Origin of the sequence: Flavobacterium zepuense (assembly GCF_007097145.1) — a bacterium.
GTDB lineage: Bacteria > Bacteroidota > Bacteroidia > Flavobacteriales > Flavobacteriaceae > Flavobacterium > Flavobacterium zepuense.
This window is the reverse complement of record NZ_VJVZ01000003.1, coordinates 1-115,343: the sequence shown is the minus strand read 5'-3', so window position 1 is coordinate 115,343 and position 115,343 is coordinate 1. Positions and strand designations below refer to the sequence as shown.

General features: G+C 40.1%; 112 protein-coding genes (1 of these 112 running past the window's edge). 65 read left to right on the top strand and 47 right to left on the bottom strand.

Annotated elements, in window-relative coordinates; genetic code table 11:
* A protein-coding gene (locus FMM05_RS05795; RefSeq protein WP_143372398.1) for a DinB family protein crosses the window boundary here: on the top strand, window positions 1–255 show its final stretch. It extends 264 nt beyond the left edge of the window; only the last 255 of its 519 coding nucleotides appear in the window; its start codon lies off the left edge, out of view; its stop codon occupies window positions 253–255.
* A gap of 339 nt (window positions 256–594) precedes the next feature.
* Here FMM05_RS05795 and nfi read toward each other — a convergent pair whose 3' ends face one another.
* On the bottom strand, window positions 595–1,314 hold the full coding sequence (nfi, locus tag FMM05_RS05790; RefSeq protein ID WP_185965516.1) for a deoxyribonuclease V: 720 nt from the start codon (window positions 1,312–1,314) through the stop codon (window positions 595–597).
* 162 nt (window positions 1,315–1,476) lie between these two features.
* Between nfi and FMM05_RS05785 the strand changes: the two genes are divergently transcribed.
* A complete protein-coding gene (locus tag FMM05_RS05785; protein ID WP_143372397.1) occupies window positions 1,477–3,030 on the top strand; it encodes a DEAD/DEAH box helicase in 1,554 nt (517 codons plus the stop codon).
* Here the strand turns inward: FMM05_RS05785 and FMM05_RS05780 are convergent.
* The 4 genes from FMM05_RS05780 to FMM05_RS05765 form a co-directional block, all read right to left on the bottom strand.
* Complete coding sequence (locus FMM05_RS05780; RefSeq protein WP_143372396.1) at window positions 3,016–4,233, bottom strand: DUF763 domain-containing protein; 1,218 nt, start codon at window positions 4,231–4,233, stop codon at window positions 3,016–3,018. The genes FMM05_RS05785 and FMM05_RS05780 overlap by 15 nt on opposite strands.
* Before the next feature lie 341 nt (window positions 4,234–4,574).
* A complete protein-coding gene (locus tag FMM05_RS05775; protein WP_143372395.1) occupies window positions 4,575–5,021 on the bottom strand; it encodes a sensor of ECF-type sigma factor in 447 nt (148 codons plus the stop codon).
* Window positions 5,022–5,025: 4 nt separating this feature from the next.
* Complete coding sequence (locus tag FMM05_RS05770; RefSeq protein ID WP_143372394.1) at window positions 5,026–5,436, bottom strand: hypothetical protein; 411 nt, start codon at window positions 5,434–5,436, stop codon at window positions 5,026–5,028.
* 30 nt (window positions 5,437–5,466) lie between these two features.
* Window positions 5,467–6,009 (bottom strand): RNA polymerase sigma factor, encoded by a 543-nt coding sequence (locus FMM05_RS05765; RefSeq protein WP_143372393.1) that lies wholly within the window; start codon window positions 6,007–6,009, stop codon window positions 5,467–5,469.
* A 172-nt stretch (window positions 6,010–6,181) separates the two neighbouring features.
* Between FMM05_RS05765 and FMM05_RS05760 the strand changes: the two genes are divergently transcribed.
* Both FMM05_RS05760 and FMM05_RS05755 read left to right on the top strand, forming a co-directional pair.
* On the top strand, window positions 6,182–6,838 hold the full coding sequence (locus FMM05_RS05760) for an HAD family hydrolase (RefSeq protein ID WP_143372392.1): 657 nt from the start codon (window positions 6,182–6,184) through the stop codon (window positions 6,836–6,838).
* A gap of 71 nt (window positions 6,839–6,909) precedes the next feature.
* Window positions 6,910–7,569: an HAD family hydrolase gene (locus FMM05_RS05755; RefSeq protein ID WP_143372391.1), complete on the top strand. Its 660-nt coding sequence runs from the start codon at window positions 6,910–6,912 to the stop codon at window positions 7,567–7,569.
* Window positions 7,570–7,666: 97 nt separating this feature from the next.
* Here the strand turns inward: FMM05_RS05755 and FMM05_RS05750 are convergent, their stop codons facing one another.
* Both FMM05_RS05750 and FMM05_RS05745 read right to left on the bottom strand, forming a co-directional pair.
* The gene (locus FMM05_RS05750) at window positions 7,667–8,950 is read right to left on the bottom strand and encodes a cryptochrome/photolyase family protein (protein WP_143372390.1); all 1,284 of its coding nucleotides are present in this window, start codon (window positions 8,948–8,950) and stop codon (window positions 7,667–7,669) included.
* Window positions 8,947–9,420 (bottom strand): SRPBCC family protein, encoded by a 474-nt coding sequence (locus FMM05_RS05745; RefSeq protein ID WP_143372389.1) that lies wholly within the window; start codon window positions 9,418–9,420, stop codon window positions 8,947–8,949. Before FMM05_RS05745 ends, FMM05_RS05750 begins: the two co-directional genes overlap by 4 nt.
* A gap of 141 nt (window positions 9,421–9,561) precedes the next feature.
* Between FMM05_RS05745 and FMM05_RS05740 the strand changes: the two genes are divergently transcribed.
* The gene (locus tag FMM05_RS05740; protein ID WP_143372388.1) at window positions 9,562–10,419 is read left to right on the top strand and encodes a DUF2911 domain-containing protein; all 858 of its coding nucleotides are present in this window, start codon (window positions 9,562–9,564) and stop codon (window positions 10,417–10,419) included.
* A 49-nt stretch (window positions 10,420–10,468) separates the two neighbouring features.
* Here the strand turns inward: FMM05_RS05740 and FMM05_RS05735 are convergent, their stop codons facing one another.
* Both FMM05_RS05735 and FMM05_RS05730 read right to left on the bottom strand, forming a co-directional pair.
* Window positions 10,469–12,388 (bottom strand): M1 family metallopeptidase, encoded by a 1,920-nt coding sequence (locus FMM05_RS05735; RefSeq protein WP_143372387.1) that lies wholly within the window; start codon window positions 12,386–12,388, stop codon window positions 10,469–10,471.
* An 8-nt stretch (window positions 12,389–12,396) separates the two neighbouring features.
* Window positions 12,397–12,993 carry a hypothetical protein gene (locus FMM05_RS05730; RefSeq protein ID WP_143372386.1) on the bottom strand — a complete coding sequence of 199 codons (597 nt, stop codon included), beginning with the start codon at window positions 12,991–12,993 and terminating at the stop codon, window positions 12,397–12,399.
* A 177-nt stretch (window positions 12,994–13,170) separates the two neighbouring features.
* Here FMM05_RS05730 and ccsA point away from each other — a divergent pair, with 177 nt between their 5' ends.
* From ccsA to ettA, 7 genes are all read left to right on the top strand, one after another.
* Window positions 13,171–16,407: a cytochrome c biogenesis protein CcsA gene (gene ccsA, locus FMM05_RS05725; RefSeq protein ID WP_185965515.1), complete on the top strand. Its 3,237-nt coding sequence runs from the start codon at window positions 13,171–13,173 to the stop codon at window positions 16,405–16,407.
* Between the two features lie 31 nt (window positions 16,408–16,438).
* Window positions 16,439–17,029 (top strand): glutathione peroxidase, encoded by a 591-nt coding sequence (locus tag FMM05_RS05720; protein WP_143372385.1) that lies wholly within the window; start codon window positions 16,439–16,441, stop codon window positions 17,027–17,029.
* Window positions 17,030–17,111: 82 nt separating this feature from the next.
* Entirely contained in the window at window positions 17,112–17,693 is a 582-nt protein-coding gene (locus tag FMM05_RS05715) for an LOG family protein (RefSeq protein ID WP_143372384.1), read from the top strand.
* 153 nt (window positions 17,694–17,846) lie between these two features.
* Window positions 17,847–19,505 (top strand): 2-succinyl-5-enolpyruvyl-6-hydroxy-3-cyclohexene-1-carboxylic-acid synthase, encoded by a 1,659-nt coding sequence (gene menD, locus FMM05_RS05710; RefSeq protein ID WP_143372383.1) that lies wholly within the window; start codon window positions 17,847–17,849, stop codon window positions 19,503–19,505.
* 74 nt (window positions 19,506–19,579) lie between these two features.
* Window positions 19,580–20,413: a CvfB family protein gene (locus FMM05_RS05705; RefSeq protein WP_143372382.1), complete on the top strand. Its 834-nt coding sequence runs from the start codon at window positions 19,580–19,582 to the stop codon at window positions 20,411–20,413.
* Between the two features lie 64 nt (window positions 20,414–20,477).
* Window positions 20,478–20,654: a CAL67264 family membrane protein gene (locus FMM05_RS05700; protein WP_235894372.1), complete on the top strand. Its 177-nt coding sequence runs from the start codon at window positions 20,478–20,480 to the stop codon at window positions 20,652–20,654.
* Between the two features lie 37 nt (window positions 20,655–20,691).
* On the top strand, window positions 20,692–22,386 hold the full coding sequence (gene ettA / locus FMM05_RS05695) for an energy-dependent translational throttle protein EttA (RefSeq protein ID WP_143372380.1): 1,695 nt from the start codon (window positions 20,692–20,694) through the stop codon (window positions 22,384–22,386).
* A 300-nt stretch (window positions 22,387–22,686) separates the two neighbouring features.
* Here the strand turns inward: ettA and FMM05_RS05690 are convergent, their stop codons facing one another.
* The 3 genes from FMM05_RS05690 to FMM05_RS05680 form a co-directional block, all read right to left on the bottom strand.
* Window positions 22,687–23,181, bottom strand: a complete 495-nt coding sequence (locus FMM05_RS05690; RefSeq protein ID WP_143372379.1) for a porin family protein — start codon at window positions 23,179–23,181, stop codon at window positions 22,687–22,689.
* Between the two features lie 104 nt (window positions 23,182–23,285).
* Window positions 23,286–24,080: a hypothetical protein gene (locus FMM05_RS05685; RefSeq protein WP_143372378.1), complete on the bottom strand. Its 795-nt coding sequence runs from the start codon at window positions 24,078–24,080 to the stop codon at window positions 23,286–23,288.
* A 55-nt stretch (window positions 24,081–24,135) separates the two neighbouring features.
* Window positions 24,136–24,993, bottom strand: a complete 858-nt coding sequence (locus FMM05_RS05680) for a UDP-2,3-diacylglucosamine diphosphatase (RefSeq protein ID WP_143372377.1) — start codon at window positions 24,991–24,993, stop codon at window positions 24,136–24,138.
* Between the two features lie 152 nt (window positions 24,994–25,145).
* Here FMM05_RS05680 and aroC point away from each other — a divergent pair, with 152 nt between their 5' ends.
* From aroC to FMM05_RS05660, 4 genes are all read left to right on the top strand, one after another.
* Window positions 25,146–26,195 carry a chorismate synthase gene (gene aroC / locus FMM05_RS05675; protein WP_143372376.1) on the top strand — a complete coding sequence of 350 codons (1,050 nt, stop codon included), beginning with the start codon at window positions 25,146–25,148 and terminating at the stop codon, window positions 26,193–26,195.
* A 209-nt stretch (window positions 26,196–26,404) separates the two neighbouring features.
* Window positions 26,405–27,343 (top strand): T9SS-dependent choice-of-anchor J family protein, encoded by a 939-nt coding sequence (locus tag FMM05_RS05670; RefSeq protein ID WP_143372375.1) that lies wholly within the window; start codon window positions 26,405–26,407, stop codon window positions 27,341–27,343.
* A 120-nt stretch (window positions 27,344–27,463) separates the two neighbouring features.
* Window positions 27,464–28,372 carry a T9SS-dependent choice-of-anchor J family protein gene (locus FMM05_RS05665; RefSeq protein WP_143372374.1) on the top strand — a complete coding sequence of 303 codons (909 nt, stop codon included), beginning with the start codon at window positions 27,464–27,466 and terminating at the stop codon, window positions 28,370–28,372.
* Window positions 28,373–28,494: 122 nt separating this feature from the next.
* Window positions 28,495–29,364 carry a T9SS type A sorting domain-containing protein gene (locus FMM05_RS05660; RefSeq protein WP_185965514.1) on the top strand — a complete coding sequence of 290 codons (870 nt, stop codon included), beginning with the start codon at window positions 28,495–28,497 and terminating at the stop codon, window positions 29,362–29,364.
* 243 nt (window positions 29,365–29,607) lie between these two features.
* Here FMM05_RS05660 and FMM05_RS05655 read toward each other — a convergent pair whose 3' ends face one another.
* From FMM05_RS05655 to FMM05_RS05645, 3 genes are all read right to left on the bottom strand, one after another.
* Window positions 29,608–30,573: a D-2-hydroxyacid dehydrogenase gene (locus tag FMM05_RS05655; RefSeq protein WP_143372372.1), complete on the bottom strand. Its 966-nt coding sequence runs from the start codon at window positions 30,571–30,573 to the stop codon at window positions 29,608–29,610.
* Window positions 30,574–30,652: 79 nt separating this feature from the next.
* Window positions 30,653–31,723: a 3-phosphoserine/phosphohydroxythreonine transaminase gene (gene serC / locus FMM05_RS05650; protein ID WP_143372371.1), complete on the bottom strand. Its 1,071-nt coding sequence runs from the start codon at window positions 31,721–31,723 to the stop codon at window positions 30,653–30,655.
* 86 nt (window positions 31,724–31,809) lie between these two features.
* Window positions 31,810–32,868 carry an acyl-CoA reductase gene (locus FMM05_RS05645; RefSeq protein ID WP_143372370.1) on the bottom strand — a complete coding sequence of 353 codons (1,059 nt, stop codon included), beginning with the start codon at window positions 32,866–32,868 and terminating at the stop codon, window positions 31,810–31,812.
* 69 nt (window positions 32,869–32,937) lie between these two features.
* On the opposite strand from FMM05_RS05645, the gene FMM05_RS05640 reads away from it, so the two are divergent.
* The gene (locus tag FMM05_RS05640; protein WP_143372369.1) at window positions 32,938–33,291 is read left to right on the top strand and encodes a 4Fe-4S dicluster domain-containing protein; all 354 of its coding nucleotides are present in this window, start codon (window positions 32,938–32,940) and stop codon (window positions 33,289–33,291) included.
* A 154-nt stretch (window positions 33,292–33,445) separates the two neighbouring features.
* On the opposite strand, the gene FMM05_RS05635 is transcribed toward FMM05_RS05640, so the two are convergent.
* Complete coding sequence (locus tag FMM05_RS05635) at window positions 33,446–33,982, bottom strand: hypothetical protein (protein WP_143372368.1); 537 nt, start codon at window positions 33,980–33,982, stop codon at window positions 33,446–33,448.
* Between the two features lie 216 nt (window positions 33,983–34,198).
* Between FMM05_RS05635 and ychF the strand changes: the two genes are divergently transcribed.
* Entirely contained in the window at window positions 34,199–35,293 is a 1,095-nt protein-coding gene (gene ychF / locus FMM05_RS05630; RefSeq protein WP_143372367.1) for a redox-regulated ATPase YchF, read from the top strand.
* Between the two features lie 67 nt (window positions 35,294–35,360).
* Here the strand turns inward: ychF and FMM05_RS05625 are convergent, their stop codons facing one another.
* The 3 genes from FMM05_RS05625 to FMM05_RS05615 are packed head-to-tail and all read right to left on the bottom strand — an operon-like array spanning window position 35,361 to window position 36,499.
* The gene (locus FMM05_RS05625) at window positions 35,361–35,696 is read right to left on the bottom strand and encodes a HepT-like ribonuclease domain-containing protein (RefSeq protein WP_143372366.1); all 336 of its coding nucleotides are present in this window, start codon (window positions 35,694–35,696) and stop codon (window positions 35,361–35,363) included.
* On the bottom strand, window positions 35,677–36,000 hold the full coding sequence (locus FMM05_RS05620) for a nucleotidyltransferase family protein (protein ID WP_143372365.1): 324 nt from the start codon (window positions 35,998–36,000) through the stop codon (window positions 35,677–35,679). The genes FMM05_RS05625 and FMM05_RS05620 overlap by 20 nt, the downstream gene beginning before the upstream one ends.
* A gap of 52 nt (window positions 36,001–36,052) precedes the next feature.
* On the bottom strand, window positions 36,053–36,499 hold the full coding sequence (locus FMM05_RS05615) for a GNAT family N-acetyltransferase (protein ID WP_143372364.1): 447 nt from the start codon (window positions 36,497–36,499) through the stop codon (window positions 36,053–36,055).
* A gap of 132 nt (window positions 36,500–36,631) precedes the next feature.
* On the opposite strand from FMM05_RS05615, the gene FMM05_RS05610 reads away from it, so the two are divergent.
* The 5 genes from FMM05_RS05610 (at window position 36,632) to FMM05_RS05590 (ending at window position 43,652) form a co-directional block, all read left to right on the top strand.
* Window positions 36,632–37,171 (top strand): NADPH-dependent FMN reductase, encoded by a 540-nt coding sequence (locus tag FMM05_RS05610; RefSeq protein WP_143372363.1) that lies wholly within the window; start codon window positions 36,632–36,634, stop codon window positions 37,169–37,171.
* Window positions 37,155–37,841 (top strand): TIGR02117 family protein, encoded by a 687-nt coding sequence (locus FMM05_RS05605; protein ID WP_143372362.1) that lies wholly within the window; start codon window positions 37,155–37,157, stop codon window positions 37,839–37,841. Before FMM05_RS05610 ends, FMM05_RS05605 begins: the two co-directional genes overlap by 17 nt.
* Before the next feature lie 119 nt (window positions 37,842–37,960).
* The gene (locus FMM05_RS05600) at window positions 37,961–38,932 is read left to right on the top strand and encodes a transglutaminase domain-containing protein (protein ID WP_143372361.1); all 972 of its coding nucleotides are present in this window, start codon (window positions 37,961–37,963) and stop codon (window positions 38,930–38,932) included.
* Between the two features lie 116 nt (window positions 38,933–39,048).
* A complete protein-coding gene (locus tag FMM05_RS05595) occupies window positions 39,049–40,902 on the top strand; it encodes a DNA topoisomerase IV subunit B (protein WP_143372360.1) in 1,854 nt (617 codons plus the stop codon).
* Window positions 40,903–41,009: 107 nt separating this feature from the next.
* Window positions 41,010–43,652, top strand: coding sequence for a DNA gyrase/topoisomerase IV subunit A (locus tag FMM05_RS05590; protein WP_143372359.1), 2,643 nt, complete (start codon window positions 41,010–41,012; stop codon window positions 43,650–43,652).
* A 257-nt stretch (window positions 43,653–43,909) separates the two neighbouring features.
* On the opposite strand, the gene FMM05_RS05585 is transcribed toward FMM05_RS05590, so the two are convergent.
* Window positions 43,910–44,512, bottom strand: coding sequence for a hypothetical protein (locus FMM05_RS05585; protein ID WP_143372358.1), 603 nt, complete (start codon window positions 44,510–44,512; stop codon window positions 43,910–43,912).
* Between the two features lie 392 nt (window positions 44,513–44,904).
* The gene (locus tag FMM05_RS05580) at window positions 44,905–45,432 is read right to left on the bottom strand and encodes a DUF7935 family protein (RefSeq protein ID WP_143372357.1); all 528 of its coding nucleotides are present in this window, start codon (window positions 45,430–45,432) and stop codon (window positions 44,905–44,907) included.
* A gap of 146 nt (window positions 45,433–45,578) precedes the next feature.
* Here FMM05_RS05580 and FMM05_RS05575 point away from each other — a divergent pair, with 146 nt between their 5' ends.
* Window positions 45,579–45,971 carry a ribosomal maturation YjgA family protein gene (locus FMM05_RS05575; RefSeq protein WP_143372356.1) on the top strand — a complete coding sequence of 131 codons (393 nt, stop codon included), beginning with the start codon at window positions 45,579–45,581 and terminating at the stop codon, window positions 45,969–45,971.
* Window positions 45,972–46,024: 53 nt separating this feature from the next.
* A complete protein-coding gene (locus FMM05_RS05570) occupies window positions 46,025–48,355 on the top strand; it encodes an ATP-dependent helicase (protein ID WP_143372656.1) in 2,331 nt (776 codons plus the stop codon).
* A 67-nt stretch (window positions 48,356–48,422) separates the two neighbouring features.
* On the opposite strand, the gene FMM05_RS05565 is transcribed toward FMM05_RS05570, so the two are convergent.
* The 7 genes from FMM05_RS05565 to aroB form a co-directional block, all read right to left on the bottom strand.
* Complete coding sequence (locus FMM05_RS05565; protein ID WP_143372355.1) at window positions 48,423–48,773, bottom strand: iron chaperone; 351 nt, start codon at window positions 48,771–48,773, stop codon at window positions 48,423–48,425.
* A 44-nt stretch (window positions 48,774–48,817) separates the two neighbouring features.
* Window positions 48,818–49,294, bottom strand: coding sequence for a hypothetical protein (locus FMM05_RS05560; RefSeq protein ID WP_143372354.1), 477 nt, complete (start codon window positions 49,292–49,294; stop codon window positions 48,818–48,820).
* Window positions 49,295–49,371: 77 nt separating this feature from the next.
* Entirely contained in the window at window positions 49,372–49,782 is a 411-nt protein-coding gene (locus tag FMM05_RS05550) for a DNA primase (protein ID WP_185965513.1), read from the bottom strand.
* Between the two features lie 7 nt (window positions 49,783–49,789).
* Entirely contained in the window at window positions 49,790–50,761 is a 972-nt protein-coding gene (locus FMM05_RS05545; protein ID WP_143372353.1) for a deoxyhypusine synthase family protein, read from the bottom strand.
* Between the two features lie 39 nt (window positions 50,762–50,800).
* On the bottom strand, window positions 50,801–52,219 hold the full coding sequence (locus tag FMM05_RS05540) for an arginine decarboxylase (RefSeq protein WP_143372352.1): 1,419 nt from the start codon (window positions 52,217–52,219) through the stop codon (window positions 50,801–50,803).
* A gap of 64 nt (window positions 52,220–52,283) precedes the next feature.
* Window positions 52,284–52,460, bottom strand: a complete 177-nt coding sequence (locus tag FMM05_RS20935) for a hypothetical protein (protein ID WP_185965512.1) — start codon at window positions 52,458–52,460, stop codon at window positions 52,284–52,286.
* Between the two features lie 57 nt (window positions 52,461–52,517).
* Entirely contained in the window at window positions 52,518–53,585 is a 1,068-nt protein-coding gene (gene aroB, locus FMM05_RS05535) for a 3-dehydroquinate synthase (protein ID WP_143372351.1), read from the bottom strand.
* A gap of 92 nt (window positions 53,586–53,677) precedes the next feature.
* Between aroB and FMM05_RS05530 the strand changes: the two genes are divergently transcribed.
* Window positions 53,678–54,850, top strand: coding sequence for a proline dehydrogenase family protein (locus tag FMM05_RS05530; RefSeq protein ID WP_143372350.1), 1,173 nt, complete (start codon window positions 53,678–53,680; stop codon window positions 54,848–54,850).
* A gap of 187 nt (window positions 54,851–55,037) precedes the next feature.
* Window positions 55,038–55,433, top strand: coding sequence for a hypothetical protein (locus FMM05_RS05525; RefSeq protein WP_143372349.1), 396 nt, complete (start codon window positions 55,038–55,040; stop codon window positions 55,431–55,433).
* Window positions 55,434–55,508: 75 nt separating this feature from the next.
* On the opposite strand, the gene FMM05_RS05520 is transcribed toward FMM05_RS05525, so the two are convergent.
* On the bottom strand, window positions 55,509–56,069 hold the full coding sequence (locus FMM05_RS05520) for a DUF6642 family protein (protein WP_143372348.1): 561 nt from the start codon (window positions 56,067–56,069) through the stop codon (window positions 55,509–55,511).
* Between the two features lie 119 nt (window positions 56,070–56,188).
* Between FMM05_RS05520 and FMM05_RS05515 the strand changes: the two genes are divergently transcribed.
* Entirely contained in the window at window positions 56,189–56,788 is a 600-nt protein-coding gene (locus FMM05_RS05515; RefSeq protein ID WP_143372347.1) for a GNAT family N-acetyltransferase, read from the top strand.
* Here the strand turns inward: FMM05_RS05515 and FMM05_RS05510 are convergent.
* Genes FMM05_RS05510 through FMM05_RS05475 form a run of 8 tightly spaced genes read right to left on the bottom strand, consistent with a single transcriptional unit; the run spans window position 56,781 to window position 65,633 of the window.
* The gene (locus FMM05_RS05510; RefSeq protein ID WP_143372346.1) at window positions 56,781–58,631 is read right to left on the bottom strand and encodes a type VI secretion system baseplate subunit TssF; all 1,851 of its coding nucleotides are present in this window, start codon (window positions 58,629–58,631) and stop codon (window positions 56,781–56,783) included. The two genes, FMM05_RS05515 and FMM05_RS05510, sit on opposite strands and share 8 nt — an antisense overlap.
* Window positions 58,632–58,637: 6 nt before the next feature.
* Window positions 58,638–59,069, bottom strand: a complete 432-nt coding sequence (locus FMM05_RS05505) for a GPW/gp25 family protein (protein ID WP_143372345.1) — start codon at window positions 59,067–59,069, stop codon at window positions 58,638–58,640.
* The gene (locus FMM05_RS05500; RefSeq protein ID WP_143372344.1) at window positions 59,050–61,506 is read right to left on the bottom strand and encodes an AAA family ATPase; all 2,457 of its coding nucleotides are present in this window, start codon (window positions 61,504–61,506) and stop codon (window positions 59,050–59,052) included. Before FMM05_RS05500 ends, FMM05_RS05505 begins: the two co-directional genes overlap by 20 nt.
* 14 nt (window positions 61,507–61,520) lie before the next feature.
* The gene (gene tssO, locus FMM05_RS05495) at window positions 61,521–62,033 is read right to left on the bottom strand and encodes a type VI secretion system TssO (protein ID WP_143372343.1); all 513 of its coding nucleotides are present in this window, start codon (window positions 62,031–62,033) and stop codon (window positions 61,521–61,523) included.
* Window positions 62,034–62,047: 14 nt separating this feature from the next.
* A complete protein-coding gene (locus FMM05_RS05490; RefSeq protein WP_143372342.1) occupies window positions 62,048–63,235 on the bottom strand; it encodes a hypothetical protein in 1,188 nt (395 codons plus the stop codon).
* Window positions 63,236–63,245: 10 nt separating this feature from the next.
* Window positions 63,246–64,109: a TssN family type VI secretion system protein gene (locus FMM05_RS05485; RefSeq protein WP_143372341.1), complete on the bottom strand. Its 864-nt coding sequence runs from the start codon at window positions 64,107–64,109 to the stop codon at window positions 63,246–63,248.
* A gap of 2 nt (window positions 64,110–64,111) precedes the next feature.
* The gene (locus FMM05_RS05480; protein ID WP_143372340.1) at window positions 64,112–65,038 is read right to left on the bottom strand and encodes a hypothetical protein; all 927 of its coding nucleotides are present in this window, start codon (window positions 65,036–65,038) and stop codon (window positions 64,112–64,114) included.
* 4 nt (window positions 65,039–65,042) lie between these two features.
* Window positions 65,043–65,633, bottom strand: coding sequence for a C40 family peptidase (locus FMM05_RS05475; RefSeq protein WP_143372339.1), 591 nt, complete (start codon window positions 65,631–65,633; stop codon window positions 65,043–65,045).
* Between the two features lie 422 nt (window positions 65,634–66,055).
* On the opposite strand from FMM05_RS05475, the gene FMM05_RS05470 reads away from it, so the two are divergent.
* The 28 genes from FMM05_RS05470 to moaCB all read left to right on the top strand — a co-directional run bounded on the left by FMM05_RS05470 (window position 66,056) and on the right by moaCB (window position 94,197).
* Window positions 66,056–66,994 carry a PKD domain-containing protein gene (locus FMM05_RS05470; protein ID WP_185965511.1) on the top strand — a complete coding sequence of 313 codons (939 nt, stop codon included), beginning with the start codon at window positions 66,056–66,058 and terminating at the stop codon, window positions 66,992–66,994.
* A gap of 34 nt (window positions 66,995–67,028) precedes the next feature.
* Window positions 67,029–67,493: a hypothetical protein gene (locus tag FMM05_RS05465; protein WP_143372337.1), complete on the top strand. Its 465-nt coding sequence runs from the start codon at window positions 67,029–67,031 to the stop codon at window positions 67,491–67,493.
* Window positions 67,494–67,501: 8 nt separating this feature from the next.
* On the top strand, window positions 67,502–68,869 hold the full coding sequence (locus FMM05_RS05460; protein WP_185965510.1) for a DUF5458 family protein: 1,368 nt from the start codon (window positions 67,502–67,504) through the stop codon (window positions 68,867–68,869).
* Between the two features lie 184 nt (window positions 68,870–69,053).
* Complete coding sequence (gene tssD, locus FMM05_RS05455) at window positions 69,054–69,440, top strand: type VI secretion system tube protein TssD (protein WP_143372336.1); 387 nt, start codon at window positions 69,054–69,056, stop codon at window positions 69,438–69,440.
* A gap of 102 nt (window positions 69,441–69,542) precedes the next feature.
* Window positions 69,543–69,938, top strand: coding sequence for a type VI secretion system tube protein TssD (tssD, locus tag FMM05_RS05450; protein WP_143372335.1), 396 nt, complete (start codon window positions 69,543–69,545; stop codon window positions 69,936–69,938).
* Window positions 69,939–69,943: 5 nt separating this feature from the next.
* Entirely contained in the window at window positions 69,944–70,879 is a 936-nt protein-coding gene (locus FMM05_RS05445) for a polymorphic toxin type 23 domain-containing protein (RefSeq protein WP_143372334.1), read from the top strand.
* The gene (locus FMM05_RS05440) at window positions 70,880–71,440 is read left to right on the top strand and encodes a hypothetical protein (RefSeq protein ID WP_143372333.1); all 561 of its coding nucleotides are present in this window, start codon (window positions 70,880–70,882) and stop codon (window positions 71,438–71,440) included.
* Between the two features lie 4 nt (window positions 71,441–71,444).
* Window positions 71,445–72,161 (top strand): tetratricopeptide repeat protein, encoded by a 717-nt coding sequence (locus tag FMM05_RS05435; protein ID WP_143372332.1) that lies wholly within the window; start codon window positions 71,445–71,447, stop codon window positions 72,159–72,161.
* Window positions 72,162–72,213: 52 nt separating this feature from the next.
* Window positions 72,214–74,067 (top strand): type VI secretion system Vgr family protein, encoded by a 1,854-nt coding sequence (locus FMM05_RS05430; RefSeq protein WP_143372331.1) that lies wholly within the window; start codon window positions 72,214–72,216, stop codon window positions 74,065–74,067.
* A 2-nt stretch (window positions 74,068–74,069) separates the two neighbouring features.
* Window positions 74,070–75,377 carry a DUF3289 family protein gene (locus FMM05_RS05425; RefSeq protein WP_143372330.1) on the top strand — a complete coding sequence of 436 codons (1,308 nt, stop codon included), beginning with the start codon at window positions 74,070–74,072 and terminating at the stop codon, window positions 75,375–75,377.
* An 8-nt stretch (window positions 75,378–75,385) separates the two neighbouring features.
* Window positions 75,386–75,898, top strand: coding sequence for a hypothetical protein (locus FMM05_RS05420; RefSeq protein WP_143372329.1), 513 nt, complete (start codon window positions 75,386–75,388; stop codon window positions 75,896–75,898).
* A gap of 15 nt (window positions 75,899–75,913) precedes the next feature.
* Window positions 75,914–76,720 carry a hypothetical protein gene (locus FMM05_RS05415; protein ID WP_143372328.1) on the top strand — a complete coding sequence of 269 codons (807 nt, stop codon included), beginning with the start codon at window positions 75,914–75,916 and terminating at the stop codon, window positions 76,718–76,720.
* Between the two features lie 12 nt (window positions 76,721–76,732).
* Window positions 76,733–77,209 carry a DUF4280 domain-containing protein gene (locus tag FMM05_RS05410; protein ID WP_143372327.1) on the top strand — a complete coding sequence of 159 codons (477 nt, stop codon included), beginning with the start codon at window positions 76,733–76,735 and terminating at the stop codon, window positions 77,207–77,209.
* Between the two features lie 4 nt (window positions 77,210–77,213).
* Window positions 77,214–79,304 (top strand): glycoside hydrolase family 19 protein, encoded by a 2,091-nt coding sequence (locus FMM05_RS05405; protein WP_143372326.1) that lies wholly within the window; start codon window positions 77,214–77,216, stop codon window positions 79,302–79,304.
* Complete coding sequence (locus FMM05_RS05400; protein ID WP_143372325.1) at window positions 79,301–80,455, top strand: tetratricopeptide repeat protein; 1,155 nt, start codon at window positions 79,301–79,303, stop codon at window positions 80,453–80,455. The genes FMM05_RS05405 and FMM05_RS05400 overlap by 4 nt, the downstream gene beginning before the upstream one ends.
* Window positions 80,456–80,741: 286 nt before the next feature.
* Window positions 80,742–83,333 carry a TonB-dependent receptor gene (locus FMM05_RS05395; protein WP_235894362.1) on the top strand — a complete coding sequence of 864 codons (2,592 nt, stop codon included), beginning with the start codon at window positions 80,742–80,744 and terminating at the stop codon, window positions 83,331–83,333.
* A gap of 199 nt (window positions 83,334–83,532) precedes the next feature.
* The gene (locus FMM05_RS05390; RefSeq protein ID WP_143372324.1) at window positions 83,533–84,003 is read left to right on the top strand and encodes a (2Fe-2S)-binding protein; all 471 of its coding nucleotides are present in this window, start codon (window positions 83,533–83,535) and stop codon (window positions 84,001–84,003) included.
* 50 nt (window positions 84,004–84,053) lie between these two features.
* Complete coding sequence (locus FMM05_RS05385) at window positions 84,054–84,704, top strand: cytochrome c (protein WP_143372323.1); 651 nt, start codon at window positions 84,054–84,056, stop codon at window positions 84,702–84,704.
* Window positions 84,705–84,760: 56 nt separating this feature from the next.
* Entirely contained in the window at window positions 84,761–86,878 is a 2,118-nt protein-coding gene (locus FMM05_RS05380; protein WP_221932248.1) for a xanthine dehydrogenase family protein molybdopterin-binding subunit, read from the top strand.
* A 9-nt stretch (window positions 86,879–86,887) separates the two neighbouring features.
* Complete coding sequence (locus FMM05_RS05375) at window positions 86,888–88,006, top strand: XdhC family protein (protein WP_143372321.1); 1,119 nt, start codon at window positions 86,888–86,890, stop codon at window positions 88,004–88,006.
* Between the two features lie 11 nt (window positions 88,007–88,017).
* Entirely contained in the window at window positions 88,018–88,998 is a 981-nt protein-coding gene (moaA, locus tag FMM05_RS05370; RefSeq protein ID WP_143372320.1) for a GTP 3',8-cyclase MoaA, read from the top strand.
* A 1-nt stretch (window position 88,999) separates the two neighbouring features.
* Window positions 89,000–89,590 (top strand): nucleotidyltransferase family protein, encoded by a 591-nt coding sequence (locus FMM05_RS05365; protein WP_143372319.1) that lies wholly within the window; start codon window positions 89,000–89,002, stop codon window positions 89,588–89,590.
* On the top strand, window positions 89,590–90,768 hold the full coding sequence (locus tag FMM05_RS05360; RefSeq protein ID WP_143372318.1) for a molybdopterin molybdotransferase MoeA: 1,179 nt from the start codon (window positions 89,590–89,592) through the stop codon (window positions 90,766–90,768). Before FMM05_RS05365 ends, FMM05_RS05360 begins: the two co-directional genes overlap by 1 nt.
* A gap of 3 nt (window positions 90,769–90,771) precedes the next feature.
* Window positions 90,772–91,506: a sulfite exporter TauE/SafE family protein gene (locus tag FMM05_RS05355; RefSeq protein ID WP_143372317.1), complete on the top strand. Its 735-nt coding sequence runs from the start codon at window positions 90,772–90,774 to the stop codon at window positions 91,504–91,506.
* Window positions 91,507–91,510: 4 nt separating this feature from the next.
* Window positions 91,511–91,738, top strand: a complete 228-nt coding sequence (locus FMM05_RS05350; RefSeq protein WP_185965509.1) for a MoaD/ThiS family protein — start codon at window positions 91,511–91,513, stop codon at window positions 91,736–91,738.
* A gap of 3 nt (window positions 91,739–91,741) precedes the next feature.
* A complete protein-coding gene (locus FMM05_RS05345) occupies window positions 91,742–92,854 on the top strand; it encodes a HesA/MoeB/ThiF family protein (protein WP_143372315.1) in 1,113 nt (370 codons plus the stop codon).
* A complete protein-coding gene (locus FMM05_RS05340) occupies window positions 92,847–93,287 on the top strand; it encodes a molybdenum cofactor biosynthesis protein MoaE (protein ID WP_143372314.1) in 441 nt (146 codons plus the stop codon). Before FMM05_RS05345 ends, FMM05_RS05340 begins: the two co-directional genes overlap by 8 nt.
* A 1-nt stretch (window position 93,288) precedes the next feature.
* Window positions 93,289–94,197, top strand: coding sequence for a bifunctional molybdenum cofactor biosynthesis protein MoaC/MoaB (gene moaCB, locus FMM05_RS05335; RefSeq protein ID WP_143372313.1), 909 nt, complete (start codon window positions 93,289–93,291; stop codon window positions 94,195–94,197).
* Window positions 94,198–94,200: 3 nt separating this feature from the next.
* On the opposite strand, the gene FMM05_RS05330 is transcribed toward moaCB, so the two are convergent.
* The 3 genes from FMM05_RS05330 to FMM05_RS05320 all read right to left on the bottom strand — a co-directional run bounded on the left by FMM05_RS05330 (window position 94,201) and on the right by FMM05_RS05320 (window position 100,293).
* The gene (locus FMM05_RS05330) at window positions 94,201–95,349 is read right to left on the bottom strand and encodes a cysteine desulfurase family protein (RefSeq protein WP_143372312.1); all 1,149 of its coding nucleotides are present in this window, start codon (window positions 95,347–95,349) and stop codon (window positions 94,201–94,203) included.
* A 194-nt stretch (window positions 95,350–95,543) separates the two neighbouring features.
* Window positions 95,544–97,019 carry a tetratricopeptide repeat protein gene (locus tag FMM05_RS05325; RefSeq protein WP_185965508.1) on the bottom strand — a complete coding sequence of 492 codons (1,476 nt, stop codon included), beginning with the start codon at window positions 97,017–97,019 and terminating at the stop codon, window positions 95,544–95,546.
* 112 nt (window positions 97,020–97,131) lie between these two features.
* Window positions 97,132–100,293, bottom strand: a complete 3,162-nt coding sequence (locus FMM05_RS05320; protein WP_143372310.1) for a T9SS type A sorting domain-containing protein — start codon at window positions 100,291–100,293, stop codon at window positions 97,132–97,134.
* A 218-nt stretch (window positions 100,294–100,511) separates the two neighbouring features.
* On the opposite strand from FMM05_RS05320, the gene FMM05_RS05315 reads away from it, so the two are divergent.
* The 7 genes from FMM05_RS05315 to FMM05_RS05285 all read left to right on the top strand — a co-directional run bounded on the left by FMM05_RS05315 (window position 100,512) and on the right by FMM05_RS05285 (window position 106,333).
* Window positions 100,512–101,252, top strand: coding sequence for an SDR family oxidoreductase (locus FMM05_RS05315; protein ID WP_143372309.1), 741 nt, complete (start codon window positions 100,512–100,514; stop codon window positions 101,250–101,252).
* Window positions 101,253–101,491: 239 nt separating this feature from the next.
* Window positions 101,492–101,968: a DUF6130 family protein gene (locus FMM05_RS05310; protein WP_143372308.1), complete on the top strand. Its 477-nt coding sequence runs from the start codon at window positions 101,492–101,494 to the stop codon at window positions 101,966–101,968.
* Window positions 101,969–101,992: 24 nt separating this feature from the next.
* Window positions 101,993–103,009 carry an alpha/beta fold hydrolase gene (locus tag FMM05_RS05305; RefSeq protein WP_143372307.1) on the top strand — a complete coding sequence of 339 codons (1,017 nt, stop codon included), beginning with the start codon at window positions 101,993–101,995 and terminating at the stop codon, window positions 103,007–103,009.
* A 22-nt stretch (window positions 103,010–103,031) separates the two neighbouring features.
* Window positions 103,032–103,490, top strand: coding sequence for an organic hydroperoxide resistance protein (locus FMM05_RS05300; RefSeq protein WP_143372306.1), 459 nt, complete (start codon window positions 103,032–103,034; stop codon window positions 103,488–103,490).
* Between the two features lie 158 nt (window positions 103,491–103,648).
* Window positions 103,649–104,665, top strand: a complete 1,017-nt coding sequence (locus FMM05_RS05295) for a sensor histidine kinase (protein ID WP_143372305.1) — start codon at window positions 103,649–103,651, stop codon at window positions 104,663–104,665.
* Complete coding sequence (locus FMM05_RS05290) at window positions 104,646–105,407, top strand: LytR/AlgR family response regulator transcription factor (protein ID WP_143372304.1); 762 nt, start codon at window positions 104,646–104,648, stop codon at window positions 105,405–105,407. The genes FMM05_RS05295 and FMM05_RS05290 overlap by 20 nt, the downstream gene beginning before the upstream one ends.
* A gap of 119 nt (window positions 105,408–105,526) precedes the next feature.
* The gene (locus FMM05_RS05285; RefSeq protein WP_235894361.1) at window positions 105,527–106,333 is read left to right on the top strand and encodes a DUF1223 domain-containing protein; all 807 of its coding nucleotides are present in this window, start codon (window positions 105,527–105,529) and stop codon (window positions 106,331–106,333) included.
* A gap of 377 nt (window positions 106,334–106,710) precedes the next feature.
* Here the strand turns inward: FMM05_RS05285 and FMM05_RS05280 are convergent, their stop codons facing one another.
* Complete coding sequence (locus FMM05_RS05280) at window positions 106,711–107,103, bottom strand: DoxX family protein (RefSeq protein WP_143372303.1); 393 nt, start codon at window positions 107,101–107,103, stop codon at window positions 106,711–106,713.
* Window positions 107,104–107,227: 124 nt separating this feature from the next.
* A complete protein-coding gene (gene abc-f, locus FMM05_RS05275) occupies window positions 107,228–108,814 on the bottom strand; it encodes a ribosomal protection-like ABC-F family protein (protein ID WP_143372302.1) in 1,587 nt (528 codons plus the stop codon).
* A gap of 207 nt (window positions 108,815–109,021) precedes the next feature.
* On the opposite strand from abc-f, the gene FMM05_RS05270 reads away from it, so the two are divergent.
* Window positions 109,022–109,363: a winged helix-turn-helix transcriptional regulator gene (locus FMM05_RS05270; protein ID WP_143372301.1), complete on the top strand. Its 342-nt coding sequence runs from the start codon at window positions 109,022–109,024 to the stop codon at window positions 109,361–109,363.
* Window positions 109,364–110,412: 1,049 nt separating this feature from the next.
* Here the strand turns inward: FMM05_RS05270 and FMM05_RS05265 are convergent.
* The 4 genes from FMM05_RS05265 to FMM05_RS05250 all read right to left on the bottom strand — a co-directional run bounded on the left by FMM05_RS05265 (window position 110,413) and on the right by FMM05_RS05250 (window position 114,028).
* Window positions 110,413–111,348: a helix-turn-helix domain-containing protein gene (locus FMM05_RS05265; protein ID WP_235894360.1), complete on the bottom strand. Its 936-nt coding sequence runs from the start codon at window positions 111,346–111,348 to the stop codon at window positions 110,413–110,415.
* Window positions 111,345–112,082 carry an SDR family oxidoreductase gene (locus tag FMM05_RS05260; protein WP_143372300.1) on the bottom strand — a complete coding sequence of 246 codons (738 nt, stop codon included), beginning with the start codon at window positions 112,080–112,082 and terminating at the stop codon, window positions 111,345–111,347. The genes FMM05_RS05265 and FMM05_RS05260 overlap by 4 nt, the downstream gene beginning before the upstream one ends.
* Before the next feature lie 12 nt (window positions 112,083–112,094).
* Window positions 112,095–113,072 carry an aldo/keto reductase gene (locus FMM05_RS05255; RefSeq protein WP_143372299.1) on the bottom strand — a complete coding sequence of 326 codons (978 nt, stop codon included), beginning with the start codon at window positions 113,070–113,072 and terminating at the stop codon, window positions 112,095–112,097.
* Between the two features lie 527 nt (window positions 113,073–113,599).
* Window positions 113,600–114,028, bottom strand: coding sequence for a winged helix-turn-helix transcriptional regulator (locus FMM05_RS05250; RefSeq protein ID WP_143372298.1), 429 nt, complete (start codon window positions 114,026–114,028; stop codon window positions 113,600–113,602).
* 136 nt (window positions 114,029–114,164) lie between these two features.
* Between FMM05_RS05250 and FMM05_RS05245 the strand changes: the two genes are divergently transcribed.
* Window positions 114,165–114,419: an SDR family oxidoreductase gene (locus tag FMM05_RS05245; RefSeq protein WP_143372297.1), complete on the top strand. Its 255-nt coding sequence runs from the start codon at window positions 114,165–114,167 to the stop codon at window positions 114,417–114,419.
* Window positions 114,420–114,805: 386 nt separating this feature from the next.
* Here FMM05_RS05245 and FMM05_RS05240 read toward each other — a convergent pair whose 3' ends face one another.
* Window positions 114,806–115,243 carry a phospholipase D-like domain-containing protein gene (locus FMM05_RS05240; RefSeq protein ID WP_143372296.1) on the bottom strand — a complete coding sequence of 146 codons (438 nt, stop codon included), beginning with the start codon at window positions 115,241–115,243 and terminating at the stop codon, window positions 114,806–114,808.
* Window positions 115,244–115,343: the final 100 nt, after the last annotated feature.

Below are 115,343 nucleotides of genomic sequence, written 5' to 3'. Positions count from 1 at the left end.
ACTCCTTTACCGGGATACGAAGAAAACGCTTATGGAGCTATTGCCAATGGGCATGAACGTAAATTGCAGGAGCTGCTAACAGAGCTTACTATAGTGCGACAAGGCACTATTATGCTGTTTAAATCGTTTGATGAAGATGCTTTGTTAAGAACAGGTACCGCATCAGGCTATACGGTATCGGTAAGGGCGTTGGGCTTTATCATTATAGGCCATCAAAACCATCACATTAAGATTTTTAAAGAGCGCTACTTGTAGCGCTATAAGATAATATTTAAACCCCGGTATTCGCCGGGGTTTTGTGATTGTGATTAGTACAACCTTGCGAAAAATTATATCCTAACAATACCCGCTATCGTCTTTGCGAGCGGAGTGCAACGCAGCGCGGCAATCTATGTAGTTAGAGTGAACGTAAACAGATTGCTTCGTTCTTCCTTCTCGCAAAGACAGTTCGTGAAGAGTTGAACGCATAATACCCGCTATCGTCTTTGCGAGCGGAGTGCAACGCAGCGCGGCAATCTATGTAGTTAGAGTGAACGTAAACAGATTGCTTCGTTCTTCCTTCTCGCAAAGACAGTTCGTGGAGGATAGAACTCACTAAAAATCAAACAGCCCCATTTGGGTATCGGCAATATGAAAGCCCGGTTTTAGTTTGCCGGTGCGCAGCAGGTTTACTTTTTCGTGTGCCATGCGGGTTGGCTCCGGTATGCGGTGGTTTTTAATGCAGTTTGTCATAATGGTAAGGCTATCGTTAACCGATACTTTATGGCCCGGTGATATGTACACGGGTTCAACGCCGTTTTTGGTGCGCAGGGCATAGCCTAAATGTTCGTTAGTATAGGCGTTGATTATTGTGCTGGTGCTGAATTTTTCATTGCCTAATTCAGGGAATTTACCAAACAGCATGCTCTTGGCACAGCCTATGGCGGCGTGGTTGGTTAGCACGCCAAAGTGGCTGGCAATGCCCATTTTTCGGGGATGTGTAATGCCCTGTCCGTCTAATACCATAACATCGGGTTTGGTGGGCAGCTGTTCCCACGCCTGTAGCAGGGCAGGCACTTCGCGAAAGCCTAAAAAGCCCGGTACATAAGGAAATTTTGTTGCAGTAACAACCAGCGAATACGATTGTACTACCATCTGCGGATAGCTAAGTATTACAATGCCTGCGTACACAGTTTCCTCATACTTGTTATGAGATATATCGGCCCCGGCAATGGTGGTAATGTTTTTAAAATCAGATTGCAGGCTCACGCTGTGGCGCATCTGGTTTTGCATTTCGGTAGCCTGCGCGATCGAAACATCATTGTAATTCAGCATAAATAATCCTCCTTCATACATCAAATTTAACAAATATGCTATAAGTTTAAACGCTTGTATTTACTAATGTTTCGATAAATTTGCGCCCCCCGTAATAATTATGATTTTATAAACAGTTTAATCTAACTAAATCTATATTTTTGGGGTTTATCAACTAATTATATGCAAGCCGAAGAAGAAGGGGAAAGAAAAGAGCTGTACAATTATCAGCAGGAAGACATCGACGCCATATTTGAAAAGTTTGAGGGTAAGCCCGATAACTACCATTTGCTGTACCAACTCCCCACCGGTGGCGGCAAAACGGTTATATTTTCTGAAATTGCCCGTCGGTATATTGAAAAATATGGGCGCAAAGTGCTTGTGCTTACCCATAGGATAGAACTTAGCAAGCAAACATCGCAAATGCTTAATGGCTTTGGCGTAAAAAATACCGTTATAGACAGCGCCGTAAAAGAGCTGCCGTATGACAATGACTTTGATTGCTATGTGGCAATGGTTGAGACGCTTAACAACCGCCTTAAGGATAAAAAATTCCACATGGATTATGTGGGCCTTGTAATTGTAGATGAGGCGCATTACAACAGTTTCCGCAAGCTATTCACTTACTTTAAAAACTCTTTATTTTTGGGGGTTACGGCTACACCGCTTAGCTCTAATATAGAGTTGCCCATGTATGAAACGTACGATGAGCTTATTGTAGGCGAGCCTATTAGTTCGCTCATTAACAAAGGCTTTTTAGCAAAGGCCGTAATGTTTGGTTATGATGTAGAGCTTACATCGCTTAAACTGGGCATTACGGGCGATTACACCGTAGCATCGTCAGATGAGCTGTATTCACGTTCTGCAATGCAGGATTTGCTGGTGCAGGCTTATTTATCGCGTTCCCGCGGTAAAAAGACCCTTATTTTTAATAACGGTATCAATACATCGCTATACGTGTATGAAACCTTCAGGGCTGCCGGGCTGCCCATAAAGCACCTTGATAACCGCACTCCTGAAGCCGAACGTAAAAAGATACTTACCTGGTTTAAGAAAACGCCCGATGCCATACTAACATCGGTATCCATCCTTACCACCGGTTTTGATGAGCCTACTGTTGAGACAATTATATTAAACAGGGCTACACGATCGCTCACGCTGTATTTCCAGATGATAGGCCGTGGCTCGCGCAAGCTGCCGTATAAAGATATTTTTACGGTGATAGACCTGGGTAACAATGCACAAAGGTTTGGCCTTTGGAGCGACCCTATAGACTGGCAGTATATTTTTAAGAACCCTGAGCTGTTCCTGGAAAATATTCGTAGTGATGCGGAAATTGAAAGCTATCACGTATACATAATGCCTGATGAGCTTAGGGAAAAATTTGCCAAGACCATGCACGTTACTTTTGATGTGGAGGAGGAGTTTCGCCTTGCGGCCGATAACAGGGAGAAGCCTAAGGCGGTGATAGACAAATCCATCCGCCAGCATGCTTTTATGTGTATTGAAAATAGTGAAACGATATCGGAGGCGCGTAAGCTTGCTAAGGAGCTTGACCCCGATGTAGAGTATCGCGTTAAGCAATATGCCAAACTGCTCTCTAAAACTACTAAAAACTACCGTGAATGGCTTATAGAAGACTATAAGAACCGCCTTGGTATATTTATAGGCCGTATATTTCAGCGTTATAAAGATGCTGATACTGAGGCAGAAATGCTTGAACTAAAAAAGCTCTAACTGATTGCTGTCGCCGCCCTTCTTTTTGGGCGGTTGCGCCTTGCCAAAAACAGTGCGGCCGCCGTATTTATACGACTCGTCGCGCTCTTTTTGTATAAGGGCATCAAAGTTGGTGTTGGGTGTAAAATCTTTTTCGGCATTTCGCGAAATTTCCGATAGCTTTTGTATGGCATGCATCTTATCGCTGTTGCCAATCTTGGCCCGCTGTATGGCGCTTTGCAGCGTATTTATAGTTTCATCAAACACATTTACAGGTACCGGAAACGGGTGCCCGTCTTTACCGCCATGCGCGAACGAGAAACGGGCAGGATCATCAAATCGGGTAGGGGTGCCGTAAATTACCTCACTTACCAGCGCTAACGATTGTACCGTGCGCGGACCCATGCCTTTTAGCATCAGCAGGCCTTCAAAATCTTCGGGCTTGTTTTCATGTGCCATCCATAGCATAGCGCCCAGCCTTTTCATGTTTACATCTTTCATCCTTACATCATGGTGATTAGGCAGTATAAGGTGGTTCATTTCCTTGATTATCTTATCAGGGTGCTCGTTAACAATAAGCAACGATTTTTCGCGCGTACCGGCAGCGCTGCCATCGGTAAGGTTAAGTATTTTGCCTTGGTTTTCGCCATAAATAAAGGTGTGTGGCTCGTTAATAAACGACTTTAGGTCCTGGCTGTGCCAATGGTACCTGCGGGCAATGCTGGTATAGTTGTTCATGCCCTGCTGTATAACGCACCAGTCGCCTTGGGTGTTAACGATAAAGTTATGTTGATAGAGTTGGAAACCGTCCTGTATGGCGGTGTTGTCTACCTTTGCGGTAAGGCGGCTCAATCCTGCCAGCTCAACACCGTTAAGCCCGGTGCGGTTGCCCACGGCAATAAGCTCCTCAGGCGTTTTCATGGAGTGCTTGCCCTTGCCGCCACAAATGTAAATGCCCAACTCTTTAGCATGCGGGTTAACCGACCGCTTTAGTGCCCCAAGTACCGATGTGGTAATGCCGGACGAATGCCAGTCCATACCCATTACCGCGCCAAAGCTCTGAAACCAGAACGGGTTGGCCAGTTTAGCGATCACCTCGGCGGTAGAGAATTCCATTGCAATGGTCTCCACAATGGCGAGGCCCAGCTTAGCCATCCTTTCAGAAAGCCATGCAGGCACATGCCCGCCGTGAAGCGGCAAATCAGCAGAACCGGATCGTTTCATTTTTTAGTGATTGTAAGGGAGGGAGGGTGGTTATACAAAGGTATTTAAAAAGCTTTAATAGTCATAAAATCGAAAGTCATAAAGTCAAAAGTAACCCCCATTTAAATTCTAAATTTCAAATTTTTATGTGATCAGTAAGAACTCGCAACTCAAAACCCCAAACTCGAAACACTTTTAGCTAACTCAGAATCCAAAAGTGAAATATTAAGCCTTTTGTAAGTTTAATCTTTATTAAATGAGCTAAAAAACGCATCATTTTTGGCAACTCAAAATCCAAAAGTGAAATATCAAGCCGTTTTTAGGCAAAAAAAGGAAGCATTGCAGCTTCCTTTTCATGGGTATTAATCTTTTTTGTTGTCTTTAAATTTATCCAGCAACTTGCGTTTAAAATCTTCTTCGGCCCATTTAAGCTTCAGTATTTTTTTCGCCCCAATGATGGGCCTTAGGTCGGCTATCAATTTCTCCCTGAGTACAAACAAGTCTTTATCAGCTGCTTGTAGTTTGTCAAGATGGGGCTGGGCTTCTTTGTCGGTCATTTTATCAAGGGCGCCGTCGCCTAACTTCTTAAAAATAGGTCGCATTTTATCGTGCCTTATAACATACACCTTGTCTTCATAAGCATTATATACCGGCCAGAATTTCTCTGATTCTGAGGTGGTTAGGCTAAGTTCAGTCGTTAAGAATGAGACCTTTAGCGCCTTAATTTGTTCCTTTTTCTCGTCATGATTTTGGCTAAAACCACTTAAAGTAAAAAGTAATAAGATTGGGAGTAAAACCTTTATTTTCATAGTGTTATTCATATAAGTAAACATCTTCATCAGATAAGTAATCTTTAATAGCATCGTCATTAAGTACAATAGACGCTTCCAGCTCTTTAATATCCTGTGAATCAAGGTGGTCTATCATATCATACGATGTTACGTTGGTTTGGTATACCAGGTAATTCTCTATAGCTGCGGTATCAGGCTGGGTTGTAGCCTGGGGGCTGTTATTCAGTAAAAAATAGCCTCCGGTAAGCATTACAACAAAGCCCGCTGCTGCCGAGAACCACACTGGTTTTCGCCTGTAAAGCGGTACAACTTTAATTTCCGGTGCAGGCAATTGCTGCATCAGTCTTTCGGTAAAGTTCTCAAAATAAACATCTTGAGGCGACGTAAGCCCTGACTTTATCTTGTGTTCTTCGTTTAATTTAAAATTGTTCATAGCGGTTAGACTTAATTTGTTGCAAAAGGTTTAATGGGTATTTATGTAATCTTCAATTTTTTTAACGGCATGGTGGTAAGAGGCCTTTAGCGCCCCAACAGATGTACCCACTATCTCAGATATATCTTCATATTTCAATTCTTCAAAATAATGCATTTTAAAAACCAACTGTTGCTTTTCAGGCAATGATGCAACTGCCTGTTGCAGTTTAAGTTGCAGGGCATCACCTTCAAAATATTCGTCGGCAACCAGGTTTTGCACGGCCTTCTCGTTTACTTCTTCGTTGGTGATACCGCCTTTTTTAGCCCGCTGGCTTATTAGCGTAAGCGACTCATTGGTTGCTATGCGGTATATCCACGAAAAGAGTTTACTCTCCCCCTTAAAGTTCTTCAGGTTGCTAAACACTTTAATAAGAGTGTTTTGCAGAACATCATCAGCGTCATCATGGTTAAGCACAATGTTACGTATATGGCTGTACAAAGGGCGGCTGTAGCGCGCTACAAGCTGCCTAAACGCTTCATTTTGCGTTTTAGGGTTAAGCAGGGCTGCAATAAATTGCTTTTCGTCGTCCAAAGTTAAAAACCATTTTTAAGTAAGACTAAAGTTAGGCTAAAAGGTTTAATTGTGTCCACATTTTATTTAGATCTTAGCATTTGCGGGGCTTTCAGCGTAATTTTAGAATATCTTATTCTATTTAGTTTTTAGTTTTGGCGCTAAGTTGTATTTTTGGGGTTTAAACACAACTATGGTTAATACAGTTATTTTTGATATGGACGGCGTTATTGTAGATACAGAACCCGTACACTACTTTGCCTACCACCAGCACTTTAAGCATCTTAATATAGATATCCCTGATGAAATGTACCATACATTTACGGGGTTTTCTACAAAAAACACCTACCAAAAAATTAAAGACCATTTTAATTTACAGGAAGAAATAGAAGCCCTTGTGCGCAGCAAGCGCGACTTTTTTAATGATGCTTTTGATATAAAAGAAGATTTGGAGCTGCTGCCCGGTGTATTGGATCTTATTAAAAACCTACATAGCAATGGTTTACAATTAGTGTTGGCATCTTCGGCTAGTAATGAAACCATAGGCAGGGTGTTTAAACGCTTTAATTTGCACCAGTATTTTGCGCATATTGTTAGTGGGGAAGACTTTCCGCAATCTAAACCGCACCCGGCCATCTTTTTAAAAGCTGCCGAACTTTCCGGCAACCCTGTAGCGCAATGTATTGTTATAGAGGATAGTACAAACGGAATTAAAGCTGCAAATGCTGCGGGTATTTACTGCGTTGCCTATGTAAGCGAAAACAGCAAACAGCAGGAACTCTCTATTGCTCAAAAGATTATAACAAATTTTAGTGAACTTAACACAGATATAATACATTCTATTAATTAGTTTCAGGTTTAAAGTTTCAAGTTTGCCGTAGCGAACCTGAAACCTGAAACCTGGAACCCGAAACTATAAAAATGATAAGAGCCGTAATTTTTGATATGGATGGAGTAGTGGTTGACACCGAGCCTCTTAGTCACAGAGCCAATAAAAAATTTTATGAATCGCTTAATATAAATGTTACGGACGATGTATATTCTACATTTATAGGCAATTCCGATAAAAATATTATTCAGAAAATAAAAGATATTTACAGTATTGATACCGATAGCGATGTGCTTGTAGAGCAGGGTTTAGGGTATTATTGTGATGCTTTTGATGCCGATGAAACGCTTGAATTAATGCCGGGCGTTGAAAACCTGATAATGGATTTACATGCTAATGGTGTGGTTATCCTGCTGGCATCATCATCATCTAAAGTGAAGATAGAACGCGTATTTAACCGTTTTGGGCTTAATCCTTATTTTAGTCATAAGATAAGCGGCCAGGACTTTGAATTTTCTAAACCACATCCCGCTATTTTTCTTGAAGCCGTAGCAAAATCGGGCTTTACAGCCGATGAATGTATTGTTATAGAAGACAGTACCAACGGTATTAAAGCCGCTAAAGCTGCCGGTGTGTATTGTATTGGCTATAAAAATGATGAACTTTCGTTACAAGACACTTCTTTGGCTGACACGATTATAACCGATTTCAGCCAGTTGAGTTATGAGAAAATCAGGGATATAAAACAATAGTTTCATGTTTTTCATGTTTAAAGTTTCAGGTTGAGCTACTCTCATATGTCATAATCGTACTAATTGGCAACTTCAAACCTGAAACCTGAAACTAAAATTAAACAAGTCCTTCCTTATAAACCTTTAATGCTCTTTCGCGGGCTTCCTTATGGTCTACAATTGGCTTATAGTCAAGGGCTTCAAATTCGGGCACCCATTTGCGTATATATTTCAGGTCTTTATCAAATTTTTTAACCTGTTCTGTCGGGTTAAATACCCTAAAGTAGGGGGCGGCATCTACACCACTTCCTGCGGCCCATTGCCAGTTGCCTATGTTGCTGGATTGCTCATAATCTAACAATTTCTCGGCAAAATAAGCTTCGCCTTTGCGCCAGTCTAATAGCAAATGCTTGCATAAAAAGCTGGCCACTACCATGCGTACGCGATTATGCATAGCACCTGTAGCATTTAGTTGTCGCATACCGGCATCAACCATAGGGTAACCGGTTTTGCCTTCGCACCAGGCTTTAAAATCCTTTTCGTTATAGCGCCATTTTATATCATCATATTTGGGGCGGAATGCCTTTGTAACCGTATGGGGATAGTGCCAAAGTATCTGCATAAAGAACTCACGCCATATAAGTTCCTTTAAAAAGGTTTCATTTTTACTTTGAGAAGCCTTATTCGCGATGGCCCTGATACTTACTGCTCCAAAACGCAGGTAAGCGCTAAGGTGCGATGTACCATCGGTAGCAGGAAAGTTACGGGTACCCTCATAATTATCAATCAATGGTTTAGATACGTCGTAAGGTTCCGGTTTGATATCCGATTCAGTAAAGCCAATGTCTTTTAAACCCATGTAAGGGTAAGAGTGCGTGGCAAAATCCTCAGCTTTAATAGCGGGGTGGTGTTGGTTAACGAATTTGTTTTTAAAGAGTTCGCGCCAGCGATTGCTGTAGGGTGTATAAACCACATATGGAGTTTCATCGCCTTTCATCACCTCGTCTTTTTCAAAAATAACCTGGTCCTTAAAAGTTTTAAAGGCAACATCGTTCTCTGCAAGCATATTATTTATTTCGCCATCCCTTTTACGGGCGTAAGGCTCATAATCATGGTTAGTATATACGGCGGTAATCTCATGTTCTTTAAGGAGTTTTTTTAACACTGCTTCCGGATAATCATGAAAAACTGCAAGCTTGCGGTTATGTTTTTTAAACTCGGCATTAATGTCATCCAACAATGCCGAAATAAACGTGACACGTGCATCGTCTTTGGGTAATTCATCTAATATGTTCTTATCAAAAATAAAGATAGGCAATACTTTTTCCCCCAATGCTATCGCTGCGCTCAGGCCGGTATTATCATCTATCCTAAGGTCGCGCCTAAACCAAAAAACTATCATGCATTTACAGGTTTAAATTCGCCAAAAAGTTCTACAAGCTTATTGTACCGATAAGCAAAAATTTCATCAAGCTTTGGTTTTACCAAAAAAGGGTGTACCAACCTGCCTAAAAAGCCCATAGGTACCTTATAATGTACAATGTCTTCCATTTCTACACCGCCGGGAATTTCCTTTAAAAAGTGTTTGTGGTGCCAAAAAGCATACGGACCAAAGCGCTGTTCGTCTACAAAAAAGTGTTTATCTGTTACATGGGTAATTTCTGTAACCCACTGCAATTTAATGCCAAACAGTGGCGTTATTGTGTAAACAATTATCTGGCCGGCAAACATTTTACGGTCGTCGCCGGATAGTGTATTAAAGCCCATAGAACTTGGCGTAATAACGGCAAGGTTTTTAGGGTCTCCCATAAAATCCCATGCCTGTTGCAGCGTTATGGGCAGTTTTTGAAACGTATGTACAGTATATATCATTTGTAAGAAAAATAAGGAGTGAAGTTACTAAAACCTGATTACACTTTGAAGGCAATGTAAACTAATTTCGGTTTTTTTTAACAAGCGTAAAGGGTTTAATTCTTAATTTCGCAGTTGCAAACTTTAATAAACAAAACAAACATGAAGAACATATTTTTTACCGCAGCCTTAGTGTTAGGCCTAATGGTAAATTCATCGGCACAGATCCAGACACCACAGGCGAGTCCGCAAGCGCTAATAGAGCAAACGGTGGGCCTTACAACTGTTAAAGTAGATTATTCACGCCCAAGCTCAAGAGGCAGGTCGGTTTACGGAGAGTTGGTGCCTTTTGGCAGGCTATGGAGAACCGGTGCTAACGCTAATACAATTATTACCTTTAGCGATGACGTTATTATAGGTGGTAAACCGGTAAAGGCAGGTCATTATGCACTTTACACACAGCCTAAAGCTGACAGCTGGGACGTGATTATTTATGACGATACCAATAACTGGGGCTTACCTGAAAAATGGGACGAGAAAAAAGAAGTGGTAAGGACATCGGTTAAACCGGAATTTTTAACCCGTAACGTAGAAACGTTAACTATAGGGGTTAACGCTCTTGAAAACGATTATGGTTTTCTTGAAATTGCATGGGAAAAAACAATGGTAGCTGTAAAGATAGAAGTACCTACTAAAGCTACTGCTCTTAAAAGTATAGAAGAGGCAATGAGTGGCCCTACAGCAGGATCTTATTTTGCTGCTGCTCAATATTACTACCAGTCTAACGCCGATCTTACCAAAGCATTAAGCTGGATCAATTCGGCAATTGAGAAAACTCCTAAAGGTGAAGAAACTCCATTTTATATCCTTAGGCAAAAATCGCTTATACAGGCTAAAATGGGCGATAAAAAAGGTGCTGTAGAGACTGCTAAGTTATCTTTAGCGGGTGCTGAAAAAGCAAACAACGCTGATTACGTAAAAATGAATAAAGACTCTATACAAGAGTGGAGTAAGAAATAATTTTCTCCCTAAAACAAAGAAAGCTGCCTTGATAGGCAGCTTTCTTTGTTTATTCTTTTATCCATGAGTTGTCCTGGTTATTGATGTCCGGTATAAAACGCCCCGGATCTATATCAACTGCTTTAAGTTTTTTAGTGGTGCGCAGCAAGTAATCCCACTCATTGCCACGCTGCCAAACTTCTACCGGCAGGGTTTTAATTTCGCTGCTGTTATCATCATAAACCACCTTAAACACAACAGGGGCAGGCATATCGCCTTTGTTGGTAAAGGTTATAATGTAAGCATCTTTAACTTCCGAAACTTTACTTATGCCAAGGTCTATGTTAGCGGTGCCGGTAAACCAGCCTTTCCAAAACCAGTTAAGGTTTTCTCCCGCGCCATTATCCATAGCATTAAAAAAGTCGGTTGGCTGTGGGTGCTTAAATGCCCATGCTTTAATATATGCTTTAAAAGCATTATCAAAGCGCTCATGCCCAAGTATGTATTCCCTAAGCATAATAAGGCCTGTAGCAGGCTTATAGTAGGCGGTAAAGCCCAAGTTCATAGAACGGGCAACATCGGGGTAGGTATCAAGTCCCTCCCTGTATTTTGATTTAAACCAGGCCACCCTGTTACGGCTTTTGGCAATGTCGCTTTTATATTCACCGTTATTAAAGTTAACGGTGCTGTAGTAGTTTATAAAGGTGTTAAAACCTTCATCCATCCATGCGTAGCGGCGTTCGTTAGAACCTACGATCATGGGGAACCAGTTGTGGCCAAATTCATGGTCGGTAACATCCCAAAGATCCGCACCCACGCTGTTAGCGCTGCAAAAAGACATGCCCGGGTACTCCATACCACCGGCATTACTTGCTACGTTAACCGCATTAGAGTAAGGGTATTCAAACCAGGTTTTAGAATAATGTTCTATAGATGCTTTAGTATATTCAGTAGAACGGCCCCATGCATCAGGACTGGCGCTTTCCTCGGTATAAACCGATTGTGCCACTGCTTTTTTACCACTCGGCAGGTTTATTTTTGCCGCATCCCATATAAAATTCTTTGCCGATGCAAAGGCGACATCGCGCGTGTTGTTCATTTTAAAGTGCCAGGTTACCTTACCGCTTTGCACCGGCCTTGTGGTAGTTGGTTTCCCTGCTTCATCTGCCGTGATAAGGAATATAGTTTTATCGCTGTTTTTAGCCTGTTCCCAACGGGTAAGCTGCTGTTTAGTGAGTACTTCATTAGCGTTTACCAATTCACCCGAGCCTGCTACGATATGATCATAAGGCACGGTTACTTTATAGTCAAAGTTTCCATATTCTACATAAAATTCACCCGCGCCAAGATACGGCTCCACATTCCAGCCTACAACGTCATCAAATACCGCAACGCGCGGATACCATTGCGCCATAGAAAAGGTAACCCCTTTCTCGGTAGTTAGCCTGCCCATACGGTCCATACCGGCTTCGGGTATTTTAAATTCAAAATTCATGCTTATTACAGCTTTACCACCTTTAGCTTTAAGCGGTTTTTCGAAGAAGACCTGCATACGGGTATCGTTAATAAGAAATTTATTAACATCATTACCCTTTACTTTAAGATTAGTAATGGCTATGCCACCATCTATATCGCCGCTGTAACGGTTGCCTTGTATAGGGGTAGTTAGTGTACCGCGGGAATCTTCGGTAAAGCGGTTTTGCTCTACATACATCCAAATGTAATTAAGTTCCTGCGGGCTGTTATTATGGTAGGTCATAGTTAGCCTGCCTTTAAGGGTGTTGGTTTTATCATCCAGTTCGGCCTCAATAGCATAATCGGCGCCGTTTTGCCAGTACTGCGGACCCGGAACTCCGGATGCCGACCTAAATTCGTTACCCCTGCGGTAGGTAACATCATCAAATTTTGACTGGTTGGTGGGTAATACTTCCTGTGCAAAAGCAGATAATCCCGTAAGGGTTAAAAGCATCAGTAATTTGGGTATTCTCATTGTAAGCATTAATTAGAAAGGCAATTTATAATCTTTGACAGTTTTTCACCCTGGTCGGCAGTAAGTGTATAGTCTTTGGTAAATTTTTTAATTGCACCGTTTTCAGTATCAGTATACTCTATAGAAACTTTTTTTATTTTTTTGGATTTTAAAACTCCCAATTCTTTACCGGTGTTCATTTGTTCTCCTAAAAAACAGGAAAAGTTACCTTTACAATCCAGTTCGCCCATGTGCTTAAGAACAAGTTTTGTGCCATCGGTAAATTCTAAATTCAACGGCGCATTTTTATTAATACAAATAGCTATGCGCTCTATCCTGCCAAAATTTAATATTAATGAGCTCGAACCCTTAATGGCATCTAAAGATACGCCCGTTTTAGCGGAAGCATCATCAAATAGCTTGATAGGCTCCTTTGCCGATGTCATTGTTTTACCGCCGGTGTATGTTTTTGTTTCAGTTAATAAGTTGCAGTCGCCATCGGCATACGCCCACGTTCCGTTACTGTTTAAAACTACTTTTTTTCCATCCTTTGTGGTTGCTTCGGTTTGTGCAACAGCCGAAATTGTAGCTACAAACAATGCAGCACACAATAAAATTTTTTTCATGTTAGATTTTAGTTTATGCAACAAATATAAAATACTTATACGATAAATAATGTTATACTGGTTACTTTTACCTACTTTTCAATAATGTATCGCATTAAATTTACCGTATAAAGCTATATTAAAACTGAAGTTTTAAGTACTTTTGCAGGAATTTAAAATGAACACATCCGTATACTCATGGATAAAATAATTTCTTTCTTTTCCTCCACACGTTTAATGGCCGTTCTTTTCCTTGTTTTTGCAGCATCTATGGGAATAGGCACGTTTATAGAAGATGCTTATAATACCGAAACCGCCCGTGTTTACATATACAATGCCTGGTGGTTTGAGGCTATTATGCTACTCTTTGTAATTAACTTTTTTGGTAATATAAAACGCTACCAGTTACACAAAAAAGAAAAGTGGGCTACACTACTCTTACACCTTTCTTTTATATTGATCATAGTCGGTGCTTTTGTAACCCGTTACATAAGCTTTGAAGGCATGATGCCCATTAGGGAGGGAGAGGCACAGAGTGTTTTTTATAGCGATAAGCCTTATTTAACTGTTTTTATAGATGGTGAGTACCAGGGCGAAATGCGCCGCCGTACTTTTGAGAAGCAGCTTTTGTTGGCCTCAAAAGAAACACCACTAATTGCAAGTAATCACTTTACTATTTCTAACGAGTTTAACGATATTCCGTTTGAAATTGAATATAAAGATTTTAAGCTTGGCGCTAAAGAAGTTATAAAAGAAGACCTCAACGGTGTGCAGTACATTAAAATGGTAGAGCAAACATCGGGCAAGCGCCGCGACCTTTATTTAAAAGAGGGCGAAGTGCAAAGTATTAATAATTTGTTATTTGCTTTTAATAAGCCTACTGCGGGTGCAATTAATGTTACAAAAACCGGTGATAATTATACCATTACCACACCGTTTGAAGGTAACTTTATGCGCATGGCCGACAGGATGCAGGGTGCAGTTGTCAAAGATTCTGTACAGCCTTTAATGTTCCGTTCGCTTTACAACCTTCAGGGTGCTATGTTCGTGTTTCCTGAGCGTGCTATAAAAGGTAGTGTAGCGTATGAAGGCAGTAAGGATTTTAAAACCAAAGAAGATGCCGCACTTACAGTTACTGTAAAATCTGAAGGTAAAGAAAAAGAGGTTACCTTATTAGGTGGCTGGCAAAAAATGGGCGTACCGGTATCGTTTAAACAGGGTAAGCTTGAATATACCCTAATGTATGGCAGTAAAACCTATGAGCTGCCATTCGCAATTCGCCTAAACGATTTTATAGCCAACCGTTACCCCGGTATGCAGGGGCAGGCAGGAGGATATTCTTCTTTTGAAAGTACGGTTACTGTAGAAGATAAACAAGAAAAAAACACCATAAATACCCGTATTTACATGAACCATGTACTGGATTACAGGGGCTACCGCTTTTTCCAGTCGGGTTTTGATGAAGATGAAAAAGGTACTAAATTATCTGTAAACCACGATTTTTGGGGTACGTGGATATCATACTCCGGGTACTTCTTATTATACTTTGGCCTGATGGCAATATTATTTGATAAAAATACCCGCTTTGGCGACCTCAAAGAAAAACTTGAAAAGGTTAAGAAAAAGAAAGCTGCGTTAACAACGATACTGCTTTTATTTTTTACCATAAGCGGTTTTGCCCAGGAGCATAACCACGAAGGCCACGATCATGCAGGGCATAATCACGAGGCACATGAAGAGGAAGTTTCTCACGAGCACCTTCGCCAAAAGCCTACACAAAAGCAATTGGATAGCGTTATCGAAGCTTTTAAAGTTAGCCCTGAGCATGCTGCAAAATTTAGCCGTATTGTAATTCAGGATTTTGGGGGCAGGATGAAACCGGCTAACACCTTTGCGTCGGAATTGCTGCGTAAAGTAAGCCAAAGCGAGTCATATAAAGATATGAATGCCGATCAGGTATTCCTTTCTATGGCTATGCTGGGTGAGGTGTGGTATGATGTACCTATTATATATTTAAACCGTAAGAATGACAGTATTAGAAAAATTGCCGGACTTGAAAAAGGTACTAAGTTTGCTGCCATGTCCGACTTTTTTGATGCGCGTGGCAATTACAAACTGGCCCGTTTGCTTGAGGAAGCCAACAGGGAAAAGGTTCAAAACCAGTTTCAGGTAGATTTTATAGACCTTGATAAGCGCATTAACCTGCTTAACCTTGCCATATCCGGACAGGTATTAAAAGTACTTCCTATACCTAATGATGAAGGAAACAAATGGGTTTCTTTCCCTGAGGCTGCCGATGGTAATATTAAAGGATTAGACAGTATAATAAATATAGTACCCATTTATTTTGGATCATTAGGCAAAGCTACACAAACCACAGACTACAAACTGGCTGATGACATGCTTGACGGATTAACCAAATACCAAAAGAGATTTGGTGCGAATGTAATGCCTTCAGATGATAAGATTGATGCAGAGCTGCTTTATAATAAGTATGATATCTTTAAAAAACTATATTCTTGGTATTTATATGCAGGGCTTTTAATGTTCCTGTTTGTTATCATAAAAATATTTAATGATCGTAAAAGTATCGCGTTAACGGTTAAGTTTTTTCACGGTGTTATATTTCTGCTTTTTATACTGCACACCTTAGGGTTGGCGGTACGCTGGTACGTATCGGGCCATGCCCCCTGGAGTAATGCTTTTGAGTCGGTTATATACGTGGCATGGGCAACCATGTTCTTTGGTTTAGCTTTTGGGCGAAAATCAGAGCTTACCGTTGCATCTACAGCTTTTGTAGTATTTATGGTGCTTATGGTGGCGCACTGGAGCTGGACCGACCCTGAGATTGCTAACCTTGTACCGGTACTTAACTCGTATTGGTTAATGATACACGTTGCGGTAATTGTGGGTTGCTATGGGCCGTTTACATTGGGTATGATATTAGGGTTAGTGTCACTTATACTTATGTTATTTACTAACAAAAACAACAAGGTAAAGATGGATCTTACCATCAAAGAAATTACCTATATAAATGAAATGGCCTTAACCGTGGGGCTTGTAATGCTTGCCATAGGTAACTTTTTAGGTGGGCAGTGGGCAAATGAAAGCTGGGGCCGTTATTGGGGCTGGGATCCTAAAGAAACATGGGCGATGGTAAGTATTATGGTATACGCTTTTGTAATACATATGCGTTTTGTACCGGCTTTACGCGGTGCCTGGATTTTCAATTTCTTTAGTGTTCTGGCATTTGCATCTATATTAATGACGTATTTTGGTGTAAACTTTTACCTTACCGGCCTGCACTCTTATGCAAGCGGAGAGATACGTACCCCAATGTACTTTTTTTACATGGCTGTAGGTGTTATTTTATTGGGTGCACTTGCTTATATGCAGTATAATAAACATTTAAAAAAGCAAAGCATCAAAAAATAAATTTTTAGTACATTTATATAAAAATATAGAAATGAGAAAATTTGCATTATTAGCCTGCGGGCTAATGCTTATGGTAAGCTGCCAAAATCAGGCACAAACTAAACCCGTTGCCTCCAAATCTGATAATAAAAAAGCGATGGCTAAAGAAACAATCTACCAGTTTAAAGTTAAAGACCTTTACGGCGAGGAGTTTGACTTTGCCTCATTAAAAGGTAAAAAAGTAATTGTTGTAAATACCGCCTCTAAATGCGGGCTTACTCCGCAATACAAAGACCTTGAGGCGCTGTATAAACAATATAAAGATAAAGGCCTTGTAATTGTAGGTTTCCCGGCAAATAACTTTGCAGAGCAGGAGCCGGGCACAAGTAAAGAAATTGCTACATTTTGCCAGCAAAACTACGGCGTGTCTTTCCCTATGATGGATAAGATCTCTGTAAAGGGCAGTGATATGGCGCCCTTGTATAAATTCTTAACAGAAAAAAGCAAGAATGGCTTAGAGGACAGCGAAGTGCAATGGAATTTCCAGAAATACCTTATTAACGAAAAAGGTGAACTTGTAAAAGTTATTGCCCCTAAAACCCTGGTTACAGAGCCTGAGGTTTTAGACTGGGTTAAATCGTAATAACAAAATATATCATACAAAACTGCTGTTGTTACATGTGTAGCGGCAGCAGTTTTTTGTTGAATTTTTTAGAATACTTTAAATGAAAAGAATAGCAGTTTTTTGCGGATCGAGTTTTGGGACTGATAAATTATTTGAAGAGCAGGCTTATTTGTTAGGCAAAACATTAGCCAAAAGAAATATGGGAATTGTTTATGGCGGCGCTAATGTAGGCCTTATGGGAGCCCTGGCCGATGGTGCTTTGCAAAACGGTGGCGAAGTTATTGGCGTATTGCCTCATTTTTTGAGGGATAAAGAAATTGCGCACCAAGGGCTTAACGAATTGATTTTGGTAGAAAGCATGCACGAGCGCAAAACTAAAATGAACGACCTGTGCGACGGCGTGATTGCCCTGCCCGGTGGCTTTGGCACCTTTGAAGAGTTTTTTGAAATGCTAACCTGGGGTCAGCTGGGGCTGCACAAAAAGCCAATGGCTTTGCTAAACATTGATGGCTTTTATGATGCCTTGCTGCAAATGGCAGATATTATGGTAAGTAAAGGTTTCCTTAAAGAGATTAACAGGCAAATGTTATTATCAGGCAATACAATAGATGACGTGCTTCAAAAAATGGATAATTATCAGGCACCGGAAACCGGTAAATGGATAAATAAAGAAACACTTTAAGACGAGCGTTTATAAACCTCTTGTTCTGAATTAAGTTCGTACCCATTTAGCAAAATTTTATAAGCTTTTGTTATGCTTATTCTTACGGTAGTGGTAAATTTGTAGTAGTAAAATTTACTGCACTGCTCAATATATAATATAAGAATATACTTAATGATTTATCCTAAAATACCTTTAGCGCAAAGCATTATACAAATATGCCTTGCTAAAGGAATTACTGATATTGTAATATCTCCCGGGTCGCGCAACGCACCACTTACTATAGGCTTTGCCAATAATGAGGGTTTTACATGTTACAGTATTGCCGATGAGCGCTGCGCTGCATTTTTTGCCGTGGGTATGGCGCAGCAGCTTCAAAAACCGGCGGCTATAGTTTGTACGTCGGGTTCGGCATTGCTTAATTATTATCCGGCTGTAGCCGAAGCATTTTACAGCCAGATACCCCTAATTGTTATTTCTGCCGACAGGCCGCACGATAAAATAGATATTGGTGATGGGCAAACCATCCGCCAGGAAAATGTATTTGCCAATCATATTGTATATAGTGCTAATTTACTGGAAGATGCCTCTGCAGAGAACGATACGTTAATAAATAATGCAATTGCCATATCTAAAATAAAAAGAGGCCCGGTGCATATTAACGCGCCATTTGAAGAGCCGTTGTATGAAACGGTAGATCAGTGTTCTGTTGGGGTTGAAGTACATTACTCGCCCATTGAAGAAACATTATTTGATGGCGAAATATCTGAATACGTGGAGCGATGGAATGTGGCTAAAAAGAAACTGGTGTTAGTAGGGGTAAATTATCCTAACAGTATAGAAGAAGCTATTATTGCGCAACTGGCGGCCGACCCATCGGTTGTAGTAATGACCGAAACTACGTCTAACCTGCACCATCCTTCATTTTTAAATAATATTGATACTATTATTACTCCGTTTACAGAACAGGATTTTGAGGCATATCGCCCGGAAATACTGCTTACTTTTGGCGGAATGGTGGTTTCTAAACGTATTAAAGCATTTCTTAGAAAGTATAAGCCGCAAATGCACTGGCATATCGATTCGCTTAGGGCCTACGATACCTTTGGGGCACTCAGCAGGCATATTGAAGCCGAACCGAACACCTTTTTAAAAGAATTTTTGCCGCAAACCCTCCCTGTTGATAGCGATTATAATAAAATAGCACAGGAGCTTAAGGCATTCAGGAAAGAAAAGCACGATGCCTACCTTGCCAAGATTCCGTTTTCCGACTTTAAAGCTTTTGAACTGATATTGCCTGCATTGCCGGATAATTCGCAATTGCAGATAAGCAATAGTTCGCCTATACGCTATGCGCAGCTGTTTGATATTAAGCCTTCTATTGAGGTGTTTTGTAACCGCGGCACCAGTGGCATAGATGGTTGTACATCTACAGCCATAGGTGCTGCACTGGCAAGCCAGAAAGAAACGGTGCTTATTACCGGCGATGTTAGCTTTTTATACGATAGCAATGCGTTGTGGAATAATTATATATCTAAAGACTTTAAAATTATTCTTATAAATAACGCAGGTGGGGGTATCTTCAGGATATTGCCGGGCCATGCCGAAACGCCAGTGTTTAATACTTTCTTTGAAACCACACATAAATTAACAGCAGAGCATTTAGCTAAAATGTATGGTTTTGAGTACAGTACTGCATCAGATGAAGCAGGTTTGCAATCAGCTTTAGAGGTATTTATGGGCAAGTCTGATAAACCTAAAATTTTAGAAGTATTTACCCCAATGCTGGAAAACGATAAGATATTGCTGCAATATTTTAAGGAGTTGGTGTAACCTCTGGCATAAAACAGAATTGCACCGGCATAATACTTTAATCTTCGTACCTTTACCGCTTCAACAACTATAGAATGATCGAATTAGGAAAATATAATACCCTAACCATAGCGAGGGATACCCAGGTAGGGCTTTATTTAACCGATGGCAAAGATGATATACTTTTGCCAAACAAATATGTACCCGAAGAATTTGAGGTAGGCGACGAGCTTACTGTTTTTGTGTACCTTGACCAGGAAGAACGCCCTGTAGCCACTACGCTGGAACCCTATATTTACCTTAATGAGTTTGCGCTGCTTCGCGTAAGCTATACCAATAAATTTGGCGCTTTTATGAACTGGGGCCTTGAAAAAGATCTTTTTGTACCTTTTAGGGAGCAGGCGCGCCCTATGGATAGCGGCAAACGTTACCTTGTACACATGCACCTTGATGAAAAATCGGGCAGGCTTGTAGGATCGAGCAAGCTGAACCAGTTTCTTACTAACGAAGAGCTAATGGTAGAAGTAGGTGAGGAAGTAGACTTGATAGTATCGCACATTACAGATCTTGGTATTAACGTGATTATAAACGAGCAACACAAAGGGCTCATGTATCTTAATGAGGTGTATGACGACCTGCGTACAGGCGACAGGATTAAAGGATATATTAAGGCTATAAGGCCCGATAATAAAATTGATGTAACCCTGCAAAAACCCGGATTTGAAGGTATTGAGCCCAATGCTGAGAAGATACTTGACGAGCTAAGGGCAAGCCGCGGCTTTTTACGTTTAAATGATGACAGCCATCCTGAAGATATAAAGACTGTGCTGAAAATGAGCAAAAAGAGCTTTAAGAAAGCTATTGGTACACTTTATAAGCAAAAGCTTATAGAAATTAAAGAAGACGGTATTTATTTAGTAAAATCCTAAGTTGGCATATTTTCTAAATAAATAAAAGTTAACGATATTTGCTTTTTAATCTACTAAAACAATGATGAATAAAAATACTGTCCTGGGCTGGGCTACTTTTATAATGATACTTATGGGGCTACTGCTTGTATGCTTGGGAGCTTTTAGGTATGATGATATTGCAGGCTATGGTTTTGGAGCTGTAGGCTTGGGTTTTTTTGCTATTGCCTGGGTTTTTAATGCGTTAAAAGGCCGCGTATAATTCGATTAAATTATCAATAAAATATAAATATTAAGAAATGTCAGACGATAAGAAAGTAATATTTTCAATGTCTAAGCTGGGTAAAACTTATCCCGGCGCTAACAAACCGGTACTAAAGGATATTTACCTTAGCTTTTTTTACGGAGCTAAAATTGGTATTCTTGGTTTAAATGGTTCGGGTAAATCATCATTGTTAAAAATAATTGCCGGGCAGGATAAAAACTACCAGGGCGATGTGGTTTTTGCACCGGGCTATACAGTGGGCTACCTTGAACAGGACCCTATTTTAGATGAAACTAAAACTGTAATTGAAATAGTGCGCGAAGGTGTGGCTGAGACAGTTGCGCTTTTGGAAGAATTCAATAAAATAAACGACAGCTTTGGCGATCCTGAGGTGTATGAAGATGCCGATAAGATGGAAAAACTAATGGACCGCCAGGCGGTGCTTCAGGACCAGATAGATGCATCGGGCGCTTGGGAGCTTGATACTAAGCTGGAAATCGCAATGGATGCGCTACGAACACCAGAGCCGGATACCCCTATAAATGTGCTTTCGGGTGGAGAGAAAAGGCGTGTGGCTTTATGCCGCCTGCTTTTGCAACAGCCGGATGTATTGCTATTGGATGAGCCTACCAACCACCTTGATGCGGAAAGTGTACTGTGGTTAGAACAGCATTTACAGCACTACGCAGGTACCGTAATAGCCGTAACCCACGACCGTTATTTTCTTGATAACGTTGCAGGCTGGATCCTTGAATTAGACAGGGGAGAAGGTATTCCGTGGAAAGGTAACTACTCTTCATGGCTTGACCAGAAATCTAAGCGTATGGAGCAGGAAGAGAAAACAGCTTCTAAGCGCCGTAAAACATTAGAGCGCGAGCTTGACTGGGTTAGGCAAGGGGCTAAAGGCCGCCAGACCAAACAAAAAGCGCGTTTACAAAACTATGATAGGTTATTAAACGAAGACCAGAAAGAACTTGACGAAAAACTGGAAATTTACATACCTAACGGGCCAAGGCTTGGTACTAATGTAATTGAGGCCAAAGGCGTTGCTAAAGGTTTTGGCGACAGGCTATTGTATGAAGACCTTAACTTTACGCTTCCCCAGGCAGGTATAGTAGGTATAATCGGGCCAAACGGTGCCGGTAAAACTACCATCTTTAAAATGATCATGGGTGAGCAAACGCCGGATAAAGGTGAATTTGCTGTGGGTGAAACCGTTAAGATTGCCTATGTAGATCAAAGCCACTCTAACATCGACCCTGAAAAAACCATTTGGGAAAACTTCTGTGATGGTCAGGAGCTTATCATGATGGGTGGCAGGCAGGTTAACTCCCGCGCATACCTTAGCCGTTTTAACTTTAGCGGCAGCGACCAGAATAAAAAGGTGGCTACACTATCGGGTGGTGAGCGTAACAGGCTTCACTTAGCCATAACGCTGAAAGAAGAAGGTAACGTATTACTACTGGATGAGCCTACTAACGACCTTGATATTAATACTCTGCGAGCACTTGAAGAAGGTTTGGATAACTTTGCAGGCTGCGCAGTAGTAATATCTCACGACAGGTGGTTCCTGGATAGGGTTTGTACCCACATACTTGCTTTTGAAGGAAACTCTGAAGTTTACTTTTTTGAAGGAAGCTTCTCTGAATATGAAGAAAATAAGAAGAAACGCCTTGGTGGTGATTTAACGCCTAAGCGCATTAAGTATAAAAAACTTATAAGAAACTAAATACTAAAATCCCACGCATTGCGTGGGATTTTGATTTTTATAAGCATTTATATTATAATTTAAGATATACAAATAAAGCTTGTAGGAGTAAATTAAGCGGTATCATCCACCAAAGCCATTGCAGGGTATTGGCCTCAAATATATCCCATTCAAGCTAAAATCTTTTACACTTTCCAGGGCCTGTAAATTCTGTATATGCTTTTCTATCTATCCTTACTGCTTACTAAAACAAAAATGTAACCGATTTAAAAAATAAAACCCCGCAATGCGGGGTTAATATTTTGTATGTTCAATATCTTTTTAGAAGCGGAAACGTATACCTAACGCGATATCTGGGCCGAAGTTATCACCCCTGTAATCGTCGTTAAAATAAAGCTCCGGCCTAAAATCTAATGATAGTTGTAATGGAATATCAAAATTATATTCAATACCTAAATCACCTGCTGCAAATAAGAATGTACCATTATCATCGCCATCAAAATCGCCCGGGCCTTTGTAATCGTAGCTCCATGTACCAACACCGCCACCTACACCTGCATACCAGTTAAAACCGCCTTCAATATTCCAAACCCATTGGTATAGGGCAGCAAGTTTAAAAGCATCATAATCGTTAGACTGACGCCATCCTAAGTCAAGCTCAAGCCTGTTGTCAGATGAAAATTTACGTTGGTAAGAAAGCTCTCCACCAAAACCGTCGTTGTCTCCAAGACGTAGTCCTAATGCATTTCTTTCCTGTGCCTGTGAGCTAAATGCTAATCCTATTAGCAGAAAAGCAGATAAAATAAGTTTTTTCATAATGGTGTTACTTTAGTTGTTTTATTGAAGCAAAGATATAAGCAACTTTTTTGTAGGAATATCATTATGTTAAACTTTTAACAGTTATCATTTTGTTAAAAATATTACTGCACACTGTAGGTATCTAATATTTCCTGCTGTGTTTGTGTACCCGATGATGGCAGGCCAAACATACTTGTAAACTGGCTGGCAAATAGTGCCGACACCTGATATTGAAATGTTGTGTTTACATGCACCATACCAATGTCTTTAGCGTAGTATTGCGATGATATCGCAACGTCCTGTGCAGGTAGCAATGTTATGGTAGAACCCTCAAAACTTACACCTATAGAAAGGTTTAGTTTTGTTTCCACTCGTTTAACATCGGTATAGGTTTCTCCACCTATTGTATAACTTTCAAGATTTTCTTTTGCAGTTGTAGCAAGTGAGTAAGTAAAAGTAAGTGGTAACTCATTATATACCTGTTCAAAACTGCCGCTGACATTGCCCAGCTCGCTATTTACCGATGCACCTGCATCAAGTATTACAAGGTTAGTTACCGGAATATTTATTGGGAACTCTTCAATAAAGTTAACTGCTGTAGTGCCCGTAAGCATTAGCTTGCCTCCATCGTTACGAACACCGCCGTTAGCAGATAACGCTGCCGAGAAAAATCCGTATGCTAACGACCCTGTTTTAAATTTTGTATACGTTGTGCCGCTTATTACAGTATCGTTTGCTACATATAGCGAGTCCCTGCCTGTTTGAAATGAACCGGGAACATCATATACCCAATAATTACCTGTATTTAAAGGTAAATAAACATCGGCAGATGCTGCAGGGTTGTTACCACTGTCGTCATCAGAACACGAAACCATAAAAGTACTGACCGCTAATAATAGGTAAAAAGCTTTCTTCATGTGTTGAGTTAGTTTAAGTTAGGTTGCTAATATAACTCAACATTTTTAAAGTACCTTATTTTCCGTTAAAAATCAACGTAGCAACAAGCTGTTCGCCCATTAAGGCATTTTTTAACGATTCGCCTATAAGGGCAGTATCCAAGTTAAACGTTTCTTCTTCTTCAACTTTTAAGGTATCGTCGTGTCGGTAAAGTTTCCAGCTCTTTTTATTGTATTCAAGAGCCGTTAGGTTTTCTATCCAGTCGCCGGAGTTAAGGTAGGTAACTTTACCTTTTTTGTTTTCTTTTACCTCTAATTTCGGCTCATGAATATGGCCACATATTACGTAGTCGTAGTTATTTTCAATAGCAAGATCGGCAGCAGTAGTTTCAAAGTCAGATATAAACTTAACAGCTTTTTTAACACTCGCCTTAATTTTTTTAGAAAGGGAGTAAGGTTCGCGGCCCAATTTTACTAATATGTAATTTATAAAACGGTTTAATAATATAAGGTAGTCATAACCTATACCGCCCAGTTTAGCGATCCACTTAGCATGGTGTACAGAGTTATCAAAAATATCACCGTGAAAAAACCATGCTTTTTTACCGTCAAGTTCCAATACCACTTTATCTACTATAGAAAAATTTCCCATAGAGGTGTCGCTAAATTTACGTAGCATCTCGTCATGGTTGCCGGTAATGTAGTATACCTTAGTGCCCTTTGCAGCAAAATCAAGCATTTTTTTAACCACTTTTAAATGTGACTTAGGGAAATAGGATTTCCTGAATTGCCATATATCTATAATATCGCCATTAAGGACAAGGATTTTAGGCTTAATTGCAGAGAGATAGGCTAAAAGTTCTTTAGCATGGCAGCCGTAGGTACCCAAATGAACATCAGAAAGTACTACAAGGTCTACTATCCTTTTTTTCATAAGATGTTTTCTGCAAAATAAACCTATATATATAAGTAGAAATTTAAGGGAGGGTTAATAAAATGTTTACAATAACCGTTAAATATTAAATTTAGCGCTTTGCCTTTTTAATAGTACATTTTTACGGAGTATATTTGTTAAAAACACATAGCATGGCAGGAAATACTTACGGACGCAAATTTACTTTAACCACCTTTGGCGAATCGCACGGGCCGGCCATAGGCGGTGTTATAGATGGCTGCCCACCTAATATTCAACTTGATTTTGATGCTATACAATACGAGCTTAACAGGCGTAAGCCCGGGCAATCGGCAATTGTAACGCAGCGCAAAGAGCCGGATGAAGTACAGTTCCTGTCGGGTATTTTTGAGGGCAAAACCACAGGTGCGCCCATAGGTTTTATTGTGCCTAATACCAACCAAAAATCTGACGATTATTCGCATATAAAAGACGTATACCGCCCATCGCACGCAGATTACACCTATGATGTTAAGTATGGCATACGTGACTATAGGGGCGGGGGCAGGAGTTCTGCACGCGAAACTATAAGCAGGGTAGTGGGCGGTGCTATTGCCCGCCAGGTATTGCCGCAGGTTACTATAAATGCGTTTACATCATCTGTTGGAGATATTTTTATCGATAAGCCGTACCAGGATCTTGATTTTTCGCTTATAGAAAGTAATGCAGTGCGCTGCCCTGATGCTGCAACGGCTGCAAAAATGGAAGATTACATTAAAGAGATACGCAAGCAGGGCGATACTGTAGGTGGTACCGTTACCTGCGTTATAAAAAACGTACCAGCAGGCCTTGGAGAGCCGGTATTTGATAAACTGCATGCCGAACTGGGCAAAGCTATGCTGTCTATTAACGCCGTAAAAGGGTTTGAGTATGGCAGCGGTTTTTGTGGCGCAAAAATGAAAGGCAGCGAGCATAACGACGCATTTAACGCCGATGGCTCTACAAAAACAAATCTTTCTGGTGGTATACAGGGTGGAATAAGCAACGGTATGGATATTTATTTTAGGGTTGCTTTTAAGCCTGTAGCTACCATAATGCAAACGCAGGAAACTATAAATAATGCCGGAGAAATTGTAGAAATGCAGGGCAGGGGCAGGCATGACCCGTGCGTTGTACCCCGTGCAGTGCCAATTGTAGAGGCTATGGCAGCGCTTGTGCTGGCTGATTTTTTCCTGATTAAATAATAGTTATTAAATTGTTTACTTTGTAATTAACTGTAATTGTATAACTTAACGAAGACTATTCATAAAGTAAATTGTTTATTTTTAAATTAAAATTAGCGGATAAACAATAATTCCAAAATTAAATGATAATATTTTCTTAAAATTTACTAAAACTGCTTTATTTATAAAGCTTTAATTTTTATTTTTGGAAAAACTTAATTTATATCATCATGAAAAAAAATCTACTTTTAGCCTCTTTATTAATGGGGTCTTATTTTACTGCTAATGCTCAAACAACATTATTTACCGATAGCTTTGAAACATATGATGACTTCCTGATCGAAGGTTTCGGAGATTGGATTACAGTTGATAATGATGGATTGGATGTTTATTCAGGCGGTGGTGAATTTAACTGGGAAAATAGAGCTGTACCGCAGGCTTACATTATTTTTAACCCTGAAGCTGCTGAAGTTAGTGACGCAGTTGAAGGTGAAGATGGTTCTGAAGAGAGCAGGGATTTTGCGCCTAGAACAGGCTCAAAATATGCAGCATCCTGGGCCGCTGTTCCGGCATCTGCTTCAGAGGGTAATGATGATTGGTTAATAAGCCCTGCTATCACTCTTGGCTCCACGGGTAATACTGTAACTTTTTATGTAAAATCATTGTCTGATTCTTACGGCCTTGAGGAGTACAATGTTGGTATTTATGCCGGCCCTGGCACACCAGATGCAGGTGATTTTGAAATAATAAGAGATACTGAAGAAGCTCCATTTGGTGAGTGGGAAGCGGTTACCATTGCAATACCAAGTGACTATGATGCTCAATCGGTAAGAATAGGTATACATAATGTAGGTGTAGACCATTATATGTTTATGGTTGATGATTTTTCTGTAACTACAACAGGAACTGTAAGCGTTAAAGATGTACTTGCATCTAAATTCTCTGTGTCTCCTAACCCAGCTACAAATGTAATCAACATCAACAATGCTGAAAATATACTTGTTAACAATGTATCTATCGTTGATATCAACGGACGTACAGTTAACTCTAAATCTTTTGATGGTGTAGCTTCTGCTCAAATTAACATTTCTAACCTTGCAGCTGGTGTTTATATGATGAATATTGCGTCTGACAAAGGAGTAATTACTAAAAAGATTATTAAGAACTAATTGGTACTTAGTACTTTATATAAAACAGGCGCTAATGCCTGTTTTTTTTTGCTTTATATCTTAATTTTTTGTTTTTAATGAGTATGTTTTCATAAATTTGACAAATTAAAACTAAATAAAATGAAAAAAAATCTACTTTTAGCAGCCTTTTTAATGGGGGCTGTATTTACTACAAACGCTCAAACAACATTATTTTCGGATAACTTTGATAGTTATGAAGATTTCATTATCGATCCAATAGGTGATTGGACTCAAATCGACAATGATGGTTCTGCTACTTACGGAATTGAAAATGAAGATAACGTATCATATATCTTTGATAATTCAGGATATACCGGTACTGCAATTATTTTCAACCCATCAGCTACTGAACCTGCATTAGAAGATAACTGGGCTCCTTACTCTGGTAACAAATCACTAAACTTTTTTGCTGCTACAGACGGACTCAATGATGATTGGTTTGTAACACCTCAAATAACATTAGGTTCTACGGGTAACACAGTAACTTTTTGGGCTAAGTCTATAACAGATACTTGGGGATTAGAGCGTATAAATATTGCTGTATCAACAACAGGTAATGAAGATTCTGAAGATTTTACAATTATTTCAGGTGATGATTATACTGAAGTTCCTGCAGGTGAATGGACTCAATTTACTTTTAACCTTGATGATTATTCTGGTGAACAAGTTTATATAGCAATTAACTATGTAACAGCAGATGCTTTTGCTCTTTTAGTTGATGATTTTGCTGTAAGTACTACGGGTACTGTAAGTGTTAAAGATGTTCTTGCATCTAAATTCTCGGTATCTCCAAATCCTGCTACAAATGTTATCAACATTAACAATGCTGAAAACATCCTTGTGAGCAATGTATCTATTGTAGATATCAACGGACGTACAGTTAACTCTAAATCTTTTGATGGTGTTGCATCTGCACAAATCAACATTTCTAACCTTGCAGCTGGTGTTTATATTATGAATATCTCATCTCATAAAGGTACAATTAGCAAGAAAATTGTTAAGAACTAATTTATTTTCAATATTTTATATTAAACAGGCAGTAATGCCTGTTTTTTTTTGTCATAAATATTTTAAAGTTGATGTTTGTTACATTTTTATTTATAAATTTGGGCAAATTAAAAACTAATACAATGAAAAAAAATTTACTATTGGCCGCATTTTTAATGGGGTCTTATTTTACAGTTAATGCACAAGATGTTATTTTGTCTCAAGACTTTGAGGGTACACCTACAGGTTGGTCGGTACTTGACTTTGATGGTGACGAAAGTACATTTGGTTTATACAATTCAAGTACAGGTATTACTGCTCTTGGTTTTACTGGTAAAGTAGCTGGGTCTGGTAACTTTACGGTAGCGAATAATGCTGCTGTGCCGGCACCAGATACTGACAATGCTATTTGGACACCTGAAGTAGAAATTCCAACTGATGTAACCGCCACGTTTAGCCTAAGGATGGGGTCTGCTGATGTTGAGGATGGCGCTGTAGCTCCTTACGAAATTTATGTTTTAACAGCAGAGGACGTTGCTGATTTTACTGATGAGACAACTATAGGAGAGATTATGGAGGTTTTAGATGCTAAAACACCAATAGCTTCAGGCACTGCTGCAAATCCATCTACGGTAGAAAATTTTGATCTGACAGATTTTGCCGGTCAAACTATTTCGGTTATTATCAGGCACCGCGATACTGATGGGTTAGCCTATTTATTTATAGATGATGCAACTTTTACAACTCAGGAAACGGCTGGTCTTAAAGATGTAACTGCTTCTAAATTATCAGTTTACCCTAACCCTGCTACAAATGTTGTAACTGTAAACGGTGCTGATGCTCTTGTAAACAATGTTGCTATCGTTGATATCAACGGCCGTACTGTAAAATCAGTTAAATTTGCTGGTGTTGCTGAAGCTCAGGTAAATGTATCAGATCTTGCTTCTGGTGTTTACGTTATGACTATCGCTTCTGACAAAGGTACTACAACTCAAAAAATCGTTAAAAACTAATTATTAGTTTAAAACTTTTATAGAAGGCTGTCTAATTTTTAGACAGCCTTTTTTATTCTACAAGTTTGTGTATCGGCAAAATTTAGCAATTTTAACAGTGATATTTCACTTTCGGACTCTGAGATCCGATAAAAAACGCACTAAATTCTGCTAAAATATTTCACGCTACAAATAAAATATAAAAGCATTAAAAAAGGCATCCGTAATTCGGATGCCTTTGTCATTTTATGTCTAAATTCCCTATTAAGAATTCTGTGTTTTAAGCAAGCTCGAAATCTGTTCGGCAAGCTCGGTACCAATTCGGTCCTGCGCCTCAAGTGTAGCAGCGCCAATATGTGGGGTAAGCGATACTTTAGGGTGCATCAGTACTTGTATAGCCGGTTTAGGCTCGTCTTCAAATACATCAAGGCCTGCAAAGGCAACCTTGCCGCTGTCTAAGGCATCAATAAGGGCAACCTCGTCTATAACACCACCACGGGAAGCATTTACAATACCCACACCGTCTTTAAGTTGCTCAAACTGTTCTTTGCCAATTACATAACCGCCATCTTGTGCAGGTACGTGTAGGGTAATAAAATCGGAGTGCTTAAATATATCTTCAAGAGGCTCAGTAACAATGTCTACGTTAATAAACTGGCCGTTGTAAAAGTCAACACGAATTTCGGCACTTCCTACAAACTTATCGGCAGCAATAACACGCATACCTAAACCTAAGGCTACACGCGCTACAGAGCGCCCTATACGGCCAAAGCCGATAATACCAAGGGTTTTACCCCTAAGCTCAATACCGTTAGCATAGGCTTTCTTAAGGCCTTCAAAATTGGTGTCGCCCTCAAGCGGCATATTACGGTTAGCATCGTACAAAAATCGTACACCGCTAAACAGGTGCGCAAAAACCAGCTCGGCAACCGAATCTGACGATGATGCCGGGGTGTTTATAACGTGAATGCCTTTTTCGCGGGCATAGTCAACATCTATATTATCCATACCAACACCACCACGGCCAATAATCTTAAGACCCGGGCAGGCATCTATAATGTCCTGGCGCACTTTAGTGGCACTGCGCACCAAAAGCACGGCAACATCATTAGTATTTATATAGTTAGCCACCTGTTCCTGGGCTACTTTTGTTGTAATAACTTCAAAACCGGCATCCTCAAGGGCAATAACCCCACTTTTAGAGATACCATCGTTTGCTAATATTTTCATGTGATATTTTAGATTTATGATTTTAGATTTCAGATTTATCCCAACAGTGGCAACCTGTAACTTTAAACTTGAAACAATTTTAAACAGACTTCTCTAACTCCTGCATAGCATCTACAAGTACCTGTACGCTCTCTAAAGGCATGGCGTTGTAAATAGAGGCACGGTACCCACCAACCGACCTATGGCCCGGCAGGCCACTTATGCCTTTGCTTTTCCACAATTTATCAAACTGCTCTGTGTGGGCTTCGTCTTTAAGTAAAAAGCACACATTCATTTTAGAGCGGTCTTCTGTATTGGCAGTACCCACAAACAAGGGGTTACGGTCTATCTCATTATAAAGCAGTTCGGCCTTCGCGTTGTTCTTAGCTTCGGCAGCAGCAATACCGCCGTTGTTTTTAAGCCATAGCAGGGTAAGATACGAGGTGTAGACTGCAAAAACCGGTGGCGTGTTATACATGCTCTCTTTATCTATGTGCTGTTTGTAATCCAGCATAGAGGGTATAGCCCTGCCGGTTTTGCCCAGCAGCTCTTCTTTAATTACAATAAGGGTAGCGCCTGCAGGCCCCATATTTTTTTGAGCACCGGCATAAATGATCCCAAATTTTGAGAAATCAAGCTCACGCGAAAAAATATCCGAACTCATGTCGCAAACCAAAGGCACATTTACATCAGGAAATTGTTGCATTTGTGTACCAAATATGGTGTTGTTGCTGGTGCAGTGAAAATAATCAGCATCGGCAGGAACGGTATAATCTTTAGGAATATACGAGTAGTTATCTGCTTTAGAAGATGCTACAACTTCGGTCTCCCCAAAAAATTTAGCTTCCTTTATGGCCGCCGCAGCCCATGTACCGGTATCAAGGTAGGCAGCCTTACCGCCTTCTTTTAATACGTTGTATGGTATCCTTGCAAACTCAAGGCTGGCGCCGCCGCCTAAAAATATAGCCTGGTACCCTTTGCCTGTAAGGTTCATAAGCTCTAATACTAAAGCCCTTGCCTCATCCATTACGGCAACAAAGTCTTTACTACGGTGTGAAATTTCTAATAACGAAAGGCCTGAGCCATTAAAATCTAAGATGGCCTGTGCCGATTTTTCGAATACTTCCTGAGGCAGGATTGATGGGCCTGCGCTAAAGTTGTGTTTTTTCATTGTGTTGTGTTGTTGTTGCTTAAAAAGTGACGCAAATTTCTTAATTATAGAATGAATATCAGCAATTTATTTTGCAAAAAAATCGACTAAATTTTTAATAAAAAGGAAATTGTATCAACATTATCTGCATAATCTGACAGGCCCGGCTGCTGTGTTATCCCAAAAGGAATGGCATTTGGCAGGGCACTGTTGCCTACAACGCACTGAATTTGTTCGTGTTCGGCCTCTAAACGCTGCAAAACGTTGTTTATATCATTATAATATTCGTAAAAGATGCTCGAAATAGGGGAGGCGTAGCTCGTATCTTCTTTAACGGTAAGGAACTCGTTATCCAGTATCTTAAAATTACTCATTAAAAAAACCGCCTTGTTATAGTCGTAATTATTGGCATACTTTTCATAATGAATTACATCACGGTACTCGTACATCGCTTCAAAAAACGCAGTAAAGTCGTAAGCCGCAGGTACAAAAAGTTTAGAAACGTTGCGGCAGCCAAGCCCAAAATACCTAAAAATATCTTCGCCCAGGGCAACCAACTCGTCTTTAGTCTCATTGCCGGTAAGCACCGCAACCGAGTTTCGGTTTTTACGGATGATGGATGGCTTATCTTTAAAATAATACTCAAAATAACGTGCCGTGTTGTTACTGCCGGTGGCAATAACCGCATCAAAGTTTTCAAGTTTTTCTTCGGTAAAGGTAATACGGTTGGCAAGGGCAGGCTCTACAGCAACAAGGTACTTGCCTAAAAACGGCAGCAGGTATTTATCGTTAGATGACAATTTTACCAGCGCATTATGTCCGGAAACAATTACCGATAAAAAATCATGAAAGCCAACTAAAGGTATGTTGCCTGCAAGTATTAGGGCTACTGTTTTAGGTGTTACGCTGTTAAGGTCGTATTTAGTAAGCCAGTTGTCAAGGTTTTCTTCGGTTAGCGCATTTGCCCATTGCTGCACTGCAAAATACACCTGTTCTTGTGTAAACCAGCGGTTGTGCGACTGCGATAATTCTATTAAAGCTATAAAATCGTTGTAAAACAGGTCGTTATAAAGTACGTTCTCTTTCTGGGCATTGGCCTCTAAGGCAAACTGCGATAGGAATTTACCCAGCTCTGTAAACGCTTTTTTTGTTTCTGTTAACGTCATTATGTTTGTTTATGAATGGATTTGGACGTAATTTTGCTGCAAATTTACGTATTAATACTAAACAAAGCTATGGCAATCATTATAACAGACGAATGTATAAACTGCGGGGCCTGCGAGCCCGAGTGCCCAAACACCGCTATTTATGAAGGTGCGGATGACTGGAGGTACAAAGACGGTACTAAATTGAGAGGAAAGATTGTACTGCCAAGCGGGGAAGAAGTGGATGCTGATGCGCCTTTTAACCCGATATCTGACGATATATATTATATAGTGCCCGATAAGTGTACCGAATGCAAAGGTTTTCATGATGAGCCGCAATGTGCTGCCGTTTGCCCGGTAGACTGCTGCGTGCCCGATGATAACCATGTAGAAAGTGAAGAAACCCTGCTTAACCGCCAGGCATTTTTACACGGAGATGAATAAATTTCAGATTTTAGATGTTGGATGATTTGATTTTAGATTGTTCGATTTATAATTTTTATATCACTCTATTAAAATTTGAGATAATTAAAAGCATAAAAAAATCCTGAAGGCACTACACTTCAGGATTTTTTGTTCATAGCAATCTTAACTCAACTTATTTTTGAACTTTAGTGAAGGTCTCAACTGTAACACCATCGGTTTTATCATCGTATGTTTCTACAACAAAATTTCCTTCGTTATTAAAATATCCTAAAGAAGTAACTGTGTTAGATCGGTAGATGTACTGGTTGTTGCGCGTTCTTCTTAACTTGGCGTATTCTACATTATCAGGTGTGGTAATTCTATATCCACCTTTATCGGTAACAAAAATATAATCTTTACCGCCCATCTGGTAATTGCTTATTTGGCCAATTCTGGCATTAAAACCTTCATCCCTCACTACCGATGTAGAAGATTGTACCTGAGGAGCAGTCTCATAAGCCTCTTTATTTAGCTTTTTAGATTCGGCATCTTTAAGTTCCAGTTCGCTAACAGCTTGGGTATTTTTGGTTTTAACCAACTTTTTAGGGGTACCTGTACCATCGTTAACCGTAACGGTTGTAGTTGTGGTTTCGTTGGTAACATTTTTATTAACCTGCGCAGTGGCGCTTAGCCCAACAGCAAGTAGTATTGTGATCGCGAAATTTTTCATTGTGTTGTTATTTAATCATTTATACTACAAAGGTACCAGCGTAATGTTAAATAACTTCTTACAAAAACATAAAGTAATGGTAAAAGTCAACTTGTTAAATGTTTGAAAGTTGCAACTTAAAATATTACAGCATAGTTATGTTACTTTACAACTTTACAACTTGCAACTTTTTAACTTTAAATAGTTATATTTGCACCCTCAAAAAACAGTATATACATGAAAGCAGGTATAGTAGGATTGCCTAACGTGGGTAAATCAACACTTTTTAATTGTTTGTCTAACGCTAAGGCACAGAGTGCTAACTTTCCGTTTTGTACCATAGAACCTAATATAGGCGTGGTAAACGTTCCCGATCCAAGGCTTCAAAAACTGGAAGAACTGGTAAACCCTGAGCGTGTACAGCCTGCAACTGTTGATATTGTAGATATTGCCGGTCTTGTAAAAGGCGCCAGCAAAGGCGAGGGCCTTGGTAACCAGTTTCTTGGTAACATAAGGGAGTGTAACGCGATTATACACGTGTTGCGCTGTTTTGATAACGATAATATTATTCACGTAGATGGCAATGTAAACCCTATACGCGATAAAGAAACCATAGATATAGAGCTTCAGCTAAAAGACCTTGAAACGGTAGAAAAACGCCTTGAAAAAGTGCGCCGTGCTGCTAAAACAGGTAATAAAGAAGCCCAGGCCGAAGAAGCCCTGCTTGACAGGATTCGCGAAACGTTGCTACAGGCAAAATCGGCACGTACAGTTATACCTCAAAACGCCGACGAAGTAGAGCTACTGGAGAGTTTTCAATTAATAACAACCAAACCGGTACTTTACGTTTGTAATGTAGACGAAGGTGCTGCAGCAACAGGTAATGCTTATGTAGAGCAGGTGCGCGAACTGGTTAAAGACGAAAATGCAGAGGTAATGTTCCTTGCTGTAGGTACAGAGGCTGATATTACTGAATTAGAAACGTATGAAGAGCGCCAGATGTTCCTGGAAGATCTTGGCCTTAAAGAACCGGGATCGTCTGCCCTTATTCGTGCGGCTTATAAATTATTAAACTTACAAACCTACTTTACCGCCGGTGTTAAAGAGGTAAGGGCATGGACCATAAACGTTGGCGATACCGGGCCACAGGCTGCGGGTGTTATCCATACTGATTTTGAAAAAGGGTTCATCCGTGCCGAAGTTATAGCGTATGAAGACTACGTTACTTATGGTACCGAAGCTAAAGTTAAAGAAGCCGGTAAACTTAAAGTAGAAGGTAAAGAATACATTGTTAAAGATGGTGACGTTATGCACTTTAGGTTTAACGTGTAAATAGTATTGAGTATTAAGATCTTAGTATTTAGATGAAACCTGTTGGAAAATATCCGGCAGGTTTTTTTTATTGCTGAGAAAGCTTCTCTATTTCAACCCTTAATAATGGTAAATGATTTGTTTTTATTGCCCAAACAACAGAATCATCAATACTATCATAAGCATGAATTAAACGGTTTCTAAAGTTTACAATTTCTCTTGAATAGGATAGTTGGTAACCTGTTTGTTCTTTCTCGAATTTATTTACAGCCTCGCCAATTATTCCTAATTGCCTTTCTACAGCGCTTTTAGTCTTTAAATCATTTTCATATTCAAAAAAAGTAGTGGTAGATTTTAAAAAATCTTCTATCATATCTGTTGCAAACAATATATCAAACAAATATTTACGAGCTCTTTCTGTCATAAATAAGTTGTTTAGTGCTGTCTATTTGTTTTTGAAGATATGGATTACGCATTTTGGCAGATGTAAGTAAATCTACTTTTCGGGAAAACAATTTTTCAAGGTCTGCCCACAACATCATAATATTCTCGCCTTTTTTAACCGGATTTTCTTCTTCTAATTCTGCTAAAAGGTCTACATCGCTTTTTTCAGAATTAAAACTTCCATCAGATAAAGAACCAAATACAAAAAGCCTGATTACTCTGTATTTTTCACAAAGTTCAGTCAGTTTATTTTTTTTGCTCTCTATTTCTATTGGTAATGCCATGCTTCAAATTTATGAAGTTTAGCCCAATATTAAATATTTTTTATAATTATTCTTACTGCGTATAAATATTGGCCCAATTATCAAAAGTCATTTCAAATTTTATTTCGCCTTTACCGTGCATGCCAATTTCTATCCAGCCAGATTTTCTGTAAAAAAGTTCGGCCCTTGTACCGGGCGCAGTACCCAACCATACAGTATTTTTTGTTTGGCTAAAATACCAGTTAAGCATTACATCGTGCAATTTCCGGCCAATGCCTTGTTTGTCAAATCCGGGCTGGACAAACAATGCCCAAATGTTGTTATCTTTAAGGTCGGCAATAGAAAAGCCAACAATTTTTCCGTCAATTTCACAAACCCAGCCTTTCCCTCTTACGGTCATAAATTCCTCACAATCCTGGTCGGTTACAAGGTCCGGGTTTGAGAGCGGGTTTTCTATAACAGAATTTCTAACTTTCTGAATTTGTTTTATGTCGCTTACAAGTGCCTCACGAATTATCATATCTATATTGATTATTTGATAAGTTGTAATCTGTACGAAAATAAGAAAATTCACATTGCTAACAAGTAAAAGTTACTGTAGTGTAATAACTCACTTTTTCTTACATTAGCCTAACAATATCAAATAAACACTATGAAACTATTAGCCTTTGCCGGAAGCAGCAGCAAACACTCTATAAACAAACAACTGGCAACCTATGCCGCCAGCCTTTTTAATGATGTGGAAACCGAGATACTCGACCTTAACGATTACGAGCTTCCACTATTTAGTGTAGATAGGGAAAAGCTTATTGGCCAGCCGCCCGTTGCCCGTACTTTTTTAGATAAGATAGAAGGTGCTGATATTCTGGTAATCTCTGTTGCCGAACATAATGCTGGGCTAACCGCTGCCTTTAAAAATATTTACGATTGGGCATCACGCCAAAAAAAGCTGGTGTACGATAATAAGCCATTGTTATTAATGTCTACTTCCCCGGGCAAGCACGGCGGTAAAAATGCACTCGAAGCAGCTAAAATTAGCCTTGCATGGTACGGAGGCAACATACGTGCAACCTTCTCGCTACCCAGCTTCGAAGAAAATTTTGATAAATCGGCCGGTAAAATATCCAATAAAGAGTATGATGATGCGTTACAACAAATTATAACCAATTTTGATTATGGGCAAAAAGCTTAAGCGTGTTCTAAAATTTATAGGCAAGTTTGTACTGGCCATTTTCGCATTTATCGTAGTTTACTTATTAGCGGTTCTTATACTTTCGCATATCCCTGTAAATACCAAGCCCGAAAAGGGTGGGGATGTAGCTATTTACATCAACTCTAACGGGGTGCATACCGATATTATGGTTCCTATCAAAAATAATATAAAAGACTGGACCAAAGATATCCTGTACACACAAACCAAAGCGAAGGATAGTGTTGCCACCTATATGGCATTTGGCTGGGGAGACAAGGGCTTTTACCTTGATACGCCTGAGTGGAGCGACCTTAAGGCCAGCACGGCATTTAAAGCGGCTTTTTATTTGGGTACATCGGCCATGCACACCAAGTTTTATAAAACGGTTAAGGAAGATAATGAGTGTGTTAAGATTATGATAACTCAAAAAGACTACCAGGATTTGGTAAAGTACATTAGCGAAAGCTTTCAATATGATGAAGGTAAAAAAGTACTCTGGATAGCTAACCAAAGCTATGGCAAGTACGATGCTTTTTACGAAGCCAACCGCAAGTACAGCCTGTTTTACACCTGCAATACCTGGGCTAACAATGCCCTAAAATCAGCCCACCAAAAGGCTGCATTATGGACACCCTATGAAGGGGATATATTTACGCATTATCGCGAGTAAGTTACATAGTTGCAAAGAGCTAAGTTTCAAAGTTTAAAACTTATAAGGTACTCTGCAACTTAGCTACTTTGCAACTTAGCCACTTTTTTTTTTGGCAAGATATTTGAATATTGTAGGGCATGAAAAAGATATCTAAACTCATTTATATAACACTTTTGCTCATTTCAGGCATGGTACATGCCCAGGATTTTGCAAAAGTAGACAATACCGTTAAAGCCTACCCCAAAGTATTTTCTGATACCGATAAATTTGCTAATCAGGTTAAAGCCGACTTTAAAACGGATGCCGATAAGGCACGCGCCATATTTACCTGGATTGCCATTAACGTACGCTACGACCTTGCGGCTTATGGCGTTAATGAGCGCCCTGTGGCATATAGTTTCCGCACGCAGGAAGAAAAACTGGCACAACAAAAAAAGTTTAAGGAAGATCTCGCTATCAAGACGCTAAAGTCTAAAAAAGGGGTTTGTGAGGGATACTCCACGCTATTTGCCGTGGTGGCCGAGAAAGCCGGCTTGGAGGCGGTTATCGTTCCGGGAACATCAAAATCGCACCCGGCGCACATTGGCAAGGCACCCGGCGCTAACGACCACGCTTGGAATGCCGTAAAAGTAAATGGCGAATGGAAACTGCTGGATACCACCTGGGCATCGGGCGTTGTAACAGGGGAGAAGCCTGCTTTTGAATTTAAGTTTAACGACGGCTATTTCTTTGCCGAGCCTAATGTGTTCTTCCTGAACCATTTCCCTGATGATAAAAAATGGCTGTTAACCAATAAGACGGAGCAGGATTTTGCTAACCTGCCGCTATATTACGGTAATTATCTTATGGATGGCTACACCTTTACAAGCCCGGATATGGGCTCGTTCAGCAATCAAAAAACAAGTGTTATCCCGTTTAAGATCAAAAACCTGAAAGCAGGCGATAAAGTACATTACGCTTTTAGCAAAGACAGGATAATTAAAGAGGTAAACTATACTACAAATGGCGGTATTGCTGAGTTTGATGTGCCTGTGCAGGCCAACATTGCCGGTACGCTAACCATTTACATCAACCAAAAATCAGTTGCGGGTTACAGGATAAACAAGTAACCGTTCTTTCTAAAAATCAGGAGCCGGAATGTTAAGGAAAATTAAAAATTTTCTTTGCTTCCGGCTTTCATTTTTTCTGCATTTGCGCTATATTAGCAGAAAATCCACAAAATTTTATGGCCGAGGAAAATTTGTATACCGAAGACAACATACGTTCGCTCGACTGGAAGGAGCATATCCGTATGCGCCCCGGTATGTACATTGGTAAGCTGGGCGATGGGTCGTCTCCGGATGATGGTATTTACATATTAATTAAAGAGGTGATAGACAACTCTATAGATGAGTTTGTTATGGGCACCGGTAAAACAATAGAGGTTACGCTTAAAGACAAAACCGTTAGTGTACGCGATTTTGGCCGTGGTATTCCGCTGGGCAAAGTTATCGATGTGGTTTCTAAAATGAACACTGGTGGTAAGTACGACTCAAAAGCATTTAAAAAATCGGTCGGCCTAAACGGTGTAGGTACCAAGGCGGTTAATGCCTTGTCTAATTATTTCAGGGTAGAGTCGGTTAGGGATAACCAGCTAAAGGCTGCCGAATTCTCTGCGGGTAACCTTACCATAGAGGAGGCGGTTGTAGAAACTACCAAGCGTAAGGGTACCAAGGTGACCTTTACCGCAGATGAAACCATTTTTAAGAATTACAAGTACCGTAACGAGTACATTATAAAAATGCTTAAAAATTATTGTTACCTAAATACAGGGCTTACAATAATTTACAATGGCGAAAAATACTTTAGCGAAAACGGGCTAAAAGACCTCCTTGGCGAAACCATTGCCGAGGATGACCGTATTTATGATATCATCCATCTTAAAGATGAAGATATCGAGATTGCCATGACACACAGTAAAACCCAGTACAGCGAAGAGTATTATTCGTTTGTAAATGGGCAAAATACTACGCAGGGCGGTACGCACTTAGGTGCCTTCAGGGAGGCTATTGTGCGCACTATAAAAGAGTTTTACAACAAGAGTTTTGAAGCGTCAGACATTCGTAAATCTATCGTGAGTGCTATAAGCGTTAAGGTGGAGGAGCCTGTATTTGAGTCGCAAACCAAAACCAAGCTGGGCTCTACCGATATGGGGCCGGAAGCACCATCGGTACGAACCTTTGTAAACGACTTTGTAAAGAACAAGCTCGATAACTTTTTGCACCGCAACCCGGAAACGGCCGATGCATTACTTAAAAAAATACTACAGGCCGAACGCGAGCGTAAAGAGCTTAGTGGTATTCGTAAATTAGCAAAAGACAGGGCTAAAAAAGCCAGCCTTCACAACAAAAAACTGCGCGATTGCCGCGTGCACTTAACCGACTCTAAAAATCCGCGCAGTTTAGAAAGTACCATGTTCATCACTGAGGGGGATTCGGCTTCGGGGTCTATTACCAAATCGAGGGATGTTAACACCCAGGCGGTTTTCAGCCTTAGGGGTAAGCCGCTAAACTCGTACGGTATGACCAAAAAGATCGTGTACGAAAACGAGGAGTTTAATCTTCTGCAGGCTGCATTGGATATTGAAGAAGAAATGGAGAACCTGCGTTACAACAACATTGTAATTGCAACGGATGCCGACGTAGATGGTATGCACATCCGCCTGCTGTTGATAACCTTCTTTTTACAGTTCTTTCCGGAGCTGATAAAAGAGAACCATTTGTACATTTTACAGACACCGCTTTTCCGTGTGCGTAATAAAAAAGAAACTATTTACTGCTACAGCGACGATGAGCGTCGTGCTGCCATAGAAAAACTAAAAGGAAAGCCCGAGATAACCCGATTTAAAGGTTTGGGAGAGATATCTCCCGATGAGTTTAAACACTTTATTGGGCAAGACATAAGGCTTGACCCGGTTTTGCTGGATAATGCCACATCAATCCAAACCCTGTTAGAATTTTACATGGGCAAGAACACGCCCGACAGGCAGGAGTTTATTATCAATAACCTTAAAGTAGAACTTGATGTTGTTGGGGAATAGGAGAAAGCAATCAGTTTTCAGTGGCAGTTGGCAGGCAGTAGAGGCGCATAGAATGCGTCTTCACAAAAAGGAATAAAAATATTTCAAATACCGTTTGAAAGAAATAAATGAGCGAAGACAATTTAGAGCCTTTAAAAGAAGGAGAACATTTTTACAATAGAGAAGACAGTAGTTCAGAGTCGGGCGATGTTATTACCAAAGTAACCGGTATGTACAAAGAGTGGTTTCTGGATTATGCTTCTTACGTTATCCTTGAGCGTGCCGTACCTGCCATAGAGGATGGGTTTAAGCCCGTGCAGCGCAGGATTATGCACTCGCTTAAGGAACTTGACGATGGCCGCTACAACAAGGTTGCCAATGTAGTGGGGCATACCATGCAGTACCACCCGCACGGCGATGCCAGTATTGGCGATGCAATGGTGCAAATAGGCCAGAAAGAACTGCTTATAGATACTCAGGGTAACTGGGGTAACATACTTACCGGCGATGGCGCTGCGGCGTCGCGTTATATAGAGGCGCGCCTTTCTAAATTTGCGTTAGAGGTACTTTATAGCCCTAAGATAACGCCTTGGCAATCATCATATGATGGACGTAGAAATGAGCCTATAAACCTGCCTGTAAAGTTCCCGTTGCTATTAGCTCAGGGTGCCGAGGGTATTGCCGTGGGTTTATCTACCAAGGTGCTTCCGCATAATTTTAACGAGCTTATAGATGCGTCCATAAAAATATTAAAGGGCAAGCCATTTACCATATATCCTGACTTTCCTACGGCGGGTATTGCTGATGTTAATGCCTATAATGATGGTGCCCGTGGGGGCCGTGTGCGTGTGCGTGCTAAAATTGCACAGTTAGATAAAAGTACCCTTGTTATTACCCAAATACCTTTTAGTACAAATACTACAACCTTAATAGACAGTATACTTAAAGCGAACGAGAAAGGTAAGATAAAGGTTAAAAAAATAGAAGATAACACGGCAGCCGAGGTTGAGATCTTGATTCACCTGCCGCCGGGCGTATCTCCGGATAAAACCATCGATGCACTATTTGCCTTTACTGCCTGCGAAACATCGGTAGCGCCGCTGGGCTGCGTTATCGAAGACCATAAACCGTTGTTCGTGGGGGTATCGCACATGCTTAAGATATCTACCCACCGCACGGTCGATTTACTTAAGCGCGAGCTCGAAATCCAATTAGATGAGTTAGAAGAAAGCTGGCATTTTCAGTCACTGGAGCGTATATTTATCGAAAACCGCGTATACCGCGCTATTGAGGAAGAAGAAACATGGGAAGGCGTTATCAAAGCCATAGACGAAGGCCTTAAGCCTTTTACCGGTCATTTAAAACGTGCTGTTACAGAGGAGGACATAGTACGCCTTACAGAGATCAGGATTAAGCGTATCTCAAAATTTGATATTGACAAAGCACAGGAAAAAATCGAGGCGCTGGAAGGCGAGATAGAGCAGGTTAAACACCACCTGGAGCACATTATAGATTTTACCATTACTTATTTTCAGGGACTTAAAGACCGTTACGGTAAAGGCCGTGAACGTAAAACCGAGTTACGTAGCTTTGATACTATCGAGGCTACCAAGGTGGTATTGCGTAACACCAAACTTTACGTAAATAAAGAAGAGGGCTTTGTGGGTACCGGCCTTAAAAAAGACGAGTACGTTGCCGACTGTAGTGATATTGATGATGTTATCGTATTTTTACGTAATGGCAGCATGATGATCACTAAAGTAGATGTAAAAACCTTTGTGGGTAAAGATATTATACACGTTGCGGTGTTTGATAAGAACGATAAGCGCACTATATACAACATGATCTATCGCGACGGCAAGTCGGGGCCATCGTATGTTAAGCGATTTAATGTGTCGGGAGTAACACGCGATAAGGTGTACGATCTTTCTGCCGGTACCGCCAACTCTATGGTACTTTATTTTTCGGATAACCCTAATGGTGAAGCCGAAGTGGTTACTGTATTATTGCGCCAGGTAGGCAGCGTTAAGAAGCTTAAATTCGACCTTGATTTCTCTACCATAGCCATTAAAGGGCGTGCTTCCCGTGGTAATACGGTAAGCAAATATCCCATCAAGAAAATTGAGCTTAAGGAAAAGGGTATCTCTACCTTAAAACCGCGAAGGGTTTGGTTTGATGATACCGTACACCGCCTTAATGTTGATGGCAGGGGAGAGCTGCTGGGTGAATTCCGCCCTAACGACAGGCTGCTTATTATCAACCAGAGTGGCAAGGTTAAAACCATTATACCGGAACTTACAACGCATTTTGATGAGGGCATGATTGTGTTGGAAAAATGGGTGCCTAAAAAGCCCATTTCGGCCATTTATTTTGATGGTGAGAAAGAACGTTATTTTATAAAACGATTTTTGGTTGAGAATGAAAATAAAGAGGAAACCTTTATTACAGAGCATCCTAAATCGCAGCTGGAAATAGTATCTACCGATTACAGGCCTTTGGCCGAAGTGGTTTTTGCTAAGGTAAAAGGCATCCAGAAAGAAAACCTTACGGTTGACTTGGAGAATTTTATTGCCGTAAAAGGCATAAAAGCAATTGGTAATGTGTTAACTGCCGATAAGCTAAAACAAATAAGCCTGTTAGAACCCTTGCCTTACGATCCGCCTGTGGAAGAAATTCCGGAGGAGATGGAAGTTAGGGGCGAAACGGATATTACGGATGATAATGATATAAACCTTGATGATGACGGACAGATAACCCTGAGTTTAGAGTAACATAAAGCACCTGCCCTAAATAGTATCTAACTTTTTGGGGCAGTTTACAAAGATACGTTATATTTAAAATTTTTATCTTCTAATAACCTAATTGCCATTTGCCAATAATATCATTGCAGTAGGGAAAAAAAATATAGTGGCAATAATGAACGGGAACAGTGTAGATAGGATTTTTCATGGCTTACGATTGATTGAAAAGTAAATTTAGCAACTATTTTCATTCAATAGATAGTAAGCCTCTGTAATGCTGTTGCTAATTAAAATCCTATTTTAATGCTCTTAATTAATGCATTAAACAGGGCTGTACAATCTTCTTCGGTTTGCCCGTCTTGTAAGTTGATCTGGTAAAATTTGTTCTTATAAGGTAAAGAATACGATCGGCTCCTTATCTTCATAACCGTTCCGTTTTTAAGGTCGAGGGTAAATTTGCACGAAAAATAAAGCCCCTTAACGCCGCCTACGGTTACAACCTGAGGGGCATCTATAATTTCAAGGTCGGGAAACATTTTTTTAAGGTCGGATGTATTGGTTACAGCCGCTTTAAAAGCTTCAAAATTTGTAAAAGGGTTAGTGCGCAATGTAACTTTTACTGTTGGGATAATGCCTTTATGTGCCTTAATGGGATACTTGTAGTAGGATGTAACCAATACGCCATTTTTTTCCTGTTTTAAAAGCTCATCCAGTTTTTTCTGGCCTGCACCTGCTTTTTCAAGGTTTTTCTGGATACTTTCAGATGTTATTTCAATCCAGCGCTCCGGTTTCAGGATAGAAAAACCATATGCTTTGCTGTTAAATGTTTTTTGGGCTAAAGCGGTATGTGTTCCGACAAGCAAGAGGCAAAGAAGTAATATGTTTTTCATAAGGCAAGTTTTCATAAACAAACATAAATAAAAAAAGGCATCCGTTAAGATGCCATATATTTAAAATTTTACAGTCTGATTAATTCGTTCAGAGGCTTCCTCATGCTTTATTACAGACGAGAATAGATTGCCGCGCTTCGTTATACTACGCTCGCGAAGACGGTAATGGGTATTGCAGGTTCCATTTTTCACGCACCGTCTTTGAGGAGGAACGACGAAGCAATCTGAATTATTATCTTATATATAATCATTATCATGAAACCCAGATTTATCTACATTGTAATAAATTACACAAATACAAATTGCTTGTATGTAGGCGTAACCCAAAATGCAAAAAAGCATCCATGAAGATGCTTTTTTATATGTAATCCAATTAAATCTGACTATATAATTTAATCTGTCCAAAGGCCTGATACCTCGTTTTTAAGGTAGGCAATGGCTACGCTGCTTGGGCTTTGCTTATCAAACAGGTCGGTTAGCATCACCTCGCGCAGTTTGTTGGCTGTATCTACACGCTCGCTCATGTTGGTTTTACGAATGGTTTGTATGGTGGCGTTCTTGGCAGTAGTAATAATATCCCAGCATTCTGCCGAAATGTAAATTTGCTGTGTAAGGTTGTGCTCAAATTCCTGCTCTATCTGGCCAATTATGTACTCTTCATAATCATGCTTGTTAGATGATTGCGGCGAAATACGCACCAGTAGTTTTGCAGGGTTAATACGCTCCAGGAACAAAATAAGCCTTTCGTAAGCCTGCAGGCGAAGCGGCAATGCTGTTTTTTGGGCTTCTTTGTGTATTACATAACGGCGGCGGCCTTCCTCATTATCGGTATGCATTTTAAAAAAATAGTACGCCACAAGGCCGGTAATAGCGGCAGGAACAATATACAGGATAAGCTCTATAAGTCGGGTAGTATTCATAAATATAGTTAAACAGTTAAGGTTAGTAATGGTAACGTAAATTAGGCTTATATAATTGTGAAAAGCGAAAATAACGAAATAAGTTATAATTTGCAGTTGCCCTCTAAAAATAATTTTAAGGCTACCTTTGGTTTAACGATATATTTATGAAACAGCGCCTAATTTATCTTGTAATTGCCCTGCTTACCATAATTACAGGACTGCTGGCAAGGCACCGGCAGGATTTATTTCCGGATATGGTTAACCTGTACCTTGGCGATGTGTTGTACGCTTTTATGATGTACTATTTCTACAGCTTTTTGCTGCCCCATACCAAAAGTTTGCACAGGGCTGTTATTGCTTTGGTAACCTGCTATGCTATAGAGGCTTTTCAGTTGTATGAAGCGCCTTGGGCCACAGCATTGCGTGCTACACTATTTGGCAGGCTGGTGTTGGGGTCGGGTTTTTTGTGGAGCGACCTGCTGGCGTATTTTATAGGAATAGTTTTAGCCTTTTGGCCAGACAGGTTTTGGCTTGCTAAAGATGGTGCAGTTGCCTGATGTATGTCGGGTAAAATAGTTATTTTTGCATTTCTCAAAGCTACACAATGGACATCCACAATTATATAAGCCAGTTAAACGAGGCCCAGCAGGCGCCAACCCTTCAAAAAGACGGGCCAATGATTATTATTGCCGGTGCAGGATCGGGCAAAACAAGGGTATTAACCATACGCATTGCCTACCTAATGAGCCAGGGCGTAGATGCGTTTAACATCCTGGCGCTTACCTTTACCAATAAGGCGGCAAAGGAAATGAAAAAGCGTATTTCCGATATTGTGGGCAGTTCTGAAGCCAAGAACCTTTGGATGGGTACGTTTCACTCCATCTTTGCCAAAATACTGCGCTTTGAAGCCGATAAGCTGGGCTTCCCTTCTAACTTTAGTATTTACGACAGCCAGGACAGTGTGCGCCTTATAAGCTCTATCATTAAAGAAATGCAGCTTGATAAAGATGTTTACAAGCCCAAACAGGTACTTAGCCGTATATCATCGTATAAAAACAGCCTTATAACCGTTAAGGCGTATTTTAATAACCCGGAGCTTCAGGAAGCCGATGCAATGAGCAAAAAGCCGCGCCTGGGTGAAATTTACCAGCAATATGTAGACCGTTGCTTTAAAGCCGGAGCGATGGACTTTGATGACCTCCTGCTGCGCACCAATGAGCTGCTTAACCGTTTCCCGGAAGTACTTGCCAAATACCAGGACCGTTTTAGGTACATACTGGTAGATGAGTACCAGGATACCAACCATTCGCAGTACCTTATTGTTAGGGCACTGTCGGATAAATTCCAGAATATATGCGTGGTGGGCGATGATGCCCAGAGTATTTACGCGTTTAGGGGGGCTAACATTAACAACATCCTGAACTTCCAGAAGGATTATGATGGCGTGCAAATGTACCGCCTGGAGCAAAATTACCGATCGTCTAAAAACATTGTTGAGGCAGCCAATGCCATTATAGATAAGAACAAGACCAAACTTGATAAAGTGGTGTGGACAGCCAATGACGATGGCCCGCGCATAAAGGTACACCGCAGCATGACCGATGGCGAGGAAGGCCGTTTTGTAGCCAGCACCATTTTTGAAGAGAAAATGCAAAACCAGCTTAAAAACAGCAGTTTTGCCATTTTATACCGTACCAACGCACAGTCTCGCGCAATGGAGGATGCCCTCCGTAAGCGCGATATTCCGTACCGAATTTACGGTGGCCTGTCGTTCTATCAACGCAAGGAAATTAAAGACGTACTGGGTTATTTAAGGCTTGTTATTAACCCTAAGGATGAAGAGGCGCTAATGCGGGTTATTAACTACCCGGCACGAGGTATTGGCGACAGCACCCTCGAAAAACTTACTGTAGCGGCTAACCATTACGGGAGGTCGGTTTTTGAGGTCATGGAAAATATCGATAAGATAGACCTGAGGCTTAATGCCGGTACCAAGAACAAGCTACACGATTTTGTGATGATGATTAAAAGCTTCCAGGTTATTAACGAAACCCATGATGCCTTTTACTTGTCGGAACATATAGCCAAAAAAACAGGGCTTATACAGGAGCTTAAAAAGGATGCAACACCTGAGGGTATTGCCCGTATAGAAAATATTGAGGAGTTATTAAACGGTATACGTGACTTTATAGAAGGTCAGGTAGAAGTGGACGGCGCAAGGGGTGCATTATCTGAATTTTTAGAAGATGTGGCCCTGGCAAGCGACCTTGACAAAGATACCGGCGATGACGACCGCGTGGCGCTAATGACCATTCACCTTGCAAAGGGGTTAGAGTTTCCGCACGTGTTTATTGTGGGGATGGAGGAAGACCTTTTTCCGAGTGCCATGAGTATGAACACCCGTAGCGAGCTGGAAGAAGAACGCCGCCTTTTCTATGTGGCCCTTACCCGTGCCGAGCACCAAGCGTACCTTACATATGCACAATCACGTTACCGCTGGGGCAAACTGGTTGATAGTGAGCCATCGCGCTTTATTGAAGAGATAACCGATAACTTTTTAGAATACCTTACACCGGCCGAGACCAATTACCGCTACAAGCCCATGATAAACACTGATATTTTTGGCGATGTAGATAAATCAAAGCTTAGGCAGGTAAAGCCTGCTAACGGCACGCCACCAAAATGGATTACTGATAACGACCCAAAACCCGATATGGGCATACGCAGGCTTAAACCTATGGCAACCAATGCGCCTAACAGCCCGGTAGCACACGACAGTAAGCTTGCAGCAGGTAATGTAGTAATGCACGAGCGTTTTGGTAAAGGCAAGGTACTTAACCTGGAAGGCGTAGGCGCCGACAGGAAAGCTGAAATTCAGTTTGAGGTAGGGGGTATCAAAAAACTGTTACTTCGTTTTGCAAAGCTTGATGTTTTGGAGTAAATATATTGCGGGTTTTGAATTGTGGGCTACGAGTTGAAACTTTGAACCGAAACTCAAAACCCACAACTTATTTTCTCTTAGCCTCATTTTCCTGCACCCTAAAGGTAACAATACGGCTTATCAGGTCGATAGGCAAATCTTCATTTATTGGAAACTGCACCGATCCTTTGCCTTGTTTATAGTGGCTTAGTTCGGCTTCAAACTCTTTATGGCCTGTGGGCGTGGCATAAAAACCTATATGGTTTTTGCAACCCGCAAAATACACCAATGGCTTACCGTTTGTTTTATAAGCCGGCATGCCGTAACTAATGCTTTCCTCTGCCCGTGGAGCGGCACTTAGTATTGTTTCCCTGATTTGCCACAACAGTTTTTGGGTAGCAGGAGGAAAGTTTGCAATGTAAGAATCTACAGGGTTCATAATAATCTACAGGGTTCATAATAATCTTTTGTGATTACAATGTACTACAGGCAGTCTACTTTATTAAGAACCTGATCTGATGTTGCATTTTTGTTTTTGTAGCGCCATACGCCATCGCTGCTTTCGGCCATTTCGCCAAATTTCACTTTAGCCTGCCCACCGTCTATTGTAAAAATAAGTTCTTCTTTATTGGTCGTGCCTTCGGCCAAAGCCTCACCAATAGCGGTAACGGTATTTCCGCTTATTACCCCTTTAAATTCGGTTATTTTTTTGTCTTTTTCGGCAGGCAGCCATTTAAAAGTTCCTACAACGCTATCGCCACTTTTAGTAAAATTAAGTACTATACTGTCTTTAGAAACTACATTTAAAAAGCATATTTGCTCAGGCGCCTCAGCAACCGGCGCTTCTGCCTCAACAGTAGTGTCTTCAATAACAGTTTTCTCTTCTTTTTTCTGGCAGCTGAACATCAAAATTCCGGCAGCCAGTAGCATCAATTTATTTTTCATGGTTTTTGTTTTCATAAAAGTAAGGTTTAACCCATAAAAAAAGAACTCTGTTAAGAGTTCTTTAATATATAAGCTATTTTATAAAACCGGTATTATCTATCGTCTTCATCATCCTCATCGTCTTCATCATCAGCAATGTCGCGGCTGCTGCCTTCGCCATCCTCATCATCTTCATCCGGATCAAGTTCAATTACTTCTTTTGCAGGCTCATCATCGTCGTCATCCTCGTCATCGATTTCAAGCTCTTTTAATGCATCCATATCATCTGCCGGATCATCCATATCATCATCGTCAAAATTCTCGATCCTGTCGGCTAATTTAGTGCTCACCTTAACAAGGTATATGGTATCTTCCGTTTTTACTTCAACCGCTTCAATTGTTTCGTTCTTGGCGTTTTTAAAACGGATTATATGCGAATCGTCATATCCGTCCGGAAACCTTTCAACCAGCAAGGTTAAAATTTCGTTGGTCAGTTTAGCGTAATCAACAATAACTCTTTTCATAAGTCAACTATAAATCTAATAAGTAAGCAAATATAAGAGGTGCAACGATAGTTGCATCAGATTCTATAATAAATTTTGGTGTATTGATGTCTAATTTACCCCATGTTATCTTTTCGTTAGGCACAGCGCCAGAGTAGGAGCCGTAACTTGTGGTAGAATCAGATATTTGGCAAAAATAGCTCCAGAAAGGCACATCGTGCATTTCCATATCTTGATAAAGCATCGGTACAACACAGATAGGGAAATCTCCCGCAATACCACCACCAATCTGGAAGAACCCAACGCCATTGCTGCTGTTTTTAGAATACCAGTCGGCAAGATACGTCATGTACTCAATACCTGATTTCATTGTAGAGGCTTTTAACTCGCCTTTTATAACATATGAAGCAAAAATGTTACCCATAGTACTGTCTTCCCATCCCGGTACTATAATTGGCAGGTTTGCTTCGGCAGCGGCATACATCCAGCTGTCTTTAAGATCAATCTCATAGTATTCTTCAAGAACACCGCTTAACAGCAATTTGTACATAAACTCATGCGGAAAGTAACGCTCGCCTTTATCATCGGCATCCTTCCAAATTTTGTAAATGTGTTTTTGCAGGCGGCGAAAAGCCTCATGCTCCGGTATACAGGTATCTGTAACACGGTTTAGGCCCCTTTCCAGCAAATCCCACTCCTGCTGAGGGGTAAGGTCACGGTAGTTAGGCACCCTCTCGTAGTGTGAGTGGGCCACAAGGTTCATGATATCTTCTTCAAGGTTTGCGCCGGTACATGATATAATCTGTACTTTATCCTTACGGATCATCTCGGCAAAAATCTTACCCAGTTCTGCCGTACTCATGGCACCTGCAAGGGTAACCATCATTTTGGCGCCGTCCTGCAATTGCTTTTCATAAGCTTTTGCAGCATCTACAAGTGCCGCTGCATTAAAGTGCAGGTAGTACTTTTCGATAAACTGGCTAATTGGTCCTTTATTCATTTCTGTAAAGTTTGTTTGTTGTAAATATTCAGTAAATCTTTATTTCTTCTCGGTAGTTGTATCGCTGTACCCTAAAATTTTAAGTACATCTTCGGCCTTCTGCTGTTCGGAGAAAATCTCTGTAGCCAGGAAGCCGTTCTCGTCGCGGTCTATCAGGATGTGTTTAGGCTGGGGGATAAGGCAGTGGTGAAGCCCTCCGTAGCCGCCTATGGTTTCCTGGTAGGCACCAGTGTTAAAAAAACCAATGTACAATGGCTTATCGCGGTTGTATTTAGGCAGGTAAATGGCATTTAAGTTTTGCTCAGAGTTGTAATAATCGTCGCTGTCGCACGTCATTCCGCCTAAAAGCACACGCTCATACTGGTCGTTCCATCGGTTAATGGCAAGCATAATAAAACGCTTGTTGATGGCCCAGGTATCCGGCAGGGTGGTAATGAAAGATGAGTCGATCATATTCCATTTTTCCCTGTCATTTTGTTGTTTTTGATAAAGCACCTGGTAAATAGCACCGGCACTTTCGCCAACGGTAAACGAACCGAACTCTGTAAATATGTTAGGTACATCTACTTCGGCCTCATCACACGCAATTTTTATCTGATTGGTAATCTCATCAATCATGTATTGATAATCATACTCAAAAGCAAGCGAGTTTTTAATTGGGAAACCACCACCTATATTAAGGCTGTCAAGGCTTGGGCATTCTTTTTTAAGGTTAATGTACACCTTTAAACATTTAGAAAGCTCGTTCCAGTAATATGATGTATCCCTTATACCGGTATTAATAAAGAAGTGAAGCATTTTAAGCTCTACATTCTTATTTTCCAGTATTTGCTTGCGGTAAAAAGGCAGTATGTTTTTGTAACCGATACCTAATCTTGAAGTATAAAACTCAAATTTAGGTTCTTCTTCGGCAGCAATACGTATGCCGATTTTAAACTTACCGTTTATTTTTTCCTGTAACAGGTCAAGTTCTTCGTAATTGTCAATTATCGGAATGGTTTGCTTGTGGCCATTGTTCATTAGCCTTGCAATATTCTCTATGTACTGGTCTCTTTTAAAGCCGTTGCAAATTACATAAGTATTCTTATTTATTTTACCCGACTCTAACAGTTTTTCTACAATGTTAACATCAAATGCAGCAGAGGTTTCTATATGAATATTGTTTTTAAAAGCCTCATTCATAATGTACTCAAAGTGAGAACTCTTAGTACAGTAGCAATAGTAGTATTTACCATCGTACTTGTTTTTTTCCATCGCATTCCTAAACCAGCTTTTTGCCTTGCGGATGTTAGATGAAATTTGCGGCAGGTAGGTAAACTTTAGTGGAGTACCGTACTGCTCAACCAGTTTCATCAAATCAATATTATGAAACTGTAATGTATTTTCTTTGCTAAGTGTAAACTCTTCTTGTGGAAAGTAAAATGTTTGGTTTATTAAGTCGAAATATTTTGTGTTCATTTTAAGGTATAATGTAAGAATTAAAAAATAGTGTGTGTAGTATCCTATAATTATAGCCTCAATTTCAAACCCTTAAATTAGCATATCGTATCTGGAGCTTTTCGCTGCAGTTTGTACCCAGGTATAAAACCACTTCCCGGTGTATATTCCTGAAAGACAATACAGGCAGCAATATTGTAGCCAAAGACTCATATTTCCTGTTGGCCCCAAAGAGGGAAAACATGTCTTGTTTTATTTTCATCAGGGCAAATGTAAAAAATAATAGTTCGTATTTAAAAACAAATGTCTTAAAAAAATGTTAGTTTTGATAGTCTTTAAACGCATTGATAATAAGATGGTTATCAATTAATTTATCAATAACTGCATTACCAATACCTTCCAGCAGTACAAATTGTACCTTTCCGGCCTCATTTTTTTTATCGTGTATCAGTAAATCTATAATTGCTGTGATGTCATCAGCAGTAAAATCTACCTTAGGGTAAATAGAATTTATAACGTCTTTAATCTCGGTATATTCGCTTTCTGTAATGAGGTTTTTCTCTTTAGAAAAATATGCTTCCAGTATCATACCTATAGCAATAGCCTCGCCGTGCAGCAGGGTTTTTTTATTTTCATTTTCAAGGAAATACGACTCAATAGCGTGCCCCATAGTATGGCCAAAGTTGAGTATTTTGCGAAGGCTTTTCTCTGTAGGATCCTGTATTACCACCTCATTTTTTATTTGAACCGACCGGTGAATTAATACCTCTAAATCAGTTAAGGATAAATTGTTTAAGTCTAAAAAATTATTCCAGTACACGGCATCGGCAATCAGGCCGTGCTTAAGCATCTCTGCAAGCCCCGATCGCATTTCTTCGGCAGGGAGGGTTTCTAAAAACTGTGTATCTATAAGTACCGCAATAGGGTTGTTTATAACGCCAACCTGGTTTTTAAGGGCACCAAGGTCTACACCGGTTTTGCCGCCCACAGAGGCATCAACCATAGCTAACAAGGAGGTGGGCACATTAATAAAATCAAGCCCCCTTTTAAAGGTAGATGCTGCAAACCCGCCAAGGTCGGTCACCACGCCGCCGCCTACATTTATAATAAGGCTCTTACGGTCGGCACCCAGGTCGGTAAGCGCATGCCATACCTGTATGCAGGTTTCAATGGTTTTATTAGCCTCGCCGGCATCAAACTCTATAATTTCTAACGGAACCTCTGTTGCTACCTGAGATAAAAACTCCGGCAGGCAGTGCTGCGAGGTATTTTCATCGCTTATAATAAATATGGTGCTGTAACTGCCCGGCAGGAGCAATTGTTGCAGGTAAGTGTAGCAATCATCATTAAAATATATAGTGTAGCCCGTGCTTTGTATGTGCTGCATTACAGTATGGTATTAAAGAAAGCGCAAAATAAAGTATTTTATATCATTAATTATTATGTAGTATTTATATTTGCACAAATTTTTTGAAAACAATGGAAAAGATTTTCAACAATACGGCAGCTGCCTTTGCTTTAAAAAGCGATACCGAACTGGACAGGGCTTATTTTTTATTTAAGATGATAGCCTCAGAGCCTTTGGTGCGCATAGGTACCGCTGTTACTAATTTTGCGCTTAAAGCCCACCTGCCTGTTGAAGGCCTTATCCGTGCTACGGTGTTTGACCACTTTTGTGGCGGAACAACCGAAGAAGACTGCCTGCCCGTGGTAGATAAAATGTTTACCAAAGGGGTATCATCAGTCCTGGATTACTCTGTAGAGGCAAAGGAAGATGAGTCTGAATTTGATAAGGCCCTTGAAAAAACCTTGAAAACCATAACATTTGCCCAAGAAATTAAGGCAATACCTTTTGCGGTGTTTAAGCCTACCGGATTTGGAAGGTTTGCACTATGGCAAAAGTTAGGGGAGGGCAAAACCCTTACTATTGAAGAGGCCGCCGAATGGAAGCGTGTTACCGACCGTTTTGAAACGGTTTGTAAAGCAGCGCATGAAAATGATGTGGCCCTGCTTATTGATGCCGAGGAAAGCTGGATGCAGGATGCAGCCGACGATCTTGTGGCCGATATGATGGCTAAATATAATAAAGAGCGTGCTATAGTTTTTAATACGCTGCAAATGTACCGTTGGGACAGGCTTGATTATCTTAAAAAATTGCATGAAAGGGCTAAGCAGGAAGGTTTTTATATTGGTATGAAAATAGTTCGCGGTGCTTATATGGAAAAAGAGAACAAGCGTGCTGCCGAAATGGGTTATATATCTCCTATATGTATCTCTAAAGAGGCTACCGATGTTAATTATGACGCTGCTATAGATTATATGGCCGACCATATTGACAGCATGGCCATATTTGCCGGCACACATAACGAAGAGAGCTCTTACAGGCTTATAAAGCTTATGGAACAAAAGGGCATTGCTAAAAATGACCCGCGTGTATTTTTTGGGCAGCTGTATGGAATGAGCGACAATATAAGCTTTAACCTTGCGGCTAATGATTACAATGTAGCCAAGTACCTTCCGTTTGGGCCGGTGCGCGATGTTATGCCCTATTTAATAAGAAGGGCAGAGGAGAACACATCGGTAGCCGGACAAACCAGCCGTGAGCTTAATTTATTAGCAACTGAGCGTAAAAGGAGAAAGCTGGAGGAGTAATTTTGTGGCTTTTAACCACATTTATTGTAGACTTTTCTACATTTTGTGTAGACTTCCACAGTTTTTCATATATAGGTAAAATATGTAAATTGCTGTTTTTTAATTATTTAATCGCGTAAAAGGATAGTTTTATGTATTGGTATGGTTATTTCATATGTATTAGTATAACAATAAATATAAATACGTCATGAAAAATTTATTTCTATCAGCCGCATTAATGTTGTCAATAGCAACTTTCGCACAGACACCAGAACAGAATACTAATACAACAACTGCTCCGGCGCAAACCACGCAAACAGCACCACAACAAGCTGTAACGCCGCAAACACAGCCAGCAGCAACAGCAACTGATGCTACTACAGCAACCGCTTCAGCCGATGAAGGTTTTAAAAAGATCGCACAATCGGAAATTGCAATAGATGTGCTAAGGCCGGCAGTTAAAAAATATGAAGGCTTTTCTCTTGTTGAGGCAATGGTAGCCGAAGACGGTAGCCAGTACAAACTGGTACTAACAAAAGATGGTAAAGATGTTGCTGCCTATTTTAAGAGCAATGGAGAATTTATAAAAGAAGAGACTGTATAACAATTAGTTATTGTCTTTTTACACAAAAGCGGGAGATTTTAAAATCTCCCGCTTTTGTGTTTATATAAGTATGTACTAGTAATATAGCCTGAAGTCAAGCAACTTACACAGGGTGTAATGCTTTTGGTGCAATTCTTCTACAATTTCTATTATATCATCTTCATCCTCAAATAAGCTAAAGAAGGCTTTATCAAGGTTACTGCTGGTTATGTTGCTGTAGGCATCGCCATAACCTGAAATTGCCTTTGCGCCGGTAATATCTAAAAAGTATTGTGCCTCTTCCTCAGTTAAGTCTAACACTTTAGCATTTGCAAAGTGCAATATCTTGCCCTTCATCCTGCCTTCAAAAATCTCGGCTATTTCTTCCAGGCTGTAATAATATCCGTTAAGGCAAATGTTATTGCTTTCTCCCTGCATAATAAGATATATAATTTCATAATTTTTAAAATTATGATCGTCATACAGAAGTGTATTTAAACTTTCCTCCAGACCCTCGATGGTATCGCAGGTTTTATAAATGCTATCAATACCTTGTTCAAAAGCTAATTGTTCTAAATTTTCAAGTGTTTCGGTAGTGGTGTTTATCTCTGTATCGGGCACGGCCTCAAGACAGAAAATAAATTTCTCATAATCCATAAATCATGTTTTGCAATATTCATTAACTAACAAATATAAGTTTTTATTAAAGATGGCGTCTTATACTTTAGCGTACTTTGCTTTGAGTATTAACCGTTATATTTGATTAAAAAGTGAACATGGAAACCCATTTAGAACATGATATTATTTTGGAAGATAACGTTGCTTATTTAAGGCCGTTGCAGGCAGGCGACATTGAAAACTTAATAGAATTTGCCGAAAATGAGCCTGAGCTTTATAAGTATTCATCGGTACCTACTACAGGCAGGGAGAACCTTACTAATTATATTGATCAGGCACTACAGAGGAAGGACACTAAAACCGAATATCCTTTTATTATTTTTGATAAGCGTACTAATGAATATGCCGGTACAACGCGCTTCTATGATATACAGCCGAATCAAAAAACGCTGCAATTGGGTTATACATGGTATGGCGGGCGTTTTCATGGCACAGGGTTAAACAAGCATTGTAAGTTTTTGTTATTGCAATATGCTTTTGAAACCTTACAAGTAGAACGTGTGGAGTTTAGGGCTGATAACGACAACGTAAGAAGTATTGCTGCCATGAAAAGCATAGGCTGCACTGTTGAAGGTGTTATGCGTAACCATATATTTCGGCATGACGGCACGCGCAGAGATACTATACTATTAAGCATACTGCGCGATGAGTGGTTTAATGGCGTAAAAGAAAATCTTTTGAGGAAAATATCTAATTAAATATAATCCTGAAAGGCACAATGTTTATAGCCTTTTTTTCTATCATAAGTTTCAGGTCTTCGCTTAAAAAGTACCATTCTTCTTCGTTGTAATAAGCCGGGTCTTTCTTTTTAATGTAAATATCAATGGTAGGGGTATAGCCCACGTTATCATCAAGGCTGGTTTGTATGCCGTTTTTAACTTCTATAGTAGTTATGGCATCGCCAAAATGATTCTTGCATAAAATAATAATGTCCTGTCTTGTAACCACCCTTTGGTTAGATACCAAATTTTCTCTAAAAGCATATATCTTATCAGAGTTAGAAAGCTCGTCTTTACCGCCCTGCGTTGTAGATAAAAGTACTATGTTATCTTTCTCAAAGTCGCTGCCTTTGTGCAGTACAAGCCTCGAAAAAGTGTTTATATTGTTGGCCTTTTCGCCATTGGTGGTCCAGTATTTTACAAAAAGGTTGCCTTTTTCTGTACTGTTCTTGGTATTGAGTACCAAATACGGGTTATTAATATTCTGCATTCCGGTTTGCGAGAGCTTATTCCTAAACCTGGATATTACCTGGTTGATCTCTTTTAGGTTAGTATCGGTAAAATCGTTGCCAAGCCTGGAAAATGCCGCAGCCTCATCTCTAATAAGGTCTATAAGGTAGTTAATCTCTTCGGTAGCGTTGCGCTCATCAAAACGGGCAATACCGCCAAACCTCAGGTAGGCAAAATCATCGTCTTTTTGGGTCTCGCTGTTTTTTACAATATCAAATTCTTTGTTCTTATCATCGGCAACCGAAAAAAGCTCTAAAAAGAAATCTTCGTTAAGGCTTAACGGATAGATATTTAACAGGTTTTTTATACTGCCCTGTATCTCATTCAATTTCTTATTTATAACAGGGAAACAGTTGTTGGCGCAATAGATCTCAGATAATATGTCGCCACCAATTACATTGGGGAATTCTACGCGTAGCCAAAGTAGTTTTTCATCGGCCATGCGTTTAAAATCTTCCGGTACCAGGATGCCGCGCAGTTCCTGCGGCATGGTGTAATCAGCATCGGTGAGGTTAATAATATTCTTTATAGTAATAAAGTTACGGCTGTAAAAGTCGTTTACCTGCTCCTGTGTTTTTTCTATATGGTAAAAATCTTCCCTGAATAATTCGCTGGCATCGCCGGCGTGGTTATGGTCGTTATTATAGCCCTGAGCGGTTTCCAGCTGATAATCGTTAAAGAACCATTTGGCCTTAGGCAAAAAGTGGAAAAACGTATTCCTGTTGTTAATATTTTTTAGGTAAAAATAAAACATCAGGTCTTTAATAATGTCTTCGCCCTGGTGCTTAATACCCAACCATATAATGCCGTGCGGCGTAGGGTTAATAAAATTATTGGCATTAATCGATTCTTTAAACTGCTCTTTGGCAATCTCCATAACGCCGGTAGGCAGCACAACATAGCTCAGTTTGTTGCGGGTAAGCTTTACAGGGATGGTTGGCCCAAAAAAGTAGTTTTTTATAACACTTTCGGTAGGATTATAGGGGTTGGTTTCCTTTTTTTGGATGTAAAACTGATGATAGTTATTTAAGGTAGCCTCGTTCTCAATAGGGTAAGCCTTTAAGATAGCCCTTGCCGGAGTTGCCTTGGCCGATGCTGTAGGTGTAAGTATATCTACAAGGCGTTCGGTCATCCTTCTCCTGCTGGAAAATATTTCGTTGCTTATTTTTTCCAGTTCTTTGGCGCAAACATCAAAGAGCAGGTTTACAATGGGGTCAAACACATTTTCGAGTTCAATATCAGTATACCCCCATTGTTTGGCGGCGCGCTTAAGCAATCTGTCCTTTATCTGGTCTTTTGATAGTTGGTTCATTGTGAATTATTTAAAGGAAAAAGGCGCTAAAAAATAAGAGCTCTTGTAATAATAGGGTTGGTTGGTTTTGTTTATAATGCCATACACTACAATATCAAGGCGTTTTTTTACCCTGATGTTCTTGGTATAGCTAACAGTATATTCGCTTACGGTAAGGGTAACATCGGTCACTGTAAGGCGGTGCTCGTAATGCTTTACCTTTTCATGTACCGATTCTTTAATCATGTCTTTCAACTGGTTGGCGTTGGCCAGCAGGTTAAAGTCGGTTTCCCAAATAATGGTTCCAAAATCGGTATCGTACTTATACTCCCCAAAAATGGTGGTAATAATAAGCGATATATACTGCGCAAGCGACTCTTCTATAGTTACCTTACGCAGGTTTTGCCCCGCCGAAAGCGCTTTAAAATCAATAGGTATTTTATAATAAAGATCCTTCATGGTGGTGTATCTCAAATTTTATCTCTTCGTTTTCATCAAGGCTAACCTTTACCGTATCTCCTTTTTTTAGCTCGTTGGCTATGATCATCCGTGAAAGCGGCCTTTTTAACTGGTTGCGAATATTACCTTTAATGGGCCTGGCACCATATTGCGGACTAAAGCCTTTTAAAGCAATGAGTTCCCTGTCGGCCTCGTTAATTTCCAGTTGTATATCCAGTTTTTCCAGCAGTTGTACCAGTTCTTTTTTAAGGTGGATGTTAAATATCCTCGATACGCTGCTTTTGCTGATAGGTGCAAACGGAATAATTTCGGTAAGGCGGCCCAGGAATTCCGGCCTAAAGTGCCCTGCCATTAATTGTATCAGGTCGTTAGATTTTGGTATGATATCCTTCTCAAACGACTGCACTATATAATCCGACCCGATGTTTGAGGTAAACAGTATTACTGCGTTAGAAAAATCGCCCTCTTTGCCCAGCCTGTCGTGCAGCTTGCCCTCATCTAATATTTGCAGGAATACATCAAAAACCGACTTATGGGCTTTTTCAATCTCATCAAATAAAACAATAGAGTAGGGCTTTTGCCTGATCTTATTTACCAGTAGCCCGCCTTCTTCGTAGCCTACATATCCCGGAGGTGCACCATATAATAATGCCGCCGAGTGCTCTTCTTTAAACTCTGACATGTCCAGCCTTATAATGGCATTTTCATCGCCAAAAAGAAAATCAGCCAGTGATTTGGCAAGCTCTGTTTTTCCGGTTCCTGTGGGGCCTAAAAAGAAAAACGACCCTATGGGCTGACCCGGTTTTGTTAAGCCCGAGCGCGACTCTAAAATGGCGTCTGCAACTACTCTTACGGCATGGTCCTGCCCAATAACGCGTTGCTTTAAAGTGTTCTCTATATCAAGCAGCCTTTCACGCTCGTCTGATTTTACCTTGCCTGCGGGGATGCCCGTAATACCCGATACCACTATAGATAAATGCGCCGGCAATACAACGTTGTCCTCGCCATTCATAGTTTCTAATTTTTCCAGCATTTGCTGTAAATGGGATAACCTTTCGGTTGAATCTAGCAGTGTAAAATCGCTTGAAGAGCTTTCAGAATCCTCTAAAAACTTACCGGTTTTGCCCTGTATATCGCTGTGCAGCCAAATGGTTTTTTCATCCAGTTCGGTTGCATCCGTAACGTTTTGCAGTTCTTCGACCTGCTTTTGCAGGTTGGGTAAATCTTTGCCAATAGTTTCTTTTGCTACTTTTAAAGATGACATTGTACGGTCTATAAGATCAAGCGCCGAATCCGGCAATGATTTCTCTTTAAGGTAGCGTTTAGATAGGCGTATTGCTTCTTTTAAGCCTTCCTCGTCTATCGTAAAGTTGTGGTGGTCCTGATAGTGATTAACGATGTTTTTAATCATGCGTAGCGCCATATCCTGTGATGGCTCGCTTATTTCCAGTGTTTCAAACCTGCGGGAAAGTGCATCGTCTTTTGCCAGCGTTTTCCTGAATTTCTCTGTAGTTGTCGCCCCAATAAAGGTTATGATGCCTTTAGAAAGTTCCGACTTAATAATACCTGCAATACCCGACCCCTGATTGGCATCAAAAAGTTCGTGAATATCATCTATAAACAGTACGGGCTTTTCGTAATTGCGCAGCTCGTTAAAAAGCTTTTGCAGGCGGTCTTCTACCTCACCCTTATAAGAGGCACCGGCAAATAAAGAACCTGTATTGAGTTCAAAAACAATCGCGTTATTAAAAGCGGTAAGCGTGGTTTTATTGGCAATTTTATTGCAAAAGCCCTCTACAAGGGTAGATTTACCTACGCCTGTTTCGCCAATTATTATAACGTGTGGTTTAAGCTTTCGGCTTAAAACCTCTGTAACTATCTTAAGCTCCTCGTCACGGCCTATAATATTGGCAGCAGGGGTCTCTTTGTAATGTTGTAATTTGTTGGTGCAGTATTTATCTATTACAGATGTACTGCCCGCAGTACCTGTTTTAGATGCAGCAGTTGGCTTAGGGCTGTCCTGACCTGCGCCAAATGCTTTTGTAATATCGTTTGCAGATAAAGGCAGCGACTTTAACTGATCGTGTGAAAAACCAACACCCGGAGTTACAAGTGCGCTTAAAACCGATGCAAAATCTACATCCTTACCACCTTTGCCGGCAAGTTCTTCGGCTTCATCAAGAACCGTTGTTACGCTGCCATCGGGTTCGGCATTATCGGTAGGGCGGGGTGCTTTAGGGTATTCGCTAATGCGGATATCTGCCCACTCATCTAAATAAAAAACATCGATGCCTGCTGCATCCATTTCTTTTAAAAAATTAAATTGCGGATTAAGCAGCGCCTTAAGCAAATGCGCCGGATAATACTTTGCATTAGTATTGGTTTTAGCCAGTTGCTTGGCAATGTATACGGCCTGAACTATATCTTCTGTAATCATAATCAAGGTGTTGGTTAAGGCCTGCGGTTAAGTTGCCTTGCCAGTTCAAGGTCTCGTATAAGGTCTTTATTTTCTTCCTCATACGATTTTATCTGGTTGTTAAGAAGGTCTATTTCCTTTTTAGAATCGTTAACCTGCAAAAGCGCTTTTTTAGCATTTACAAGGTTCTTGATTATTAGTATGGTGTTATCGTACACTTTAAGTTCCTGGTCGGTATCGGCAGGTATCTTTTCGTTTAGTTCTACCAGCTCAAAATTTATTTTTTGCTCTATAAACTGAAAACTCTCGGGCGCCTTATCCAGCGAGTCTACCATCGTGGTTATCTCTTCTACTTTTTCCGAAAACTGTTTCTGGAATGCAAACTGCTCAGTTATCTTATCGTTTTCCTGCTTTAATAACTCATTCTCTTTTAAGGGGAGTTTAAAATTATAGAACAGGGCGGCAATTAATACCCCCGTTGTTATAACAAACATTAAAAGGAACAGTAAAAATGCCGAAAGGCGTTCTTTTTTATTTAAGATATCCATGATGTTGTATTTTTCTATTCAGCTAAAAAAGAAAATGAAGAGTTGTTATCGTTATTATTATCGGAATTGCCAAAGAAACCGCGGGCGGTCTTATCGTTCTGCACCACATTTTCATTTACAAAAATGCCCGTATCGCGTTTTTTGCCAATATAATCCAGCTGATTAAGGATATTAAACAGGTATTCTGATTTAGTAATAAAGGCATTAACCTGTGTAACCACAGGGGCAATATCAAAAGCGCGGTATTTTATATTAATGGTTTCAGAGAACAGCCGCTCGTAATCACCACTGGTGGTATCCGTCCACTCGGAGAAATAGTTGAAAAGCATCTCCTTACCATCACCACTAAAGGAGTCAAAGGTGTTTTTTATAATCCTGGCAAGGCTTACAACATTATTTAAAACCTCCATAGGCCTCATGCTAAAGCTTATCCATTTGTTTTGGTTAATATGCTGCCCGGTAAACATCATGATCCTGCCGCAGGCTTCAAAAACCATATTGGCAATAAGGTTTTCATCCTGGGTATTGTTCCTGAAACGTATTTTTTGAGATATCTGTACCGCGTTAATTTCCAGCTGCTTAAAGAATGCCTCGTAATTTTCGAAAAGGTTTACAAGTTGCGGATGGCTGTTTACGGTTAGTGCAGGGGGTATAAAATCGGTCACGATCTCAAAACTACCCGAAACCGACCTGAATTTTGCCAGCGGAAACTGCATGCTCCCGATATTGTTCTGGTTAACCTCGGCCTCTACAACGCTGGTTAAAAAATAGCGTGGGAGGGCATTGGGAAAACGTGGTGGAACTTCCTCCATGTTCTGCTCGCCGGAAGGTATCCTTTGATACGGGTCTATATTTAACAGCAGGTAATAGGTGCTTTCCCTAAAATCAAAATCGCTAAGCTCTATTTTTTCGCTAAACTCGCCGGTGTAGTCGGTAATTTCTATACGGCCGCCGCCAGGGGTAACCGCTTTTAAAAATTTAATGGTAACGCTAAGCTCGTTATGCGCATCTATAGATATAGCATACTGAAAAGGCCTTGTAAGGTTTGTGGTTAACAGGCCATAATTAAGGTTATTAACGCCAATATTTCGGGCATCCCTAACCATATCTTCTATATTATCCTGAAGGGTAACAAAATGGTTTTTGTTAATCTTCATTCCGTCTATCCAGTTAACCGGAAAGTGTGTTATATTTTCAGCCATTATTGTTGGTTTATATACGTTGGCAAATTATTGTTTCTCCGTCTTTAATATTGTTGGTGTCTACAGCAAGTTCAGGGTCAATATATTCCGATGATCCAAACCATTTCGGCTTGGTATAAAAATACCAACCGTAGGGCTCATTGGCATCATCTACAAAGTGTATCCTGCTGTTAGGATTTTTCTCGTTATAATCATTTATAAAATAATAGAACAGCTTGCCAAATTCAAACGCGCGCGGGGCCTTAACCTTAAAGTTGATGATCTGTTTTTCGTTAGCCTTTTTCTGGAAGATAAGGTTTACGATTATAACGTTGCGCATGTCTGATATCTGAGGGGCCGGATACCTGCCGCTAACAGGGTAAAACCAGCGCTTGTGCAGTTTGGCGGGTATAGATACAGCTGTTTCAAAAAGTACGTAGCAAAAAGTAGGTACAATAAAGGCAAAAGCAGCGCCGGTTAGGTAAAATACATATTCTAACTCGCGGAAATGGCTTACTATCATGACTATAAACGCCACTAAAAATACAGCCGAAACTATAGCTATTGCCAGTTCTTTATAAATAGCCTTAGCCTCAAATTTTTTAAAATACAGGCGGTAAAAGGTTAAGTGAACCGCACCTGCCGCCAGCATGTATACTTGTAATGATATAAAACGGTTGGGTAGCGTTGTACCTTTTAAATTGTATAAAATAGCCCCGAATATTAAAAAAACCAGTCCCTGAATAACTATATAGATAAAATACTTTTTCTTTTCCTGCCTAAACACAGGGGCCTTCATGCCTATAAATACGCACATCATCATTGCAATGGCAATAATAAGCACGATGTACACTAAAATTTGGCCGCCACCTATCTGGTTTAAATATTTTGTCATTATTATAATACTGTTGAAATTCCTAATCTGGATTTATAAAGTGTATCGTCCATGCTAAACAGCTCATCTTCGTGGTTTAAAGAAATAATAAAGCTAAACTGCGCATGAAAAGGAATAAATAAATTAAAAAATGTATTTAAGAACGCCTCAAGTACCTGGCCATTAAAATAATACGGCAAGTTATCGGGGTTTGCCAATGGGCCAATTTTAAAATCGTATTTTTTTAAAAAAATGTTCTCGCTGCTTTCCAGCGTAGTGTTAATACCCATTATCATGTCGGCATTCTGGTTTTCAACATCATAAACGCGTTCCAGTTTAATGTTAGATGTTTTATAAGTAACCTCCTCTAAAAGTATGCTTTGCAGGATACTGCAAATGTGGACTATGTCCTGATTATTGCTGCTTTTTTGTTTCATAAAGGCATAAAACAGTTTAACTACCAATACATCGGGAATAATGGCATCTACACCCAGTATGATCCTTATGATATCGGCAACGCCACCAGTGTTCATAGAAGCAAAAAAATGCGACTCGTATTTTTCTATATCATGCCTAAAGCGAAACAATTCATTTTCCAACGGATTGTAAAAATGTCGCGCTTCCTTTTCTTCGCGCTTTCTTTTTTTAAATTCCTGCACGGGGTCTTCGCGCTCATCATTACCGCGGTAATTGTGGGTAAGGCTCTCGGGCATTATATCATAAATGCTGTCGCGGCTTACGGCAATGTTTAAAATATCGGGGTCGTTAATATCGTTAGTAACATTTAAAATGTCCTTGCTGTACTTTCTAAAAAACAGCCCGCTATTTTTTATAACAATATCTGCATCGTCACTGCCATATTTAATTAGGGCATCAAACAAAAGTTCTGCCCTTACATCAAACGGAGTGAGATGCTTAAAGTTTTCGGTTAAAAATGGGTTAATATCCATGGCACTATTGCGCAAAGCGTCCTGCAGTAATAAAGTTTTTTTCCCAATACGGCTTTTGTAAGCTCGAAATTTCGGTTCCTCCATACCGGTTAGCCGAAAAAAAACGGTCGTTCTGTAAATAGATGCCTACATGCGTTATGATTTTTTCATCGGTAATCCTAAAAAAAACAAGGTCGCCTTCCCTAAGGTTCTCAGTTTGCTTAAACAATTCAATTTTTTTATCCATTGCAATGTCAGATGCCGTGCCCGATAGGTTTTTGCCATACACATAGCTGTAAAGCTCTCTCATAAGGGCAGAACAGTCTATTCCGTTTCGGGTAGTACCGCCATAAATATAGGGCGTGCCTTCCCAGGCTTTAATAAAATTATACAGCTTAACATTGTATATCTGGGGCTCTGTAACAGCCAGCTTTTTTGCAAAATACTGCTTGTCATTATCTGTAAGGGTTGTACTATATATTGGCTTGCCTGATTTGTCTTTTTTAAGGGTAGATTCCGTCGCTACCTGCTCATCAGTTATTACAAATTCTTTCTTACTCTGGCACCCCATTGCCCACATTGCCGTCATTACAACCAATACTGTTTTTTTAAACATTAATTACTAAATTTTACTATTAAGGCTTATCATTTAAACACTATTCAGAAAGTAACTATTATAGGTTTTTACTTTCAAAAATAACATCCTGAATTTTGGTTCAGACTACAATTGTGATGTTAAATTAGTACGTTTTTATGTTAATCAATTGCTTTTAACTTTTTATTAAAACGAATTTAACGTTCTCTAATTGCTTGGTTTTGAAGCATTAATAAGCTATGTTAATTTTGACAAAAATGTTTGTTAAAGTGCAGCCTACATTAAAATTTAAATCTTTGTTTTGTTACATAATTAGCAGTTTTACCAAAGAGTAATTGTACTTATGTTAAACAATTACCTACAATTTAAATGAAATACTCAGAATTTAAATGAATAAGGGACCGCAAATAAAAACTCATTTTGACTTAAAAGTTTTACTCTTTATGGGAGGACTATTACTATTGTCGGGTGTTTTGCTTGCCTTTAAAATGAACAGCGCCAGCAATTGTACTGTTAACGATTTTAAGATAGATGCACCATCTTTTAAAGCCGGCGAACTGATTACATTTTCTGATATTTCTGATACGGGTTATGAGTGGACATGGAGCTTTAATGACGGTACTCCGGTATCGTACCGCTCTAAAGTTGGACATGCGTTTTCCGGCCCTGGTAAATACAAAGTAAGGCTGGTTATAAACAACACCTGTAACGTAGAAAAAACGATTACTATTGTGCCAAGGGTTAATGTGGTAAACACAGCAATATTGCCCAAATTTTTTGCCCCTAAAGTGGTTAAAGAAGGCGAGCAGATACAGTTTAAAGATTCTACTGCTAATGCCACCTCGTGGGAGTGGCGTTTTGAGGACAGCTCTAAAATAAACTCGATAGATAAAAACCCTACTTACACGTACCGTACACCGGGAGAAAAGGTGGTATCGTTAGTGGTAAACGGCGATGTTAAAAATGTTCAGTTTGCAAAAATCACTGTGCTGCCTATTAAAAAACAGCCAAAGGATATCGTTTCTGAAAGGATAAAACGCCGCAACAGCGTTAGGGTAGACCCCGTTGAAGAATATTACAGCAACGTGCCCGATGCCCCTAAGCGCAGTGCCGAGATACCCGGAATTAACGAGGTTAAGCTGGAAGGCCTGATAATGGGTGTGGCAGAAGACAAACTAACCTACCAAAACCTTACACGATATTTTTGCAGCGATGCCCTGCCTTTGGTAGAGCTTAAAAAAGGCAAGGTAATAACGCTGGAATCACTGGATAAAGACATCCGTAAAAAATCGATAAAGATCAGGAGTATAGGCCTTGTAAGGGATGCCGACGGTTGTGTAACAATGATTAAGATAAACTACAAGTTTAAGGGCCTTTTTTAAACTAACCTTTTTATAAATATTAATACAAGATACAATGGCAAATTCATTTTCAAATAGTTACGGTATTGGCGGTAACGAGGTAAGGCAGGAAGGGCAGGAGAGTATACTGGAGATCCCTCAAAACAAAACACTTATAGCGCAAAAACTTACTCCTAATACGCCTGCAAGGCCGGAAATTGTTACAGGCCTGGAAACGATGGACGAGGTCTTTGAGCACTATAACCCTAAGGTTAAAGTAGCTTTTGAAGATAACAACGGCCACATTACAAGAGAAGAGCTTGCTTTTAAAAACGTAGGCGATTTCTCTATAAAAGGCCTTACGGCGCAAAGCCCTTTCCTGTTAGACCTAAAAACCAAGAATGAGCAGTACCAAAAAATGATAAAGCAGCTTAAAACCAACAAGGTGTTAAAGCTTGCCTTACAGAACCCGGAAGCAAAACAATCTATTATTGATGCGATAGAAACACTGATTAAAGAGATAGAACAAACCGATAAATAATTAGCATTATGATAAATCAGGAAGGTGCTAAGGCATCAATAAACAATATACAGGAGACTAAAACATTAGCTCCTGCAACCCTTGAGCAAAGCTTAGATTCATTTATTCAGTACGGTGGTTTCGACCTTTTAGAGGGCGCTATAGAAGGCGTGCAGAATTTAAACCCTGAGCGTAAAGCACGTAAAAATATATTTTTAAGCGAATCAAGCAAAAAAGCCGAGCGCGCCGAACTAAAAACGGTGCTAAAACTTTGGGCAGAGTCGTTAAAGGCATCTGATAATCTTTTGGACCTTGTGGCAGAAACTACAAAAAAATCAGAGGATACAGAGGCAGCCCTAAAGAAAAACCTCGCTGCGGCCGTGGCAGAATCGCGCGAGCTGGAAGAAAGCTACCGCACACTATCGTTATTTTACAAAAATACCGAGGCCAGCAAGCTTAAAAATATCTCGATAATGAATGCCGAGCTGGATCAGTTAAAAGACCTTGACAACTCACGCTTTATAGATAATATACAGGAAGAGCTTGTAAATGGTTACGACCGTTTAGACCTTAGGCAAAATTACTCATTACTGGTTATACCGGGTTATCTTGGCTCTAATAAAGTAATTGAGAAATGGGGTAAAATAGCTTATGATAACAAAGTAATGCTTATTACCGATTTTCAGCACCTTGATGAACCGGATGATGTTATGGAAATGTTCGAGTCGGCTAACCTTACAGGTGGCGATACGTTCCGTTCTAACGTTATGATGGCATGTAACTGGCTTGTGGGCAGGGGCAAACATGATGAGATAGACGAGGAGGATCACCTTTACGTTCCGCCATCTACAGCGCTTGCCGGTAAAATATATAATACACTAATGTCTCAGGTTACTGCCGGTAAAAAATTTGGTGGTATTAACGAGGTAGATGGTGTAAAATTCGACCTTAAAAAGAGCGAGATAGCCAACTTAGAGAACCTTGGGCTTATACCTATGGTTAACGAGTATGGCAAAGTAATGGCGTTCTCTGGCAAAACGCTCTTTAATGGCGATAACCTTGGGCTGCAAACCTACTCGGTAGTTCGTGTGTTTGATTATGTTACTAAAGTATTAATGGACTTTTTAAACAGGCGTGCTTTTGAGAATTTTAACGCAAAAACACGTAAAGAGATATTAAACCAGGTGGTAAAATTCCTTGATAATGTTACTGGGCCTGATAAATTAATCGAAGATTTTGAGGTTAAAAGATTTGAGCAGGACCCTAACCAGAAAGACAGGATTTTTCTTGATATCCGATTAAAGCCTTACTTCCCGGCCAAGAACTTCTTAATTAAAATGGATGGGCAAAAAGGCGATGACGGTAACGAATGGGATACCGAATATGCGGAAAATTAAAACGCGCATTTTTTGAATTAAATTCAGTTAATAAATAATTAAACAACACATTTACAATAATTTAACGTATATAAATGAGATTGTATCAAAATAATTACGTAAATTAGATATAAGATAGCACATAATAAATCACCCTACTTACTTCCAACTTCCTTATTAAATTATAAACTTTAAATATTTTATTATGTCATTCAAATCAAAACTAAAAGTTGGCGGAAAAGAATTAAACATTCTTAACGCATCGTACAATCTTCACCAGGAAATAGACGCAACCGGCCGCCCATCATCAGTAACCCGTGGCGGAACTATCGATCTTACTGTAGAGTCTACAGGCGATTCATTCTTCTTTGAATGGATGACCAATAACTTCGAAAGAAAAGATGGTTCAATCCAGTACGTTAAGCGTGATACTGACGCGAAACTGAAAGAAATGAACTTTAAAGAAGGTTATCTGGTTAACTACAAAGAAAGTTTTAACGCTGCAGACGGCAGCCCGCTTACAGAAACCTTTACAATATCTGCAAAAGAACTTTCATGCGGTGGCGGCGAGCACGTAAATGAATGGGTGTAATTAAATTACAATTTACTTATTTAAACTAATAATAAAGGGTTTGGTTTGCAAATCATCCCCTTTATTATTGTTAGTTATTGTTTTAATTTAAACCATTTATATATGTCATTTTTAGCAAAGCTTGAAATAGATGGGGAGGTTATGAATGTGTTGGAATTTCAATGCACTCTTGGCCAGGATACCGATAAAAGCGGTAAACCATCGGCAGATCCCGCAGGCGGAAAAATTCGTGTAGTTATTGAGTCTACAAAAAGCACCATGCTTTTTGACTGGATGGTAAGCAATTCTCAAACTAAAAATGGCAAACTAACCTTTTACAGGAGGGATGCGATTTCTAAAATGCGCGAACTGCAGTTTAAGGAAGGTTACTGTATTAGGTACGACGAGGTTTTTGTTGCCTACAACACAATGTCTATGAAAATTGAGGTAGTTATATCTGCAAAAGAGATCAACATGAACGGGTCTCAGTTTGCAAGGAACTGGCCTCTCAAATTCTAAGGGCTATGGACGAATTAGAAACTAATTTTTTTGCAGGCTTAAGCTGGCACTTTGGTGGGGGTAAACCCTACATGAGTGGTACCGCGGGCATTGGCATCAGTAAGCGTATCAATTCGGTACAGCCGGGTGTAAATTTCTCGGTTAACTTTTACAATGGTGGTATAGGCACGTTGTCTAACAGCAGTAAAATGAATTACGATACCGTTTTTACCGGCAAGATAACCGCAGGCTCAGGCCGGGGCAACCCCATGAGTGTTTACCCGCTGCATGTAGATAGCGGTACCGGTATGGAAGACCGTTTTCAATACTCGGCAACCATTGGTACCAACCTTATCCTAAACAACAGCGGCAGGAACCAACATGTAGGCTTTGTACAGCTCCGCGCAGGCGATTTTAGTTTCCAAACCTATAACGACTTTGGTGCTTTTAAAAAAATAGGCATAGCTGATGGTTATGACCGTTGGTGGACAGGCGGCGGCAATTTTACCTTTGGCGCAAAGAACAGTCCGTACCAGCTTATAATTGCCAGTGACGTGTTTACAGCCGATACCGATTCTTTTAGTGAAACCGACAGACTGGCCGCAGAGCAAAGTCTTGAAAGTTTTAATAAGACAAATACAGGTAATTGGTTTGAAAGGACATCATCACGCGCATTTGATTATACGCCTACTACGGCCACAGAAGTAGATTCTGATTTTTTAAAGCGAAGCCGGAATAATACCCCGTGGGATGCCAATATGCATTCGTTTGACCTTAACCAGGGGCGCACCTCGTTTAGGGGCCATACTCCCGAGGGAAATTTTGGTGTAAATGGGTTGGGTGCAGGGCATATGTATTCTCAGGAAATTATACACCGTGCCATTAACTTTCACCTTATACCGTCAGAAAGGCCCAACTATTGGGAGTTTCAGGTTACGCCAAAAATGCAAAAAGGGTTTTAAATGAAAAAGTATACCATGGTTATTTTGGTAGGGTTGTTTTTTTCGTGCGCTGCAAAGCATTTTAGTAAAGGAGACTATACTTTTTATGATGAGAACTTCAGGCTACAGCCCGATGCACCCTTAAAAACCAATGGTGTTTACGTTTTAGAAAGTATATGGACTGATGCAAACGGAGATACTACCAAAAAGCCTGATGTGCATAAGTTTTACAGATTTTACAACACCGGACAGTGTAACTTAGTGGTAGACCCTGATAATAAGATTAGCACTAACCAGCAATATATTGAGACAGTAAAAGCTGCATCGGATAATAGTGATAAAACTTTATTTGAGGCCTATTATAAGCTTCAAGGCGAAAAAATAGTGATACAAAGCTTGCAGGCACATCCTGTAAAGCAGTTTGAATACAAGTACGGTTATATAGCTAATGAACAATTAGTTATAGTAAAAGCCACTATTGATGGAAAAGGGAAATTTGAAGATAAATATTTTACAGATTATTACAAGGAGACTTACAAATTTGCGCCTATAGATAATTTAAACGATTACCCTAACTGGTAAAAAAATGCTGAAAGGTTTACGTATAGTGTTGTTATTGGTACTTTTTCCTGTGGTTATGGCCGCTCAGGAGGAGGGCTTTACGCAGCAGGATTTTGATGATGTATACCTCAGCGAAATTAAAGAAGAGAACATGCAGCTTTCGGCCAGGATAAAAACATTTCCAGATGCTGTTAAAGAGGTAAACAAACAGGCTGCACAAGCCATACGAAATAAAGATTATAAAGCGGCGCTACGCTTTGCTAATAAGCTGGACAGCATAGACCCAAAAAATGCCGACATAAAGAATTTTAAAGGCAAGATGCTTGCAAAAACGGGCGATTCAAAGCAGTCAATAAAAGCATTTAGTGATGCCATTAAGCTAAATCCTGATAACAAATGGTTTTATATTAATAAAGCAGGGGCCCAAGCCGATGCCGGCATGCATGCAGAGGCATTGCTTACAATACAGGAACTAAACAGCCGTTTCCCACAATGGAGTATAGGCTACAATTATAAAGGGGCATTATTGCACGCCCTTAACAAAGATAAAGAAGCTGTAGAGGCCTACACTACAGCCCTTAAAAATAAGCCCGAGAGTGCACTTATTGCCACCAATTTAGGCGATTTGCAATTGCAGTTAAACAATAAGCCGGCGGCAGTAGAGGCTTACAATAAAGCCCTCTCCCTGCAACCGGACTATAAAAGGGCACAGGAAAAATTAAATGTTGCTAAGGTTAATTAATCTCATTGAACTGTACGGGGCGTATGCCACAGGTTCATAAAAATATAATGCTATGCCAATAAGCACACAAATAAAGATACAGATAGCAGGAGAAACACTAACACGTTTTTCGAGGCTTGTAATAGACCAAAAGGTACATACCCACCACAGGTTTTCGCTGTTGCAGCCGCTGCCTAAAGAGTTTGTAGACCAGGCTATAGATAAAGCCCAGGGCTATATAGGGCAGCCTGTTAAAATTGATATTACGCCCACCAGCATGTCCACACAGTCGCCTTTAGTGTTTAACGGTATTATTACCGAAGCGCAACTGGTAAGGACCGCAGGGGCATCGGGTGGTATTATAATTAATGGTTACAGTCCTACTATTTTACTTGAGGGCGCGCCTACAACCCGCTCATTTAGCGACAGCACTCTGGCCGATGTTGTAAAAGAGGTATTAAAATCTTATCCGGATGATAGCCTTAAACCTTCGGTAGAAGTACAAAAAGACACATCATTACCCTATACCGTGCAATATGCCGAAAGCGATTTTAGCTTTGTGTGCCGCCTTGCCCAAAAGAAAGGGCAATGGCTGTATTACAATGGCGAAACACTTCGTTTTGGTGCACCACAATCTAAAACATTAACACTGGAGTATGGCCGCTCACTGCATTCTTTTAATATAGAAATGCGTGCAAAATCGCTTGGCTTTGAGTACATGGGATATGATGCCTCTAACGGCGAAACCCAAAAGGCCAGCTCTTTTGAAGTCAACTACCAGGCGCAGGGATATTCTAAGTCGGTATTTGAGGCTTCTAAAAAAATGTTCCCCAACACTTCTACCTTATTATATTCTAACGCTGTAGAAGAGGGCAATTCTAAAACACACCTTACTGACAGGGTTACCACGCAGTTGCAATCACGTGCTGCCGACCTTGTTACGGCTAAGGGAGATTCTGATGAAACAGGATTGCGCATTGGTGATGTGGTTACTATAAAAGAACCGTCTTTTTCGTTAACCGGCAATGTGCTGGATGGGCTTCAGGAGCAAAATTTTGGCAGTTATATAGTTACCGATATTATGCACGTGTGCGATGAGTCCGGCAACTACCACAATACATTTGATGCCGTGCCAAACACGGTAGCAGCACCGCCTTATGGCAACGTACACAGCATACCTATTGCAGAGTCGCAACCGGCAGTAATTGTAAATAATGATGATCCCGCCGGGCTTGGCCGGGTTCAGGTGGCATTTGCATGGCAGCAGGAGGCCGGTAAGAACACCCCGTGGATACGTATGGTTAACGGACACTCCGGTAGCGGTAAAGGACTTTATTTTATCCCGGAAGTTGGCGAAGAGGTTTTAATAGGTTTTGAGGGTGGCAATGCCGAAAAGCCTTTTGTGCTCGGTGCCATGTATAACGGCAGCGCAGCCAGCGGCTATGCTACATCGGGTAACAACAATAAGGTTATCCATACACGGTCGGGTACAAAGATGATCTTTAATGATGATGAGGGCAGCGTACTAATTGAAGACCCAAGCGGCAACACATGGTCTATGGATGGGCAGGGCAACATCAGCGTAAGCGCACCTAATGATATTGTAATGACGGCAGGAGGAAACATCTCTATGACGGCGGGCCGTGACATCAATTCATCGGCGGCAAATAATATTATTGAGAGTGCCGGTATAGATAAATTTACATCGGTAGGTATGATGCTAAATACCTTTGTGGGGGGCAGCAGCATGATGAATGTTGTGGGTGATATGACCGAATATATTGCCGGGAATGTAGAGTCGCATACCGAAAAAGACAGGCTAACCAATAGCAAAGAAGGTATGGAGACCAGTACTGAGGGTGAAATTGCCAAGCATTCTCAAAAAGAGATAAAAATGAATAGTGCCGAAAAGGCTAAACTGTTTTAACAATGACCAGGATACGTAATGTTGGCGGCAAGATAACTGAAACTACCGGGGGTAATGAGACACTTCACGCCGGTAAGGATATTATTTATAATGCCAGTAAAGCTATAAACATTAAAGGGAACAACGGGGTTGTTTTTGGGCAGCCCGGCCAGTTAACTGATTTACGTATCACTAAACTGGAAGGTCCATATGATGAGACCGGCAAGCTGGTTTCTGAAATTAGGGTGGGCCAGAGCTATTCGTATTTGGCTACACCAACCCGAACGCCCACCGCATCTGAAGTATTGCTGCTAAAATGGGCCGCAAAGATTGACGATGGTGAAATTACCGAGATACGTGCGGGCGGTGTACACAACCAATTATCCAATGGGAAAATTACTGTAGGTATAAGGGTTAATTCTGAATTTAAGAATGTAAAGATATACGCTTATTTTAAAGCAGCCAGCGAGAGTGTGAGTGTTTCGGCAACCGGTAAAAGCAGGTACCCTATGCTTGTTTTGCAAGGATCGAGAAGAAAAGGTAAAAACAGGGAAAACACAGGGACAGCCTTAGATATGCTTGCCGGTGATTACCCTGAAAATGCTGCAGGTTTTGAAAAGCTACGAAAACAGCTGTACGATGAGACCTATAATTTAGAGGCGCAGGACGGATGGTTTGATACCCCAAGGGCAGATAATGCCAAAGCCGATTCTGATAATAGGATGAAACAGGTTAAGGAATATTGCAATAAATCTGACGATGAGCTTTTCAGGATCTTTAAAAGCGAGATACAGGGTATTTATTCTTCGGGAAAAATTGAAACCGTTGCCGGAGAAATGGTTGATAGGATGAAGAGCAACTCAGGCGGCGAATACACCAACAAAGATCTTACCGATGCAGTTATAGCCCACGGTAATTCTAAAACATTTATTGCTGCGGTTAAAAAAGTTGTAGACGAATACGTTAAAGAAAAGAAAGGCGAAATATCCGATCTTGAAATTACCGATGACGGTAAAGGAAAGCTTTACGATAAGCTGGTTCGCGATGGGGTTGATAACCCTAAATTCAGCGATTGGTTCAGCGGGCTTGGCATTACTATTAACGATGTATGGGCCTACCAGATCTATATAACTGATTATAAGGTAAATGGCAGTAATTACGAAATGAAGCTGGAATATATTTATTACGACCATTTTGGGTTAGATTATCCTGATATCCAAAAATATGATAAGAGTATATTTTACAGCTGGTTCGTATTGCAGCATTTTAAAGGCTACAAGCCTTTTATAACCAAGTTAGATATTGTTGGCCCTTTAAACGGCACATTTTAATTCTCAAAATGAAAAAAAAATTTGCAATAACAGCCTTACTAATTGCCAGCTTTATTAGTTGCACAAACAAAGATACTATGACCATTGAGCCTATAGATAAAGAACTTAACAGCCAGCTCTTAACCGGCGAGCGGTTAGATCCCAACCTTTTTAGCCGTGCCGATTTGTTGCAGTACTACCAGGTATCGGATACCGATGGTGTACCTCAGTCCGAAATTCAGGAGAAATTAAATGGTTTTGTAGAGAAGAATTACGATTTTAAAGAGGTAGCTAAATTCGCATCGCTTACAATATTTTTTTACAAAAAAGAAATGCTTACGGATTATGAACGAAGGGATCTGTTTGAGTCGGCAAGGGATAATGAAAGCGGATCGATAACAGGTCAGGATAATAATAAGCTGTCGGTAGTACTACTAAGACAAGTACCGGGCTCAGATAAAAAACTGGTAAGGCAGTTTACATTGTACGATAAAAATGCTGTGTTGCTAAACGCTACCGATACCCTAAATATCAACCAATAATACAATTACTATTTAATGCCAATACAAGTGCAGCCGGTACCGTTTAACAATAACTGTTTGTTTTTTAACCGTAAGGATTTTAGGAAGGCCTACGCTGTAGAAGTTATAATAGATATAGAAAATACAACGCCGCAGATAATAACCTACAGGGCAGAGGTTTTTTATAGTGTAAATAGTTTAGGACGCAGTGTGGCCGAGGTAATAACTACCGGTTTTTTAGTAAACAATAAAGCGCCGCAAAGCATACTGGAAGAAATGGCGGTAAAATGCCGTGAAACCCTTGGCAGGTGCGTGTTTGAAATAAATGTAAGGAACGAGATCATTGGGATAGAAAATTATTTTGAGATTCTTAAAAAATGGGATGGGGTTAAAGAGAAGCTACTTATAGAAAACACCGGCGAGATTGCCGAAAGGTATCTGGAGCTGTTTGAAGAAACCTTAAAAGATGCCGATGTATTGCTGGCAAAGCTTAAAAAAGACCCGTTTATAAATAACTATTTCTTTCCGGTGTATAACGATCCGTTTCATGGGTTGCAAAAGAAGGCTAAGGATAGCTTTACTTTTTTTAATATAGAATATGATGAGGATGTTGTTTTAGAAATAACTGAAGACGGAAATTTTGATGAATATGGCAATGCCACGATTATCAAACAGCTTGTAAATCAAAATAATGATGAACGTGCCATACCCATAGAGGTTTATGAAACCAAGTACACCTTAGACGGTGCACTGGCAATTAAAAGGATAGATGGCGTGTTCCTGAATTTTGGCAAGAGGTATTTGTATACCATAGAGCAGGTTAGTAGTAATGATGAGTCTTAAAATGTAACTATTATGGCACAAAAACATATAGTATGCCACGGCGCAATTTGTATGTGCAACTTTGGGGCATCGCCGGATAAGCTAATGGTTAAATCGCATAAAAAAGAATTTATAAATGATAGCGAAGGGAGTAAAAAACTCATAGCATCAGATAAAGACCTTGGGCCTACGTTCGAGAAAAATACCTTTGGCCCCTGCCAGAAACAGCCATCGGGGTCGGGTAATAAACCATGTCAGGCTATAGTTAATAAATGGAGTGGCTTTTATGAAAATGTAACCCTCGAAAACAAAGGCAAAGTACTTTTAGAGGATTCTAAAGGTACATGCCCCATAGGCGGCCCCGATTGTATAAAAATTACCTTTCATGGCCAGGCAAGCGCGCCTACGGCACAAAACGCCAAAGCAGCCAACCAGGACATAATGGGCGTTTTAAACCCCATGGTAGAAATGGAAGAGTTTGCCGAAGACGAAACACCTAATTACACCTAATGTTATGAAGGGAGTAGCAAAAGTTATTGGGCCTGCAAACCCTAAAATAGGAGAAACTAACTTTTATGAGGTAGCTTCTTTTCATCCCGGTACGGTAGTAACCAACCCTGCCAGTATAAAGTGGAAACTTTTCCAGTTTAAGAACGGTAAGTGGGTAGAAGTTGTTGGCCCCATAAAAACCGGGAAAAAAGTAACCTATAGTTTTCCGCAAAAGTGGTACGGCAAAAAACTGCTTATAGAAGCCTATTTGTTTGAACCGGAGGCTAAATCGCCACCGGGGCATATTGTACAGCCGGTATTAGGCGAAAAAAAGATTGTTAAATCAGAGATACTAAACAGCCAGGGCGGGCCTCTAACAGAAAAGCCTAAATATGGGCAAAGCATCCTGCTTAAGGTCACTACAGAGAACATGCCGGGCGATACCCTAAAGCTTAGTCTTTGGGAGCGCGATACCTTTACAGATAAAGGGCACGACCCTAATAACAACCAGCTGTTATGGTCGGGCGAGGCTAAGGTTTTAAAGAACAGCGGTGTTGTAGAGAAAAAGATAAACCTAACGCCGGAGCTAATGCGCCTTTCTAACAAAGGGTATCTTTACGAAGGCGGCGAGCACGAATATTATTTGCTGGTTGAAGCCAACAAAAAAAAGGTAATATCTTCTACAGCAGCGATAGCTAATCAGGAAGTAAACCTTAGCGCTAATAAACCTGCGGCTAAGCCCACTGCAAAACCGGCAGCTAAGCCTGCAGAAGAACCATCAATTGCCGATCAGCTTACGGTTATGGTAAAGAATGTGCTAAGCTGGGACCCGTTTAATATAAGGGGTACAAGCAAAGGTGTGGTAGAAGACCCGGGCGATAAAGAAAATAATAAGAAAAAAGGCAAGTGTTTTTGCAACAGGGATATAACACCCGATGAGCTTAAAAAAATGGTTAAGAATATTAGGGATACTACTTTTTACGAGGGTAAAACCATTACCTATTACCATCAGGAAAAGCTGTTTTATATTTATGCCAAAGTGCCGCAGGGAGACCGTACGTTTGCCAAATTTGCCGAGGTGCTTAACAAGGCATTCACTAAATATGATATTAATACCTGTGCCCGCAAAATACATTTCCTTGCCAATATGTATGTAGAAACTATGTATTTTACGGCAACCCGCGAAGGTAAGGGGATCAATAGCTTTAGATATGATCCATACAGGGGCAGGGGGTTCCAGCACTTAACGTGGAAGGAAAACTATGAAGCCTATAAAAAGGTGTCGGGTGTAGATGTAGTTACTGATTATGAAAAAGTTGCCGATGACCTTAACATTGCTGCCGATAGCGGTGCATGGTACTGGAAGAAAACCGGTATTAATGCCTACGCAGATAAAGACAGTATTTTTGATACCGCACGTTTAATTAACTATCCGGGGGCTAAAAAAAGTTCGTCTATCAATGGTTATGTAAACCGGGAAACTGCCTGGCGCGAACTCAAAAAAATATTTAATTATCCGCAGGACTGCGTTAATAAAACAGTTAAACCTGCACCGGCCGGTGTTATGTGCCCTACCTGTAAAACAGAGCATTTTAACCTATCCGGCAAGGTTACTTGGCAAACACAGTTTGACCCTAAATGGGGTACAAAAAAGCAGCAAAACTCGGCATGTAAAAAAACCTGCGATGCCATCCTTAACGCTTACGGGTTAAGCAGTACCTCTCCTTTAAGTAAGTATCAAACTGCTATGGAGAATAAAGACCATACGGCCTTGCTTATAGATACTAATGTATCTAAAATTGGGGTAAAATATTTAGACCTGCAGTTAAAAGAAGGCAACCCTGTACAGGTAGGGGTAGACCACGACCTTAATTACAGGAACGCATCTATCAACGAAGGTACGACCGACCACTTTATTGTTATCGTAGCAAAGTTATGCGATAAGGGCAGGGTGTATTATCGCTTTTATGATGTGGGGACCAGCCACGAAAGCAAAGGCAAGAGCGAAAACAACAGGCTGTATTTAAACCTGTCTGACTATTCGCTTAAAGGCACAACTGTATACAATGGTAATCATTATACCGTAACACAAATTAGAAATAACCATAAAAAATGAAAAAAATAGTATCGCTTTTATTAATCTTTATTTTACTATCATGCAGTTCTAAAGAGGCCGGGACTGATTATCACGGGGCGTGGCTAAGGGTTAAAAAAGTAAATGCAGAATATGTTTTGGTAGACTGCGGTTATGATGGCGAAAGTATTATTGCAACGGCTCAAACCATAATGTATAAAGGGGTAATGGAAGATGTTGATACTAAAATAGATCATACCAAACAGGAGGGCGATGCCACTATTTTGTTTATTGATAAAGAAGAGAAATCGTATTACAAATTTACATGGGCTAATAAAGATAAGGGCATAGCACAATGGGAAACTAAATACACCGATTCTCCGGCCGTTGTAAGTTACTTTGTTAACCAAACTAATAGTGATAAGATAAAGGTTGTAAAAGGCGGCGAGGGCGACTGTATTACAAGCGACGGCAAGGATGTGGGCGATGTTGTAAACGATTCGTTTAAAATAGGCGATGGCAGTAAAGTACTGTATGTAGAGGATGGCGATTGCATTTCGGTTAAAAATACAAAAGACGAAATGCTTTACGAGCGTTGCTTTGAGAACAGCATTGTAAAAATAAGGCAGATAAAGGGCAACCACTTGCCGCTAACCATCATTAACGGCAGTAAAAGTTTAGATATCGATTTTATGAGCCAGGGCGATGGCTGGGTATCAAAAACGGTTACATATTATAATGGTGAATTAAAAACAACGCAGGCTATAGAAGTAAGTATAAAGGATTTTGACTTTGATGCTGTTATAAGCAAATTCGGTAACCAGGAAGTGACGCCCAACTCAGGCAAAGCATCGTTAGAAGACCTAAAGGACAAGCAAAAACTTCATGATCTTGATATTTACAGCATTGCAGATATTTTAGCTGCTAATCCGTTATCTAACGCTAACGTTACAACATATAATGATGCGGCTTATAATCTTATAGAAAATGAACAATTTAATGAGGGCAGGATCATCCTCTTAGAGGTTGTAAAGTTTGCCCCTGACAGAACGGGTGCTTATTTAAATTTAGGCGATGCCCAATGGGGTTTTGATGATAAGGATAATGCTAAGGCTTCCTATAAAAAATATATCTCTTTAATGGGTAAAGCAACAGCTAAGATACCGCAACGGGCTTACGACAGGAGTAAATAATTAGAGTTAGTTATAAAAAAACGAAGCTGCACTTAGGTGTGGCTTTGTTGCATTATAAACACATTCAAAGTTGCTCAATCAGTAATATTGGTAAGAGAAACAGTAATTTGTATACTACAGTAAAGAATTATAATGAGGATATTTGTATCTGCACATTTATTGTTCTTTAGATTGTTTGAAATTCATAATTAATTGTTTGAATATCGTTAAAATAACTGACTGTGTAAATATACATTTGTTCCTTGCAGTTCATCTCTGCAATGTTTACAGTATCATCATAAAATGTATGAAGATAACATTACCATTTTTATTTAAAATATTTTTTATTTCTTTTCTGTTAATTACGGCTTCTGCTTCTGCACAGTCCGTTCATGAATATGACACCATTAAACGTGCCGATTCTATCAGGAGCCATTCGCTGGAAGAAGTTGTTATCTCGGCTTCAAGAATATCAGAGAGCATCCTGAAATCACCGGTAACTATAGAGAGCGTTAATAATGCGTTTTTGAGAAACACAGCATCGCCCTCTTTTTTTGATGGGTTAGAGAATATAAAGGGTGTACAGATGCTTACGCCAAGCCTTGGCTTTAAAATAATTAATACTCGTGGTTTTGCTAATACTACAAATGTGCGTTTTACGCAGCTTGTAGATGGGGTTGATAACCAGGCGCCACACATAGGTGCGCCCATAGGCAATGCCATGGGGCCGAGTGACCTGGATATAGAGCGTGTGGAAATAATTCCCGGATCGGCATCGGCTCTTTATGGGTTAAATGCCATTAATGGTCTCGCTAATTTCATAACCAAAGACCCGTTTACCAATACCGGCATAACGTTTCAGCAAAAAACCGGCGTTAATCATATTGGCGATTCTAATTCTGATGCTGCATTGTTTACGGAATACAGCTTACGTGTAGCAGAGAAATTATCAAATCGCTTTGCTTTTAAAGTTAATGGTACGTTTACCAAAGGTAACGACTGGATAGCCAACAACCGTACCGACTTGAATGCCAATGCTAATTCGGGTATAGGTATAGTTGGTGGTATTAACAACCCGGCATACGACCCGGTTAACGGCTATGGTAATGAATCATCTAACCGCCGCACGCTAACGCTTGATGGCAGGCGCTATGTAGTAGTGCGTACAGGTTACAGTGAGCAGGATGTAACCGATTATGATATTCAGAATATTAAGGCCGATTTAGGCTTGTATTATAAATTAAGCCCCAAAACAACTATTAGCTACACCTACCGCTTTGCCGATCTTAACAATGTGTACCAACGCGCTAACCGCTTTGCGCTAAAGGATTATATTTTACAGCAGCATGCCGTAGAGCTTAAAAACGATGTATTTCAGATGAGGGCTTTTGTAACTACAGAGAATACAGGTAAATCATATAACCTGCGATCTGCGGCAGAGAATTTAGACCGTAGGTTTAAATCGGATAACGATTGGTATGCCGATTATACCACTGCGTTTAATGGTGCATTAGCGGTACAGGGCACAAGTCCTTCGCAGGCACTTAACCAGGCACGCGCGGCTGCCGATATGGGCAGGCTGCAACCCGGAACCGCAGTTTTTAATACGGCGCTTAAAGAACTGGCCGATATTAATAACTGGGATGTTGGTGCTGCTTTACGTGTTAAAGATAAATTAGTGCATGGCGAGGCCCAGGCAGATATTTCTAAGCTATTGGGAGGTAACTTTAAAGAAAACACTGGGCTAAACCTGCTTGCGGGTGTTGATTACCAGGCTTATATTATTAAGCCCGATGGTAATTACTTTATAAACCCTGCCGAGGGTAAAACATTTGAAACCTTTAGCTACGGTAAAACTGGGGGTTTTGTACAGGCAGGCAAAACAATTTTTGATGGCCTTTTAAAATTATCTGCTACACTTAGAGTAGATAAGAATGACTATTTTGATGTAAAATACAATCCGCGGTTTACGGCCGTGGTTACTCCGGGAACCGATCAGAGTATAAGGATGTCGTACCAAAGCGGGTCGCGTTTTCCCAGTATATTCGAGGCGTTTTCTAATGTAAACAGTGGCGGGGTACGCAGGGTAGGCGGCTTAAAGGTAATGTCTAACGGTGTTTTTGAAAATGCTTACCTGCGCAGCTCTATAGATAAGTTTCAGGCAGCGGTTACCACCGATTTTAATAACGGAGTGCCTCTTGCCGATGCTATAAAAAATCAAAAAGATCTGCTTGTAAAAAACTATTATAGCTATTTAAAGCCTGAACATATTAGCTCTGTAGAGCTGGGTTATAAAGGCCTGTTTGCAAACAGGAGCCTTAAGGTAGATGCTGATTTTTACTTTAACAAGTACAACAATTTTATTGCCCAGGTAGAGATGAACATACCCAATACTACCGATGTAAACCAGATACCCACCTACCTTAATGACAGGAGTCAGCAAAGCCGTTACCGCATATATACCAACTCGCAAAGTGTGGTATACAATTATGGTGCGAGCCTGGGTTTAAGTTACCTGCTTGGTGCGCATTACACAATTAGTACAAATCTATCCTATGCTAAATTAAGCCGTACGGAAAATAACGATGGGTTTGAAGACGGCTTTAATACGCCCGAATGGATAGGCAACATTACATTTGGTGGCGAGGATGTTATAAAAAATCTGAGTTTTAATGTAACCTATAAACGCCAAAGCAGTTTTTACTGGAGGTCGTTTTTAGTAAACGGAAATGTTGAAGCTTACGGTACTGTAGATGCACAGGCAAACTATAACTTTTTTAAAGATAAGCTTAATATTAAGGTAGGGGCAACTAATATGTTTAACAAATACTACTATTCATTTTTAGGTGGTCCTTCTATAGGAGGGCTATATTATACAACGCTTACTTATAGACTGTAATATTTTAAAGTCAAAATAGTAAGGATAAACTATCAAAATCATTGCTTTTAATCATTTTAAGAAAATTTTAGCATGTATGTTTGAATTTTGCAAGTTATTGTTTGAAATTCATTAGCTTAATTCTGAATATTAAGTTAATTTTATACAACTTCAGAGATATTGTTTTTTTGTTAGGTAACAATCATAAAATAAGTAAACTATGTCAGTATTAAAAATCAATGGGCAGTCGTATACCATAGATGCCGATGAAAATATGCCATTGCTGTGGGCCATACGCGATATTGTAGGTCTTACAGGTACCAAGTATGGCTGTGGTGTGGCGCAGTGCGGTGCCTGCGTGGTACATTTAGATGGCGAAGCTGTACGATCGTGTGTTACAAAGGTAAGCAGGGCGCAGGGCAAACAAATAACCACCATAGAGGGCTTATCTAAAAACAACGACCACCCGGTACAACAGGCCTGGCAGGAAATAGATGTACCACAGTGTGGTTATTGCCACTCGGGACAAATCATGTCGGCAGCCGTGTTGTTGCGTGAAAATCCCAACCCGTCTGATCAGGATATAGACAATGCTATGGCTGGTAATATTTGCCGATGCGGTACCTATCCCCGAATACGTAATGCAATAAAAATTGCGGCCGAAATTCAGCGTAAAGCCACCAAATCATAAGTAGATAATAATCATATAAATACACACTTATATCAATAAAATCTACAATTATGAAAAATAAAGAAATAAACAAAAACGTCATACTCAAAAAAATAACGGTTTCGCTAACCGTAGTATTGCTAATGGGCGCATTAACCGCCTTTAGCTACAACACAAAATTAACATCGGCTAACAACTATATAAGAGTTCCGGATGCTACTCAAAAGAAAAAAGACAGCGTTGCTTCTGTAAAAGCATTTGCAAAGGTTTATAGCGTGCTTATGAGTCCGCGTTGTATGAATTGCCACCCTAAGGGCGATGTGCCGTTACAAGGCGAAGACAGCCACTTGCACACCATGCAGCCCAAGCGCGGCAAAGATGGTAAGGGTTTATATGCTATGAAATGTGCCAATTGCCACCAGCCCGAAAATTCGCCGGGGCTACACGCCCCGCCGGGTAACCCAAACTGGCATTTACCTCCTTCCGATATGAAAATGGTATTTGAGGGCAGGACTGCGCACCAACTTGCAAAACAGTTGATAGACCCTAAACAAAACGGGCATAAAGACATGAAAAAGCTTATTGAGCATGCCGATGATGGCTTGGTACTGGCCGGTTGGAAACCTGCCGAAGGTTATGCATTGCCGCCAATAAGCCATGCAGAATTTAAAAAAGCCTGGATTACCTGGCTTGAGAACGGCGCTTATGCACCTAAACCATAACCAACTAAATTTAAATGAGTATGCCATCAATTACAAATACATCAAAAAGAAATTTTTTGAAGATTGCAGGTTTAGGGGGCACAGCCCTTTATCTTGGATTATTCTCATCAAATTCAAGTGCCAGTGTAATTAACGCTTCAGAAATTGAAGGTGATCCACAGTCGGTCGAGTTAAATGCCTGGGTTATAATAGATACAAGCGGTAAAGTTACTTTTGTAGATCATCGTGCCGAAATGGGGCAGGGATCATACCATAGTGTGCCACAAATACTTGCCGAAGAACTTGAAGTAGGCCTTAACGACATTAATGTTGTATTTGGCCAGGGCAACAGAAAATATGGTAACCAAATTACCGGAGGTAGTTCTACCATACGATCAAACTACAAGAATTTCCTTAAACTTACCGCAAGCGCAAGGGAAATGCTAATAGCTGCAGCAGCTGCCAAATGGGCTGTACCCCACCAGGACTGTTACGCAGAGCTTGGGCACGTAATACACCGTCCTACAGGAAAAAGAGCACATTATGGCGAATTAGTGGTGGCAGCTTCTAAAATGGAAGTTCCTAAAGATGTGAAACTTAAAAAGCGTGCCGATTATAAATTGATAGGCAAGCCAATTCGCCGTATTGATACAAAACTTAAAACAAACGGAAGCGTAATATTTGGCCTCGATAAAAAATTACCGGGCATGATGTATGCGGCGGTTGAGCGTAATCCGAGGCTTAGGGGTAAAGTAAAAAGCTTTGATGCGACTAATGCATTAAAGGTGCCGGGAGTTACTAAAGTATTCAAAATAAAAATGCTGGTTTTTAAAACCTACCGCGAAGGCGTTGCAGTAATAGCTAACAGTACTTATGCAGCTTTTCAGGGTAAGAAAGCGCTTAAAGTAGAGTGGGACGATTCTGGTTTTGAACATATTAATACTGCCGATATTTTTAAGAGACAGGAAGAAAATGTAAAAACTAAAGAAGGGCTTTCTTATAAAAAGCAGGGCGATCCCGATAAGGCTATTGCTACAGCTGCTAGAAAGTTAGATGTAGTGTATCAAACCCCATATCAGTCGCATTATGCTATGGAGCCACTTAATTGTACCGCACATTACCAGGGAGACAAAATTGAAGTTTGGGGCCCCATACAGGCGCCTGACTGGGTGCAGGATGCGCTTAGTGGAGAATTTGGTATGCCTCGCGAAAAAATATTAGTAAACATGACATTTTTAGGTGGTGGGTTTGGCCGTAAAGCTTTTATGGATTATCCGCACGAAGCTGCCGTTATATCTAAAGAGCTTAACGGCCCTGTTCAGGTAGTGTGGAGCAGGGAAGATGATGCCACACAAGGGCCTTACCGCCCGGGCATAACCTACCGTTGCGAAGGTGCAATTAATAACGGCAAGATAGAGGCACTAAAATTCCGCATGTCCGGTCAGAACAATGGCCATTGGATGGGAGGAAAAAAAGATGAGGCAAATGATAGTACAAGTGAAGGGTTTTTGGCGCCATACTTTGATAATATAAAGAATATCAGCTTTGCCGATGTACCTTTTGAGATTCCTATTCCGAGCATGTGGTGGAGATCGGTATATGCATCTACCAACGGCTTTGCTTTTGAAAGCTTTTTAGATGAATTATCGGTAGAAGCCGGCAAAGACCCACTTGCGCTAAGAAGGGAATACTTAGATGAGCGTTGCCATAAACTTATCGATAAACTTGAAGAAGTGTCAGGCTGGAAAAAGCGTAAAAAAAATGAAGGCTATGGTGTTGCTATTACCGAATGTTTTTCATCTACAGTTGGTCATATTGTTAAAGTGTCGCGTCGTGATGGCGGCGGCGTAAAGATAGACAAAGTTTGGGCCGTGATGGATTGTGGGTGGTATGTTAACCCTGATATTATAAGGGCTCAGGTTGAGGGTTCTATAGTAATGGGGTTAGGTGCAGCGGCATTTCATGAAGTTACTTTTAAAGACGGTATGACCGAACAAAAGAACTTTTATTCGTACCCCATGCCGCGCATAAATGATATTCCACCTATAGAGGTATATGTTATGGATAATGCTGAAGATGCCGGTGGGGTAGGCGAGCCGGGATTACCTCCATTAGCCCCGGCACTTACCAACGCGATTTTTGACCTGACAGGCAAAAGGATACGAACGTTGCCGTTTAGTTTAGAGGCAGTTTAGAATTTAATAATGAAAGAGATAAGCGATATACTAAAAGCATTTTCGGCAGCAAATAGCGCGGGTAAAAAAACGGCTTTGGCAACGGTTGTAAAGGTTGAAGGATCTTCCTACCGCCAGCCCGGTGCCCGCATGCTCGTTACCGAAGATGGCCAGCTAACCGGAGCTATAAGCGGCGGCTGCCTGGAGGGCGATGCACTGCGTAAGGCGCTACTCGCCATTAACCAGCAGCAGAATAAGCTTATTACCTATGATACCAGTAACGAAGATGATTTAGAGTTTGGGGTTCAGCTGGGGTGTAACGGTATCGTCCACATTCTGTTTGAATATATTGATACTTCTAAAAGCAACAATCCTATACAATTGCTGCAACAACTGGAGGCAGCTCGTAAAGATGCGGTTGTAGTTACGTTATTTTCAATTAATAGGAAATCCGCCCAGCCGGGAACAGTTTTGTTTTACAGGGATAGGGTATCAATATCAAATACTGAATTTGATTATATACTATCTGATGTTGAAAATGTAATACAAAATAAAACTTCGATCATAAAAAAAGTTGAGGTTGATGAGGTTATTTACGAGGCGCTTATAGAATACATTGCCCCGCCGGTTGCCCTGGTAATTGCAGGTGCAGGTAACGACGTCAAGCCACTGGTAGCAATGGCATCATTATTAGGCTGGGAAGTTACTATTGCTGATGGCCGTGCCACTCATGCTACCACACAGCGCTTTCCACAAGCTAAAAATGTGTATTTGGCTAAGCCGCAGGAACTAATTACTAATATAGTTGTTGATAACAGTACATTTTTTGTGCTCATGACGCACAACTACAAGTACGATCTGGCTTTGCTTAAATTATTACTGGAAACAGATTGCAATTATATTGGCATCCTCGGGCCAAAAACAAAACTGCACCGTATGTTTAACGACCTGAACGATGAGGGAATTACGGTTACTGATGAGCAGCTCGATACCATTTACGGACCCATTGGCCTTGATATTGGCGCAGAGACTTCGGAAGAGATTGCGGTATCTGTCGTGGCCGAAATTAAGGCGGTTATGAGTGGCAAATTGGGCACATCGTTAAAATATAAAGAACAAAAGATACACACTGCTACACTGGTAGTTTAAAATACGGATTTATGATACAGGATACCTTTGGCCGTGTGCACGATTACCTGCGGATATCGCTTACCGATAACTGCAACCTGCGCTGCTTTTACTGCATGCCCGAGGAAAAGTACGCTTTTGCACCGGCAGCTAAACTGATGCAGGTACATGAAATTGAAACCCTTGCCAAGCTTTTTGTAGCACAGGGAGTTAAAAAAATACGCCTTACGGGTGGTGAACCATTGGTTCGTAAAGATGCCCCAAAAATTATTGAAGCATTGGGCAAGCTTGATGTAGAGTTAGCAATAACCACTAATGGTATTAGGTTAAATGAGATGCTGCCAGAGCTGCTTGCTGCAAATATTCGAGCTATAAACATTAGCCTTGACACCCTTCAGCCTGATAAATTTCTGAAAATCACGCGTCGTGATCTTTACCATCGTGTACGCAGCAATATTGAACTGCTTTTGCATCATGGCATCAGGGTTAAGATTAATGTTGTAGTTATGAAAGACCTTAATGACAACGAGATACTCGATTTTATTGCCCTTACAAAGCATAACAATATAGAGATCAGGTTTATAGAATTTATGCCCTTTGCAGGCAACAAATGGAGCAGTAACCAAGTTTTTACGCTGCATGAAATACTGTCTGAAATTGCCACAAAGTACGATGCCCTGCCTATAACGCCGGAGGCTAACGATACCTCTAAGCGGTATATGATTCCGGGGCACGTAGGCTCGTTTGCTGTAATAAGCACCATGAGTGCACCGTTTTGCGATAGCTGCAATCGTATGCGCCTAACGGCTGATGGCAAGCTTAAAAACTGCCTGTTCTCTAAATCAGAGACTGATTTGCTTAGTGCTTTACGAAACGGAGAAGATGTATTACCTTTAATTCACGAAAGTATTCAATCGAAGGCGAAAGCGCTGGGTGGCCAGTTCAGCGGCGTGTTTAAAAACATAGATACTTCTACCTTAGAAAACCGCAGCATGATAACCATTGGAGGATAATATGGCAGAAACAGGCATTATTATATTAGCCGCCGGTAACTCATCGCGGTTAGGAAAACCAAAACAATTGCTTCAATATAACAGCTATACATTACTGCGTAATACCATAATACAGGCAAAACTCCTGCCCGATAGTCCCGTTATAGTGGTAACAGGTGCGTATAAAAAAAATATTGATGAAGAGTTAGCGACCACTGCTGCAAAAGTGGTTTACAATCCTGAATGGGAAACAGGCATGGCCTCATCAATAGCAATAGGTTTACAACAATTGCGGTTATCTAACCCTCAGATAAAAACCTGTATTTTTACAGTATGCGACCAGCCATTTCTAACGGCACAGGTTTTTAAAAACCTGACTGATCAATATAAAACATCAGGAAGAGGCATTATTGCATCGGCGTATGCCAATACATTGGGCACACCGGTTTTATTCAGCAGTAATTATTTTGAAAAACTTGAAAACCTCAGTGGTCATGAAGGAGCCAGAAAACTGATACAGCTTTACAAAGATGATGTTGCCTTTGTAGCTTTTGAAAAAGGAGCTATTGATATTGATACAATTGAAGATTACAATAACCTTATTAGCCAATAATGATCTCAGTACAACAAGCAAAACAAATAATTCAGGATGCTGCACTGGCTCCTAAAATAGTAAAGCTTCCTTTGTCGGAGGCTTTTGGCTTTACCCTTGCAGAGGATATTATTGCCACGGTTGACATTCCTAATTTTGCGCAATCGTCTATGGATGGCTATGCGTTTAAGTTTGCAGATAAAGATAAACCGCTGAGCATCATTGGCGAAATGGCCGCGGGTGTTGCCAACCAGCTTACTATTGACACCGGACAGGCAACGCGTATTTTTACAGGTGCGCCGCTGCCACAGGGTGCCGATACGGTTATAATGCAGGAAAAAGTTGCTGTAGAAAATAAGCTGCTTACGTTGCAGGATGATAATTTATCGTTCGGGCTCAATGTTCGCCCTAAAGGCGCTGAGGTTAAAAGGGGCGAGCTTGCTATAGCAAAAGAAACCTATTTGTCGGCGGCAGCCTTGGGCTTCTTAGCAGGTATAGGCTGTACACATACCCATGTTTATGCTGCGCCAAAACTTGCCATTATACTTACCGGTAATGAGTTGCAGGAACCCGGCAAGCCGTTGGAATTCGGGCATGTGTATGAGGCTAATTCAGTTATATTAACCGCAGCCCTGCATAAGGCGGGTATAAACGATATAACCATACTGCGCAGCGATGATAACCCCGAAACATTAACTTCTGTACTTAAACAAGCCTTAGAAAGTAATGATGTTGTACTGCTTAACGGCGGTGTTAGTGTTGGCGATTACGATTATGTGGTTGGAGCTACACGGGCTTGTGGTGTAGAACAAAAATTTCATAAGATAAAACAAAAACCGGGCAAGCCTTTATTTTTTGGTACTAAGCATGATAAACTGGTTTTCGGGTTGCCGGGCAACCCATCGAGTGGGTTAACCTGTTTTTACGAATACGTGCTGCCCGCGTTAGAAAGATCAATGCATAAACAGGCGAGTGTGGTAGTTATAACTGCTACTGCTACCCATAATTATACCAAACCGGCTGGCCTTACGCACTTTTTAAAAGCTTTTTATACAGAAGGTAAAGTAACGCCTTTGCATGCGCAGGAATCGTTCAGGCTACACTCGTTCGCGCAGGCCAATTGTTTTATAGTTTTACCTGAAGATTCAACCGGTTGCACAGCAGGAAATACGGTTGAAGTTCACCTATTACCTTTATAATTTATGACAATAGAACTATTTTACGGTATAATTTTTTTTGTTGCCTTTTTATATGCAGCCGTAGGCCATGGCGGCGCCAGCGGATACCTTGCCCTAATGGCATTGTATGGCGTAGCGCCTGAAGAAATGAAGCCTACTGCTCTGATGCTTAACCTATTTGTATCGCTTACATCATTTATACAATACTACAGGGGCGGCTATTTTTTAAAGAAATTATTCCTCCCCATTGCTGCGGCATCCATACCCATGGCGTTTATTGGCGGCATGATAACGGTAGAAGAGAATATTTACAAGCGCGTTTTAGGAGTGTTATTATTGTTCCCTGTAATACGGTTTTTCTTTTTTAAAAATGTGGAAGACAAAGACCTTAAGCCATCCAACCTAACCATAGCAATAGTTACCGGTGCAGTTGTTGGTTTACTTTCAGGCATGATAGGTATTGGCGGGGGCATTATACTGTCTCCTATATTGTTGCTGCTTCAGTGGACTAATCAAAAGCAAACAGCAGCCATTAGCGCTGCCTTTATTTTTGTAAATTCGGTAGCCGGGCTGGGAGGGATGCTTACCCAGGGCATTAGTTTTACCGGTAATATGGTTATGTACATTGTTGTGGCCTTTATTGGCGGACTTTTAGGCGCCTATTTTGGGTCGAAAAAATTCAACCAAAATGTGTTAAAATATGTACTGGCCACCGTATTGTTGTTGGCATCCTTTAAATTATTATTTACAACTGCTTAATATTATGAGCATTAAAATTATAGCCTTTGGGCAAATAGCAGAAATTACCGGGCGCGAACTTATTGTTGAGGCTCAGGATATAAATGGCCTGCGTGCAGCATTACAGGCCCAGTTTCCCACTTTGGCCGAAAAAAAATATGCTATTGCAGTTAATAAAGTATTGGTTATCAACAATATATTGCTTAACTATAACGACACGGTAGCGCTTATGCCACCATATTCAGGAGGATAATATATGGAAAACCACAATACCCGTTACGCTCGCCATTATTCTTTAAAGGATTTTGGTTTTGAAAGCCAGCAAAAACTTGCTGAAGCCAAAGTATTGGTTATAGGCGCCGGTGGCCTGGGTTGCCCTGTGCTACAATACCTTACGGCTGCGGGGGTAGGCACTATTGGCCTTGCCGATGATGATGTGGTGTCACTTAGCAACCTTCAACGCCAGGTATTATATGCTACAGAAGATATTGGCCGCGCTAAAGCGGCGGTGGCCGCGGTAAAGCTACAGCAGCTAAACCATGATATCATCATTAATAGTTTTAAGATGTTGGTTAACAGTACCAATGCGTTAGAACTAATAGCAGATTATGACATTGTTGTAGATTGTACCGATAACTTTGCGGCCCGTTACCTTATTAACGATGCCTGTGTGTTGCTAAACAAGCCCTTAATTTTTGGGGCTGTATACCAATACGAAGGGCAGGTAGCCGTGTTTAATGTAGCCGATACTAAGGGTAATACAACCAACTACCGCCACTTATTTGCTACACCACCGGATCCGCTTGACGTGGACGACTGTAATGAAGCGGGAGTGCTGGGCGTTTTGCCGGGAATAATTGGAACACTTCAGGCAACTGAAGTCATAAAATTACTTACAGGAACAGGAGAGGTGTTGATAAATAAATTATTGACATTCAATATACTTACGTATAATAATTTTGTTATCGAGATACCTGAAAATAAAGAAATTGCTGGACACATTCCCGTTGATGAAAAGGCTTTTAAAGCCACCGATTACAACTGGCTTTGCGGTACATCTGTAAACGGTATTGAAAACCTTGTTGATGAAGTCTTTATGCAAAAAATCAACCTTCCGGATACGTTAGTTATAGATGTTCGTGAGGCGTATGAACTGCCAAAAGCAGATTTTGTAAACCTTAACATTCCGTTATCAGCGCTAAGCCAAAAAATACCCGAAATTAGTGAGAATAACATAATTTTGTTCTGCCAAAGCGGCAAACGAAGCTTAAAAGCAGGCCGATTATTATTAGATAAATTCGGTAATATTAAGAAAATAAGTCACTTACAGGGCGGAATCATCGCTTTACAAGAAAACATAAATGAATAAACCTATTAAAAATATATTTATGCAAGGGCCTGTAAACCCAGTGTTTATAGGCGAGAGCATTGCAAAGCACTCGTCTAAAAAAGATATTGGTGCCCATAGCATTTTTTTAGGTCAGGTACGTGCCGATGTTATAGACGATAAAACAGTAGTTGCTATAGAATATACTGCTTATGAGGAACTTGCGTTGCAGAAAATGCACGAGCTACGCGAAGAAGTTTTCGGCAAATACGATCTTACCTGCATGCATGTGCACCATAGCCTGGGCGAGGTTAAAGCTGGCGAGCTGTGCCTGTTTGTATTTACGTCATCCAAACATCGCCAAACGGCCATAGATGCCTGCGAAGAAATTGTAGAGCGCATTAAGGCAGAATTACCCATCTGGGGCAAAGAAATTTTTGAAGACCAATCCCATCAATGGAAATTAAATAGCTGATATGGTAGATATTACACACAAATCGTTCACATTACGTAAGGCCATTGCTAACGCTACGGTGCAAACATCATCACAGCAAACTATTGATGCCATAGAACAACGCAAAGTACCCAAGGGCGACATCTTTGAGTTTAGCCGTGCAGCTGCGCTCTTCGCCATAAAAAAAACCAGCGATGTTATACCGGATTGCCACCCATTACCTATAGAATATGCTGCAATTGCCTATAAAACAGAGGGTTTGAGTGTAGTTATCTCGGTAGAGGTGCATACCATTTACAAAACCGGGGTAGAGGTAGAGGCCATGCATGGCGCATCGGTTGCGGCACTGGTAATGTACGATATGCTTAAACCCATAGATAAACATGTTGAAATTCAGAATATTAGGTTGCTGGAAAAACACGGTGGTAAATCCGACCCTAAAAAATATTCAGAAAAGGGTTTAACGTGCGCTGTAGTAGTATGTTCTGACACGGCTTACCGCAGCGAAAAAGAAGATACATCGGGCAAAGCAATCGTGTCATTACTTGAAAAACAAGGGCTTACAGATGTTGAGTACACCATTATCCCCGATGATTTTGATACCATACAAACCACCCTTAAAAACTATGTAGCTCAAAATAAAGACCTTGTGATATTTACGGGTGGCACAGGCCTTTCGGCACGCGATGTTACCCCCGATGCCGTTGAACCACTGATAGATACGCACATTCCAGGCATTATGGAAACCGCCCGTGCCTACGGCCAGCAGCGTGTTAAAACAGCCATGCTATCACGTGGGGTAGCAGGATTTGCTGCTGATACACTGGTACTTACACTGCCGGGATCTAAAAAGGGCGCCGAAGAAACTATCGCCGCCCTATTCCCGCAGGTATTGCATGTGTTTGAAGTACGCGAAAACAGGCCACATTAATACTTAATGCGCTGGTTGTCTTTGGTTTGCGACTAATTCGGTTATCTTGGCAATTGTAGCTTTAATGTCGTCGGTAGTGGTAAACCTGCCAAGGCTAAAACGTATGGACGCCAATGCATCTGCATCCGTAAGTCCCAGTGCTTTAAGTACATACGATGGCTCTGTGGTTACTGCAGAGCATGCCGAACCATTAGATACTGCAATGTTTTGCAATGCGAGTATCAGCTTTTCTGAGTTTATTCCCTTGAAGCACAGGTTGATAGTATTGTAAAGGCGGTGTTTTGTGGTTCCATTAATAAATGTACCGTTTATTTTAAGTAACTCATTTTCAAGGTGATTACGCATTTCTTCAATATGTTTAGATTCTGTATCCATCTCATCTTCAGCTATTTTGCAGGTCTTTCCTAATCCAATAATTCCCGGTACATTAAGAGTACCATTGCGCAGCTTTCGTTCATGACCGCCCCCATGTTGCTGTACTTCAATAAGTTGACGTACCTTTGCCGATGCATATAGCGCCCCAATACCCTTTGGCCCATAAAACTTATGGGCACTAAACGGCATCAAATCGATGCCAAGCTGCTGAACATCAATAGGTAGCTTACCAACTGCCTGCGTTGCATCGGTCATAAACAGTGCACCTTTTGAGTGGGCAAGGTTTGAAATTTCGCTAACTGGCTGTATAACACCTGTTTCATTGTTGGCAAACATCACGCAAACCAGTAAAGTATCAGGCCTTATAGCAGTCTCTAATATGTGTAGATCTATTAAACCATACTGATTTACAGGTAGATAGTTTACCTCGAAACCATTGCGTTCCATATAGGCACAGGTATCTAAAACGGCTTTATGCTCTGTAGCCACAGTAATTATATGTTTCTTGTGTGAATTTATTAACCCTTTGATAGCTAAGTTAATAGCTTCTGTAGCGCCAGATGTAAAGGTAATTTCTTTCGGCCTGGCGCCAATCAGGTCTGTTACCTGCTCCCTCGCAGCCTCAACTGCCTCATTTACAGCGAGTCCGAATAAGTGGCTGCTACTTGCGTTAGCATAATCCTGTGTGAAATACGGCAACATTGCTTCTAAAACCCTGTCATCCAAACGGGTAGTAGCGTTATTGTCGAGATATATTATTTGGTTATTTTGGGACATTCGGTTTCAAAAATTATGACATCAAGATACATAAAAATGAGTAATCTTGAATAAAGAAAATACTTACAATTAGTATATGAAAAGTGCTTAATATTTCACTTTCGGACTCTGAGTTACGCACTTTTTGCACTAAAAATATTTTCAATTGTAGACGACTTTAAAAGGATGTCTCAGTTAAGTAAAAACTTCATTTTTTATTTAGTGATGTGTTTGAGATAATCTTCTACCGTTTCATAATTTTCTGCGTGCAGTTTCTTTTTTAAACGCATTTTGCACGCCCTTACACTTTGAGGAGAAATCCCCAAAATATTTGCCATCTCAATCCCATTAAGCTGTAAGCGCATTAACACCATTATACGTATTTCGGCCTCAGTAACTGCTATACCACTTTGCCTTATCCTGCTAAAGAAATCGGGATAAATAGCCTTAAACCGCACCTTAAAGTTGTCCCAGCCATCATCGGTAAGGATTTTTTGCTCTAAAAGTTCAGAGACTTCCTGTGTTGTAGAGACAATTTCATTTTTAGGCTCTTTCTGTAACCTGCTAATAATATTATTCTTTTGGGCAAGGTCAACAATATACGTTTTAAGCTCTTCTTCTTTTACGCTTATAAGCTTTTTAGAATTATCAAGCTCTAACTCAAGCTGTTTCTTCCTGAATGAAATCAATGATAGATATCGGTAAACAAAAAATGCCGAAATAAGCAGTACCATAAAAACGGATACTAATAACAGTAGCAGCTTGTTATCGGCAATTTCTTTCTCATTTTGCAGGTTCTTTATTCGCAGGTTTTTAACTTCTACACCTAAATTTGCCTGGTATTGGGTTAGTAAATTGCTTTGGTTGGCCTCCATAATTTCTTTTTCAACATCATAATGCTTCTTAAAGTAATATAATGCCGAATCCGGCTTATGAAAAATATCGTAATTGCGCGACAGTTCCCGATACCCTTCGCTTATGCGCACTTTGCTATTAACTTTTAGGCTTAAATTAAGGCATTTGTATCCTGTAGCTAATGCCTTTTGCTTGTCACCCTGTTTTGCGTATACCGTGCTAAGGTTTTGATAGGCTGTTGCCATACCCTCGGTATAATTTATTTTTTCGCACTCTTTTAGCGAAAGAAGGTAATACATTAACGCCTCCGAAAAGTTATTGGAAAACCGGTATATCTGGCCCTGGTTATTATAGGCAATGGCCAAGTCGCGTGGCTCTTTGATTTCTTTAAACAACCTAATGGCCTCATTATTTTGATTGAAGGCTTCATTAAAATTGCGCTGCTCTTTTAGTATCAGGGCCCTGTTAGTATATGTTAAGCCCAAAAGCCTTTTCATGCCATTTTTCTCTGCCAGTGCAGCTGCTTCGGTATAGCATTCCATAGCTTGTGCATTGTTTTCCAGGCGCCAGTGTACCAATCCTAAATTATTAAGCAATGTAGCAGTTTGCGCTTCATCGCCGGATTGTTTTACCATTTTGTAAGCTTTTGTAAAATACTTTAGGGCTTGTTCATAATTACCCATGCGCCATTGCTCGTTACCCTGGTTGGTAACGAAATCAGAGGTTCCTTCAGCAAGCTCGTTTACCTTTAAAGGTTTAGTCTTATCAGTATTGGTTGTGCATGCAACAGCCAGCAGTAAAAAACACCACCATAGGATTATTATAGATTTTCTCATCAAAATTTTGCACATAGCTGCTGTAAACCCCAAATTTAAATCTTATAATAAAGTAAAACAAATAAGCCCCTGATATTATCGGGGGCTTACCATTTTTGATTGATGATGTTAACTATTTAATTACCATTTTACGGGCTTGTTTAAACCTGCCGCATTGTATTTGATATAAATATATTCCCGGAGTAATGCCTTTTGTGCTGATTTGTATTGCATTAGCACCCGAAGTATAAGTATCATCAGCAATATTTTTTATAAACCTGCCTTCTATACTATATAGTTTAATTGAGGCTTTGCCACCCTGCGTAAGATAAAAAGGTATTGTAGTAACATCCTGTACCGGGTTAGGATAATTTTGGCCCAATAAGTTTTTTCCGCTTTGAGGGTTAAGGTTATCCGGAATACCAAGAGTACCGTCATGCTGTGTTTCAAAAAAGTAAGTTCCTTGGTAAAATGCCTGGCTGCCCACGCTGCCGGCCAGCAGCAGCCTGTTATCGGCATGTGGTACAAGCCTTTCGCCGTAAAACTCGGCATATTCCGGCCCAACAAAAAATTCTTCTTCGGCATTTTCTCCATTGGCATCAACTGTAATTAACGATGCGATAGGAAAGGGGGCACTGTATATTTTATGCGGGAAAGGATCTGTTATAACCTGATCCATGATATAGCATACATCCGACCCATCTATATGAAAGTCGTTGTAATAACGCATATTTTCAGAGGCGAAATCCCAAAGCTGTTCGCCTTCCGGGCTGTATTTTATAAGCGCATTATGTATATCTCCGTTTTGTGCAATGCTATAACCTGTAACAGCAACAGCACCATTGCTAAAGGATTTTAAAGTGTAAGAACGTTCGTTCCTGTTATTGCCGCCATAGGTGTTTACCCATAACACATCGCCTTCAGCGCTTAGTTTTGTTGCTACAATATCTTCATCATAGGTGTCGTTATCCTGTGCAAAACCGTTAATGTAAATAGCACCATCGGTAGCTATATACAAATCAGTACCTGAAGTTGACTGGCCGTTAACTGTTACCGGGGTAATCCAGCCTGGGCTGCCATCATTATTAAATTGTACCACGGTAAGATTTACATCCTGAGATGAAAAATTACCGCTGCCGTGTGCACCGGCAAGTATAAGCCTGCCATTGGCATCAACCTTACCAGCATTTACCTGGTAAATATTGTTTTGGGCATTTGTGCCCTGCATATATGTTTTCCACGCCTGTGTACCGTCACTTTTAAGCTTAATCCCCACAAAAGCTGCATGCTCACTGTCTTCAGTTTCAAAAGCTGTGCCGCCAAGATATACCGACCCATCAGCTTGTGGCTCTAAAACATATACCTGCGGGTTATACAGTTCTATTTCGGTAGCCCAAAGTTCTGTACCTTCCGGCGAAAGCTTTTTAACCCTCAATACAGGAGGAGATTGCTCAAAGCCCGGTAAAAGGCATACATAGCTATTTCCCTGTGCATCAGCCCGCGCAACAATGCCTTCTGCTGCATTCCCGTTCTCGGTATTATAAATAACGTTCCAGGTTATTTGTCCTGTTGCATTGTGCTTTACAAGAAAATAATTAGCGTTTAGCATATTGTTTGCAAAGCTGTAATAACTGCCGGTAGATAGCGTGTTGCCGCTACCATCAGGAAAAGAATTGAGCATCGTAGCACTTGCCGACCCAAGGTTTGTGTAAACCTCATTCCATTCAGGCTCGGCTGCTGTAGTACCAAAAGTAGTTTTAACGGTTTCAAAAACAGCACCATCCTGGCTGTAAAATGAGTTTACCGTAAAGTATATATTACCGGCATCATCCAGCCCTGCACCGGCCATGTCGCCCATTGTGGCGGTTCCGGTAGCGGTACTAATTACAAATGCCGATTGCCCCAGCTCATCACCCTGTGGCGAATATTTATGTGCACGTGCCGCCACATCCTGAGTCCATTCTTCTTCACCCGGTGTCATTCCTTTTGCAGCTGTAACTATATTACCCTCTGCATCAAAAGATAAGGTAGTATTTACCGCCTCAATAAGATCGGTGGTTTCTTCAACCCAGTTTTCTACGCCATTGGCGGTGTATGATAAAAGTACCGTGCCATCATCAGAAAAGCTGCCTACGTGGCTACCTGCTACGTAGATAATATTATCCTGGGCGGCTATTTGCCAGCCCATAGTATAATCGCTGCCGCTTTTATGAGTGGCAATCCATTGCTGTTCTCCGTTTGCATTGTATTTTATGGTGCCTATACGGCTTAAAAAGGTATCAAAAGTACCGGTAACATAAATATTGCCATCAGCATCGGTAGTTACAGCATGTGCAGTAGAGTTTGTAAAGTCTGCAACATTTTCAGGGTCTGTGCTTTCGTAATTATATCCCTGTTCCCACAACTTAATTCCCTGCGGGTTGTATTTTACGGTATGGTAATTAAGCCATCCATCAGCGTTGGGGCTGTACCCGGTAACTATTACATTGCCGTTATCGTCAACGGCAACAGCAGTGGCCTCGTTCCAACTATCATCTTCGGCAGGATTCTCCGTTTGGCTCCACGCAAGGCTGCCATCAGTATTATATTTTAAGGTAAGATAATCTACCGTTGTGCCCGACCATGTAATACCGGTAATGTAAATGCTGCCATCGTTACCCACAGTTAGTGCGGCAGGTATCTCTATGCCCTGGGTAGTATTTTCAAACACGCTATCCCAAAGTTTATCTCCGGAAGGCGTATATTTAATAACGCGGATATCCATATCATTACCATTCCATTTAAGGCCTGCCGCTATTATATTCCCTGTGCCATCAAAAGATAAATGCATACCGTATTCTACAGCATATATGGCGGCAGCTTCCCGTTTTTGCCAAAGGGTTTCGCCCGATGCGCTAACTTTCATGGTAAAAAAGTCGCCACAAGGCTGTGTTACATTGGTGCTCCCACCAGTTATGTATGTGTTACCTTCACCATCTGTAATGGCAGAATAGGGCACGTTATTACCCTTGTCTATTTCACCACCAAAAAACTCATAGTTGTTAGTAAGGGTGCTGTATTGGGGTGTTGGTTGTATACCTATCTGTCCCAGCATTTTTAGCCTTGGATCTGTAACTTGTGTATTTTGCTGTTGAGGAACAAAGGTTTTCCACTTAGATAATTTAGATAGCGCACCATTTGCGGCAGATGCCTGGTAACCTTTTTGGTCTTGAAATTGTGCGGTGTTTTGCGCGCTTGCTTTAGGAATAAGCAAAACAAATAAAACAATGGTAATATAACAATTGGATAATTTCATAGCATGCAATTTTTATTAGTAGTGCTGTAAATTTATTGTATTTACTGGGTATCCACGTATTGATAGTGTTGACAACAGTGTAGACATTATGCTGACTAAATGAGATTTGAACTAATATTTGCCTTATTAGCAAAACTTTGGTATCATAAGTGATACTGGTAACATTTGTATATCAAAATGATAATACCTTTGTTGAAAATTTTAAAGTAAAAAATAAAATGTCAACACTAAAAGGTAAAATAGCCCTGGTAACAGGCGGTAACAGTGGTATAGGATATGCCGCTGCAAAAGAATTAAAAGCACAAGGAGCAGAAGTTATCATTACAGGCAGAAGAAAAGATGCTGTAGAAGACGCTGCTGCAAAACTTGGTGCTACAGGATTGGTTGCAGACCAGGGACAGGTTTATGCAATTGAAGAGCTTGCCGCGCAGGTACAGGAAAAATTCGGAAAAATAGATATTCTATTTATAAATGCTGGTGTATTAGGAGGAGCAGGTATTGAAGGCGCAACAGAAGCCGATTTTGATTATGTGATCGATGTTAACTTTAAAGGTGCTTACTTTACACTAAGCAGGTTTATACTACTTATAAATGATGGCGGATCGGTAGTGTTCCTATCCTCTAATGTTGCCAGTATGAATGCTGTTAATTCTTCTATATATTCTTCCAGCAAGGCAGCCCTTAATGCTGTTATGAAAATAGCTGCTGTAGAGCTTGCTCCACGAAAAATAAGGGTTAATGCTGTAAGCCCCGGGCCAACACAAACGGAGATATTAAATAAACTTAATATAGATGAAGCTTCCCGCAAGGGTTTAGACGACTGGATGGTAGAACGCATTCCGCTTAAAAAAATAGGTACAGCCGATGATGTAGCAAAATTAGTGAGTTATTTTTCGAGCGATGCCGCAAGCTTTATAACCGGTGCAGAAATCGTGATCGATGGTGGTATGAGTTTATAAGTTGCCTAACAAACTAATTCTAAAAATGCCTCTGAACACAATATGTTCAGAGGCATTTTTAATTTAAAAGGACTCATATGTGCGTTAAGCTTCTTCACCGAAAAATGATAAAGATGGCAAATGTCTAACTCAGGAGGTAATCTGTCCGCTTCGGCTTTTTTTCAATTCTGTAAAAGGCGCTGTGTAAATACCTTTGGGTAAGAATAACAAACAAGTTTAAAAATTATACATACAGATTTATGAGAACAACAGCAACAAAAACAGTACTTACGCTTGCGGTTTTACTACTGGCTATAACAGGAGGTTTTGCACAAAATAAGCCACAGTTATCTGCCAGGGATGTAATTGGTGTTCCTGCTATTACACCGGTAATTGCAGAGCCCGAAGCTAAATTAATTGTAGATGCACCACTTGCAGCAGAGCTTGCAAAAGGAAAAGTGATTATTCAATACCGTACAGAAAATCTTAAGATCGTTCCGGTTTATGGAGAAGCGGGCCTGAAAGTATCGCCAAGAATAGGCCACCTGCATATTACAGTAGACAACCTGCCATGGCATTGGGCCGATGCCAGTAATGAACCTTTAATAATAGTAGGCATGGCCCCCGGTAAGCACACTATTTTATTTGAGCTGGCCGACACTACCCATCATGTTTTAGCTAAACAGCTTATATCCTTCGAAATTCCTGAAACGACCACTAATCACTCACACCATTAATTATATAACCATTAAACTTCAGATATGAAAACTATAGTAAAACATAAACCAGCCACACTCTTATCAGCTTTAATTTTCGTAATGATGCTGCTTTCAATCCCGGCTTTTTCGCAAAACGCAGCTACAAATGTAAATCAGCTTGGTACTTTAAAACAAATTAATGCGGGCGTGCTTAATGTGGGCTACGCCGAAGCAGGCCCCACCAATGGCCCCGTAGTTATATTGTTGCATGGCTGGCCGTATGATATTCATAGCTTTGATAAAGTTGTACCGCTGCTTGCAGTAAAAGGGCACCGCGTTATTACGCCCTATTTAAGGGGGTATGGCACAACAACATTTTTATCAGCACAAACACCAAGAAATGGCCAGCAGGCGGCAATTGCGACCGACATTATAGCCCTTATGGATGCCTTAAAAATAAAAAAAGCCACCATTGCCGGTTTTGACTGGGGCGCACGTACCGCAGATATTATTGCAGCTTTGTGGCCGGAACGTACTACAGCACTGGTATCGGTAAGCGGATATTTAATTGGTAGCCAGCAGGGCAATAAAGCCCCACTTTTACCAAAGGATGAATTATCATGGTGGTACCAGTTTTACTTTGCTACTAATCGTGGTGCGGCAGGCTATGCAGCAAATACTAAAGAATTTGCAAGGCTTATCTGGAAATCGGCATCGCCCGAATGGGATTTTGATGATGCCACCTTTAATACATCTGCCACCGCTTTAGAGAATCCTGACCATGTTGCCATTGTAATAGATAATTACAGGTGGAGGCTTGGCCTTTCTAACGGCGAAAAGCAATATGATGACATGGAAAAGAAACTGGCTGCTGCTCCTTTTATAATGGTACCCGCCATTACAATAGAGGGTAACGCTAACGGCGCCCCACACCCTGATCCTTCTAAATATGCCTCAAAATTTAAAGGCAAATACATACATCTTGACTTTGCAGGTGGGGTAGGGCATAACCCTCCTGCCGAAGCGCCCCGGAAATTTGCAGATGCTGTGCTACAGGCCTATCAACTTTCAAAAAAATAATTTAAACATAAAATAACAGATCATGAAAAATTTAGTAATTATAGATTCGCAAAACCAGGAGTTATCTGCTGTGGAAAAAGTGCTTTACACAGGAAAAGTAAATGTGTTAAACGGGCGCGAAGGTATAGCTATTAGCGATGATAAACGTTTAGACGTTAACCTTTCAGCTCCCGGAAGTAAGGGAACAGGCACTAACCCGGAACAGCTGTTTGCAGCCGGATGGTCGGCCTGCTTTATCGGGGCGATGAGGCATAACGCTGCGCATCTTCAAATACCTTTACCAAAAGATGTATCGGTTGATGCTGAGGTTGACCTTGCCACCGGAGAAAGTGGTTTTTCGCTACAGGCACGCCTCTTTGTAAACCTTTCCGGGCTAACCGAAAAAGAGGCAAAATTAGTAATTGAAGCCGCCCACCAAACATGCCCGTACTCTAAGGCTACACGTGGTAATATTAATGTTTTAGTGACTGCAATAATCTAATTCATCATTAAAACTATTAATTAAAAAGGATGCTTTGGTATCCTTTTTTTTAGGATCAATAATAACTGTATACTTTGGTATACCATAATGTAGTAAGCAAGATAATAAATTTTAACTTTGTTAGTACCACTATACAATTATTTAAACCTCCAACATACGTGGAAAAAAAACATTTAAAAATTTCAGCGGCCACGATCTGGACAAGTTCTGTCTTTTTAGGGCTGCTGTCATCTGTACCCCAGCTTGCATCGCATCAGTTTAACTGGGCCGAAGCCGTAGTAAATGCAGGTATTACCGCTGCCTTTGCTGTACTTATGTGGTATTTTAACCTTTATATACTGCCTGCACAAACTAAAAAGCAAAGGCAAAGCATTTCGTATCCTAAATTATTAAGTACCCTTGCCGTAGGTTTGGTAGTAATGTTTGGCCTGGCCTGGGTGCAGCAGCTTATTTTGTCGCACATTAACTTTGGCCCAACCATGCTTATGGTAGAGGTGCGGGGTATTTTAATAAACCTTGTGTTTTATATGTTCCTTAACCTGTTACAGCAAAACTATGAAAACCAATCGGTAAGCATGGAGCTGGAACGTATTAGGAACGATAATCTTGGCGCCCAGTATGAGCTGCTTAAACAACAGGTTAACCCGCATTTTTTATTCAACTCCCTTAATACCCTTAAGGCTATGGTAGAGGGTGCCGAAACCCAATCGGTAGATTTTATAATAAAACTCTCTGATTTTTACAGGTATACCCTGGAGAGCCGTAAACTCGACCTTATTCACCTCTCTGAAGAAATACAGATACTTGATGCCTACCTTTTTTTGCAAAAGGCACGTTTTGAAACCGGCTTCACTTTTAAAAACAACTTAAGTGGCGACGTTTTAAAAACGTTAGTACCTCCCTTTACGTTGCAGCTACTGGTAGAAAATTGCCTTAAGCACAATATAGTTTCTGCCTCTAAGCCGCTTAATATAAAGTTGTATAAGGATAACGATAAAATAGTTGTAGAAAATCAGGTGCAACTTAAAAAGGGCGACCACAATTCACTTGGTGTTGGCCTAACCAATATTAACTCGAGGTACAAACACCTGCTTGATAAGGATATAGAAATTTACGATGACGGAATAATTTTTAAAGTAAAACTCCCGCTTATATATGAATATCATAATTATTGAAGACGAGCCAAGAACAGCGCAATCTCTTGAAAATATTGTGCTCGACCTAAAGCCCGAAGCCGAAATTACAGGCCGGTACGATAGTATAGAGAGCTCTGTTAAAGCATTATCATCAGGCACACAGCCCGACCTGATATTTATGGATATACAGTTGGCAGACGGGCTGTCGTTTGAAATTTTTAAATCGGTACAAATAAAATGCCCAGTAGTATTTTGTACCGCATTTGATGAATACTCTCTTGATGCCTTTAAAAGTAATGGTATAGATTATATACTAAAACCATTTTCGAGGGAAAGCATCTGGGAAGCACTAAAAAAAGTAGATGAACTACGTAATTTCTTCCAGCAAAAATCTGCCCCGGACGTAAACGACCTGTTGGCAAAACTTAATCCTGCTACAGGGAAAAGCAGTTTTTTAGTATTTAAAAACCAAAAATACACTACTATTCAAACCCAGGATATTGCCTTTTTTTACATACGTAACGAGTCTACTTTTGCAGTATGTTTTGACAGGCAGGAATATCCCTTAACACAACCGTTGGCACAAATAGCCGGCATGGTATCTGCAAACCAGTTTTTTAGGGTTAACAGGCAATACCTCATTAACTTTAGCGCCGTTAAAGAAATTGAGCATTATTTCCTTAGGAAGCTATATATTAAGCTTGTTATAGAAACACCTGAAAAGCTGTTTATCAACAAAGAAAAATCGCATAGCTTTTTTTCATGGCTTGAAAACCGTTAAGTAAACTGAACCGGATTTTCCATTTCGGTTCAGGGTCTTATATGTCTGCTTCAGCTATATTTCACTTCAACAGGATGCTCCCGGATTTTAACTTTGGGTAAAATTAAAATCTAAAGAATATGAAATCTGTAAAAATTTTTAGCGCTACATTGTTAGCTGTCGTTTCTACTTTTTGTGTTGCAGTTATGGGCGCAAACTATGTTACAAAGCAACCCTTACCGGCATCCGGGCAAAATGGGTTTGCTGTTGTTGAATTATTTACTTCTGAAGGTTGCTCAAGCTGCCCCCCGGCCGACGAATTACTTGGCAAAATACAGCAGGAATATAAGGATAAGCCTGTGTATGTACTTGCTTACCATGTAGATTACTGGGACAGGATGGGGTGGAAGGATGCCTATAGCAGTGCCGCATATACACAACGGCAAAGCGAATACAGCCACTTGTTAGGATCGCAGCTTTACACACCCCAGGTTATTGTTAACGGCGAGGCAGAATTTGTAGGGTCTGATGAGCGTACTTTACGAGAAACACTTGTGCATGTTATAAACGGAAAAGCATCGGCTAATCTCGCAATTACTGCCCGGCAGATTAACGGCAGCCTTTTAATAAATTACACATTAACCGGTAATTATAAACCTGCGGTACTGCGCTTGGCATTGGTTCAAAAAAAGGCTGTAAGGCAAATTAAGCGAGGCGAAAACCAGGGCCGGACATTAACACACTGGCAAATTGTGAGGTCGTTAAACACATCTACAATAAGCGCTAACGGGAAAGGGAAATTGCAGTTGCCAATTCCAAAAGATTTTATTGAAAACGAATGGGAAGTTATAGCTATGGTTCAGGATCCTGCTACGGCAAAAATATATGCTGCAGCCAAAGCTACATTGGTGGTTAATGCCAAAGATGCTGAACAAATCAAAAAATAAAGGTATTTATATCACAGCCAGAAGTTGTAGCTAATACAAAAGGGCGGTAACATAAAGTTGCCGCCCTTTTGTATTAGTTATACACGTTGTTATTATGTATAATGTAAGTGATAGTGACTGTGCAATGCTGTTGTGCAATAACTTATCCACCATAAGCAGTATAATACTGTTATCTTTGATTATCACTATACTACTATAAATAAGCTTTCACTAAGCTGAAATTAGTTAGAGAGGGAAGGTTAATAGTGAATGCTCAATATTCTATACTCTCCTGTGTTCACGGTGTATAGTGTATTAAAACATAGGTATCATAAAAAGCAAAAAAAATCCCGGGTTGAGGCCCGGGAATGTGATAAATTTTAGAATTGTGCTTAACCTTATTTAGTTAGCTTTTGATAAGTAAAAAGGTATAACCTTCGGAACATGCTGTAAGATGTAGCTGCAATTATAAAGGCTATTACGGCATCGGCGGCAGCTTCCATTCCTAACACGCTGATCTTAGAAAAGAAAGCAAACAGGATGTCAAAAAAGATACCGGCATACACCCATTCTTTTAGCCTTAGTAACCTGTTTGGCGTTAATAAAACCAAAACACCTGCTATTTTAAACACACCCAATATGTAGATAAAGTAGGGAGGATAGCCTAACTGTTGAGTAATTTCCCATATTAAAGGATTGTGCGTCAGTTCAAAAATACCGCTTGCCCCAAACCAGGCAGAGATTAATACTGTACTTGTCCAAAAAATGATCTTAGTGGTTTTTGCATTCATGATTTCTATATTTTTTATTGTTTTACAAGACAAAATTACATAGAAATCAACCGCTGAGCGAACACAAAATAGCCGATGCAGACAATTTTAAACCTGATTTAGACATTGTAAGTATTGAATGATATTACAGCATTATCGTACTATTGATATTTATACTATCTAAAAATACCTGATCGTGAGAAACGGCTATTAATGTGCCTTTAAACTGATTTACTGCAGTAGTGAGTATTTGGATATTTTGTAGATCAAGGTTGTTAGTGGGTTCATCAAGCACTAATACATCCAGCGGCATATCAAACATTGTAATGCAGCAAAGCACGAGCCTCATTCTTTCGCCGCCACTTAATGTACTGCATAACTTATATATGCTGCTTTGCGGAAACAGAAACCGGGCAAGCAGCATGCGCACTTCATGTTCGGTCAAGTTAGAGGTATTAGCTTTTTGTGCCTGCTCAAAAACAGTAAGCGCGTTGTTAAGGTATGAGTAATCCTGATCTACATAAACTATATTTTTTGTAGCAGAGTATAATGTGCCGGTTGTAGGTAAAAGATGGCCGGTAAGCAACTTTATAAGCGTAGACTTGCCCGATCCGTTATTGCCCTGCAAAGCTATACGGCCGCCGCTTGTAATTTTAAAATCGATATTGTTATGCCAAATATTTGTGCTTGTATAGCTAAAGTTTAATTTATTTGCCTCAAAAAGCAACTTCCCTTTATGAAGTTCCGAATCTTTAAAATTAAAGTCCATTTTATCAATACCCGGCAGGTCATGCCTAAGACTTCGTAATTCAGTTGTTATTTCCTGAATTTTTTCGGCATGGGCATCTTTAGTTTTTGCGCTGCTGTTTTCGGCATTATTACGAAAAGTATTTAGCATTATACGGGCCACGCCCGATTTTTCTTTTTTACCCTTGCCGCGTGCATCAAGTTTTTGTTGGCGTTCGTTTATTTCGCGCTCTTTGTTTCGCGCACGTTTAAGGGCAAGTTCTTTATTATGTATATTGGTTTGCAAAGCGTTGCTTTCAGTTTGTTTTTGCGAAAGGTAAAATTCGTAGTTGCCACCATAATTCGCAATACCGTTCCCAGAAATTTCCGCAATCCTGTCTACCATATTCAATAATTTCCTATCGTGCGATACTGTTATTAAAGTTGTTGTTGTATTTTTTATCCATTCATACAGCATAGTACGCGCCTGGCGGTCTAAATGGTTTGTGGGCTCATCTAACAGTACCATATCGGGCTGATGGATAACAATACCGGCAAGCAAAACCTTTGTTTGCTCACCACCGCTTAACAAAGCCATGTGTGTATTGGGCGTTATATTATTAAGGCCCCAAAAATCCAGCGCTTCGCGGCAGCGTTCCTCTATATCCCAGCTATCTCCTATAATCTCAAGGTTGGTTTCAGTAACATTACCGTTAAGTATTTGCTTAAGTGCATTTAATTTTACGGCTACCTGTAAAGCATGGGCTACTGTAGCATTATTGTATTGCCCCAAAATTTGAGGAACATAATATGTAACAGCATTTGTAGCTACTGTACCACTTGATGGTTTAAGTTTTTTTGCAATAAGTTTTAGCAATGTAGATTTGCCTACACCATTATTGCCTACCACGGCTATTTTTTCGCCTTTGTTAGCCACAAAGTCTAATCCGCTAAATAGCGTTTCCTTATCAGGATGTATATAAGTAATTTTATGTAAAGAGAGCATGATTATATTCTTTCAGGAATTAATAATTACCGCGCAACATAGTGCCCGCGGTTTACTTAATTATTAGAAAAGAATTATTTAATCACATAAATGGTTGTAAAGACTATGCAAATGTATAAAATTCAGGAATTAATTTATATTAAAAAATATAGAATATATGGTATACATTTGTAACTACTATACTTAAGTATACCAAAAGAAATAAATATGGACAGAGACCAGGTTGAAGAATTACGCTCGCTACAGGATACACTTTATTTTATTGGAGGAAAATGGAGGATACCAATTATGAATTCTATATGCAACGGCAACAGGCGCTTTAGGGAAATTGAGCGCAGTATTCCGGGTATCACAACACGTATGCTCTCAAGGGAATTAAAAGACATGGAAGCTAACAAGTTACTAAAGCGAAATGTATATGCTGATACCCCGGTACTTGTTGAATATGAGCCAACAGAACATTGTCGTTCGTTTGGAAATATTATAAGTGAAATGATTAATTGGGGACGAAGCCACAGAAATGTTGTTGTTGAAAGAGAGGATTGTTAATACTTTTTTAATTCAAAGTAATATTCATCCATTCAAACCTGTATTTAATAAATTCTGTTAATGTAGGCTCAGGAACGGGATAATTTACATCCTCATATTTCTTAACGAGCATTGAAAGTATTTCCAGTTCGTCGGATTGTTCGTGTATAGATACAAATCTAACTAGATCAGTTAATAAATTCTTTCCAGTTGTTTTTTCACATCCCTGTCCAATGCTTCCAGATGGAAATTAAGTTTTCAAATATGTGTCCTACATCATTATGATATCTTGAAAAGATTTAACGATGACGTGTCCAGTTAACTTTTGCTAAAATTGTTTTCTCTATTATCTTCCGATTCAAAATGTCTCCACACCACTTAGACACTTTTATCCGGATCTATTTCCAATTTTGGTAATTGTCGCCGCAGTGAGGAGACAAGTGCGGTATTATTATATATGTTGTACTGTACCATACGATATCTGATTGGTTCAATATACCCGGATAATCTGACATTTGAAAATAATGAACTTCGAACCAGAAGAGTTAAAGAAGTGATTTAGCTTATTTATATGATTAACAGGAAATAGACGGATAAAAAAAAGGACAAAGAAGAAAAATACTTCTTTGTCCCCATTGGTGGGCAATCAGAGACTTTAATTGAACACCTAATACCACTTTTAAATCTTTTTAATGATATAAATAAAAGTGCTTAATTGTTGATATTTAGTGATTTATGTTTCAAATATGAATTTTCAGAAACACTGCGTGTTTTGAAATTATAATTAGGATCTATAAATATGTAAATTGAAATATTATTAAGTGAAGAGCAATATGGTAACAAGTTTATAAGTGTAAGGGGAGGAGTTGAACACTTTAAGCAAGGGAATTACACAGGCAATACATATAGCCTTTTTATCAACGCGCTCTTTAACATGGACGGTTTTGCCTAAACAAGGGTGAGGCCGCTGTGGAATTTACGCTGCCTGAAAATAGACAGAAAATCTTTGCAAATAAATCTTTAATTGTTGTAACGATTCTAAGCGAACATAATACTGCCTTCATCGTCTTTTAATTAAACGACTGCCTGAACATTAAAGGCGAAACATTAGTTTTTGTCTTGAAAAGTTTGCTGAACGATTGTGAATGTTCAAAGCCCAATTCATAAGCAATTTCCGAAACTGAAAGATTTGTAGTTGATAATTTTTCTTTAGCTTTTTCTATGATTGCACTTTGGATATATTGTTGTGTGTTCATACCTGTCAATGAACTTAACATGTCACTCAGATAACGTTGCGAAAGTTTTAATTCTGTACTGATATATTTTACGGATGGCAAACCATTTTTCTGGCTGTTTTCTTTTTCAAAATAGTTGTTTAACAGCTTGTCTAAAGAAGTTACGATATCATGATTGATTGCTTTCCGGGTAATAAATTGCCTGTAGTAAAAACGATTGCTATAATTTAGCAACAATTCTATTTGCGACACCAAAACATCTTGGCTAAAATGGTCAATGTTATTATCCAGTTCATTGGCTATTGTAGCAAACAAACTAGCTATAATTTCTTTTTCTTTTGCCGATAAAAATAATGCTTCTGAAACATCGTAAGAGAAAAAGCCATAGTGATGTATTGTTTTTCCTAAGGGATAATTTCGGATAAAGTCCGAATGGAAATACAATGCAATACCTTCATAGCTTTCCATGTTTTCGGGTGGAAAAACAACTTGTTTTGGCTTCAAAAATGCTAATCCGCCTTCTTCAAAATCGTAATATCCCTGTCCGTATTTTATTTGCCCTGTAAATGTTGGCTTAAAGGAAATTTTGTAAAAATCAAGGCTTACTTTTTGCCCCTTCGGAAACATTTCGATCGGAACATTATTGTAATCAACCAATGCGATCAAAGGGTGCAATGGCGCAGGAACTCCCAAAACACGCACAAGTTGCGATATACTATTAATGTGGTTTATGTTAGGTTGTTGTTGCTTTTTGTTTACGAATTTAATCAATTTTGTTTTGACGGACGAATAACAATGTCGCCAATTTCTACATCGTCAGGCTGGCTTATGGCATAAATTACAGCATTGGCAATGGCTATGGGATTTATAGCAATTTGTTCCATCCCTTTTTGAACAGCTGTTTTCATGTCTTCATTTTTTATGTTGTTCGCAAAGTCGGTTTTTACAAACCCGGGCGAAATGCCTGTAATGCGAATGTTTCCGTCGGACTCCTGACGAAATGCTTCTGCAATAGTGCGAATGGCATTTTTAGTCCCGGCATAAACGCCCTGCATTGGTACGATCTTTATACCCGAAGTTGAAATAATATTGACAATATGCCCCGATTGTTGTTGTTTAAAAACAGGAATTGTGGCAGCCATCCCATACAAAACACCTTTAAGGTTAATGTCGATCATTTCTTCCCAGCCATCAATATCCAATGCGTCAATGCGGCTTAACTGGCTAACGCCTTCATTGTTTACAATAACATCTAATTTTCCGTATTTTTCAAATGCTGTATTGACCAACCTAATCAGATCGGCTTTATTCTTTACATCAATTGTAGTACTGGTAGCTTCGCCACCTGTACTTTTAATTTCTTCAACAAGTTGTTGTAATTGTTCTGTTCGCCTTGCACCTAAAACAACCTTTACGCCGTTTTTTGCTAATTCTATAGCAATGGCCTTACCCATACCGCTGCTTGCACCAGTAATGGCTATAACTTTTCCTTCAGTATTTTGCATGGTTGTTCGTTTTTATTTGTCTATTTGTCTTTCTAAAACTTCGGGATAGCGATCGCCTACAAGTGTAATTCCGTTTACGGTTGTGTTTATTTTTGCAAGTTCATCAGCTGTTAGTACAATATTCGTACTGCCAATGTTCTCTTCTAAACGATGCAATTTTGTTGTGCCCGGTATGGGTGCTATCCAAGGCTTTTGAGCTAAGAGCCAGGCCAGTGCTAATTGTCCGGGCGTAACATTTTTTTGTTTAGCGATTTCGGAAAGTGCTTCCACTAAAACAATATTGGCTTTTATGTTTTCTTCGCTAAAACGGGGAATGACATTTCTGCGGTCTACATCTGCTAATTTTGAGTTTATGGTTCCTGTCAGGAAGCCTTTGCCTAATGGGCTAAACGGAACAAAACCAATTCCCAGCTCCTCTAATGTTGGTATGATCTCATTTTCGGGTTCACGCCAAAATAAAGAGTATTCGCTTTGTACTGCTGATACCGGTTGAATTGCATGTGCCTTGCGAATGGTATTTGCACTTGCTTCCGACAAACCAAAATATTTCACCTTACCTTCTTGTATAAGGTCTTTTACGGTACCGGCAACATCTTCTATCGGAACATTGGGGTCAACCCTGTGCTGGTACAGCAAATCGATGTAATCTGTCTTCAATCTTTTTAAAGATGCTTCGGTTACTGCCCTAATCGTTTCGGGCCTGCTGTCTAAACCTGTTACTGGCCTGGCATCTTTACAGCCAAATTTTGTTGCTATAATGACGTCTTTTCTATAAAGCTGTAATCCTTCGCCAACAAGTTCCTCATTGGTGTAAGGCCCATAGGCTTCTGCGGTATCAAAAAATGTGATACCTCTTTCAACTGCGTTGCGCAATAGTGTTATAGCCTCGTTCTTATCAAGACCTTTCCCGTCTAAAAAGTTTAAACCCATACAGCCAAAACCTAATGCGGAAACTTCTAATCCTTCATTACCTAATTTTCTTTTTTGCATAATTCTAATTTGAATTGTTTCTAAACCGACTTAATTTCAGGTACAAATTTCCCGATTGTCATTCAATGAAAAGTAGTCATGTTGGTAATTGTTGTAGTTAGATTTTCAAACGGTTTATTAAACATTATAAATTAGTCCGCTACTTTGATCTAACGATTAGAAAGTTTCCATAGCGTAGGTAGGTAACTCCAAGTCAAAATATTACGGTTATCATTTATACTTTCAAGATTTGCTAATTTTAAAATTAAATTACTTCCCTTTGAATTATGGGTAATAGACTTGTAATACCGTTAAAAATGAGCTAGTTTAGTACTAACGATGAGTGAGGTGGAACTGCTATTCAATAATTAGAGAGTACACAAAAGTTAATTTGTAGCGTCGATGACGTGTGAAATAATTTTAATGTAAAGCAGATACCAATAATAGTGTCAACAGCGATGTATTAGTATAGGCTAATTGTGATAATTTCCAACATTTAGATGTCATAAAATATATTTTACAATAATACTTAAAAATAATTACAATATTTATTCAACATTAGCCTCGTTATTTGCAAGCTGTTTATCCATAATATTTTTCAGAAATTTAGACTTGTTCTTTTTTACTTCTTTCAAATAAGGCAAACATCCATCAGGGTTGGATAAATGTTTATCTCCCCAAAGGGCTATTTCAATCAGAGCAGGTATTAATTCAACTCCTTTTGGGCTGAGCTTATAAAGCCCTTTAACTTTATTGTCTGGGTAAGGTAATTTACTAATAATTCCCTTATCCTCCAATAACTGTAACCTACTAGCCAATATATTCGTTGCAATTTTCTCTTCGGACTTTGTAAAGTCTCCGTAAGTACGGGTTTTGTACAGCATCAAATCCCGTACAATGAGTAACGACCATCGGTCCCCGAATATATCCAAAGATGAACTGATCGGGCAATCAGATCGATTTTCAATTAATTTCATATTTTACTCTTTTTTGCTTGCATATTGAAAGTAATAATATATTTTTACACTTGCAATTTAAAAGCAATTATTTTATTTTTTACTTGCATTTCAAAAGCAAATTTAATCATTTTATAACAAAAAAGAATAGTACATTATGACAAAGATTTTAGTGACAGGGGTAACAGGTGTAGTTGGAAAAGGTACAGTAGAACATTTATTAAAGAAAGGCGTTCCTGCAAGCCAGATTATTGGCCTTTCCCGTAAAAAAGAAGCAATTGAAGACCTTATTGCCAAAGGTATTGAGGTTCGTATCGGTGATTATTTCGATTATGAATCGTTAGTAGAAGCGTTTGAAGGTATTGACAAAGTAATGTTAGCTTTGTTCCCTTATAACATTTTTCGGTTCTGATAGCAATATTGCTTTACTGCCTCGACCTTTACGACAAAATTCAATATGAAGTTTACGATCAGTTCAGCATCATCACTCTCCAGATAATTTATGTTTGTTGAGCTTAAATCATGTTTTGAAGTTCCCCAAATGGTATTGTAGCCATGGGTGGCGGGTTGTAGCTGGATTGTAAATATATCCGTTGCAAGTGTTTTTTCCACCGTTAATGCATACTCAAATTCCTTAGCGGAAACGATACCGCAGATGCGCAGGAGGTTTTGCCTGTTATTATTCCAAATAAATACATCGTAATTATTTGATGCCGTTTTTATTTGGAATGCGCCTTCATTTTCATAGATCCTTACCCTTGGGAAATTTAAACGCAGTTCGTTATCAAGGTGTTCCCGCTAGTCAAAGCTGGTTTCATTTGCTAAAGGGCGGTCTTGTTTTTTAAGGTAAGTACTGTAAAAGTCGGTAATTTCATTATACTCTGTGGTATTCTGAGTCAGGTATCCAATGTCTATTGAGTTTATTTCCGAACTCAGTAGGAGGTTCATTGAGGTTACGATTGCTTTACTTTCATTAAAATAGAGCTTTGCATGCAGGTTTTCCACGGGAATGGGTGTAATACCAAGCTCAGTTACCTGGTCATAAGCTTCTTTTTCGCCATGGCGGATATAAAATTCAACGATAACATTACGCTCCTTAAGCTTCCTAATCTTGGCGACTAACTTATACCATTTGTCAAATTTGCAATAAGGCGAAACGATAACCACCTTTTCTTTGGCTTCATCAAGAAGATTCATGATCTCGCCCGAAATATTGTTTGGCTTTAAAAACTGCATGAAATTCGTTACTTTTTATTGGGCTAAAGATACTATTCTCTACGCTATCTTATATGGAATTCACGAAACATAATTAAATAAAAGAAGAAAATATACTATT

Excerpts from the sequence above, each read along its gene's own strand:
- moaA (WP_143372320.1), top strand. The coding sequence starts at position 88,018 with ATGATACAGGATACCTTTGGCCGTGTGCACGATTACCTGCGGATATCG.
- FMM05_RS05465 (WP_143372337.1), top strand. The coding sequence starts at position 67,029 with ATGGCAAATTCATTTTCAAATAGTTACGGTATTGGCGGTAACGAGGTA.
- FMM05_RS05310 (WP_143372308.1), top strand. The coding sequence starts at position 101,492 with ATGAGAACAACAGCAACAAAAACAGTACTTACGCTTGCGGTTTTACTA.
- FMM05_RS05360 (WP_143372318.1), top strand. The coding sequence starts at position 89,590 with ATGATCTCAGTACAACAAGCAAAACAAATAATTCAGGATGCTGCACTG.
- nfi (WP_185965516.1), bottom strand. The coding sequence starts at position 1,314 with ATGCTGAATTACAATGATGTTTCGATCGCGCAGGCTACCGAAATGCAA.
- FMM05_RS05355 (WP_143372317.1), top strand. The coding sequence starts at position 90,772 with ATGACAATAGAACTATTTTACGGTATAATTTTTTTTGTTGCCTTTTTA.
- FMM05_RS05245 (WP_143372297.1), top strand. The coding sequence starts at position 114,165 with ATGACAAAGATTTTAGTGACAGGGGTAACAGGTGTAGTTGGAAAAGGT.
- FMM05_RS05480 (WP_143372340.1), bottom strand. The coding sequence starts at position 65,038 with ATGGATATTAACCCATTTTTAACCGAAAACTTTAAGCATCTCACTCCG.
- FMM05_RS05595 (WP_143372360.1), top strand. The coding sequence starts at position 39,049 with ATGGCCGAGGAAAATTTGTATACCGAAGACAACATACGTTCGCTCGAC.
- FMM05_RS05240 (WP_143372296.1), bottom strand. The coding sequence starts at position 115,243 with ATGCAGTTTTTAAAGCCAAACAATATTTCGGGCGAGATCATGAATCTT.
- FMM05_RS05590 (WP_143372359.1), top strand. The coding sequence starts at position 41,010 with ATGAGCGAAGACAATTTAGAGCCTTTAAAAGAAGGAGAACATTTTTAC.
- FMM05_RS05520 (WP_143372348.1), bottom strand. The coding sequence starts at position 56,069 with ATGGATTATGAGAAATTTATTTTCTGTCTTGAGGCCGTGCCCGATACA.
- FMM05_RS05525 (WP_143372349.1), top strand. The coding sequence starts at position 55,038 with ATGAAAAATTTATTTCTATCAGCCGCATTAATGTTGTCAATAGCAACT.
- FMM05_RS05700 (WP_235894372.1), top strand. The coding sequence starts at position 20,478 with ATGAATAAAAATACTGTCCTGGGCTGGGCTACTTTTATAATGATACTT.
- FMM05_RS05425 (WP_143372330.1), top strand. The coding sequence starts at position 74,070 with ATGACCAGGATACGTAATGTTGGCGGCAAGATAACTGAAACTACCGGG.
- aroB (WP_143372351.1), bottom strand. The coding sequence starts at position 53,585 with ATGCAGCACATACAAAGCACGGGCTACACTATATATTTTAATGATGAT.
- FMM05_RS05320 (WP_143372310.1), bottom strand. The coding sequence starts at position 100,293 with ATGAAATTATCCAATTGTTATATTACCATTGTTTTATTTGTTTTGCTT.
- tssD (WP_143372336.1), top strand. The coding sequence starts at position 69,054 with ATGTCATTCAAATCAAAACTAAAAGTTGGCGGAAAAGAATTAAACATT.
- ettA (WP_143372380.1), top strand. The coding sequence starts at position 20,692 with ATGTCAGACGATAAGAAAGTAATATTTTCAATGTCTAAGCTGGGTAAA.
- FMM05_RS05655 (WP_143372372.1), bottom strand. The coding sequence starts at position 30,573 with ATGAAAATATTAGCAAACGATGGTATCTCTAAAAGTGGGGTTATTGCC.
- FMM05_RS05720 (WP_143372385.1), top strand. The coding sequence starts at position 16,439 with ATGAGAAAATTTGCATTATTAGCCTGCGGGCTAATGCTTATGGTAAGC.
- FMM05_RS05500 (WP_143372344.1), bottom strand. The coding sequence starts at position 61,506 with ATGATTACAGAAGATATAGTTCAGGCCGTATACATTGCCAAGCAACTG.
- FMM05_RS05615 (WP_143372364.1), bottom strand. The coding sequence starts at position 36,499 with ATGATAATTCGTGAGGCACTTGTAAGCGACATAAAACAAATTCAGAAA.
- FMM05_RS20935 (WP_185965512.1), bottom strand. The coding sequence starts at position 52,460 with ATGAAAATAAAACAAGACATGTTTTCCCTCTTTGGGGCCAACAGGAAA.
- FMM05_RS05345 (WP_143372315.1), top strand. The coding sequence starts at position 91,742 with ATGGAAAACCACAATACCCGTTACGCTCGCCATTATTCTTTAAAGGAT.
- FMM05_RS05760 (WP_143372392.1), top strand. The coding sequence starts at position 6,182 with ATGGTTAATACAGTTATTTTTGATATGGACGGCGTTATTGTAGATACA.
- FMM05_RS05545 (WP_143372353.1), bottom strand. The coding sequence starts at position 50,761 with ATGAATAAAGGACCAATTAGCCAGTTTATCGAAAAGTACTACCTGCAC.
- FMM05_RS05780 (WP_143372396.1), bottom strand. The coding sequence starts at position 4,233 with ATGAAACGATCCGGTTCTGCTGATTTGCCGCTTCACGGCGGGCATGTG.
- FMM05_RS05415 (WP_143372328.1), top strand. The coding sequence starts at position 75,914 with ATGCCAATACAAGTGCAGCCGGTACCGTTTAACAATAACTGTTTGTTT.
- FMM05_RS05740 (WP_143372388.1), top strand. The coding sequence starts at position 9,562 with ATGAAGAACATATTTTTTACCGCAGCCTTAGTGTTAGGCCTAATGGTA.
- FMM05_RS05260 (WP_143372300.1), bottom strand. The coding sequence starts at position 112,082 with ATGCAAAATACTGAAGGAAAAGTTATAGCCATTACTGGTGCAAGCAGC.
- FMM05_RS05325 (WP_185965508.1), bottom strand. The coding sequence starts at position 97,019 with ATGAGAAAATCTATAATAATCCTATGGTGGTGTTTTTTACTGCTGGCT.
- FMM05_RS05575 (WP_143372356.1), top strand. The coding sequence starts at position 45,579 with ATGAAACAGCGCCTAATTTATCTTGTAATTGCCCTGCTTACCATAATT.
- FMM05_RS05645 (WP_143372370.1), bottom strand. The coding sequence starts at position 32,868 with ATGACGTTAACAGAAACAAAAAAAGCGTTTACAGAGCTGGGTAAATTC.
- FMM05_RS05435 (WP_143372332.1), top strand. The coding sequence starts at position 71,445 with ATGCTGAAAGGTTTACGTATAGTGTTGTTATTGGTACTTTTTCCTGTG.
- tssO (WP_143372343.1), bottom strand. The coding sequence starts at position 62,033 with ATGGATATCTTAAATAAAAAAGAACGCCTTTCGGCATTTTTACTGTTC.
- moaCB (WP_143372313.1), top strand. The coding sequence starts at position 93,289 with ATGGTAGATATTACACACAAATCGTTCACATTACGTAAGGCCATTGCT.
- ccsA (WP_185965515.1), top strand. The coding sequence starts at position 13,171 with ATGGATAAAATAATTTCTTTCTTTTCCTCCACACGTTTAATGGCCGTT.
- FMM05_RS05685 (WP_143372378.1), bottom strand. The coding sequence starts at position 24,080 with ATGAAGAAAGCTTTTTACCTATTATTAGCGGTCAGTACTTTTATGGTT.
- FMM05_RS05640 (WP_143372369.1), top strand. The coding sequence starts at position 32,938 with ATGGCAATCATTATAACAGACGAATGTATAAACTGCGGGGCCTGCGAG.
- FMM05_RS05430 (WP_143372331.1), top strand. The coding sequence starts at position 72,214 with ATGCCAATAAGCACACAAATAAAGATACAGATAGCAGGAGAAACACTA.
- FMM05_RS05600 (WP_143372361.1), top strand. The coding sequence starts at position 37,961 with ATGAAAAAGATATCTAAACTCATTTATATAACACTTTTGCTCATTTCA.
- FMM05_RS05340 (WP_143372314.1), top strand. The coding sequence starts at position 92,847 with ATGAATAAACCTATTAAAAATATATTTATGCAAGGGCCTGTAAACCCA.
- FMM05_RS05250 (WP_143372298.1), bottom strand. The coding sequence starts at position 114,028 with ATGAAATTAATTGAAAATCGATCTGATTGCCCGATCAGTTCATCTTTG.
- FMM05_RS05775 (WP_143372395.1), bottom strand. The coding sequence starts at position 5,021 with ATGAAAATAAAGGTTTTACTCCCAATCTTATTACTTTTTACTTTAAGT.
- FMM05_RS05755 (WP_143372391.1), top strand. The coding sequence starts at position 6,910 with ATGATAAGAGCCGTAATTTTTGATATGGATGGAGTAGTGGTTGACACC.
- FMM05_RS05635 (WP_143372368.1), bottom strand. The coding sequence starts at position 33,982 with ATGAAAAATTTCGCGATCACAATACTACTTGCTGTTGGGCTAAGCGCC.
- FMM05_RS05770 (WP_143372394.1), bottom strand. The coding sequence starts at position 5,436 with ATGAACAATTTTAAATTAAACGAAGAACACAAGATAAAGTCAGGGCTT.
- tssD (WP_143372335.1), top strand. The coding sequence starts at position 69,543 with ATGTCATTTTTAGCAAAGCTTGAAATAGATGGGGAGGTTATGAATGTG.
- FMM05_RS05485 (WP_143372341.1), bottom strand. The coding sequence starts at position 64,109 with ATGACAAAATATTTAAACCAGATAGGTGGCGGCCAAATTTTAGTGTAC.
- FMM05_RS05255 (WP_143372299.1), bottom strand. The coding sequence starts at position 113,072 with ATGCAAAAAAGAAAATTAGGTAATGAAGGATTAGAAGTTTCCGCATTA.
- FMM05_RS05670 (WP_143372375.1), top strand. The coding sequence starts at position 26,405 with ATGAAAAAAAATCTACTTTTAGCCTCTTTATTAATGGGGTCTTATTTT.
- FMM05_RS05445 (WP_143372334.1), top strand. The coding sequence starts at position 69,944 with ATGGACGAATTAGAAACTAATTTTTTTGCAGGCTTAAGCTGGCACTTT.
- FMM05_RS05730 (WP_143372386.1), bottom strand. The coding sequence starts at position 12,993 with ATGAAAAAAATTTTATTGTGTGCTGCATTGTTTGTAGCTACAATTTCG.
- FMM05_RS05715 (WP_143372384.1), top strand. The coding sequence starts at position 17,112 with ATGAAAAGAATAGCAGTTTTTTGCGGATCGAGTTTTGGGACTGATAAA.
- serC (WP_143372371.1), bottom strand. The coding sequence starts at position 31,723 with ATGAAAAAACACAACTTTAGCGCAGGCCCATCAATCCTGCCTCAGGAA.
- FMM05_RS05690 (WP_143372379.1), bottom strand. The coding sequence starts at position 23,181 with ATGAAAAAACTTATTTTATCTGCTTTTCTGCTAATAGGATTAGCATTT.
- FMM05_RS05375 (WP_143372321.1), top strand. The coding sequence starts at position 86,888 with ATGAAAGAGATAAGCGATATACTAAAAGCATTTTCGGCAGCAAATAGC.
- FMM05_RS05290 (WP_143372304.1), top strand. The coding sequence starts at position 104,646 with ATGAATATCATAATTATTGAAGACGAGCCAAGAACAGCGCAATCTCTT.
- FMM05_RS05580 (WP_143372357.1), bottom strand. The coding sequence starts at position 45,432 with ATGAATACTACCCGACTTATAGAGCTTATCCTGTATATTGTTCCTGCC.
- FMM05_RS05470 (WP_185965511.1), top strand. The coding sequence starts at position 66,056 with ATGGGAGGACTATTACTATTGTCGGGTGTTTTGCTTGCCTTTAAAATG.
- FMM05_RS05505 (WP_143372345.1), bottom strand. The coding sequence starts at position 59,069 with ATGAAGGATCTTTATTATAAAATACCTATTGATTTTAAAGCGCTTTCG.
- FMM05_RS05585 (WP_143372358.1), bottom strand. The coding sequence starts at position 44,512 with ATGAAAAACATATTACTTCTTTGCCTCTTGCTTGTCGGAACACATACC.
- FMM05_RS05490 (WP_143372342.1), bottom strand. The coding sequence starts at position 63,235 with ATGGCTGAAAATATAACACACTTTCCGGTTAACTGGATAGACGGAATG.
- FMM05_RS05750 (WP_143372390.1), bottom strand. The coding sequence starts at position 8,950 with ATGATAGTTTTTTGGTTTAGGCGCGACCTTAGGATAGATGATAATACC.
- FMM05_RS05625 (WP_143372366.1), bottom strand. The coding sequence starts at position 35,696 with ATGACAGAAAGAGCTCGTAAATATTTGTTTGATATATTGTTTGCAACA.
- FMM05_RS05660 (WP_185965514.1), top strand. The coding sequence starts at position 28,495 with ATGAAAAAAAATTTACTATTGGCCGCATTTTTAATGGGGTCTTATTTT.
- FMM05_RS05330 (WP_143372312.1), bottom strand. The coding sequence starts at position 95,349 with ATGTCCCAAAATAACCAAATAATATATCTCGACAATAACGCTACTACC.
- FMM05_RS05515 (WP_143372347.1), top strand. The coding sequence starts at position 56,189 with ATGGAAACCCATTTAGAACATGATATTATTTTGGAAGATAACGTTGCT.
- FMM05_RS05400 (WP_143372325.1), top strand. The coding sequence starts at position 79,301 with ATGAAAAAAATAGTATCGCTTTTATTAATCTTTATTTTACTATCATGC.
- FMM05_RS05680 (WP_143372377.1), bottom strand. The coding sequence starts at position 24,993 with ATGAAAAAAAGGATAGTAGACCTTGTAGTACTTTCTGATGTTCATTTG.
- FMM05_RS05745 (WP_143372389.1), bottom strand. The coding sequence starts at position 9,420 with ATGATATATACTGTACATACGTTTCAAAAACTGCCCATAACGCTGCAA.
- FMM05_RS05510 (WP_143372346.1), bottom strand. The coding sequence starts at position 58,631 with ATGAACCAACTATCAAAAGACCAGATAAAGGACAGATTGCTTAAGCGC.
- FMM05_RS05550 (WP_185965513.1), bottom strand. The coding sequence starts at position 49,782 with ATGAAAAGAGTTATTGTTGATTACGCTAAACTGACCAACGAAATTTTA.
- FMM05_RS05440 (WP_143372333.1), top strand. The coding sequence starts at position 70,880 with ATGAAAAAGTATACCATGGTTATTTTGGTAGGGTTGTTTTTTTCGTGC.
- FMM05_RS05410 (WP_143372327.1), top strand. The coding sequence starts at position 76,733 with ATGGCACAAAAACATATAGTATGCCACGGCGCAATTTGTATGTGCAAC.
- FMM05_RS05605 (WP_143372362.1), top strand. The coding sequence starts at position 37,155 with ATGGGCAAAAAGCTTAAGCGTGTTCTAAAATTTATAGGCAAGTTTGTA.
- FMM05_RS05705 (WP_143372382.1), top strand. The coding sequence starts at position 19,580 with ATGATCGAATTAGGAAAATATAATACCCTAACCATAGCGAGGGATACC.
- FMM05_RS05475 (WP_143372339.1), bottom strand. The coding sequence starts at position 65,633 with ATGTTTAAAAAAACAGTATTGGTTGTAATGACGGCAATGTGGGCAATG.
- aroC (WP_143372376.1), top strand. The coding sequence starts at position 25,146 with ATGGCAGGAAATACTTACGGACGCAAATTTACTTTAACCACCTTTGGC.
- FMM05_RS05530 (WP_143372350.1), top strand. The coding sequence starts at position 53,678 with ATGGAAAAGATTTTCAACAATACGGCAGCTGCCTTTGCTTTAAAAAGC.
- FMM05_RS05395 (WP_235894362.1), top strand. The coding sequence starts at position 80,742 with ATGAAGATAACATTACCATTTTTATTTAAAATATTTTTTATTTCTTTT.
- abc-f (WP_143372302.1), bottom strand. The coding sequence starts at position 108,814 with ATGCTCTCTTTACATAAAATTACTTATATACATCCTGATAAGGAAACG.
- FMM05_RS05280 (WP_143372303.1), bottom strand. The coding sequence starts at position 107,103 with ATGAATGCAAAAACCACTAAGATCATTTTTTGGACAAGTACAGTATTA.
- FMM05_RS05560 (WP_143372354.1), bottom strand. The coding sequence starts at position 49,294 with ATGAAAACAAAAACCATGAAAAATAAATTGATGCTACTGGCTGCCGGA.
- FMM05_RS05460 (WP_185965510.1), top strand. The coding sequence starts at position 67,502 with ATGATAAATCAGGAAGGTGCTAAGGCATCAATAAACAATATACAGGAG.
- FMM05_RS05365 (WP_143372319.1), top strand. The coding sequence starts at position 89,000 with ATGGCAGAAACAGGCATTATTATATTAGCCGCCGGTAACTCATCGCGG.
- ychF (WP_143372367.1), top strand. The coding sequence starts at position 34,199 with ATGAAAGCAGGTATAGTAGGATTGCCTAACGTGGGTAAATCAACACTT.
- FMM05_RS05315 (WP_143372309.1), top strand. The coding sequence starts at position 100,512 with ATGTCAACACTAAAAGGTAAAATAGCCCTGGTAACAGGCGGTAACAGT.
- FMM05_RS05405 (WP_143372326.1), top strand. The coding sequence starts at position 77,214 with ATGAAGGGAGTAGCAAAAGTTATTGGGCCTGCAAACCCTAAAATAGGA.
- FMM05_RS05735 (WP_143372387.1), bottom strand. The coding sequence starts at position 12,388 with ATGAGAATACCCAAATTACTGATGCTTTTAACCCTTACGGGATTATCT.
- FMM05_RS05620 (WP_143372365.1), bottom strand. The coding sequence starts at position 36,000 with ATGGCATTACCAATAGAAATAGAGAGCAAAAAAAATAAACTGACTGAA.
- FMM05_RS05785 (WP_143372397.1), top strand. The coding sequence starts at position 1,477 with ATGCAAGCCGAAGAAGAAGGGGAAAGAAAAGAGCTGTACAATTATCAG.
- FMM05_RS05610 (WP_143372363.1), top strand. The coding sequence starts at position 36,632 with ATGAAACTATTAGCCTTTGCCGGAAGCAGCAGCAAACACTCTATAAAC.
- FMM05_RS05385 (WP_143372323.1), top strand. The coding sequence starts at position 84,054 with ATGAAAAATAAAGAAATAAACAAAAACGTCATACTCAAAAAAATAACG.
- FMM05_RS05270 (WP_143372301.1), top strand. The coding sequence starts at position 109,022 with ATGGACAGAGACCAGGTTGAAGAATTACGCTCGCTACAGGATACACTT.
- FMM05_RS05665 (WP_143372374.1), top strand. The coding sequence starts at position 27,464 with ATGAAAAAAAATCTACTTTTAGCAGCCTTTTTAATGGGGGCTGTATTT.
- FMM05_RS05420 (WP_143372329.1), top strand. The coding sequence starts at position 75,386 with ATGAAAAAAAAATTTGCAATAACAGCCTTACTAATTGCCAGCTTTATT.
- FMM05_RS05300 (WP_143372306.1), top strand. The coding sequence starts at position 103,032 with ATGAAAAATTTAGTAATTATAGATTCGCAAAACCAGGAGTTATCTGCT.
- FMM05_RS05350 (WP_185965509.1), top strand. The coding sequence starts at position 91,511 with ATGAGCATTAAAATTATAGCCTTTGGGCAAATAGCAGAAATTACCGGG.
- FMM05_RS05305 (WP_143372307.1), top strand. The coding sequence starts at position 101,993 with ATGAAAACTATAGTAAAACATAAACCAGCCACACTCTTATCAGCTTTA.
- FMM05_RS05565 (WP_143372355.1), bottom strand. The coding sequence starts at position 48,773 with ATGAACCCTGTAGATTCTTACATTGCAAACTTTCCTCCTGCTACCCAA.
- FMM05_RS05390 (WP_143372324.1), top strand. The coding sequence starts at position 83,533 with ATGTCAGTATTAAAAATCAATGGGCAGTCGTATACCATAGATGCCGAT.
- FMM05_RS05285 (WP_235894361.1), top strand. The coding sequence starts at position 105,527 with ATGAAATCTGTAAAAATTTTTAGCGCTACATTGTTAGCTGTCGTTTCT.
- menD (WP_143372383.1), top strand. The coding sequence starts at position 17,847 with ATGATTTATCCTAAAATACCTTTAGCGCAAAGCATTATACAAATATGC.
- FMM05_RS05540 (WP_143372352.1), bottom strand. The coding sequence starts at position 52,219 with ATGAACACAAAATATTTCGACTTAATAAACCAAACATTTTACTTTCCA.